The sequence below is a fragment of the Saccharopolyspora halophila genome, assembly GCF_039531955.1.
Lineage (GTDB): Bacteria > Actinomycetota > Actinomycetes > Mycobacteriales > Pseudonocardiaceae > Saccharopolyspora > Saccharopolyspora halophila.
In genome coordinates, this window is sequence record NZ_BAAARA010000001.1 from 225,726 (window position 1) to 340,186 (window position 114,461).

Below are 114,461 nucleotides of genomic sequence, written 5' to 3' on the forward strand. Positions count from 1 at the left end.
CGCCACTCGTTGTTTTGGTTGGTTTTTATCCGTGTTCCCAACACGTTTCGCGTCGGAACTGGGAATCGGATATGAGTGATCACCGCAGAAATCGCGCGCTGCGGTGGGACGGGCACCTCGGCGCCCGACTTCTGCGGTGATCCGTTCGACGTGGAGCCCGGTGGTCGAAGCGCCGGGCTCGAGGAAACTGCGGGCAGTGCCCCGGGAATCAGAACTCCGGGGTCGTGTACCAGGCCATCGGCTCGTCTTCGACGTCGTCGCGCTTGACCGTGCCCTCGATGAGGCCGTAGGGGCGGTCGGCGGCGAAGAAGACCTCGTTGTCGTTCTCCAGCCCGCAGAACGACAGGTCCACCTGGAAGTGGTGCTTGTTCGGCAGCGAGAGCCGGACCTCGGCGAGCTCGGGGTGCGCCTCCAGCGCCGCCTTGCCCATCTCGTAGAGGCTCTGCTGCAGCGCGAGGCTGTGCGTGGTGGCGAAGGCCTGCATCAGGCTGGCCCGGATGGCCTCGAAGCTCTTGGCCCAGTCGACGTCGGTGTGCCGGTAGCGCCAGCGCGCGGTCACCGCGGTGGCCAGGATCCGGTCGTTGGTCTCCGGCAGCGTCGTGTACTCGTCCTTCGGGTAGCCCCAGAACTCCGAACCGGTGGACTTGAGCACCACGAGGTCCTTGAGCCCGGAGACCACGTGGGTGCGGTCGCCGTCGATGGTCACCGCGGTGGTGCGCTTCTCGTCACCGGTGCGGCTGAAGGAGTGGTCGTGGCCCTCGCCGTCGACCGGGATGCGCTGCCAGCCGTACTCCTCGATCAGCACCCTGGCGCCGGTGATGCCCTCGGCGGTGGAGGTGAAGTGCTTGCCCAGGCGCTGCGCGAAGTCCTCGATCTCGCCGACCGGCTGCTGCTTGGCGAAGGCGAAGACGGTGTTCTTCTGCGTGTCGGTGGGCAGCACCTTGCTGTTGTCGCCGCGGTGGTGGACGGCGTCGAGCTCGCCCCGCAGCGCGGTGCTGACGCTGAGGTCCTTGACGGTGTGCCGCGGGCTGCTCCGGTCGACCGCAACCAGGCGGACCTCTGCCTTGCCGTACTGGTTGGGGCCCATCACGATGCCCATGTCAGCTCCCTCGGTAGGTGGAGTAGGCGAACGGGCTCAGCAGGAGTGGAACGTGGTGGTGCTGAGCGGGATCGGCGATGCGGAAGGTGATCGCGACCTCGGGGTAGAACGTGTCGACCCCGCGTGCGGCGAAGTAGTCGCCGGTGCCGAAGGTCAGCCGGTAATCGCCGGCGTCCAGCCGGTCCGGGCCCAGATCGCCGATCCGCCCGTCGGCGTTCGTGACGCCCTCGGCCAGCGGCGCACCGCCTGCCGTCTCGAGTCGGACCGCGATGCCTTCGGCCGGTTTGCCCCGGGCGGCATCGAGGACGTGCGTGGTCACGGCGCTCAAGAGTCGATCACCTTCTCCAAGCGGATCCGGGCGATCTTGCGCAGCTCTTCGGCCACGATGCCCAGCTCCGTGTCGGGGTCGTTGTTCAGCCTGGAACGCAGGATCGCCAGCAGCTCCTCGCCGGTCCGCCCGGAGGCGCAGACCAGGTAGACGTGGTCGAACCGGCGTTCGTACTCGGCGTTGGCGGCGCGCAGCTCCTCGGCGAGCTCGTCTCCGACTCCCGCCTGCTCGCTGCGCGAGAACCTGGCGTCCCGGTTCTCGCCCCTCGGCTGCTCGCCGATGCGCGGGTGCGCGCTGAGCGCTCGGTGGATCTCGTCGGTGGTGAGATCCGGGGCGGCCTCGTCGGCCGCGTTCAGCAGCTCGCCGGAGGTCGCGTAGGGGCGGGCCGCGGCGATGTCCTCGGCCCACCGCGGAACGTTCATGCAGGCCAGCAGCCTGTCGACGAGCTCGTCGTGGGCCAGTGCGTTGAGGTCGGGCATCGGATCTCCCCGAGGTGGCGTTCGGTGTGACTGAAGCTACGACCGCCCCCGAAGAGTGTCAACACTTTGTTGAAACCCGCAGGTCAGTTTGTTGAAACCCGCAGGTCAGGATTTCTCCCGGTTGAGGTAGTTGTACACCGTGAACCGCGAGACGCCGAGCGCTTTGGCGACCGTCTCCACGGACTTGCGCATCGTGAAGGCCCCGCGCTCCTCGAGCAACCGCACGGCCTTCTGCTTGTCGGCGCGCGGCAGTTCGGGCAGGCTGCCGCCCAGCTCGGTCTCCACGGTGCGGATCAATCGATCCAGCGCGCTGGTGAGTTCCTCGCCGGGCACCCGGACCGCCACCGCGGGCTCGCCGTCCCAGTCGAGCACGATGTCGCCGGGCCGGCGTTGTTCGGGACGCACGGCGGTGGCGCCGATGTGCTCCAGCAGCGGGGCGATCGCGTCAGCCAGCGGATGCATCTCAGGGTTGGTCGTCATCGGCGGTCACCTGCAGCGTGATGCGGGTGGCGCCCGCGTCCAGAGCTTTGTCCAGAACCTCGGCGAGGGCGGGCAGCAGTCGCTCGCGGTCGGCGGTGATGGCCGTGCCAAGCGGGCCGAAATCGGGTTCCAGGCCGGCTTCGGTCAGGCAGTTGTGGGCAGCTGCGGCGTGCTCCGGCGGTTCCCCTTCGCCCTCGAAGGGTTCTGTGGTGAACTCGGCGTGCAGGATCATCGGCGCCACCTCCTGGGGACAAACCGTATCCGTTGGGTCGTCGCTCGTCGTGGCGAACCCGTTGACCCGGGGTACGCCGGTGGACAAGAGTTTCGGCACCCGTCGTTGAACTCGTCGAGCAGAGGTGAGGCCGAAGTGCGAGTCACCACCGGCTCGACGTCCGGCGACGGGCAGCCAGCGCCCACCACCGCCGGACTCGCACCGCGGCGCGGGGCGGGTCCGCAGGGAAGTCTTGAAGCCACGTAGGAGAGAACGCGTTGCCTGGTCCCGTACTGATCGCACCGGACAAGTTCAAGGGTTCGCTCACCGCGCCCGAGGTCGCCGAGGCGGTGGCCGCCGGTATCCGCGCCGAGCGGCCCGACGTCGAGGTCCGGCGGGCCCCGATGGCCGACGGCGGTGACGGAACGGTGGAAGTGGCTTTGGCGGCCGGGTTCTCCCGGATCCCGGTGCGGGTCAGCGGACCCGTCGGGGGACCGGCCGACACCGCCGTCGCCGTGGACGGGGACACCGCGGTGGTCGAGCTCGCCTCGGCCTCCGGTCTGTCGGCGATGGACCCGGACGACGAGCTGGAGCCGCTGTCCGCCTCCAGCGACGGCACCGGCGAGGCGGTGCTGGCCGCGCTGGACGCCGGCGTGCGGCGGATCGTGCTGGGAGTCGGCGGCAGCGCCTGCACCGATGGTGGAGCGGGCATGCTCACCGTGCTCGGCGCCCGGGTGCTCGACGAGCGCGGCTACCCGATCGCGCCGGGCGGTGGACCGCTCGCCAGGGTCGCCGAGGTCGATCTCGCCGGGCTGGACCCCCGGCTGTCCGAGGTGGAGATCGTGCTCGCGTCCGACGTGGACAACCCGCTGACCGGGGAGCGCGGCGCAGCGCACGTCTACGGGCCGCAGAAGGGCGCGACGCCGGAGCAGGTGCGGGTTCTCGACGAGGCGCTGGAGAAGTTCTCCCGGGCCGTGCTGGCCGCGGGTGGCCGCGACGTCGCCGAGCTGCCCGGGGCCGGTGCCGCGGGCGGTGTCGGGTTCGGGGCGATGGCCGCGATGGGCGCGTCCATGCGCCCGGGCGTGGACGTCGTCCTGGAACTGGTCGGTTTCGACGATCGGATCGACGGCGCCGGGCTCGTCGTCACCGGCGAGGGCTCCATCGACGAGCAGACGCTGCACGGCAAGGGGCCGGCGGGAGTGGCCGCTCGTGCCGCCGCGGCGGGCGTCCCGGCGGTGGCCGTGGCTGGCCGTTGCGACCTCGCCGAGGAACGCTGGGCCGAAGCGGGTTTCAAGTCGGTGCACACCCTCGCGGCTCTCGAGAAGGACCCGCAGCGGTGCATGACCGAGGCGGCGTCGTTGCTCGAGACGCTCGGGCGCGATATCGCCAAGCTCCACCTGTGAGCCGTCGGCCGGACGGTGGTGCGGGTGGCCGAACTCGACACGCCGTCCGGCCGCGGGGTCGTTCCGGATCCGGGGACCAGCGGGTCGCCCGCGCCGGACGACGTGTCGGAACCGGCGGCGTTGCCGGTGGCCGCGCTCCGGCTGGCGGCCGCCTCCGCATGCCGAAAGGGCCGCTCAGTCGGTGGCCGGTCTGCGGACCAGCAGTGCGACGATCGTTGCCAGCAGGGCGACGATCACCACCCCGCCAGCGGTGTAGAACCACGGCATCGCCGACGAGCCCTTCGCACCGGCCGGAGCCGGCGCCACCTGGAGGTAGTAACCGCCGTTGGTGGTGTGGCCGTCGTCGAAGGTGATCGTGTACTTCACCGTGTGGAGCCCCTTCTGCAGCGGCTCCATCGACACGGAGAGGTGATTTCCGGAGATCTCCGGATCACCGGTGACCAGGTTGGTGCCCGCCTCGTTGCGGACCTCCACCGTCGCGTTGGACCCCAGGTCACCCGCGAAATCCATCTCAATGCGGTCGACCCCGGCCTGGGCGGTGCCGCCCGGGCCGGGGTCTGCGCTGCTCAGCCCGCTGTGCGCGTGGGCCAGGCCGGGCATCGCCAGCAACGCGGTCAGGACCGCGCCGAGGGTGCTGCTCAGAAATCGGCGCATGCCACGCGATTGTCGGAGAACTCGGCCGGGTGCACCACCAGCGACTTGGCCTCGGCGCGCCGGTCGTTGTTCGCCGTCATCAGCGCGTGACCGTCCGCGTCGGCGGTGAAGACCAGGTGGACCTCGTTCGGCGGCTTCTCCGAGCCGTTCGGGTCGAACTGGAAGTGACCGCCGCCGTTCTCCTCCGAGCACGGCTTGGCGTGCAGGTGCGACTTGTACTTGCCGCCGGGCTTGAGGCCGGTCATCTCCAGCGTCGCGGTGGTGCCGCCGTCGTGGAGCGCGAGCCAGGCGGTGCCGGTCGCCTGGTCCAGGCCGGGCGGCCGGGTGGGCAGCAGCTTCAGCTCGCCGCTGCGCAGGTCCGCCCCCTCGATGGAATCGGCGCGGGGCAGCGATGCGTCGCCCATGTGCGGCTTGTTCGCGCCCTGCGTCTCGTTCTCCGCCTGCGGAGCGGGCTGTTCCTGGGGCTGCTGGTTACCGGAATCGCCGCCGCATCCTGCCAGCGCCGCGGTGGCGGCGAGCGCCAGCACGACGGAGCTGCTGCGGCGGACGGTGCTTCGAAGTGTCATTCCCTCATCAAATCTGTGCATGTTGCGCTTTCTCCGGTGGCCGGTCCGGGTGAACCGGCCACCGACCCTGGGGCTCCGAAAGGCTCGGAACCCCAGGGGTTTCCGACTCCCTGATTACCAGAACCAGCCGGAGTTGGTGTTCTCGGCGGCTTGCTTGATGGCCTGGCGGATCCGCCCGTAGGTGCCGCACCGGCAGACGTTCTCGATCTTGTCGATGTCCTCGTCGGTGGGTTCGCTCTTCTCGTTGAGCAGCGCGACCGCGGTCATGATCTGTCCCGGCTGGCAGAAGCCGCACTGCGCGACGTCGTTGTCCAGCCAGGCCTGCTGCACCGGGTGCAGCCCGTCGTCGTCGGCCAGCCCTTCGATGGTCGTGACCTCGGAGCCGTCGGCGTCCTGGATCTTGACCATGCAGGTCTGGACTTCCTCGTCGTCCTGCAGGCAGGTGCAGGCGCGGCAGACGCCGACACCGCAGCCGTACTTCGGCCCGGTGATGCGCAGCTCGTCCCGCAGCACCCACAACAGGGGCATGTCCTCCGGGACGTCGACCTCGACGTCCTTGCCGTTGACGGTCAGTTCGTAGGAAGGCAAAGCAGGTACTCCTTGAGGCGAAGAAGGCGGAGAGGTCAGTGGTTGACCGGGAAGGTGCGCGGCTTGGTGCCGGTGGCCGCGGCGTAGGCGCTGGCGATCGCGCCTGCGGCGACCGGAACTCCGAGCTCGCCCGCGCCACCCGGGTCGCCGGTGGTCGCGGGCAGGACCTCGACGCCGAGGTCGCGCGGGGTGTGCCGCTGCCGGGCCCACTGGAAGTCGCCGTAGCTGCTCTCGCGGACCGCGCCGTCGTCGATGTGGTTGCTCGCTCGCAGCACGGTGGAGATCGCGTCGACCAGACCGCCCTGCATCTGCGCCTCGACGCCGCGCGGGTTGATCGGCTGGCCGACGTCGACGACGATCCGGGCCTTGGTCACCCGCGGGTTCTCCCGGTCGTTCGCGTCGATCTCGACCAGGCAGGCCGCCACCGACCGGTACTCCTCGTGCACGCAGATGCCCTGGGCCTTGCCCTGGCCCAGCGAGCGGCCCCAGTCGCCGTTCTCCATGGCCTTGCGCAGCACGGTCATCGCGCGCTCGTTCTTGAGGTTGTCCATCCGGAACTGCGCCCGGTCGGCGCCGGCCTGCTCGGCGAGCTGGTCGATGACCAGTTCCTCGGCCGTGCGGAAGGTCGCCGAGTGCACCGATCGCCAGCTGCCGGTGTGCACGCCGTCGAGCTGCAGATCGTTGAGCGAGATCGTGGTGGTGCCGAACTCGTAGGGAATCGACTGGGTGAGGTTGAAGTAGAGCTGGCTCGCGGGCAGCTTGCCCACCTCGGCCTGCACCACCGTGGAGGTCAGCAGATCACCGAGGCCGTGCGTGAAGTCCACCTGCACCGAGGACATCTTGTGCGCCCAGGAGCGCACCGATCCGTCGCGCATCGAGGCCTTGATGCGGTGGTGCGAGGCCGGCCGCATCCGGCCGTGCTTGGTGTCGTCGGGGCGGGTCCAGAACAGCTTGATCGGCTTGCCGACGGCCTTGGACACCTGCGCGGCCTCGATCGCCGCGTCGTGGAAGAGGTGCCTGCCGAACGAGCCGCCCGCCCGGGTGACGTTGACCGTCACCGAGGACAGCGGAATCCCGATCGCCGCGGCGATGTCCTTCTGCGCGGCGACGGGGGACTGCGCGGGCGTCCAGATCTCGGCGCGCTTGTTCTTGACGTCGGCGACCGCGTAGTTGTTCTCCATCGGCGCGTGGCTGACGAAGGCGAAGTCGAAGGTCTCATCGATCTCGCCGGCGTCCGCGCCGTCGCCCAGCGTGTCGCCGAGAGTGCCCGTCATGTCGGCCAATTGCGCCTGGATGTCCGAATCGGACTGTCCCGCGATCGGCCCCTGCGACCAGGTGACCTCGACCTTCTTGGCGGCCTCCATGGCCTGCCAGGTGTAGTTCGCGACGACCGCGACACCGGTCGGGATCTCGGTGACCTCCTTGACGCCCGGCATGCGGCGGGCGGCGGAGTCGTCGAAGGACTGGACCTCGCCGTCCAGCGTCGGCGGGCGGACCACCACGGCCACCAGCGAACCCGGGATCTTGATGTCCGAGACGTACTTGGCCCGGCCGGTCACGATGTCCCTGGCGTCGGCGCGCCCGTGGCCCTTGCCGACGACCGCGTACTCCGCGGCGTCCTTCGGCGCTGAGGACACGGACGGGGCGATCACCTTGGCCGCGTCCTTGGCGAGGTCGCCGAACTTCGCCTTGCGCCCTCCGGGGCCGACGATGCCGGTGCCCTGCGCCTTCAGCTGCTCGGCGGGCACGCCCCACTTCTGCGCCGCAGCGGTGATCAGTCGCGCGCGACCGGCGGCGGCCATGGTGCGCAGCGGGTGCCACAGCGTGCGGATCGAGGTGGAACCCGCGGTGAACTGGTTCCAGACCAGTTCGGGGCGGGCGTCGGAGAGCTTCACCGCGACGTCGTCGACCCGGGCGCCCAGCTCTTCGGCCAGGATCATCGCCACGGAGGTGTTCAGGCCCTGCCCCACCTCCAGCCGGGGCAGTTCGAAGAGCACCTTGTTGTCGCCGGTGAACTCGAGCTTCATCAGCGCGGTGGTGGGCGTGGAAGCCAGCACCATCACGTCGCCGAAATCGGCGACCTCGGACAGCGGCGGCAGCGGCAGCTGCGCGGACACCGGACCGGGTGCGGCCGCGGCCTCGCCTTGCGCGGCGAACTTGGCGGCCACGGTGAGCGTCGGGGCCGCCGCCAGGTAGGCGAGGAAGCGCCGACGCCGCAGTCCGGACGGCGGTGCGGCTTCCTCTTGATCGGTGGTGGCGGGGTGGACCATCCAGAACTCCTCTCGCGTCGGCACGTCAATCCCGACCGGGACCGATTCACCGAGCGGAAAGAGATGTGCCGACGTACCAAACAGGCCAAGGCAAAACATCCCCGGTGCAGGGACGCGAAAGGCCACGCGATGGGGGAGCACCGCGTAGTTAAAAATTTAAGAAGCCGCCGACAGCAAAACGCGGCGCAGCATTCAGCAGCGCCCCGGAGCGACGGCGACCAGAAGTGTTTGGAAGTTAACTATCGGGGTTGAGTCCGCTTCCTCCACGCCGGGAATTCGTACTTGAAAGCCAGTGCGGACCGGGATTTGCCGGTCATTGCCGCGTGAGCCTACCTGAGAGTAGTGATCTGTCTGAATCGCCCTAATGGCGGTGCTTTGACTGCTCCAAATGGGCTAGTGTCACGCGTATTCGGCCGGGATGAATACTTGTGGGTCCGCTTCGGAATCGGACAATGGCGACTCCGATTCCGGAGGGGTAATGCAATTCAAGCCTTCCGGATGGAGTCTGCTAGCGTTCCGGCGACACTGCTCGACCAGCATGTATAACAATCGAGTCGATTGATCCCCGTCGCGTTGACCGCTTATGCGTGCGGTCCTAGGCTGCGGCGTCATCTGACGCGCAGCCGTCTCTCGGATTTTTCGACGCATCCACCGATCCTGAACGTTTCAAGAACGCGGGGTCGTGTAAGGAATTCCTGACCGCGGGCCAACCAACGGAGAAGGTGTGAGACGAGGTCCATGGCAACGCTGAAACGCCTCTTCGCCTCCGGGAGCATCCAGGCGCGGCTCCTCATCATCGCGCTGGTCCCGAGCATCGCGGCCTTGCTCGTGGGCGTTGGCCTGTCCGGATATCTGGTCTACCAGGGGCTGAGCGTGCACAGCTTCGTCGGCAAGCTGGCCGACGCCAAGCAGCCGGCGGCGCGCTTCCTGTCCAACGTGCAGGACGAACGTCAGCTCACGCTCGTCTACCTCAGCGGTCGCGACGACCGCTCCGCGCTGGACGAGGTCCGTTCGGAGACCGATCGCTCGGTCTCCGAGATGAAGCAGGTCGCCGACGAGTTCGCCGAATCGGTCCCGGCCGAGGCGAAGCCGGAGATCGAGGACTTCCGGACCAAGCTGGATGCGCTGAGCCAGGTGCGCGAGCAGGTCGACGCGGGACCTGCGGAGCTGGACCCGGTCTACAACTTCTACAACGAGCTCGTCGACGCCTACAACATGAGCTTCCGGACCTACGTCCGGTACGCCCCGGACGCTCAGGTCTCCTACGAATCCGGTGTCGCCTCGGACCTCCTGGACGCGGCCGACGCGATGTCGCGTGGTCACGCCCTGGCGCTCGGCCGCACTTCGGTGGGCATGACGCCCACGCAGTACCACGAGTACGCGCACCAGATCGGCGCCTTCCACGACAACCTCAACTCGCTGACCCCGCGAATGACCCCGCAGGAGCAGGAGGAGTACAAGGCGCTGCAGAAGCGGTCCGCGTGGAAGCGGGTCGACGCGGTGCAGGACGCCATGGAGGTCGCGGGCGGCAAGGCGGCCGCGGGCGAGAAGATCACGGTCCCGGTCAGCACGGAGGACTGGATCAGCGCTTCGCACGACCTCGCCCAGGAGCTCAACGCCCTGTCCACCTCGCACTACGGCTACGCGGTCTCGCTCGGCGAGACGGTGGCCTCCGAGACGATGGGTGCCTCCGCGATCACCGGCACGATCATCGTGCTGGTGGCGGGCGTGGTCTTCCTGGTCGCGCTGCGCCTTTCCCAGCTGCTGGTCCGGCGGCTGACCAGGCTGCGGCGGGAGACCCTGGCGCTGGCCGAGCGCGAGATGCCGAGCGTCGTCGCCAGGCTGCGCGACGGGAAGCAAGTCGACATCGAACGCGAAGTGTCCTGGTTGGACTTCGGCACTGACGAGATCGGCCAGGTCGCAAGGGCTTTCAACAAGGCGCAGCTCGCGGCGATCAGCGCTACCGTGCAGGAGGCCGAGACCCGGCAGGGTGTCCGGTCGGTGTTCCTGAACATCGCCCACCGCAGCCAGATCATGGTGCACCGGCAGCTGCAGGTGCTGGACAAGGCGGAGCGCAAGCTCGAGGACCCGGACCAGCTGGAGCTGCTGTTCCAGCTGGATCACCTGGCGACCCAGTCCCGCCGCAACGCCGAGAACCTGATCATTCTCGGCGGGCAGCGCCCCGGCAGGCAGTGGCGGAACCCGGTGCCGCTGCACGACGTCGTGCAGGGCGCGGTCGCCGAGACCGAGCTCTACGCCCGGGTCGACATCGGCTCCGTCCCCGACGTCTCGGTGCAGGGCCGCGCGGTGGCCGACCTGGTGCACCTGCTGGCCGAGCTGGTGGACAACGCGACCGCGTTCTCGCCGCCGGAATCGCACGTGGAAGTGCGGGGCAACGTGGTCGGCAAGGGCGTCATCGTCGAGGTCGAGGACCAGGGCATCGGGCTGGAGCAGGAGAAGCTCGAGGAGCTCAACCAGATGCTCGCCGACCCGCCGGACTTCTCCGTGATGGCGCTTTCCGAGGAGGCCCGGATGGGCCTGTTCGTGGTGGCGCGGCTGGCGGCGCGCCACGAGCTCCGCGTCACGCTGCGCGAGTCCGCCTACGGCGGGGTGCGCGCGGTCGTCATGGTGCCGAACTACGTGGTCGCCGAGCGCGGTCCGCAGACCGATCGGGCCGAGAGCGGTGCCACGACCGCGCAGCAGCCCGCGATTCCGGACGAGGGCTCCGGGCAGCAGAAGATCCCGCGCAAGCGGCTGATGACCGGCAGGCTGGACCCGGACGTGGCGCCGGACCCGATCGGTCCGGACGCTCCGATCAACCCGCACAACCCGGTCGGGCAGATGCCCGACCTGCCGACGAAGTCGCCGGGGCGGCAGCCGACGCCGCCCTCGGTTCCGCAGCAGCCTTCGGTGCCGCAGCAACCGCCGGCCCCGCCGCAGGCGCCGCCGCAGGCCGCACCGAATCGGCCCGCACCGCAGCAGTATTCGCAGCAGCAACCGCAGCAGCGTCCCGCGCCGCAGCAGCCCGGACCGCCGCAACGACCGCAGGAGGGGCAGCGCTCGGGCCAGCAGGTGCCGGGTATGTCCACCCAGCTTCCCAACGTGCCGACGGAGAACCGTCCGAAGACGACCACTTCCGGCGCGCCACCGGAACCGGACCGCAACGGTGCGCCGAAGGGGAACGGCGTCACCAATGACGGCGCCGGATCCGCCGGCGCGGTGGACAAGCCACCGCTGCCGCAGCGCAAGCGCGGGCAGAAGGCGAACATCGCCGCCCCGCTGCGTGCACAGCTCGATCAGGGCGGAAAGCCGGAGGCCCCCGCGCAGCCGGCTGCCGAAAGCGGACCTCCGAGCACTCCGGACCGGTTCCGCACCAACATGACCGCCTTCCAGTCGGGCACCAAGCGAGCGCGCAGCAACGACACCGGCCAGGCTGCGCGGCCAGGAGGAAACGAGGCATGACGCTCAAGGCTTACAGCAAGGAAGTTGACTGGCTGCTCAACGATCTCGCGCATCGGCTCCCGGGGGTGGACAAGGCCGCGCTGCTGTCCTCCGACGGTCTGCTGCTCGGTCGCACCAGAGAGCTGCAGCAGGCCGACGCCGAGCACCTCGCGGCGGTGGCTTCTGGGTTCCAGAGCCTGTCCAAGGGAGCGTCCCTGCACTTCGAGGGCGGCGAGGTCTACCAGACCGTCGTCGAGATGGCGAACTGCTTCCTGATGGTCACCGCGGCCAGCGACGGCGCCTGCCTGGCCCTGCTGGCCACCGCCGATTCGGATCTCGGCATGATCGCTTTCGAGGCGAACCGGATGGTCACGCGGGTGGGCAACTACCTCAGCTCCGCGCCCCGAAGCGCAACCGACGTGTGAGCGCCATGTCCAGCGGCAGCGGATGGTTCGACGAGGACGCGGGTCCGGTGGTGCGCCCGTACGCCCTGACCCGGGGGCGTACGCGTGCCACGAGCTACGAGCTCAACCTGGTCACGCTCGTCGTGGCACGGCAACCCGTGCCGCCGAACGCGCGTGGGCTCTCACCCAACTATCAGCGGGTGCTGTCGGTCTGCTCCACGCCGGTCTCGATCGCCGAGGTCTCCGCGAAGGCCGATCTCCCGCTGGGCGTGGTGAAGATTCTGATCAGTGACCTGATCGATCGGGAGTACGTGGTCTTCGGGCCGGACTCGTCGCCGACGGACGGTCTGAAGCTCGACATGATGCAGAAGGTGCTGGATGGGATCCGCAAACTCTGAGCAAGTCTCCGTCAACGCGGTCGCCGCGAAGATTCTCGTCGCCGGTGGCTTCGGCGTCGGCAAGACCACCTTGGTCGGATCGGTCAGCGAGATCGTGCCGCTGCGGACCGAGGAGACCATGACCGAGGCCAGCGAGGGCGTCGACGATCTCAGCGGTGTGGAGGCGAAATCCACCACCACCGTCGCGTTCGACTTCGGCCGCATCACGCTGAGCTCGGACCTGGTCCTCTACCTGTTCGGCACGCCCGGCCAGGAGCGGTTCTGGTTCATGTGGAACGAGCTGGCCAACGGGGCGCTCGGCGCCATCGTGATCGCCGACACCCGCCGGTTGGACAGCTGCTTCGCGGCGATCGACTACTTCGAGCAGCGCGGTCTGCCGTTCATCGTCGGCGTGAACTGCTTCCACGGCACGCAGGTCTACAACACCGACGAGGTGCGGATGGCGCTGGACCTCGACGACCGGACTCCGGTGCTGCTCTGCGACGCCCGCAGCCGGGAGTCGAACAAGGAGCTGCTCACCACCCTGATGGAGCACGTGATGGCCATCACCAGGGCCAAGCAGCAGGCCGGGGTGTGATCGTCGCTCGACCGGTCCGCCGCCGTCGCGGGCGGTGAGCCCGCATAGCACGCGTGACCAGGACTGAAGTACTCTGAGTTGCCGTGCTCGTCATTGCGCTGGACACTTCGACCCCCGCGGTCACGGCAGGGCTGGTCGTCGCTGACGGCGGTCAGCCGCACGTGCTCGCCGAACGGGTCACCATCAACCCGCGTGCGCACGGCGAACTGCTGATGCCGCAGCTGCTCGACGTGCTGGCCGAGGCCGGACGCACCTTCGCCGACGTCGACGCGATCGTGGCCGGCATCGGGCCGGGCCCGTTCACCGGGCTGCGCGTCGGCCTGGCCACCGCCTCCGCTCTCGGGCAGGCCCGGGACATCCCGGTGCACCCGGTGACCAGCGTCGATGCCATCGCCGCTGCCGCCGCCTCGGACGGCCCGCTGCTGGTGGCCACCGACGCGCGCCGCAAGGAGACCTTCTGGGCCGCCTACGACGGATCCACCCGCGTCGGCGGCCCGCACGTGGCCAAGCCCGCCGAGGTGCCCACCGAGGGCTACGAGGTCGCCGCCGGCGAGCTCGCCGAGTCGCTGGGGCTGCGCGTGATCGAACCGCGCTACCCCACGGCCGTCGGGCTGGTCGCGGTCGCCGACCTCGCGGCCGATCCGGCGCCGCTGGTGCCGCTGTACCTGCGCAGGCCCGACGCCGCGGAGCCGGGCAAGCGCAAGTCGGTGCTGATCGGAGGGCAGCAGTGACCGCCGAGGCCACCGATGTGCAGGTGCTCAAGTTGCGCCGCGCCGACCTGCGCCGGTGCGCGGAGCTGGAGCAGGAGCTGTTCCCCGGTGACGATCCCTGGTCCCAGCGCGCCTTCATCTCCGAGCTCGACCAGGGTCACCACTACATCGGTGCCTACCTCGCCGAACGGCTGATCGGCTACGCGGGGCTGGCGATCAACGGCCGGCCGCCGCATGTCGAGGCCGAGGTGCACACCATCGCCGTCGAGCCCGCTCATCAGGGGCGTGGCGTGGGCGAGCTGCTGCTGCGCGGGTTGCTGACCCGCGCCGATGAGAAGGGCGCGGCGGTCTTCCTCGAGGTGCGCACCGACAACGAGCCCGCGACCGGGCTGTACCGCAAGTACGGCTTCGAGGTCGTCGGCCTGCGCAAGCGCTACTACCAGCCGTCCGGCGCCGACGCGCACACCATGCGGCGGCCCGCTCAGGAGCAGTCATGACCGATCGGATCGTTCTCGGAATCGAGAGTTCCTGCGACGAGACGGGCGTCGGCATCGTCCGGCTGGCCGACGACGGCCGGGTGGAGCTGCTCGCCGACGCCGTAGCGTCCAGTGTGGACGAGCACGCCCGCTTCGGCGGCGTGGTGCCGGAGATCGCCAGTCGCGCGCACCTGACCGCGATGGCGCCGACGATGCAGCGGGCGCTGGAGGAATCCGGACTCGCGCTGTCCGATGTGGACGCTGTCGCGGTGACGGCGGGACCGGGTCTGGCTGGTGCGCTGATGGTCGGGGTGGCCTCGGCCAAGGCCTACGCGAGCGCGCTGGACGTCCCGCTCTACGGGGTCAACCACCTCGGCGGGCACGTCGCGGTGGACGCGCTCGAGCACGGGCCGCTGCCGGAGCGCTGCCTGGCGCTGCTGGTCTCCGGCGGGCACAGCCAGCTGCTGCTGGTGGAGGGCGTCGGCGAGCGGATCACCGAGATCGGCTCCACGATCGACGACGCGGCCGGGGAGGCCTACGACAAGGTCGCCCGCATCCTCGACCTGCCCTACCCGGGCGGGCCGCCGATCGACGAGCAGGCCAAGCTCGGCAATCCGGAAGCGATCTCGTTCCCGCGCGGCCTCACCGGTCCCCGCGACGCCAAGTACGACTTCTCCTTCTCGGGGCTCAAGACCGCGGTCGCCCGCTACGTGGAGACCGAGCAGCGCGCGGGCCGGGAGATCTCGGTGCCGGACGTGTGCGCGTCGTTCCAGGAGGCGGTGGCCGACGTGCTCACGGCCAAGGCGGTCCGCGCGGCCGCGGACCTCGAGGTGGACACCCTGGTCATCTCGGGTGGGGTGGCGGCCAACTCGCGGCTGTCCGAGCTGGCGCGGCAGCGCTGCGCCGAAGCGGGCATCACCCTGCGGGTGCCCCGGCCCCGGCTGTGCACGGACAACGGCGCGATGATCGCCGCCCTCGGCGCGCACGTGCTGCGCACCGATGCCAAACCGTCGCCGCTGGACATGCCCGCCAATCCCGGTCTTCCGGTGGGCACCATCGTCGTCCAGTAGCCCGGGAGCTACCCGGCGCGGTGCGCCGCCGGTTGCCGTTGCGGCGTCAGCGGGGCAGCCAGAACGCCTTGATCGTGGCGAGGAGTTCGCGTCGCGTGCCGCGGGCGTTGACCCGGCGGAGCCCGTCGGCCGCGGCGTCGTGGCCCACGCCGCGGGCATCGATGCCGTGGCGGCGGCAGAGGGCGATCGCGCGGCGCAGGTGGAACCGGGTGGTCACCACGGTGAGCTCGTCGAGCCCGAAGTCGCGCGCCGCGCCGCGGCACGACGACCAGGTGTCCACACCGGACTCGTCGAGCGCGATCGCCGCGTCGGGTACTCCGTGCGCGAGCAGGTACCGCCGCATCACGGCGGGTTCGCTGTGCCCCCGCGACTCCGGGGAGCCGCTGACCACGATCCGCCGGGCCTTGCCCGACCGGTACAGCTGCAGCGCGACGTTCAGCCGTCCCTGCAGGATCCGGCTGGGGATCCCGTCGGACCGGACTCCCGCGCCGAACACGAGCGCGACCTCGGTGGGCGGCACGTCCGCGACCGTCCGAATCCGGCGAGCGCTGCGAAACCGGACCCACCCCAGGGGCAAGAGCACGGCCACGGCCAGCACCCCGATCCCCACCTGAACCAAGCGCACGAACCGGAGTCTGCCACCCCGGGGAAGATCAACACCCCCGCGGTGTCCGCAACCCCTCCGAGCTGAGTGGCCCCAACGCCCCCCAGCGGCTCAAGTCCCCGCGGCCACCCCAACGCCCCGGCGGCCCCAAGACCTCCGCAGTCACCTCGACGCCCCGGCGGCCATCCCGCCGAGGCCTCCGGGTGAACCCAGACGTCTCGGCGGCCATCCCGAGGCCTCCGGGGCCACCTCAACGCCTCGGCGACCATCCGATGACCCCCGCAGCCCCAACACGCCCGCGCAGCCGACCCCAACTCGCCCACGGGGTCGCACGAACGAGACCCCCACGACCGCGTGAACTCCCCGAAAACCCTCGAAAACGCGACCCCGAATTCCAGGGAATTCGGGGGACGGATTTCCAGGGAATTCGGGAACGAGGGGTGGGGGTGGTTCGTTGGAGTTGGGAGGGCGGTTACTTGGGGCGCCAGTTCGAGCGGGTTGGCGGACCGGAGGGGCCCGGTGGGCGCGCTGGGCGGGGACGGCGTTCCCACGGACGGCTCGCGGGCTTCGAGCGGGCTGGCATGGGCTGCAACCTATGGCACCGAATGGGGCCGGTGTGAAGCGCCTCGAAGCTTTGGTGACATTTGCCGCATGCCGATCTACCTGCGATGATCACGCTGCGCTGATCAATGCTCACGATGTCGCAGGTGAGCGTGGGTGGAGTGATCGACTGCGCGGTCCGGCACGGGAGGTGGCCGCGCCGCTCCGGGGCGTGACACGCCGAGGCGAAATTCGAGATCCGCGCGCCGGCTCCGGAAGTCGGCCCCGGCGATCGGCCGATCGCCGCGCCGTCATCTGCGACGATGTCCCCCCATCGGCCGTGCTCGCGGGGTTCGGCGGCGGTTGCCGCATCCGAGTGATGCGGGTGGTTGTTGAGCGTTGGCACTCGCCTGGGTAGAGTGCTAGCAGAACGGCGCCGGAGCGCCCCGGCACCCGCGACGGCGGGGAGCCACGGAGCCGTCCATTCCCAGCCAACGCTTCGAAGGCCCCAGAAGGTGGAGGTCATCACCGTGGCGAGCATCAAGCCGCTTGAGGACAAGATCGTCGTCCAGGCGAGCGAAGCCGAGACGACGACTGCGTCCGGCATCGTTATCCCGGACACCGCCAAGGAAAAGCCCCAGGAGGGCAAGGTCCTGGCCGTCGGCCCGGGTCGAATCGACGACAAGGGCAACCGCATCCCGGTGGATGTGAATGAAGGCGACGTCGTTATCTACTCGAAGTACGGCGGCACCGAGGTCAAGTACAACGGCGAGGAGTACCTGATCCTCTCCGCCCGCGACGTGCTGGCCGTCGTCAACTGACGATTTCCGCACCACGTGCGCAGTGCCGCCCCGGCGGTCCCGACCCCGGGACCTCCGGGGCGGTCGCATGTCGGCGTGAGAACCCGCGCAGATCAGGCACATATTTGAAGGGCTGTTGGAAACATGGCTAAGCAGATCACCTTCGACGAGCAGTCGCGCCGCGCGCTCGAGAGCGGCGTCAACCAGCTCGCCGACGCGGTGAAGGTCACGCTCGGCCCGCGCGGCCGGCACGTCGTGCTGGACAAGCAGTTCGGCGGACCGCAGATCACCAACGACGGCGTCACCATCGCTCGCGAGATCGAGCTCGAGGACCCGTTCGAAGACCTCGGGGCCCAGCTCGCCAAGAGCGTCGCCACCAAGACCAACGACGTTGCCGGTGACGGCACCACCACCGCCACCGTGCTGGCCCAGTCGCTGGTCCGGGAGGGCCTGCGCAACCTGGCCGCCGGTGCGAACCCGGCCGCGCTGAACAAGGGCGTCACCGACGCCGCCGAGGCCGTGGTGGAGGCCCTGAAGGCCAACGCCACCCCGGTCAAGGGCCGCGACAGCATCGCGCAGATCGCCACCGTGTCCTCGCGCGACGAGGCCATCGGCGGTCTGGTCGCCGAGGCGATGGAGAAGGTCGGCGACGACGGCGTCATCACCGTCGAGGAGGCCTCGACGCTTGCCACCGAGCTGGACGTCACCGAGGGCGTGCAGTTCGACAAGGGCTTCATCTCGCCGCACTTCGTCACCGACGCCGAGCGCCAGGAAGCCATCCTGGAGGACGCGCAGATCCTGCTGCACCGGGAGAAGATCTCCAACCTGCAGGAGATGCTCCCGCTGCTGGAGAAGGTCGCGCAGAACGGCAAGCCGCTGCTGATCGTGGCCGAGGACGTCGAGGGCGAGGCGCTTTCCACCCTGTCGGTCAACGCCGTGCGCAAGACCTTCAAGGTCGTCGCGGTCAAGGCCCCGTACTTCGGCGACCGCCGCAAGGCCTTCATGGACGACCTGGCCGTGGTCACCGGGGCGCAGGTCATCGCGCCGGAGCTGGGTCTGAAGCTGTCCGAGGTCGGTGAGGAGGTGCTGGGCTCGGCTCGCCGGGTCACCGTCACCAAGGACGCCACCACGCTGGTCGATGGCAAGGGCTCGGCCTCCGACGTCGCCGACCGCGCCGCGCAGCTGCGCAAGGAGATCGAGGCCTCGGACTCCGACTGGGACCGCGAGAAGCTGCAGGAGCGGCTGGCCAAGCTGGCCGGCGGCGTCGCGGTGCTCAAGGTCGGCGCCGCCACCGAGACCGAGCTCAAGGAGCGCAAGTCCCGGATCGAGGACGCCGTGGCGGCTGCCAAGGCCGCTGCGGAGGAGGGCAGCGTGCCCGGCGGTGGTTCCGCGCTGATCCACGCGTCCAAGAGCCTCGAGGGCGACCTCGGCCTGACCGGCGACGAGGCCACCGGCGCGCAGCTGGTGCGTCGCGCGCTGGAGGCCCCGCTGTTCTGGATCGCCAACAACGCGGGCCAGGAAGGCGCGGTCGTGGTCTCCCGGGTCCGCGACATGGACTGGGGCTCCGGCTACAACGCCGCCACCGATGAGTACGGCGACCTGGCCGCCGCCGGTGTGGTGGACCCGCTGAAGGTGACCCGTTCCGCGGTCTCCAACGCCGCATCCATCGCCCGGATGGTGCTCACCACCGAGGCCGCCGTGGTGGACAAGCCGGCCGAGGAGGCCGAGGCGTCCGGTCACGGGCACGGGCACGGTCACTGACCGGGCACAACCCAGATCGGGGCGGCACCCAGCGAGTGGGTGCCGCCCCGATTTTTGTCTTCCTGCCGGATGCGAACGACGCCCCTCGTTGCCGTTCGTCCCCGGCGACCGCCCGCACTCGGCGGTCATCGCAATTCCTCGGAGCCTGAGCTCAGAGCCTCAGCCGGCTGCGACCGCCAGCTGCTGGCGCTTCCGCGCCTTTATGATCACTTCGCGTTCCGATTCGGACAGCCCTCCCCAGATGCCGTAGGGCTCCTGGACCGCCAGTGCGTGCGTCCGGCATTGCGCGAGCACCGGGCAGTGCTGGCACACCTCCTTGGCCTTGGCCTCCCGCCTGGCACGTGCCGGCCCGCGTTCGCCGTCCGGGTGAAAGAAGTACGCACTGTCCATGCCCCGGCACGAACCCCGTATCTGCCAATCCCAGATATCGGCGTTCGGTCCTGGAAGACGTCGAGTGTCTGCCATTGCGACAACCACCTCCTACCGGTGGATCCCCTCCCTCGCTACGACGGGACTGCCGTAGCCTCGCATGATCCGACCGTAGAACCGAGTCAAAACTTGTTCAACCCTTTTCGCGTCACAAGCTGTTCATCATTGGGGTGATCTTTTGGTTTCGGGTGATCGAACCGCCAATGGCTTGCTCTCCGCGTGCGTGGACCGGAATATGTCCGGCGTGACCACGCGGCCGGAATCAACCCGAGAGGTGGACGCCCCGCTTCCGATCGACGCATCGGAGCCGGAGCGAGAGCAGGCTTCAGGTGACGCCGAGGGCTCCGACGAGGAGCCGAGACTCAGCGTCGCCGCGGTGGCGCGCCGACTCGGCGTGGCCCCGGCGACCCTGCGCACCTGGGACCGCCGCTACGGCTTGGGCCCCACCGACCACACCAGCGGCAGGCATCGCCGCTACGGGCCCGACGACATCGCCCGCCTGGAGCAGATGCAGCGCGCCCTGCTGCGCGGGGCTTCGCCGATGGAGGCGGCGCGCTACGCCCGCACCGTGGCCGCTCCGCAGTCGCAGAAGCCCGCCGAGCCCGAGCAGCAGCGGGCGCCCGGTGCTGACGAGCCGCTGATGCTGTCGGGTGTGCTGGACGGCACCGAGGGCGAGCTGAAGCTGGAGGGCGCCAGCACCGGCGGCCGCGGCCTCAAGCTCACCGGCGCGGGCCCGCGCACCCGCGGCCTGGGGCGCGCCGCGCTGGCGCTGGACTCCTACTCGGCGCAGCAGCTGCTGATCGAGGCGCTGGAGTCCGACGGCGTGGTGACCACCTGGCAGGAGATGCTGCAGCCGGTGCTGCGCGCGATCAGCGAGCGCAGGCAGCGTTCCGGTTCCGGTGTCGAGGTGCTGCAGCTGCTGACCGACTGCGCCTCCACCGCGTTGCGCTCGGTGATCGCCACCGCTCCCGCGCCGGTGAACCCGCGCCCGGTCGTGCTGGCTCCGGTGCCCGGCGAGGTCCAGGAGCTGGAGCTGGTGGCGCTGGCCGCCGCGCTGGCCGCCAACCGGGTCGGGCATCGCCTCTTCGGCGCCGCGTTGCCGCGTGAGGGCCTCGCCGCGGCCGTGCGCCGGTCCGCCCCCGCAGCCGTGGTCCTGTGGGCCGCACAGCCGCACTACGCGGCTCCGCAGGTCCTGGACGACATTCCGATCACCCGGCAGCGGTCCCGGGCGTTCGTGGCGGGCCCGGGCTGGTCGGCCGAGGCGCTGCCGGGGTACGCGGAGCGGCTCGGTTCGCTGGAGGCCGCTGTGGCCCGCGTCTCGGAGAGCGTGCTCGGCTAGATTGAGCGTGTGTGACTTAAATCACAACAGGGCGGTGAACCGGGACTGAAGTCGTCGTTCGAACGGGCTAAACCGCCGACCGCGGGTGTGCGAACGGGTGAACATCGCAGGTATGGAGCCTGGTGGATGATTCCCCGGCGTAGCCGCGACCGGTTGCTCCGACCTAGTGAAGATCTCTCACGTGTGGTCTTGAGTCACTTTCCGGACGGATTTGGCACCGGATCGTGTCAAGGTTCGCCCGCCCGCGTCCGATAGGGGAGATGGAACGTCACTCGCCTGCAGGAAGGAGTTCCCGTGACGACGGTCTTGATTTGCGATGACCGACGTAGCGTCCGGGAAGGGCTCACTCGTGTGATGTCAGCTGTCCCGGGAGTGAGCCGGATTGATTGCGTCGCACATGGTGACGAGTTGTTGGCCCGCTTCTCGCGGCAGTCCGTGGACGTCGTGCTGGTCGGAACCCAGCGTGCGGTGCCCAACGGGGTGGAAGCCACCCGAAGGCTCGTCTCCGCCCACCCGCAAGCGAACGTGATCGTGTTCGGCGCTCCGGACGATGCGGCCAGCATCGCTGCCGCCATCGCCGGTGGCGCTCGTGGTTACCTGCGCTGGGACGCGTCCCGGCCGGAGCTGGTGGCCGCGCTGGCGCACACCCTCGCCAGCACCTCGGTGCCCGCGCCGCGGCAGCCGTCCGATCCGGGCGTGCAGCTGACCGAACGCGAGCTCCAAGTGCTGCGTGGCATGAGCCAGGGCAAGAGCAACGGTCAAATCGGTCGCGAGCTCTACCTCTCCGAAGACACGGTCAAGACTCACGCGCGCCGGCTGTTCCGCAAGCTGGGCGTTCGGGACCGTGCACAGGCCGTGGCGCACGGGTTCCGCCGCGGTCTCGTCGCCTGAAGATGAACCCCGAGCCGGAGCGCGCCGTCGCTGGGGGTCGCCGGCGCTCGGCTCAACGTTGACTCCCCGCGAGCTGACGTCGTCCAGTGCGACTGTGGCTCGCGTCATGCGCCACCCCGGGCGCGTGACGCGAGCCACAGTTTCGCTGGTTCTCCGATCTTTCGCGCTCGAAGAGCGAACAAGCCGACAAATCGCCGAGATCGCCGGCGGCGGGCGGTTCTCGGTGCGCGATGTGAACACCGTCTCCTCGGCTTCTGCGAGATCGCGTTGCCCAGGACCGATACCCGGGCCTCCACCTTCTGGTAGATGTGGGTGGGTGACGACGACCGCCCGCGTATCCCACTCCCTGTTCTGCGAGCGCCCCCTGCCCGGTACGGTGGCCACGGCGCAGCGTGCGGTGCACGCGAGTTTCGCCGGGCAAATCCGAATCGCTTGAACGCGTAACACCAGGGCTGCTGTCTGCGATGACCAATGTGGGGGACGGGCTGGACGCTCTTGTAAGCGCCGCCGTCGACGGCGATCGTCAGTCGATTGAGCGCTTGCTGGCCGAAATCCGTCCTTTGGTGGTGCGGTACTGCCGCGCCAGGGTCGGACGAAACGAACGGTCGTTCGCAAGCGCGGACGACGTGGCCCAGGAAGTGTGCCTTGCGGTTCTGACCGCACTGCCCACTTACAAGGACCAGGGTCGTCCCTTCCTGGCGTTCGTGTACGGCATCGCCTCGCACAAAGTGGCTGATGCGCACCGTGCTTCGGCTCGCAACCGCTCCGACCCCGTCGCCGACGTTCCGGACACTCCGGAAGGCGAGGCGGGACCAGAGCAGCGGGCCATGCAGGGTGAGCTCTCGGGCAGGATGGCGCAGTTGCTTCGCATCCTCCCGGACAAGCAGCGCGAGATCCTGCTGCTCCGGGTGGTGGTCGGGCTGTCGGCGGAGGAAACCGCCGAAGCGGTCGGCTCGACGCCGGGCGCCGTGCGCGTGGCACAACACCGCGCGTTGGCCCGGCTGCGCAAGACGCTGTCCGCGGAGGAGGTGGTCTGAATGGCTGAGCGGAAAGGGCCCGGAGGGGAGCAGGAAGGGCGCGACCCGATCGAGTCCGGCCTGTCCCAGGACCGTTCGACCAGTGGTGACGAGCGGGATCTGTCTCCTGGATCGGCGCCCGCAGACGAGGGAACGGAACTGATCGACAAGCACCGGGAATCCGGCTCTGCCGAGTCCGAGACTCCTCAAGACGAGACCGACGCCGAGTCCGGTGCCGAGGTGCTCGCCTTCCGGCAGCGCACCGAGACCGCTGACGCGGCGGAAACCGGTACCGACGACGATTTCGACGACGAGCCGATCGACCTCGCGGCGTTGCAGGACGACGACGAGCTGCTGGACGCGCTCGGCGGGACCAACCCCGACGTCTCCGCGCTCGCAGGCGATTCCGGTCCGAGCGTCGAGGAGCTGCTGGTCGCCTGGCGTCAGGAGGTCGACGCCGCGCCGATCGGTGATCTGGTGAACGTTGACACCGCCGCTACGGCGATTGCCGAGGGCAAGCGGCCGCGACGCGCGCTGCGCCGCAGGCACCTCGTCCCGGTGGCCACCGCAGCAGCGGTTCTGATGATCACCTTCACCGGTGTCGGCGTGGCGGCTCGCGACGCCCAGCCCGGCGACATGCTGTGGGGCGTGGCGAAGGTGCTCTACACCGACCAGACGCAGGCGATCCAGGCCGCGACCGATGTGAAGGAAGACCTGAACACGGCCGAGGGCGCCGTCGAGGACGGCAGGCTCACCGCGGCCGAGGAGGCGCTGCGCTCGGCCAGGGAGCAGATGCACAAGGTCGACTCCGAGCACGGGCTCAGCGAGCTGCAGGCCGCGCACGCTTCGCTGACCAAGCGGATCGGCGAGAACGAGGAGGAGACCTCCTCGCAGAGCTCCACGCCGAGTACCTCGGAGCAGCCGACCGCACCGCCGTCGCCGTCGCAGCCGCTGCCGCCGGTGCCGCCGACCGGCAGCTCGACGCCGCCGTCGAGCACGACCGGTCCGACGGACCCGACGACGTCGCCCAGCGAGACCAGCAGCTCGGAGAGCTCCTCTTCGGGATGGAGCTTCTTCCCGCAGGACAGCAACAGCCACCAGCAGGAGACCACCTCCCAGCAGTGAGGTGGCGGACGCCAAGAAGGGGTTCCCGAAGCGAATTCGGGAACCCCTTCTTCATGCTCGGTGCCGGTGGGCCGGGTGACAGTTTTGCCTAAGGTTGCTCTGCTCGAGCGCCGCGGACGTCCGGTCAGTGCGCGCTCTCGTTCTCCGTGACCCCGTCCGCGTAGCCGCGGCAGTACTCCCAGGTCACGTAATGACCTGGGTCGGGGTTGAAAGCGGGCTCGTGCGGGCGCATCTTCCCGTCGTGCAGCAGCTGGGCGAGGCTGGAGCGAAGCAGTTCCCAGTCGTGGTAGTGGCACTCGCCGCAGTCGGTGCAGTCCACCACGATGCCGCGGACACCTCGCGGTTCCAGCAGCGCTTGGTAGACGGCGAGATCGGTGAGGTCGGCGAGCAGCTCGGCGCGCTCCTCGTCGCCGAGCGGCGGTCCGTCCTCGGCGTCGTGGTCCCCGAGTGCCATGCTCGGATCTTCCGGGTCGCCCGCGAACGGGTCTGGTGGCATCGGATCGTGCGGCACAGGCCGCACGGTACCGGCTGTGCCGGTCGTGTGGGGCTCTAGGGGGAGGTGTCTTTGAACTCCGGCACGCCGCCTCCCGAGCGCGTTCCGGGCGGACGAGCCGTTTTCACGCTCCGTGGCGTGGCGCACCTCTGCCGGGACGGGGCATATGGGGGGTGACCTGTGGTCTCTATCATTCGGGGAATCTCTGTACTCAACGCCGCGTTGCTATCGGCACAGCCCGCCCAGGACGCGCACGCCTTGGTTACCCGAGCGGCCCGCATCCTGACAGGTTTCTGAGCCACACCGTGAAGGAAGGGCACATCCCGCGCTATGACCAGCGAACTCTCCGCACCCGGCCTCCCCTCGAAGTTCGCGACTCTGGGTCTGACCTTCGATGACGTTCTCCTGCTGCCCGACGAATCGGATGTGATCCCCAGCTCGGCGGACACCTCGACGCAGCTCTCGCGCAACGTCCGGCTCCGCATCCCGCTGCTGTCGGCGGCGATGGACACCGTGACCGAGGCGCGGATGGCGATCGCGATGGCCCGCCAGGGCGGCGTCGGCATCCTGCAGCGCAACCTGTCCGTCGAGGAGCAGGCCGCGCAGGCCGAGGTGGTCAAGCGCTCCGAGGCCGGCATGGTCACCGACCCGGTGACCTGCTCCCCGGAGGACACCCTCGCCGAGGTCGACGCGCTGTGCGCCCGCTTCCGCATCTCCGGGGTCCCGGTGACCGACCCGGACGGCACGCTGGTGGGCATCATCACCAACCGCGACATGCGCTTCGAGGTGGACTACACCGCCAAGGTGCGCGAGGTGATGACCGCCGCGCCGCTGATCACCGCGCAGGTCGGGGTGACCGCGGACGCCGCGCTGGGGCTGCTGCGCCGGAACAAGATCGAGAAGCTGCCGATCGTGGACGGCGCGGGCAAGCTGCGCGGCCTGATCACGGTCAAGGACTTCGTCAAGACCGAGCAGTACCCGGACGCCACCAAGGACCCGGACGGGCGGCTGCTGTGCGGTGCCGCGGTCGGCGTCGGCACCGACTCGCACGAGCGCGCGATGGCCCTGGTCGACGCCGGTGTGGACGTGCTGATCGTGGACACCGCGCACGGGCACTCCCGCGCGGTGGTGGATACCGTGGCCACCCTGAAGAAGGAGCTGGGCAACTCCGTCGACGTCATCGGCGGCAACGTGGCCACCCGCGCGGGCGCGCAGGCGCTGGTCGACGCGGGCGCGGACGCGGTCAAGGTCGGTGTCGGGCCGGGTTCGATCTGCACCACCCGCGTGGTCGCGGGTGTCGGCGTGCCGCAGATCAGCGCGATCTACGAGGCCAGCACGGCCTGCAGGCCGGCGGGCGTGCCGATCATCGGCGACGGTGGCATCCAGCACTCCGGTGACATCGGCAAGGCCATCGCCGCCGGTGCGAGCAGCGTGATGCTGGGCAGCCTGCTGGCCGGCACCGCCGAGTCGCCGGGCGAGCTGGTGCTGGTCAACGGCAAGCAGTTCAAGGTCTACCGGGGCATGGGCTCGCTGGGCGCCATGCAGACCCGCGGGCAGGGCAAGTCCTACTCCAAGGACCGCTACTTCCAGGACGACGTGCTCTCCGAGGACAAGCTGGTGCCGGAGGGCATCGAGGGCCGGGTGCCGTTCCGCGGCCCGCTGTCCCAGGTGGTCGACCAGCTGGTCGGCGGCCTGCGCTCGGGCATGGGTTACACGGGTTCCACCACGGTTCCGCAGCTGCAGGACGCCAAGCTGGTCCGCATCACCGCGGCCGGGCTCAAGGAGTCCCACCCGCACGACATCCAGATGACGGTCGAGGCGCCGAACTACACCTCCCGCTGATCGCAGCGCATTCCGGGCGCCGGGTTTCGTCCCGGCGCCCGGTTTCGCGTCCGGGCCCGTTTCCCGGAGGAATCGGACGGGGCGAGGAGGCGATTCGGGCCGGAACGGCACGTTCGGGTTCATCGTCCGCACCCCGGTCGGCGCGGTCCGGGAACCTGCGGAGAGAATGTTGCGCTGGACATCAGCGCCGCGAGGGAGGACATACGGTGCGGGATCAGGTTGAGATCGGCATGGGCCGGACGGCCATGCGGGGCTACGATTTGGACGACGTCGAGATCGTCCCGTCGCGGCGTACCCGGTCGTCCCAGGACGTTTCGCTGGCCTGGCAGCTCGATGCCTACAAGTTCGACATCCCGCTGGTCACGCACCCGACCGACGCGACCGTCTCGCCGGCCACCGCGGTGCGCATCGGCCAGCTGGGCGGTCTGGGCGTGCTCAACGCCGAGGGGCTGTGGGCGCGGCACTCCAACGTCGAGGCGAAGCTGGCCGAGATCGTGCGGGCCGCCGAGGAGAGCACCGACCCCGAGGCGCCGATCAAGCTGTTGCAGGAGCTGCACGCGGCCCCGATCCAGCGCGACCTGCTGGTCGAGTCGCTCAAGCAGGTCAAGGACGCGGGGCTGACGGTCGCTGCGCGGGTGAGCCCGCAGCACGCCGAGGAGCTCACCCCGCTCCTGCTGGAGGCCGGTGTCGAGGTGCTGTTCGTGCAGGGCACGATCATCTCCGCCGAGCACGTGTCCCGGGACGGCGAGCCGCTGAACCTGAAGAACTTCATCAACGAGCTGGACGTCCCGGTGGTCGCGGGCGGCGTCGGCGACTACCGCACCGCGATGCACCTGATGCGCACCGGAGCCGCGGGCGTGATCGTCGGGTTCGGCCAGTCCCGGGCCTCCACCACCACGCAGGTGCTGGGCATCGGTGTGCCGATGGCCACCGCGATCGCCGACGCCGCGGCGGCGCGCCGCGACTACCTGGACGAGACCGGTGGTCGCTACGTGCACGTCATCGCCGACGGTTCGCTGTCCTACTCCGGCGACATCGCCAAGGCGATCGCCTGCGGTGCGGACGCGGTGATGCTGGGCGAGCCGATGACCGAGTCCTCCGAGGCCCCCGCGCAGGGCTACTACTGGACTCCGGCCGCGGCGCACCCGAACCTGCCGCGCAGCGAGATGGTCGGGTTCGCCGGTTCGGACGCCGACCTCGAGCGCCTGCTCTTCGGTCCGAGCAGCGACCCGTACGGCACGTTGAACCTGTTCGGCGGTCTGCGTCGCGCCATGGCCAAGACCGGCTACAGCGACCTCAAGGAGTTCCAGAAGGTCGGTCTCCAGCTCCGCGCCTGATCCGGCGCGGGCGCGAGCCGGGGGCGCTCGGCGCGGTGCGAGCCGGGGGTGCGCGACGTCTTCCTACTCGTGAGTAGTTTGGCTTACTCTGGTCCGCATGGCACAGCGTGGTGATACGGGTACCGACTTCGACGTGGTGGTCATCGGCTCGGGCTTCGGCGGCAGCGTTGCGGCGCTGCGGCTGACCGAGAAGGGCTACCGGGTCGCGGTGCTGGAAGCGGGCAGGCGGTTCTCGGACGAGGAGCTGCCCAAGACGTCCTGGGACCTTCGCAAGTTCCTCTGGGCGCCGAGCCTGGGCTGCTTCGGCATCCAGCGGATCCACCTGCTGCGCGACGTGCTGATCCTGGCAGGCGCGGGCGTCGGCGGCGGTTCCCTGAACTACGCCAACACGCTGTACCGGCCGCTCAAGCCGTTCTACAAGGACTCCCAGTGGGCGCACATCACCGACTGGGAGTCCGAGCTCGCGCCCTACTACGACCAGGCCACCCGGATGCTCGGCGTCGTCGACCAGCCCTCGGAAACCTCGCACGACGTGATCATGAAGCAGGTCGCCGCGGACATGGGCGTGGCGGACTCGTTCCACACCACCCCGGTGGGCGTGTACTTCAGCGAGCCCGGCCGCACCGACGATGACCCGTACTTCGGCGGCGCGGGCCCGGCCCGAACCGGCTGCACCGAGTGCGGCGCCTGCATGACCGGCTGCCCCGTCGGCGCTAAGAACACGCTGGTGAAGAACTACCTCTACCTGGCCGAGGCCAAGGGGGCCGAGATCTTCCCGCTGACCACGGTCAGCAGGCTCGGCAAGGGGACCGACGGCCGCTGGCGGCTGCTGACCAAGCGCACCGGCAAGAAGATCGACCGCAAGCCGAAGATCTTCAGCGCCGACCAGGTCGTGGTCGCCGCGGGGACCTGGGGCACCCAGAACCTGCTGCATCGCAGCAAGGAGCTCGGCGACCTGGAGCTCTCCGAGCGGCTGGGTCACCTGACCCGCACCAACTCCGAGGCGATCATCGGCTCGCAGATGCAGCAGGTCGACCCGGAGCGCGACTTCAGCCGCGGCGTTGCCATCACCTCGTCGTTCCACCCGGACGAGGACACCCACATCGAACCGGTGCGCTACACCAAGGGCGCCAACGCGATGGGCTTGCTGCAGGTCCCGGCGACCAAGGGCGAGGGCCAGGGCTCGCGGGTCAAGCAGCTGCTGCGGTTCATCAAGGAGAACCCGAAGCTGAGCCTGGGCATGCTCTCGGTGCGCAACTGGAGCGAGCGCACCGTGATCCTGCTGGTCATGCAGAGCCTGGACAACTCGCTGATCACCCGCGTCAAGCGGATCTTCGGCAAGGAGTTCCTGGTCTCCCGGCAGGGCCACGGATCGCCGAACCCCACGCACATCCCGGCGGGCGAGCAGGCCAACGACCTGGTCGCCGAGAAGATCGATGGCATCGCGGGCGGTACCTGGGGCGAGCTGTTCGACATCCCGATGACCGCGCACTTCCTGGGTGGTTGCGCGATCGGGGACAGCCCGGAGTCCGGCGTCATCGACGCCTACCACCGCGCCTGGGGATACCCGGACCTGTCGATCGTGGACGGCTCGGCGGTCAGCGCGAACCTGGGGGTGAACCCGTCGCTGACGATCACCGCGCAGGCCGAGCGCGCCTTCTCGATGTGGCCGAACAAGGGCGAATCCGACCCCAGACCGCAGCAGGACACCGGCTACCGGCGGATCAACCCGGTCGAACCCACGTCCCCGGCAGTCCCCCCAACAGCCCCAGCAGCCCTCCGCCTCCCCCTGGTCTGACCACCCCCCCCCGGAGTCCGGCCCGACCCGCCCACCCGCGAACCCGACCCCGAATTCCAGGGAATTCGGGGTCGGGGTTTTGGGGGTTTTTGGTGGGTTGGTCTGGTTGGGGTGGGGTTGGGTCGGCGTGTCGGCTGGTGGGAGCCCGGGGGCGAGTGTTGGGCCGATGCGGTTGTGGCCGTGGTTACCTGCGACAATGGCGGCTACCGCACCGGTGAAGCTAGGAGGTCGGCGACCACGTGTCCGGTTCCGCATCCAACAGTGCCCGAGGCCCTGTTCTCGTTGTCGACTACGGCGCGCAGTACGCCCAGTTGATCGCTCGGCGCGTCCGCGAGGCCCAGATCTACTCCGAGGTCGTGCCGCACGACACCCCGGTCGCCGAGATGATCGCGCGCGACCCCGCGGCGATCATCCTGTCCGGCGGCCCGTCCAGCGTCTACGCCGAGGGCGCGCCGCAGGTGGACCCGGAGCTGTTCGGCGCGGGCGTTCCGGTGTTCGGCATCTGCTACGGCTTCCAGGCCATGACCGCCGCGCTCGGCGGCACCGTCGAGCACACCGGAGTCCGCGAGTACGGCCGCACCGACATCGAGATCGCCGGCCCGGGCGGCAAGCTGCACACCGACCTGCCCGGCCACCACCCGGTGTGGATGAGCCACGGCGACTCGGTGAGCAAGGCTCCCGAGGGCTTCACCGTCACGGCGGGCACCAAGGACACCCCGGTCGCGGCCTACGAGGACGTGGACAAGCGGCTGGCCGGCGTGCAGTACCACCCGGAGGTGGCGCACTCGCCGCACGGCCAGGAGGTGCTGCGCCGGTTCCTGCACGACATCGCCGGGATCCGCCCGCAGTGGACCACCTCGTCCATCGTGGACGAGACGGTGGCCGCGATCCGCGAGCAGATCGGCGGCAAGCGCGCGATCTGCGCCCTGTCCGGCGGGGTCGACTCCGCGGTGGCGGGCGCGCTCGTGCAGCGCGCCATCGGCGAGCAGCTGACCTGCGTGTTCGTCGACCACGGCCTGCTGCGCGGCGGTGAGCGCGCGCAGGTGGAGCGGGATTTCGTGGCGGCGACCGGCGTCAAGCTGGTGACCATCGATGCGGTCGACCGGTTCCTGAGCGCGCTGGAGGGGGTCACCGACCCCGAGGAGAAGCGCAAGATCATCGGCCGGGAGTTCATCCGCGTCTTCGAGCAGGCCGCCCGCGACCTGCAGGCCGAGGCGGGTGCCGAAGGCGATCAGATCGACTTCCTGGTGCAGGGCACGCTCTACCCGGACGTGGTCGAGTCCGGCGGAGGCTCCGGCGCGGCCAACATCAAGAGCCACCACAACGTCGGCGGGCTGCCCGAGGACCTGCAGTTCGGCCTGGTCGAGCCGCTGCGCGCGCTGTTCAAGGACGAGGTGCGCCGGGTCGGCCTGGAGCTGGGCCTGCCGGAGACGATCGTGCACCGCCAGCCGTTTCCGGGCCCCGGCCTGGGCATCCGGGTCATCGGCGAGGTCACCGCGGACCGGCTGAGCACGCTGCGCGCCGCCGACGCGATCGCCCGCGAGGAGCTCACCGCGGCGGGGATGGACCGCGACATCTGGCAGTGCCCGGTGGTGCTGCTCGCCGACGTCCGCTCGGTCGGCGTCCAGGGCGACGGCCGCACCTACGGACACCCGGTGGTGCTGCGCCCGGTCTCCAGCGAGGACGCGATGACCGCGGACTGGACCCGCCTGCCGTACGAGGTGCTGGAGCGGATCTCCACCCGGATCACCAACGAGGTCTCCGACGTCAACCGGGTGACCCTCGACGTGACGTCCAAGCCCCCGGGCACCATCGAGTGGGAGTGACCCACCTCCGAACGACGCCGAAGGCCCGCTCCGACCAGGTCGAAGGGGGCCTTCGGCGTGCGGCGGGTCAGTTCTGCTCGACCCGGACCCAGTCGACGAGGAAGCGGGCGTTGCCCGCCTTGATCTTGTCCACGCTCTCCTGGGGCAGCCCGAAGTAGGGTTCGGTCACGCCGTTGACGCCGTTCGGGTAACCGCCGCCCAGCGCGAAGTTGAGGATCAGGAACTGCGGGTCGTCGAAGACCCAGGACCAGCCGTTCTGCTCGAACTCGGCCTTGGTGACCCGGTAGGTCTGCTGGCCGTCGACGAAGAAGGTGAAGCCCTCCGGCGTCCAGTCCACGCTGTAGGTGTGCCAGGCCGCCGGGTCCGAGCCCTCGAAGTTCTGCTGGCTCGTGATCGGGGTGTTGCCGTGGTACTCCGGTCCGTGCATCGCCGAGCTGGTCCACGGCTCGCCGACGTGCTCCATCACGTCGACCTCACCGCAGTTCGGCCACGAGGTGCCGTTCTCGATGCTCGAGCCCAGCGACCAGAACGCGGGCCACATCCCGCTGGCGGTGGCGTTCTCCGGCAGCTTGATGCGCGCCGAGTACTTGCCGTAGGTGAAGTCGACCTTGCCCGCGGTCTTCACGCGGCCGGAGACGAAGTCGTAGGTCTGCCCGTCCGGCGCCTGGAAGCCCTCCTTGGACCGCGCGTGCAGCGCGAGAGCGCCGTTCTGCGCGCCTTCGGCGGCTTGGTCGATGTAGATGGTCTCGGGCGAGTCGACGTAGGCCTGGTTCTCGTTGTTGACCGTCTGGAAGTTCTCGCCGGTCACCTCCGGTGTCCACTTCGAACGGTCGAGCTGGTCGCCGGAGAAGTCGTCGAAGAAGATCTCCGCCTTCGGCTGCGGTTCCTGCTGGGGCGCGCCCGGTGCCGCGGCTGCGTGCGCGAGCGGGAGCGAGGTGAACAGCGCGAGCGCGGCGCCGGTGGCTAGCACGCGATTCCTGGCCATGACAGCTCCTTCGTGATGGGGGAGCACGAAAAGGGATCGATCAAGCCGGAGTATCGCGAGGTCGCAGCGGAAACCGGGAGGAGTTGGCGAGTTTTGGAAGAGTCCAGTTCGCCGAACGAGTGATCACCCCGAGAATTTCCCGGAGTTCCTAGCGGAGAACGTCAGTTGCCAGATGGAGATGGGAAATCCGCCCACCTTTTCGGGCGAGCGGATTTCGCCTATTTGCTGGCCTTTTTCACAGCGGCGGCGATGAGCATTCCCACGCCCGCTGCTACCGCCGTTGCGGCCAGAATCCAATGTAGACTCGTGGCGAGCCCGAGGAGGAGGACGCCGCCGATCACGATGGCGATGGCCCCCGCGGCGAGCAGGATCGGGTCCGGGCCCGCAGTTCGGTGGTTGATCTCGTCAGTCACGGATGACCTCCACTCGTCCGGTGCCCGTCGTGAGCTGCAGTTCCAGCTTTCCACCGCCCGGGCCGTCGGGCCCGTCGTCCCGGATCGTCCGGGTCACGCCCTGCCCGTCGGCGGTGATGCCCAGGCAGTCCACCTCGCCCAGGTTGCTCCGGCAGACCGACTGGACGTCCACGTCGGGCGGAACGCGGACGGTGATCACCCCGGCTCCGACCCCGGCCGAGGACCGGACGGTCTCGCCATCGGAGATGGGCAGCTCGGTAAGGTCCATGTCGATCGTTCCGGCGGCGCGGTCGTAGGAAGGCTGGAGTTCGTTCACGGCGAGGGGTTTGACGTACAGGTCGCCCATCGAGAGCTCGACGTGGCGGTCCTGGTAGACGGGGTACATGATCCCGGTCAGCACGGCCAGCGCCGCCAGCGGTACGGCCAGCACGATCGGCCAGCGGCCGACTCGAAGGAAGGCGCCGCCGACCAGGAACAGCCCCGCGAGACCCAACATGCCCGCGAGCACCACCGGCGGGCTCCACACGCCGATCCCCACCAAGCCGACGAACAGGGTGGCCAGCACGGCGAGCGGGTTGTACCAGCGGAACCTGCGGCGCGGCGGCTCCGGTTCGCGCTCCGGCGGCGGTTCGGGCAGGTCCCATCCTTGCGGGACCGCGCCCAGCGGATCCCAGGCGGGCGGGGTCTGCTGCGCTTCCGAGGTGACCTGCGCGCCCGGGTAGACCCAGGTGTTCTCGGCGGTCGGCATCGCCCCGGTCGGCCCCTCGGGTGACACCGCCCGGGGCGAAGCGCTGGAAGTCATTTCCCGCTGCCGGTCGCCGCGCGTGACGTGCAGCCCGTACAGCGCGGCCAGCCCGGTGGCCACCGCGAGGATGGCCAGCGAGTCGGCCAGCCAGAACACGCCCGGGATCAGCAGCAGCACCAGGAGCACGGCCAGCCAGGCCGGAGCGGGCTCGGTGCGCGGCTCGGTTTCGCCCGGGCGCGGCTCGGTCTCCCGCGGGAACAACAGCCACGCCAGCAGGTACAGGGTGATCCCGGCTCCGCCGTAGAACGCGCCGACCACGAAGGCGACCCGGATCAGGATCGGGTCCACGCCGTAGCGGTTGCCGATGGCGGCGGACACCCCGGCGATCTTGCCCCCGTGACGCGGGCGCACCGGGCGGGTAGCCCAGAAGTCGCGCAGGGTGGCTTCGAAACCACCGGATTGCTGCGTGCTGTTCATGCCGTCCACTATCCGTTTTCTGCGCCGTCGCCGGTATCCGGGAGGCCCCTGAGACCGTCCCGGAACCGGGTCCGGCCAGGAAAGTCAGGGACCGTCCCTGATGCCCAACCGCGACCGACCGTGTGACCATCGATGATGTGATGCCCTGGGACGAGCGGAGGACCGAGCCCGCCGTGGCGGTTCAGGAAACGGTGCCGCAGCGGACGATCTCCGGTACCTCCTACCCGCCGCTGCGCCGCAGCCGGGACGGGCGACTGCTCGCGGGGGTGTGCGCGGGGGTGGCCGAGCACCTCGGCACGCGCGTGCTGTGGGTGCGGGTCGTTTTCGCCGCGCTGTGCGTGGGCGGCGGTTCGGGAGTGGTCGCCTACGCCCTGCTGTGGGTGTTCGTGCGGCAGTCGCCCGGTTCCGGACGCACGGCCACCCGCCTGGAGCGCCAGCAGGGCCTCGGCGTGCTGCTGCTCGGCGCGGGCGCGATGGTGGCGCTCGGCGCGATCCTGGCACTCCCCGCCTGGGTGACCGCTCCGCTGGTCGCGGCGCTGCTCGGTGTCGTGCTGGTGTGGCGGGAAGCCGACGAGTCCCAGCGGGTGCGCTGGCGGGAAGGTGCCCGGTCCGGAGTGGCGGGCACGCTGTTCGCCCAGGGCAACCGCGCGTGGGTGCGGGTCGCCGCGGGCTCGGCGCTGGTGGCGCTGGGCATCGTGCTGCTGGTGGGCAGCACGACTTCGATGGCGGGCGTCCCGGCAGGCCTGCTGGCCTCGGGCGCCACGCTGGTCGGTGTGGCGGTGCTGACCGTGCCCTGGTGGGTGCGGCTGGTGGGGGACCTCAACACCGAGCGCGCCAGCCGGATTCGCTCCCAGGAACGCGCCGAGATCGCCGCGCACCTGCACGACTCGGTGCTGCAGACGCTCGCGCTGATCCAGAAGCAGGCCGAATCCGAGAAGGAGGTCCGGCGGCTGGCCCGCGGCCAGGAGCGGGAGCTGCGCAACTGGCTGTACGGCCCGGGCGGTTACGGCGTCCAACGGGAGGGCGCCGAGGAGGAGGGAACCGCGCCGAGCACCTTCGCCGCGCAGCTGGCCGCGACCTGCGGCGAGGTCGAGGACCACTTCGCGATCAACGTGCAGCAGGTGGTGGTCGGCGATTGCGAGCTCGACGACGGGATCACCGCCCAGCTCGCGGCCGCGCGCGAGGCGCTGGTCAACGCCGCCAAGCACGCGGGCGTCAGCGAGGTCAGCCTCTACGCGGAGGTCGAACCGGATCGGGTGTCCGTCTTCGTCCGGGACCGCGGTGCGGGATTCGACCAGTCCGAGGTGCCGGCGGACCGGCACGGTCTGGCGGACTCGATCCACGGCCGGATGAGCCGCCACGGCGGCGAGGCCACCGTGCGCGCCTCGCCCGGTTCCGGGACCGAGGTGGCCATGGAAATGCCCAGGACCGCCGGATGAACCCGCGGAGCCCGCAGCACTGCGAACACCAGGAGAAACCATGTCGTTGGAGGATGTCGTGAGCGCAGAGAGCACCGAGGAAGCCGGCCCGGTCCGGGCTTTCCTGGTCGACGACCACGCGCTGTTCCGCTCCGGTGTGCGCGCCGAGCTCGCCGCTGCCGACGGCGTGGAGGTGGTGGGCGAGGCGGGCTCGGTCGCCGAGGCGGTCGCGGGCATCGGGCACTTCGCCCCCGAGGTCGTGCTGCTGGACGTGCACATGCCGGACGGCGGAGGCGCCGAGGTGCTGCGACAGGTCCGCGCCAAGTCGGGCGAGGACAAGTCCGGCGAGCCGGTGTTCCTCGCGCTGTCGGTCTCCGACGCGGCCGAGGACGTGATCGCGGTGATCCGGGGCGGTGCCCGCGGCTACGTCACCAAGACGATCTCCGGCCGCGAGCTCGTCGACGCCATAGTCCGAGTCCGCGCGGGCGATGCCGTGTTCTCCCCGCGACTGGCGGGATTCGTGCTGGACGCCTTCTCCGAGGGCCCGAACTCCGCCCCGGTCGGCGATCCGGAACTCGACCAGCTCACCCGCCGCGAACGCGAGGTGCTGCGACTGCTGGCCCGCGGCTACGCCTACAAGGAGATCGCCTCCGAGCTGTTCATCTCGGTCAAGACGGTGGAGACCCACGTATCCAGCGTCCTGCGCAAGACCCAGCTGTCCAACCGCTACGAGCTCTCCCGCTGGGCGACCGACCGCCGCCTGGTCTGAGCGCGGGCCGGTCATCTCATCGGGTGGTTGGTCACGGCGACGCGACCGCCGTTGTCGAGCAGCCTGGTGAGCGCGGTGCGCACGGCGCGGCGCAATGACCTGGTCCTGGTGTGCACGGCTGGCCTCCGGTCGTTCTGTTCGTCTGGGACCAGCCTGGCGAGCGCGTCGCGTAAGAACAAGCGAAATGTTTTCAATGGATCGTTAAGCTCACCTGTACCATCGGGGTGTGCTTGACGTTCGACGAATGCAGGTGCTGCGCGCGGTGGTCAGCAGCGGCTCGGTGAGCGCGGCGGCGACCAACCTCGGCTACACGCCCTCGGCGATCAGCCAGCAGCTGACCGCGCTCGAGAAGGAAGCGGGCACGCCGCTGCTGGAGAAGGTGGGCCGCGGGCTCCGGCCCACCCCGGCCGGTTCGCTGCTGGCCGAGCGGGCCGGGAAGATCGCGGAGGTGGTCAGCGCCACGGAGGCCGAACTCGCCGACATCCGCGCAGGACGCACCGGCCTGCTCCGCGTCCGGTTCTTCCACACCGCCGCCGTCGGGCTCATCCCTCCCGCAGTCGCCCGGTTCCGCGCCACGCATCCCGAGGTGCAGCTCGATCTGCGGATGCAGGAGGCCGAACTGTTCGACGACGTCGTGGCGGGCGAGACCGATCTGTCGGTGATCGTCGTCGGTGACGCGGTGCCGCAGCGGCGCGGTGTGCGGCTGGTGCACCTGGCCGATGATCCGTACCGGGTGGTCCTTCCCGAGTCGCACCCGGTGGCCGGGCAGGACCGCGTCGACCTCGCGCGGCTGTCCGGGGAGTCCTGGATCAACAGCGCGGTGACCAGCGGTGACATCTGCTCGGTGCTGCTCCGCGAGGCCTACGCCAGCGCCGGCTTCACACCGCACGTGGCGCTGGAGACCGACGGTTCCTACTCCGCGCAGGGCTTCGTGGCGGCCGGCATCGGCGTCGCCCTGCTTCCGAGCTTGGGTCTCGACGTGGTGCATCCGGGAGTCGAGATCCGCCCGGTGGTCAATCCCGAGCCCGTCCGGCGCCTCTACGCGGCGGTCCGGGAGCCCGTTGCGGATCGCCCGGCGACGACGGCCTTCCTCGCGTGCCTGCGGGAGTCTGCGAGCGCCGTCGTCCGTCCCGGCCGGAGCTGACGGGCGAGCATCCGATTCGCCCGCCGGTCCCGGCGGGGAATCGGCTCAGGTGTGGCGGTCGGTGTTGATGACCGGATCGCCGTCCTCGGTCTGGGCCATGCCCAGGACGTGCATCTCGGTGATCTTCTTGCCGTCCTTGGTGTACTGCAGGTTCACCAGGACGTTGCTGCCGGACAGCATGGGATCGCCGACGATCTTCACGTCGTCGATCTGCTTCCAGAACTTCTCGTACTTCTCCTTGCCCTGGGACTTCAGGCTGGGGCCGAGCAGCTTCCACGCCTTGTCCAGGTCGTCGGGCACCAGCTCGTAGTACTTCTCGACCGTGGAGAGCAGCTCCTTCTTGGTCGGCTTCTTCTGCTGCGAGCTGGTGGTGGGCGCGCTGCTCGAAGTGCTGGTGGGCGCGGCCGAGGTGGACGGCGGTGCGCTCGTGGTGGTGGGCGCGGCCGAGGTGGTCGACGCGGGGGCCGGTTCGGGCTGCGGTGCCGGGGACGACTGCGATGCGCCCTGGTCGCTGCTCGCGCCGGGCTGGCCGAAGGCGTTCACGGCCATGATCCCGATCAGCGCCGCGACGACGATCGCCACGAACCACAGCGCCACCGTCTTGCCCCGGCGCCGCTCCGGTTCCACCGCCGCTTGCGGAGCCGCGGCACCGACGCGCGTCGGCGGGGAGGCGTTCGGGTTCGTGCCGTTGCCCAACCCGGCCTGCGGGGCATGCAGGGTGCCGCCCGCCTGCGGCGGTTGCGGCGGTGCGGGCGCCGCCGCCGGTTGCGGAGCGGGGCGCGCCCAGCCCGCGCCCGGTGCGAAGTTCGGCACCGGACGGCCGTCCAGCACCGCCTGCAGCAGCTCGCGGGTCTGCGCCATGGTGGGTCGATCCACCGGGTCCGGACGCAGCATCTGCATCAGCGCGGGGGCCATCGGCCCGGCCTGGCGCGGGGGGTCGAACTGGCCGCGGGCCACCCGGTGCAGCAGGCTGATCGCGTTCTCGTCGGTGCCGAACGGCGGCCCGCCCTCGATCGAGGCGTACAGCGTCGAGCCGAGCGAGAACACGTCCGAGGCCGGTGCCGGGTCGCGGCCGAGCGCGACCTCCGGGGCCAGGTAGGCGGGGGTGCCCGCGAGGATGCCGCTCTTGGTGACGGCCACGTCACCGATCGCGCGGGAGATGCCGAAGTCGGTGATCTTGGCCAGGTCGTTCTCGCCGAGCAGGATGTTCCCCGGCTTGAGGTCGCGGTGCACGATGCCCGCCATGTGCGCGGCGGCCAGCGCACCGGCCACCTGCACGCCGATGTGGGCCACCCGCAGCGCGGGCTGCACGCCCTGCTCGTCGATGATCGCGGCGAGGCTGGTCGAGGGCAGGTACTCCATGATGAGCACCGGCTGGCCCTCGTCCTCGGCCACGTCGAACACCGCGATGGCGTGCTGGTGCTGGAGCCGGGCGGCGATGCGGCCCTCGCGCATCGAGCGCTCGCGGGCCTCCTCGGTCTCCTCCGGGGTGTAGCCGGGCTGCAGCAGCAGCTGCTTGACGGCGATCGTGCGGTGCAGGCGCTCATCGACCGCCTGCCACACCACGCCCATGGCGCCGCTGCCGATCTTTTGCTGCAAGCGGTACCGGCCCGCGATCAAACGACCTTCGGCGCTCACCGGTGTCTCCTGGTACTGGCTCGCCCCGCGAGGGCTCGCCGGTTTAAGGACTGCCTGTTTTCTTCACAACAACGACCCGACCGGATCCCCACAGCCGGTATCACCCAACGGGGTCACGTTACTGTGCGGGGCTTTCGAGGCCGCACCCCGGTCCCTGCAAACGCAGAAGGCCGGGGTGCTCCGCGCGTGCGGAACACCCCGGCCTTCGCACGGGAACTCGATCAACCGGTGTTGGAGTCCTCGGTGCCGGTAGTGCCCTCGGCACCCCCGGCGCTCGCGTCGCTCGACGAGCTCGTCGGGCTCGTCGGTTCGCCCGCGTTGCCCTCGCTGCTGGTCGTCGGCTGCGACTCCGCCGAGGAAGTGGGCGGGGCCTCCGAGGTCGGCTCCGGCGTCGAGGTCGGCGCCTGCGTGGTGCTCTCCTCGGTCGTCGTTTCCTCCTCGGTGGTGGTCTCCTCCTCGGTCGTCGTCGGGGCCTCCTCGCTGGAGGTCTCCGGCGGCGGCGGAACCGGCATCTGCGGGGACGGGGCGGGCCGGGCGGGCGGCTCCTCGTCCGAGCCCATCATCGCCGAGGTGACCAGCACCGCGATCACCGCGACCGCCACCAGCGCGATGGCGGTGATGATCAGCGGTCGCTTGCTGCGCCGCGGCTCCTCGTGCAGCGCGGAATCGGCGCGCGGGTCGCCGCCCATGTAGGAGGTGGCGTCCTCGTACGGCCGCTCGCTGTACGGATCGTCGTCGTAGTAGGCGACGGAGGTGCCCTGGGCGGCGCCGACGACGTTGGTCGCGTCGTCCGGGCCGGGTTCGGGAGCCAGCGCGGGTGCGATCGGGGCGGCCATGGTCGGAACGGAGTTCGCCACCCCGCCGTCGGCCACCGCCTGCAGCATCTCGCGAACCTGCGCCATGTCCGGGCGGTCCTCGACGCGGGCGGACATCATCGCCAGCAGCGGCTGGGCCATCGGCCCGGACTGCTGCGGCGGGTCGACCTTGCCCGCGGCGACCGAGTGCAGCAGGGCGAGGGTGTTCTCGTTGAGCCCGAACGGCGGACGGCCCTCGATGGCCGCGTAGAGCGTGGCTCCCAGTGAGAACACGTCCGAGGCCGGCGTCGGCTCTTGGCCCATCGCCACGTCCGGGGACAGGTAGGCGGGGGTGCCCGCCAGCATCCCGGTCTTGGTGACCTGAACATCGCCCTGCGCGCGGGAGATGCCGAAGTCGGTGATCTTCACGTCACCGTTGTCCCCGAGCAGGATGTTGCCGGGCTTGATGTCCCGGTGCACCACCCCGGCGGCGTGCGCGGCGCCCAGCGCCGCGGCCACCTGCGAGCCGATGCGCGCCACCTCGCGAGGCGGCAGCGGGCCGTGCTCGGACATCATCGAGCCCAGGCTCGTGGACGGCAGGTACTCCATGACCAGCACCGGCTGGCCCTCGTCCTCGGCCACGTCGTACACCGAGATCGCGTTGGAGTGCTGGAGCCGGGCTGCGATCCGGCCTTCCCGCATCGCCCGTTGCCGCGCTTCCTCGGCTTCTCCCGGATCCAGACCTGGCTGCAGGAGCAACTGCTTGACCGCGACCGTGCGGTGCAGGCGCTCGTCTACACACTCCCACACCACGCCCATCGCGCCACTGCCGATGCGTCGCTGCACCCGGTAGCGTCCGGCGACCAGGCGACCTTCGTCGCTCACCGACGTCTCCCCGTACTGCTATCGGTGCCCAGCGGAACCGCCCTTCGCGGCCCGCCGAACATCCGGCGGATTTGGCGGACCGGGCACCGGTCCCCCGAATATGTACACGTTCACGATGTGGCTCGGGTTGCGCCCGAACCGCGATAAGGCAGCCTAGCCCACGGCCTCGCGGCGTAGGTCCGAAGTCGAAAAGATCGGATTCGTCATTTCGACGGGTGCGGCCCGCTCACCGGGCCGTCCGGAACCAACCTCGTTTGTGCTGGTGGTGACCGCCTGCTCCGGTTGACGCGCTACACCTCGTAACCAGCCGGTCATCGCGTTGGCACCAACGGTACCGACCGGCCCGCAGCGCCGGTCGGCAGCCCAGCGGATATGCGTCGTTGTCGCATCGTTGTGCGAATTCGGAGACCGACCGGTCGCCCGCATCAGCCCGCGGGCACGTGGCGGGCGAAGCGCAGTTCGGCGCCGACGATGTGCGGCACCGTGCCGATGGCCACGCGCAGGTCCTGTCGCAGCAGCACCCGCTCGCCGCCGGGGTAGACGACCTCGACCTCGGTGTGCACCACGCCATCGGGCTCGGCCCTGGCCGCCGTGACGCGCACGGCGTCCGCCGCCGCCCACGCGGCGCTGAGCCGCTCGCGCTGACCGTTGAGCAGTTCGGGGCCGAGGAGTTCGGTCGCGGCGGCCGGGTCCTGCCGCACGCGGTGGTAGAACTCCTGGACCACGCTGAGCGCGGTCTCGGGGCTGCCCGCCGAGGGGTTGGCGATGTTCTCGTAGTCCAGCGGGGGGCCGGTGTCGTCGTCGCCGGGGGCTCCCGACTCGGCGAAACCGGCATTGGCGCGGAACGGCCAGCGGGCGCTGCGCACCAGATCGGGGCGCAGCGCGAGCGTCCCGATGATCGGTTCGGCCGTGGGCGCCGGTCGTGCCTGGTGATCGGTGCGGGCCAGCACCAGGGAGCCCGCCAGGGCGGCGCTGACGACCAGCACCAGCCCGAGCAGGCCGAGGACCCGTTGCCCGGCGGGCGGGCGCGACGCGGACGACAACGGTGCCAGGGACGGCCGGGTCGGGCCTTCCCCGCTCGTGCCGATGCCCGCAGCGTCGTTGCCGCGCGGCGGTGGACCGGTCGGTTGATGCTCCACGTGTGAACACCTTGTCCTCGTCCGGGGCCTCGTGCGGGCCGGTGGGCAGGTGCCTGCTCGTGGCGCGCCGGAGGGGAGCGGACCGCCCGGCGGGCGGAGCGTTCCGGCGCGTCCGGCGATCAGGACAGGCGCTCGTCGGCGACGATCTTCGGGCCTTCGCTCAACCGGTCGTAGCGCAGCTGGTGCCGCTCGGTGCGCTGCGAACCGTCGGGCAAGGTCAGGCGCAGCTCGTGCACCGTGCTCGCGGGCGAGACGTACACGTGCAGCACCTCGATCTTGGTGGCGAACGAGTACCGCGCGGCGAACGACCGGTAGCCCTCGTCGCGCAGCGCCCCGCCGGTCATCGCGTAGGCCCCGGGCAGGTCGCCCGCCGAGATCGCGGAGTAGTAGCGCTCGCTCGCGCGCTTCATGCCCTCGGTGTCGGTCAGCGGCAGCAGCGCGGGCGCCTCCTCGGTCGGCGGCGTGGTCGTGCCGCTCGGCGGTGCCGGCTCGCTCGGTGCGGTCGACCCCTCGTCGGGCGCGCCGCCGGGCACCGCGCCGGGAGCTGCGCCGGGCGCGCGGTCGGTGCCCTCCGGTGCGGCTGTCGTCGGCTGGGGCATCACCAGCTGCGGAGCAGATCCCGCCGAGCTCGGCGGGGTGGCCTGGTGCGAAGCCTGCGGGCGGGTCGGGTCGCCGGTGAGGAAGTACGGGTCGGGCAGCGGCGGGTAGTCCTCGCCGCGCGGTGCGTTCGGCAGCTCGAGGGCGTCGACGCGGGTGTTGGCGGTTCCGGCGAACATCGCGGTGGCGAACATCAGGCCGCCGAGCGCGGCCACCGAGGAACCGATGGCGAACCACGCGGCGCGCTTCCAGGTCTTGGGCGGGGTGATCGAGGCCGGGACCATGCCGAGGTCGAACTTGTGCAGGCCGCCGACCTCGGCGGTGTCGATCAGCGGATCGACGGGTGGTGGCTCCGGAGAGCCGGTGCGCTGCTGCGGAACCGGGGCCCATGCCGCTGCCGGTTCGGTTCGGTGGTGCCTGCCGCGGGCCGGCTCGGCGGCTGGTGCGGGGCTCGGCGTCGGCCAGTCGAGCCGGCCGCTCCAACCGAGTGTTCTGCCGCTGTGCATCGGAGGTCTCGACTTTCTGCGACTCGTGGCGAGTTCACTGCCTGTCGATCGCGCTCGCGCCGCACCGGCGGGCGGTTCCCCGATACCCCCGTGGTCGTCGCGCCCGGGAAGCGAGTCCGGTTCCCGGACGGCGCCGCGAACTTCGCGTGAGAGAGATCGGAGACGACGCGTGCACCCTTGATCCGCTTATCGGGTGATACGTGCCTTCGCCGGGCGACCACCGCGCCGCGCGGCGGCGACATCCGCGCGGCCGGGAGAGTGGTCATGGTCACAGCGTAGATCGCGCTGGGCCGAACGCCTCAGCGGGGTTGGATCAAACGTCCCAGGACGCGACCGCGTTGGCCTGAGACGTCCTTGCGGTATGCGGCGGCAGCCGCTGCTTCAAGTGTGGGACTCACCCGGCACCGCTGCGGGTTCCGACGCGGCGGGTGGCGAGGACAGCCGCGACGTCGCGTAGGCGGCTACTCGAGGAGCGGATCCCGCAGCCACACGACGCGTCAGGTTCCGCCACCCGCATCGCCACGCAAACCGACCGTGGAAATGCCCCTCAGTCAGTAATCGCCCTTTCGGAAGCGCTGCTGGCTCGACTGCAGTGCCTTGAGCGAGCCCAGGCCGCCGCCCGCGCCGAGCAGCATGGCGAACACGTCCGCACCCGTGCCGCCGGTGCTGATCAGCAGCGCCAGCAGCGTGACCGCGAGCCCGGCGCCCGCGATCGGGTACCGCTTCTTCGCGAACTCGGCCGCGGGACGCCCGCCCGGCCGCTTGTTCGCGGCGGAGCTCAGCATCGCGAGATACGCCGCGTGCCCGCCCGCGGCTGCCAGAGCCGCCAGCGTCACCAGAAGAGCCACCAAGCCGACGATGTCCATGCACCCAGTCTGCCCTTTACTTCCGATGTCCGGAATGGGGGTAAACCCTGAGTCCAGCCTGATTGCCCGGATCGGAGTGATCCCGGTACCAAAGGGTTGTTCCGCGGGGGTAGATCGAGACTCCCGTCACGCCTAGGTTCTCGGTCTATGAGCGCAACCGGACCGGATCTTGCGGGCAAGCGAGCCGTGGTCACCGGCGCGGCCAGCGGTATCGGCGCCGCCGTCGCCGAACGCCTGGTGGCCACCGGCGCGGAGGTCATCGCCGCCGACCGGGACGAGACGGTCACCGAGCTCGCCACCGGGCTCGGCGCGCGGCCGCGGGTCGTGGACCTGGCCGATCTGGACGCCGCGCACGATCTCGGCGAGGGCGCCGACATCGTGGTCAACAACGCCGGTTTCCAGCACGTCGCCCCGGTCCAGGAGTTCCCGCCGGAGACCTTCGGAGCCATCCTGCGCCTGATGGTCGAGGCGCCGTTCCGCATCGTGCGGGCCGCGCTGCCGGACATGTACCGGCGCGGCTGGGGCCGGGTCGTCAACATCTCCTCGGTGCACGGGTTGCGCGCCTCGCCGTACAAGAGCGCCTACGTCACCGCCAAGCACGCTCTCGAAGGCTTCTCCAAGACGGTCGCCCTGGAGGGCGCATCGCACGGCGTGACCTCCAACTGCCTCTCGCCGGGATTCGTGCGCACCCCGCTGGTGGAGCGGCAGGTCGCCGAGCAGGCCCGGCTGCACCGGGTGCCCGAGGAGCAGGTCGTGGAGGACGTGCTGCTGGCGCGCACCCCGGTCAAGCGCCTGGTCGAGCCCGCCGAGGTCGCCGATTTCGCGGCGTGGCTGTGCGGGCCTGGAACCGCTTCGATCACCGGCGCCTCGCTGTCGATGGACGGGGGCTGGACCGCAGGCTGACCCAAGTTCGTCCGGATCACGGTTCGTCAAGGAGGACGTAGCGCATGGCCACCGAGTCGATCCCGACCACAACGTCGAAATTCCGGGTGGTGATGGCGGGTCTCGTCGGCACCACGGTCGAGTGGTACGACTTCTTCCTCTACGGATCCGCCGCCGCGCTGGTGTTCAACCGGCTGTTCTTCCCGGCGCAGGACCCGCTGGTGGGGACCCTGCTGGCGTTCATCACCTACGCCGTCGGCTTCGTCGCGCGGCCGCTCGGCGGGCTCGTGTTCGGGCACTTCGGCGACCGGATCGGCCGGAAGAAGCTGCTGGTCCTGAGCCTGCTGCTGATGGGCGGCGCGACGTTCCTGATCGGTCTGCTGCCCACGTACCAGTCGGTGGGGATCGCGGCGCCGCTGATGCTGACGCTGCTGCGGGTGGTCCAGGGCTTCGCCATCGGTGGTGAGTGGGGCGGCGCGGTGCTCATCGTGTCCGAGCACACCGACGGCGAGCGTCGCGGCTTCTGGGCGTCCTGGCCGCAGGCCGGGGTGCCGCTGGGCAACGTCTTCGGCACCGCGGTGCTCGCGCTGCTGGCCGCGGTGCAGTCCGACGAGGCGTTCCTGGCCTGGGGCTGGCGGATCGCGTTCCTGCTGTCCGGTGTGCTGGTGCTGGTCGGGCTGTGGGTGCGGCTGGCCGTGTCCGAGTCCCCGGTGTTCGTGGAGGCCCAGCGCAAGGCGGCCGCGGAGGGAACCGAGCAGAAGCCGCCGGTGCTGGAGGTGCTGCGGCGGTACCGCAGCGAGGTGCTCACCGCGATGGGCGCCCGCTTCGCCGAGAACGTCGTCTACTACGTGCTGACCTCGTTCGTGCTCACCTACGTGACCACGTTCCTCGGTCTGCCGCGCGGGCTGGCGCTGAACGCGGCTCTGATCGCCTCGGTGCTGCACTTCGCGAGCATCCCGATGTGGGGTGCGCTGTCCGACCGCCTCGGCAGGCGGCCGGTCTACCTGATCGGCACGGTCGGTACGGGGCTGTGGGCATTCGCGTTCTTCGCGATGCTCGACACCGAGTCGTTCTGGGTGATGCTGCTGGCCATCACCATCGGTCTGATCCTGCACGGCGCCATGTACGGGCCGCAGGCCGCGTACTTCTCGGAGCTGTTCGGCACCAGGGTTCGCTACTCGGGCGCTTCCATCGGCTACCAGCTGGCCTCGATCGTGGCCGGTTCGCTGGCCCCGATCATCGCCACCGGCCTGCTGGCCGCCTTCGGCTCCTCGGTGCCCATCTCGATCTACGTGGCGCTGTGCTCGCTGGTCACCTTCATCGCGGTCTGGCGCTCCCCGGAGACCCGGACCAGAAGCCTCGACGAGGACCACGCGGTCTGAGGCCCGCGCCCCTCCCCGAGGAGCGCGCGGCGGTGGTGACAGTTTTGCCTAAAACTGCACGGACATCTCGGGCGCCGAGGCCTGACAGTTTTAGGCAAAACTGTCCACTGGTCAGTGACCGAGGCGTCCTCGGCCGAGGCGGAGGAGGATCATGGCCAGTTCCCGGCCCTCCGGGCCGAGTTCGCGGTAGCGGGCCAGGACGTCCATCTCGCGGTTGTAGACGATGCGCGGACCGCCTGCGGCCATGCGCGCCTGTCCTACCTGGCGGGAGACCTCGGCGCGACGCTTGATCAGCCGCAGGATCTCGGCGTCCAGGTAGTCGATCTCGTCGCGGAAGTCGCTGATGGCCTCCGCGGCCTGCTCGCTCGAGGGCTCGTCGGACCGCGGTTGGTCACCGTCCACAGTGGCGTTCATCGGAAGATTTCCTCCGGATTCGGCCCCGACCCGGGACCCGGAACGCGAAACGCCCCCGAGTCCGCGGACTCCGGGGCGTGGTGGTGGTTGAGAGCTCACGCAGCCACGGGCGCCGGAGTCCGGGGCCCGTAGTAAAAGTCGTACATCTGCGCTCGCACGACACCAGTCTGCCACAGCCCTGTCCGCGCGACCACCACCTGGGCTGCGCGTCTCATGACCCGGACGCCGCGTCGCGCGCGGGGTCGCGCGGACCGTAGCGATGCGGGGGCTGTCCGGGGTCGCCGGTAACGTGGATGGACGATGAGCGCCCCACTCGATCTCGAATTCAACGGCGACCGGCCGCAGGCCGCCGCACCTGCGCGATCCGGCCCGGACCCGGAGGACCTGCTGGCCGGGCTCAACCCGCAGCAGCGCGAGGCCGTGACGCACTCCGGCTCGCCGCTGCTGGTCGTCGCGGGCGCGGGCTCGGGCAAGACCCGGGTGCTGACCAGCCGCATCGCCTACCTGCTGGCGGGCGGGGTGCACCCCGGCCAGATCATGGCCATCACCTTCACCAACAAGGCCGCGGCCGAGATGAAGGAGCGCGTGGTCGACCTGGTCGGGCGCCGGGCCAACATGATGTGGGTCTCCACGTTCCACTCGATGTGCGTGCGGGTGCTGCGGCGCGAGGCCAAGACCCTCGGTCTGTCGTCGAACTTCTCGATCTACGACGCCGACGACTCCAAGCGGCTGATCGGCATGATCGCCCGGGAGCAGGAGCTGGACTCCAAGCGCTACCCGCCCAAGCAGCTGGGAATCCACATCTCCAACCTGAAGAACGAGCTGCTCACGCCGGAGGAGGCCGCCGAGCGGGCGGGCAACGACATGGAGCGCAAGGTCGCCCAGGTCTACGCCGCCTACCGGCGCAGGCTCGTCGACTCCAACGCGATGGACTTCGACGACCTGATCATGCGCACGGTCGAGCTCCTGCAGAACCACCCCGCGGTGGCCGAGTACTACCGGCGCCGCTTCCGGCACGTGCTGGTCGACGAGTACCAGGACACCAACCACGCGCAGTACGTGCTGGTCCGCGAGCTGGTCGGCACCGAGACCGCCGAGAGCGGCGTCGCCCCCGCCGAGCTGTGCGTGGTCGGCGACGCCGACCAGTCGATCTACGCCTTCCGCGGCGCGACGATCCGCAACATCGAGGAGTTCGAGCGCGACTACCCGCAGGCCCGCTCGATCCCGCTGGAGCAGAACTACCGCTCCACGCAGACCATCCTGTCGGCGGCCAACGCGGTGATCCGGCAGAACCCGAACCGGCGGGACAAGCGGCTGTGGAGCGAGTCCGGCGAGGGCGAGCGGATCGTCGGCTACGTCGCCGACAACGAGCACGACGAGGCCGCCTTCGTCGCGAACGAGATCGACTCGCTGGTGGATCGGGGCGAGGCCACCTTCAACGACATCGCGGTGTTCTACCGCACCAACAACCAGTCGCGCGTGTTCGAGGAGGTGTTCATCCGCCTCGGCCTGCCCTATCGGGTCGTCGGCGGGGTGCGCTTCTACGAGCGCCGCGAGGTGCGCGACGCGTTGGCCTACCTGCGGGTGCTGGACAACCCGGACGACACGGTCAGCCTCCGCCGGATCCTCAACGTGCCGAAGCGCGGCATCGGCGACCGGGCCGAGGCCGTGGTGGCGGTGCACGCCGAGCAGGAGCGGATCTCCTTCGGCGCCGCGCTTCGCGAGGCGGCCAAGGGCGAGGTGCCCGCGCTGGCCACCCGCGCGCGCAACGCGATCTCGGGCTTCGTGGAGCTGCTCGACGAGCTTCACGCGGTCGCCGCCGCCAACGACGTGGCCGAGACGCTGGACACGGTGCTGGAGCGCACCGGCTACCGGGGCGAGCTGGAGGCCAGCGACGACCCGCAGGACGCGACCCGGCTGGAGAACCTCACCGAGCTGATCACGGTCGCCCGCGAGTTCACCGAAGCCACCGCGGCTGCCCCCGAACCGGCCGACGAGGGATCGCCCTCCGACGCGGCACCGGACGCGGCGTCCGCCGATGCCGGGGACCCAGGGGTGGAGGACCGCGACGCGGACCTGCCCGCCGACGACTCGCTGTCCGCGTTCCTGGAACGGGTCTCGCTGGTCGCCGACGCCGATTCGCTGCCGGAGTCGGGTGACGGCGTGGTCACCCTGATGACGCTGCACAGCGCCAAGGGCCTGGAGTTCCCGGTGGTGTTCAGCGGAGGCTGGGAGGACGGCGTCTTCCCGCACAACCGCGCGCTGGGGGATACCACGGAGCTCGCCGAGGAGCGGCGCCTCGCGTACGTGTGCATCACCCGGGCCCGCCAGCGGCTGTACCTGTCCCGAGCGATGATGCGCTCGGCGTGGGGCCAGCCGATGACCAACCCGGCCTCGCGGTTCCTGACCGAACTTCCCGAGGAGCTGATGGACTGGCGCCGGGTGGAGCCCGCCGACCGCGCCGCGCCCCAGGTCCGCAGCACCTGGGGAAGCCGGGGCGGGGGCGCGGACCGCACCGGTGCGGACTCGGCGCAGGCGCGGGTGGCCGAACGTGGCATGCGGTCCACCTCGGCGAAGGGGTGGAAGGACACGATCGCCCTCAAGCTCGAGGCCGGCGACAAGGTCACCCACGACAAGTACGGCCTGGGCACCGTGGTCTCGACCGAGGGCGAGGGAGCTCGGGCCACCGCCACCATCGACTTCGGCGCCTCCGGGACGGTAAAGCTGATGCTCATCGGCAGCGTCCCGATGGCCAAGCTCTGAGCTGACCTCGGCGGCCACCGCGGGCGCCGCGCGTCGGATCAAGTCACGGTGCCCGGTTCCTGCGGTGCCGGGTCGTAATCTCCGTTCTCGGTGGTGCGCTGGAGGCGGGTGACGGCCGCGAGCACGTCGTGGTGCGAGGTGTGCAGGGCGTTGACGCCGAAGCGCAGCACGTCGGGCGCTCGCATGTCGGCGACGACGCCCTGCGCGGCGAGGGCCTGGATCAGGCCGTAGGCGTGCGGGTGCCGCAGCGACACCTGGCTGGCGCGGGTCTCGGGTTCGCCCGGGGAAGGATGATGCGTCGACGACGCGCAAGAGGTTCGGCGATCGGGGGACGATCGCCGAACCATTCGCGGAGCCCGGAGGATCAGGTCGGGGAGATGCCGTGCTCGCGCATCCACGGCAAGGGATTGATCTTCTTGCCGTTGGAGTTCCAGACCTCGAAGTGCAGGTGCGGTCCGGTGGAGAAACCGCGATTGCCCATGGTGGCGATCTCGTCGCCCGCCTGCACTCGCTCGCCTTCTTCGACCAGGACCGAATTCACGTGGCCGTAGACGGTGATGTAGCCGTTGTCGTGCTGCACCCGGACCCACATGCCGAAGCCGCTGGCCGGGCCGGCCTCGATCACCTCGCCGTCGGCGGCGGAGTAGATCGGGGTGCCCTTGGAGCTGGCGATGTCGATGCCGTAATGCGTGGTGCCCCAACGGCCGCCGAAGCCGGAGGTGAAGTTGCCGATCGCGGGCACGTGGAACTTGGGGCGCCTGGCCTCGGCCTCGGCGGCCTTGCGGGCCGCCTCGCGAGCAGCGGTGATCTGCTCGCTCTTGGTGATCTTCTCGATCTCGTCGCCGACGTCGGTGGACTTGGCGACCGGGAGCATCGCGGGTGCCGGAGCGCTGCCGCCGACGCCCTGATGCGCCGACTGCTTCTGCTGCGGCTGCTCGTCGGCGGCCATCGCGGTGTTGAGCGAACCGGCCGCGTCGCCCGCGTTGAAGTCCTCGTCGGGGGCGGCGCTTCCTTCGCCTGCCGCCAGCGATTGGCCTGCGGCCGCGAAAGCTCCTGCGGCGACCGCCGCGACGACGACTCGGCCGCGCCAGCGCGCTGCTGCGGATTGACCCCGGTTTCGCTCGGGGTTGCTGGAGGGGTCGTCGGGGGACGCCTCCATCTGCCCCGGTTTGGTGCGTTCGCCGCCGGGGGAGCGGTGGTGAGCCAATTCCTGCCCTTCCGTCTCGGGGAGTCGGACCACGTTTCCGGAACGGGGTTTTCCGGGCGCCGGTCGGGGAACCGGCGAGGTTGCCTTCGTGATCAGACCGTGACAACGGACCGGGGGACAGTAGCGAAGCTGATCCACCGAGGGCAAATCCCGATCAGTGACTTCACCAATACGGGGAGTGCGCGCGCTGCGCGCCATCGCACCTCCGGCGGGCGCCCAGCGGAGGTGCGCGGTGGTCGTCGCGCAACGGAGTCACCTGCGGATTCGCGCTGTGACCAGGCCATCCATTCGGCCTAGGGGGCAACCCCGGCGGAACCGATCAGGGGACCCCGGAGTGTTCAACAGTGTTTCAGGTCACACCGCAAGAGCGGCTTGATGGCGCGTCGAAAATGCTCCGTTCGGCCGGTCATCGGGCGTGTCGTCGGACATGCCGCAGCTCCCTGCGCGCGGGCGTTGTCCGGCGGCCCCCGCGCGGTTGCTAGCGTCGGCGCGGTGACTGCGCGGCCACACCTTCCCACCGGTTCGTCGGCTCCTGCCACGGGCCGGAAGCCCGCACCGATGCGACTGCGCGCCGCCCTCGTGCTCGCCTTCCTCGGTGCCCTTCTCGTCGGCCTCGGACCGTTGCCGGGGTTGATCGAGCCCAGCGCGCCCGCGGCCTATCCGGCCTGGCCGCTGCTGCTCCTGCTCGCTCTCGTGCCGCCCGTGCTCGCCACCGCGCTGATCCGGCGCGGCCTGCGATCGACGGCCTCCGCGGTGCTGGTGGGCGCGGCCGTGCTGGTGCCCGGGCGGATCGGCATGGACCTGCAGTTCGTGGTGGATCCGGCGGGAGCCGCGCGCCCCGAGCTGCTGGAGCTGGACAGCCTCGCCGCGTTCACCCCGGCGCCGGGCTTCTGGCTGCTGCTGGCCGGACATCTCGCCGTGCTGCTCGCGGGTGTCGTCGCGATGCGCGGCAGCGGCCGCGAGACGGGCGCCGGTACGCAGCGGCAGGGCGTGCTCGCCGCGGTGCTGTGCGCCGGGGTGCTCGCCGCGGTCGGCGTGCTGATGGCCCCGTTCCGCTCGGACAACCCGTTCCTGGTGGTCCAGCCCGCGCTGGACGGTCCGCTGCCGGTGCTGGTCGGCAGCGCGCTGGTGGCCGTCGCGGCTTCCGGCGGCGCCGGACTGCTGGCCGGTTCCACCGACCCGGAATTCGCCCGCGGCGGCCTGTTCGGGGTAGCCGCCGCGCTGGTCGCGGTCGCCGTGCCGCCGCTGGTCTCCGCGCTGGTGCTCGAGGACCTGCGGTTCGAGTGGGGCCCGGTGCTCGTGCTGGTCGCCGCGCTGTCCCTGGCCGCGCTGGGGATTCCGGCGGGGCGTGCCGAAGCGCCCGATTCGGAGGTCGACGACCTGCGGCTGCCCGCGCTGACCAGGCTGCTCACGCTGGCCGGGATGTTCGCGCTGCTGGCGGGTGCGCTCGCGGTGCTGGCCGCGATCGTGCCGCACGTGTCGATGCCGTTCGGCCTGCGCGACCCCTCGCAATACCCCGCCAGGATGCTCTGGCCCGCGGGCGCCGTGCTGCTGCTCGCCGGCGCCGGACTGCTGGTGCCCTCGGCCGCGCTGCGGCTGCGCCCGGTGCTGCCGGTGGTCTGGGTCGTCCTGCCGCTGGCCGCGGCGGGTTCGCTGGACGCGGTGTTCACCGCCGTGCAGGCGGCCGGTGCCGAGGTCCGGATCGGCGCCTGGGCGGCCGGGCTGGCGCTGCTGCCCGCCGCCGTCGCCGCGGTGCTGGCGACCATCGCGGGCGCGGTGGAGCGCGATGACGTCGATCTCACCGAGATGGCGATGCGGCGCTCGGTGCTCGTCCCGTCGCTGCTGGCCCTGCTGCTCGGCGCGGGCGCGTTCAGCTTCCCGGTGCTCACCGCGCCGTCCTACACGGCTCCCGGCGTGTTCACCGCATTCGGCACGACCTCGTGGGGCCTGGTGCTGGCGATGGCCGCCGTGGTCGGTGCGACGGTGCTCGCCCCGATGTGCCGTCCGCAGCGGGCCGCCGCGCTGCTGTGCGGCTCCGCGCTGGTCGTCCTGGTCCGCGTGGTGCAGTACCCGCTGACCTCGGGCCGGCTGCCGGAGTCCGCGCCCGGGATCGGGCTGTGGTTCGGCGTCGCCTGCCTGGTCGTGCTGGCCGTCACGGCGATCGCGGCCTCGCGCACGCCGGAAGCCACTTCCTGAGCCGGGGACGTTTCACACTTTTCGGTGAGTGCGGTGGTCGAATCCCTGATCGAGAATCTGGGGGCGCCGTTACGGCGCGGCTGTTCCGTTCGTCACGCGAACGCCGATATCGCTCCTGCCGAGCGGGGGAAACTCCCGCGTTGGACGGGTCGACCAGGTTTGACGCTTACCTCAGGTGAGGCAGTTCACCAGGTGCGCCGCCCCATGCGTCATCGCAGGTCGATATCGTCACCCGAGTCCGACACCGACGTCGCAGGAGAGTCGAGTGGACCTGTACGAGTACCAGGCGAAGGAGCTCTTCGCCTCCCACGGAGTGCCGACGCTGCCCGGCTCCGTGGCAACCGATCCGCAAGGGGCCAAGGCAGTCGCCGAAGAACTGGGCGGGCCCGTAGTCATCAAGGCCCAGGTCAAGACCGGGGGCCGTGGCAAGGCCGGCGGCGTGAAGCTGGCCGAGAACGCAGATGAGGCCCAGTCCAAGGCCGAGGCGATCCTCGGGCTGGACATCAAGGGACACATCACCAACAAGGTGCTGATCACCTCCGCTTCCGACATCGCCGAGGAGTACTACTTCTCCTTCCTGCTCGACCGCACGAATCGCAACTTCCTTGCGATGGCTTCGGTCGAGGGCGGCATGGAGATCGAGGAAGTCGCGGCGACCAAGCCGGAGGCGCTGGCCCGGATCCCGATCGACCCGATCGAGGGCGTGGACCTGGCCAAGGCGAAGGAGATCGTCGCAGCGGCCAAGTTCCCGGCCGAGGTCGCCGACCAGATCGCCGACGCGATCGTCAAGCTGTGGGAGACCTTCGTCCAGGAGGACGCCACGCTGGTCGAGATCAACCCGCTGGTCAAGGATCCGCAGGGCAAGATCATCGCGCTGGACGGCAAGGTCACCCTCGACGAGAACGCCGCGTTCCGCCACGCCGAGCAGGGCGAACTGGTGGACAAGGAAGCGGAGAACCCGCTCGAGGCGAAGGCCAAGGCCAAGGGCCTCAACTACGTCAAGCTGGACGGCGAGGTCGGCATCATCGGTAACGGTGCCGGTCTGGTCATGTCCACCTTGGACGTCGTCGCCTACTCCGGGGAGAACCACGGCGGCGTGAAGCCGGCGAACTTCCTGGACATCGGCGGCGGTGCGTCCGCCGAGGTCATGGCCGCCGGTCTGGACGTCATTCTGGGCGACACGGACGTGAAGTCGGTGTTCGTCAACGTCTTCGGCGGAATCACCGCCTGCGACGCCGTGGCCAACGGCATCGTGCAGGCGCTGGAGATCCTCGGCGACGAGGCCACCAAGCCGCTGATCGTCCGCCTCGACGGCAACAACGTCGAGGAGGGCCGCCGCATTCTGGCGGAGGCCAACCACCCGGTCGTCACCGTGGTGGACACGATGGACGGCGCGGCCGACAAGGCCGCCGAGCTGGCTGCGGGGGCGTGAGGCGATCATGGCTATCTTCCTCAACGAGAACAGCAAGGTGATCGTTCAGGGCATCACCGGCTCTGAAGGCACCAAGCACACCGCCCGCATGCTGCGCTCCGGCACCAACGTCGTCGGCGGTGTCAACGCCCGCAAGGCCGGGCAGACCGTCGAGATCGAGGGCAAGGAGCTGCCGGTCTTCGGCGGCGTCCAGGAGGCCATGAAGGAGACCGGCGCCGACGTGTCGGTCGTCTTCGTGCCGCCGAAGTTCGCCAAGGACGCCGTGATCGAGGCCATCGACGCCGAGATCGGCCTGGCCGTGGTCATCACCGAGGGCATCCCGGTGCACGACTCGGCCTACTTCTGGGCGCACGCCAATGCCACGGGCAACAAGACCCGGATCATCGGGCCGAACTGCCCGGGCATCATCTCGCCCGGCAAGTCCAACGCGGGCATCATCCCGGCCGACATCACCGGCTCGGGCAAGATCGGTCTGGTGTCCAAGTCGGGCACCCTGACCTACCAGATGATGTACGAGCTGCGGGACATCGGCTTCTCCAGCTGCGTGGGCATCGGCGGTGACCCGGTCATCGGCACCACCCACATCGACGCGCTGCAGGCCTTCGAGGAGGACCCGGAGACCGAGGCCATCGTGATGATCGGTGAGATCGGTGGCGATGCCGAGGAGCGGGCGGCCGACTACGTCAAGGCCAACATCTCCAAGCCGGTGGTCGGCTACGTCGCGGGCTTCACCGCGCCGGAGGGCAAGACCATGGGTCACGCGGGCGCCATCGTCTCCGGTTCGTCGGGCACCGCCTCGGCGAAGAAGGAGGCCCTGGAGGCCTCGGGCGTCAAGGTCGGCAAGACGCCGAGCGAGACGGCCAACCTCATGCGCGAGATCGTCAAGGGCTGACGTCCTTCCGACGCGCTTTTTCGGGGCCGGATTCCCTCGGGGTCCGGCCCCGAAGCCGTTCCGGGCGGGAGTCGCGCCCGATCTGATCGGGTTCGCCGATTCCGGCCCGCGCGGTTCGGTACGGTCGGACTTGCTCTCCCACCCCCTGATCGAGTGGCCTCGAGGAGTCCGATCCAACGATGTCCGCGCCCTATCCGCAGCAGCCGCCGAGTGGACCGGCTCGTCGTTCGCTCGAGCTCAAGGAGATCCTGGCCCTGGCGGCGGCCGGTGCCGGCGGAATCGGTTACCTGCTGGGCTTCTTCGACGAGGCCGCCGGGGTCGCTCTGGGCAGCAACGCGGGATTCGCGCTGATCGTCGCTGCGGTGCTGGCCGGGCTCCGATTCGTGCCGCGCACCCCGAACGGTCTGTTCGCCGCTGCGCCGCTGGCCGCGTACGCGGCGCTGGCGATGCTGCAGCAGCTGCTCCGGGGCACCGCCGGTGGGCTGGGCATCGTTCTGGTGCTGGCCGCGCTGGTCCAGTGCGTCGCCGTGTTCGGGGTGCTGCTCGCCGACGGCGGTGTCCTGAAGATCGGCGCCTCGGCGCAGCCGCGGCCGAACGGTCAGCCCCCGCACTCGTCCCAGCCCGGTGTCCTCCGAGCTCCGGGCGGTCCAGGTGGCCCCGGTGCGCGCTTCGGTCCCGGTGGGCCGGCCAACGGCGGCTGGGCCCCGCAGGGCAAACCGGCGCAGGGTCCGCCAGCGCACCCCGGTCAGCCCGGCCCGCCGAACCCGCCGTGGGGGCAGCCCCAGCAGCCCGGTTCGCGTCCTCCGTCCTCTGACGGGGCTCCGGTTCCGGGCGGCCCGCAGCCGGAATCCGGCGGCCAGCAGGTGCCCGGTGGTCCTGGTCAGCAAGGACCTGGTCAGCAGGCCCAGTACCCGCCGTCGGGCCCGCAGCCCGCGAGCAAGCCCGAACCGGACAACGGGCCGCAGGGCACGCGGCAGATGCCGCACCCGGGGGCGAATCCCTCGAACTACTGAGCCGGCCCCGCCGCGCGCGACGGATCTCCCGGGCTCCGTCGCAGGCCGTTCCGCAAGATCTGTCCCACGTTGGGGGGATGGGCTGGCGTGTGGTGAGCTGTTCGGCCCAGAACCGGTGCGACATTCGGATTCGTGTCGCTGTTCGAGCCGATTTCCCAAGCCATCGCTGGAAAACCGGATGACCGCCGCTCCGGCGTGCGCTGGCCGTCGCTGGTCGTAGCCGTCGTCGGGGTGCTGGTGATCGGCTACCTGCTCACCACCGCACTGCTGGCTCTGATGGTGGGCACCGCCAGCGACGCCGCGTCCGGTCCGCTGGCGATCCTGGCCGCCGCGCCGCCCGGCTGGCTCGCGATGCATCAGGTGCCGCTGCTGATCAGCGGGGCACCGCTCAGCGCGCTGCCGCTGCTGCCCACGATCGCCCAGGTGCTGCTCATCGCCGTGGTCTCGGGGCTGCTGGCGCGGCGCTGCCGGATGCGCCGCCCGGACCAGGCTTGGCCGGTGATCGCCGCGATGGGCCTGTCCCACGGTTTCGTCGGCGCGGGCTTCGCGCTCCTGCTGCCCGCCCCCTTCGGGGTGGTGCCGGTCGAGGCGTTCCTGGGCTGCGGGCTGACCGCCGCGCTCGCCGCGACCGCCGGAACGGCCAACCGGTGCGGCCTGTTCTACCTGGTGTGGGAGCGCACCGGTGGTGATGTGTGGACCGCTCTGCGGCTCGGGTTGCTGGCCACCGCGGCGCTGATCGCGGTCGGTTCCGGCGTGCTGCTGGCCGCCATCGTGCTCTCCGGGGGCGAGATGGCCGACTCGATGTCCCGGATGGGGCACGCGGGCGATGCCATCGGCGCCACGGTGCTGTCCCTGCTCTACCTGCCGCACGGAGTCCTGGCCGGTTGGTCGTTCGCCGCGGGCACCGGGTTCTCCGTGGGAGGCCTGGTGCTGCAACCGCTGCGGGATTCCGGCGGTTCGCTGCCGGACCTGCCGCTGCTGGCCGCGCTGCCCACCGACGGCCCGGCGGTCTGGTGGGGCGGTGTGCTGCTGCTCCCGTTGCTGGCGGGCGGGTGCCTCGGCGCGGCGGCCAAGCGAGTGCCGGGCACGATGTTCCGGAGGCTGCTGGTGGTCTCGGTGGCCGCCGGGGTGGCCGCGCTGGCCGTGCTGCTGCTCGCGCTGATCGCGGGCGGGCAGCTGGGCGAGCGCGCGGTGTCGTTCAATCCGTTCGGGCTCGCGGTGGCCACCCTGCTCTGGCTCGCGATCCCGGCGGCCGGGCTGACCTGGCTCGGCGGCGAGGACGAGGATCCCGGCTTCGACGAGGAAGTGCCGGAGCACGACGACGAGCGGGACGACGAGCACGACCACGAGCGCGATGATGAGCGGGTCGACGAGCCGGAGGGCGAGCTCGAGTACACCGACATCGCCGACCTGATCGCCGAAATCCCGGTCGCCCGAACCGGATCCGACGGCATCGAGGAGTCCGAGCTGACCGGGGAGTTCGACGCCGACGAGACGGAGCAGTCCGCCGACTCCGATCGCCGGTGAGTGCTGCGCCACTCGCCGGGCCCCTGACGGCGTTCCTCCTGCCACCGGGCCTTACGCTGCGGGGGAGATCGTGCCGAGGCCTGTCAGGAGCGAACGCTGAACCCGAGTACGCCCGAGCAGCCGAGCACCACCGCGCAACCGGTCCGGTTCGGCACTGCCGACCCCGCACGGGTGGTCGTGCTGGTATCCGGCTCTGGAACCCTGCTGCAGTCGCTGCTCGATGCCACCAGCGCCCCCGGCTATCCGGTTCGGGTGGTCGCGGTGGGCGCCGACCGCGACGGCATCGAAGGGCTGGCCCGCGCCGAGCGCGCCGGGATCCCGACCTTCACCCGCAAGGTGTCCGACCACGCCTCCCGCGAGGAGTGGGACAGGGCGCTGACCGAGGCCTGCGCCGAGCACGAGCCGGACCTGGTGGTCTCCGCCGGGTTCATGAAGCTCGTCGGCACCGACTTCTTGGCCCGCTTCGACGGGCGCTACCTCAACAGCCATCCGGCGCTGCTGCCCGCGTTCCCCGGGATGCACGGGGTGCGGGACGCGCTGGAGTATGGGGTCCGCGTCACCGGCTGCACCCTGTTCGTGGTGGATGCCGGCGTGGACACCGGGCCGATCCTGGCCCAGGAGGCCGTCGAGGTGGTCCCCACCGACGACGAGGCGAGCCTCCACGAGCGCATCAAGGACGTCGAGCGGCGACTGCTCGTCGGCACCTTGGAACAGCTGGCGTTGCACGGTTGGACCGTGCAGGGACGGAAGGTGAGTATCCCGTGACCGCGAACTCGCAGGAGCGGCGCCCGGTTCGCCGCGCGCTGATCGGCGTCTCGGACAAGTCGGGCCTGCTGGAGCTGGCCACCGGGCTGCACGCCGCGGGGGTGGAGATCGTCTCCACCGGCGGCACCGCCCGGGCGATCGCGGACGCCGGCGTCCCGGTCACGCCGGTCGACGAGGTCACCGGCTTCCCGGAGGCCCTGGACGGCCGGGTCAAGACCCTGCACCCGCGGGTGCACGCGGGCCTGCTGGCCGACCTGCGCCGCGAGGCGCACGCGGAGCAGCTGGAGGCGCTGGACATCGCGCCGTTCGACCTCCTGGTGGTCAACCTCTACCCGTTCGTGCAGACGGTGTCCTCCGGCGCGGGTCAGGACGAGGTGATCGAGCAGATCGACATCGGTGGTCCGGCGATGGTGCGCGCCTCGGCGAAGAACCACGCCAACGTGGCCGTCGTGGTCGACCCCAGCCGCTACGAGTGGGTGCTGGAGGAGGTCCGCGCAGGCGGCTTCACCACGCCCGACCGGGTCGAGCTGGCCGCCGCCGCGTTCCGGCACACCGCTTCCTACGACGTGGCGGTGGCGTCCTGGATGAGCAAGGTCCCGGTCGGCGACGAAGCCGCCTTCCCCGGCTGGATCGGCGAGACCTGGGAGCGCCGTTCGGCGCTGCGCTACGGCGAGAACCCGCACCAGCCCGCCGCGCTGTACGTCTCCGGCGGGGAGGCGACCGGTCTGGCCGCTGCCGCGCAGCTGCACGGCAAGGAGATGTCCTACAACAACTACGTCGACGCCGACGCCGCGTGGCGCTCCGCGCACGACCACGACGAGCCCTGCGTGGCGGTCATCAAGCACGCCAACCCGTGCGGGATCGCGGTCGCCGACAACCTCGCCGAGGCGCACCGGAAGGCGCACGAGTGCGACCCGGTCAGCGCCTTCGGCGGCGTCATCGCGACCAACCGCGAAGTGACCGTCGAGATGGCCGAGCAGGTCGCCGAGATCTTCACCGAGGTCGTGGTCGCCCCCGGCTACGCCGACGGCGCGGTCGACGTGCTGAACAAGAAGAAGAACATCCGGCTGCTCACCGCTCAGCCGCCCAAGTCGGGCCGGGTCGAGATGCGGGCCATCTCCGGCGGCGTGCTGGTGCAGGGTTCGGACGCCATCGACGCCGACGGCGATGACCCGGCCAACTGGACGCTGGCCACCGGCAACGCCGCCGACGAGCAGACCCTGGCGGACCTGAAGTTCGCCTGGCGGACCTGCCGCGCGGTGAAGTCCAACGCGATCCTGCTCGCCGATGACCAGGCCACGGTCGGCGTGGGCATGGGCCAGGTGAACCGGGTCGACGCGGCCCGTCTCGCCGTCTCCCGCGCGGGTGACCGCGCCGAGGGCTCGGTGGCGGCCTCGGACGCCTTCTTCCCGTTCCCGGACGGTCTGCAGGTCCTGCTGGACGGGGGCGTGCGCGCCGTCGTGCAGCCGGGCGGTTCGGTCCGCGACGACGAGGTGATCGCCGCGGCCGAGGCCGCGGGCATCCCGGTCTACCTGACGGGCACCCGCCACTTCGCGCACTGAGGCCTCTTCGCTGTTGCTGGGCTCGTTCTGCGTGACGGTGCGGGTCGGGGAACCTGACACGCCGTGTGGCTGCGGGATCCGCTCCTTGAGCAGCGGCCTACGCGGCGTCGCGGCCGTCCTCGCCGCACGACGTGTCAGAACCCCGGCGGTGCGGGTTGCTGAGGCGGGCTAACGGCTTCGCCGTTGCGGGCCGTTGCTCAGCTGCTCGCCCTGCTCGTCGGCCTCACCTTGCGTTGGTCGGGTGACAGTTTTGCCTAAAACTGTGAGGCCTTGGTGCCCGAAATGTCCGTACAGTTTTAGGCAAAACTGTCACGGACTGCGGGCGGGTGGGGCTGCGGGCTTTGGCTCGCAGCCCCTTTTTTGTGTCTTGTGCGCTGGGGTGGGCGGGGTTTTTCGAACTGGTGTTCACCTGATTTGGCGACGGTGGTTGACGTCGAGCCGGGGGCGCGGTTTACTGGTCTTGTTCGAACTGAGGTTCGAGTGATCGGAAACGGCCGGTGTCGGGGTCGGCCGCTCCGATGGGGACGGGCGCTGTGTTCCGGGTGCAGGCGCAGCGTTCGGCCCCACCGCTGCCTTCCCCGCGGCGGACTGTGTAGGTGGGTGCCCGCACCGGGGTCGGGCACCCACCGCGGTTTCGCGTACGTGGGGAGGGTGGCGATGTCCGCGATGGCGTCTTCGGCGCTGGACATGCCCATGGTTGACGGGGTGTCCATGGGCGTTCCGGAGGTCGAGGCGGGCGGCGTTCCGGGAGCGGGCCGGGTGCTGCCCACGCGGGCTGAACTGACCGCCGTGCTGCCATGGCCGGGGTTGCGCCGTGGCAGCACGGTGGCGGTCCACGGATCGGTCTCCCTGCTGTTCGCGCTGCTGTCCGAAGCGACGTCGAGAGGTTCCTGGGCTGCCGTGGTGGGCTTGCCCGGCATCAACCTGGTCGCGGCCGCCGAGTCCGGTGTCGAGCTGGAACGGCTCGGTGTGGTGCCGCGCACCGGTTCGGATCCGGCCGGCGTGATCGCCGCGCTGCTCGACGGCGTGGATCTCGTGGCCGTCGGTGGTACCGGGGCGGTTCTCGACGCCGACGCGCGCAGGTTGTCCGCGCGAGCGCGCAATCGCGGTTCGGTGCTGCTGCCCTTCGGCCGGTGGCCGGGTGCGGAAGTGCAACTGCGCTGCACCGGAGCCGTCTGGAGCGGGCTCGGGAGCGGGCACGGGCATCTGCGGGAGCGCTCCGTCACGGTGCACGCGCGCGGTCGCGGCGCGGCGGTGCGGCCGCGGACCTGCGGGTTGTTGCTCCCCTCGCGCGACGGATCGGTCGCCGCCTCCGAAGAGCGCCCGCCGGGACGTCCGCACTTGCGTCCGGTGGCCGGGTGATGGCGATGCCCGCACGACGTCTCGTCCTGTGGTGCCCGGACTGGCCGGTGGTCACCGCCGTCCGGGTGGCCGAACTGGAACCGCTTTCTCCCGCAGCGGTTTTCCTGGCCAATCGAGTGGTGGCCTGCTCGGCCACGGCCAGGGAGAGCGGAGTGCGCCGCGGCATGCGCCGCCGCGAGGCGCAGGGCCGTTGCCCGGAACTCGTCGTCTTCGACCACGACCCGGCCCGCGACGCCCGGCTCTTCGAATCGGTCGTGGTCGCGGTCGAAGACCTGGTTCCCGGTGTGGAGGTGGTGCGCCCGGGGCTGCTCGCCATGCCCGCGAGGGGGCCCGCGCGCTACTTCGGCGGGGAGGAGGTGGCGGCCGAGCGGCTGGTCGACCAGGTCGACGCGCAGGCCGGAGCCGAGTGCCGGATCGGAGCCGCCGACGGGCTCTTCGCTTCGATCCTGGCCGCTCGCCGCGCCCGGCACGTGCCACCCGGCACGAGCGCGGACTTCCTGTCGCCGCTGCCGATCGAGGAGGTCGAGCAGCTGGGCGACCTCCTCGGGTCGAAGCGCTCCGCGCAGGCGGAGCTGGTGGATCTGCTGCGGCGGCTGGGGATTCGCACCCTCGGCGAGTTCGCCGCGCTGGGCTCCTCCGAGGTCACCACGCGGTTCGGCAACACCGCGCTGCTGGCGCACCGCGCGGCGCGAGGGCTGGAGGAGCGGCCGGTCGAACGACGGCAGCCACCGCCGGAACTGGAGGTCGCCGAGAAGCTCGATCCGCCGGTGGACCGGGTGGATCGGGCCGCGTTCGTCGCCAAGGCCCTCGCCGACGAGCTGCACGCCAAGCTCGACGGCCTCGGCCTGGCCTGCACCCGGCTGGGCATCTCGGCGCGCACCGAGAACGGGGAGGAGCTGCACCGCGTCTGGCGCTGCGCCGAGCCGTTGACCCCGGCCGCGACCGCGGACCGGGTGCGCTGGCAGCTCGACGGCTGGCTGAGCGGCAAGGGGAATCGAGAGCGCCCCACCGCCGGGCTCGGCGAGCTGAACCTGCGCCCGGCGGAGGTCGTCGGCTCCGGCGGGCTGCAACTGGACCTGCTCAACGCCGCCACCGGTGAGGCCGCGGCGCGCGCCGCCCGGGCCTTCGCGCGAGTGCAGGGCATGCTCGGCCCGGAAGCGGTCGTGACCGGTGTCCTCGGCGGTGGCCGGGATCTGCGCGATCGGGTCCGCTTCGTGCCCTGGGGTGACGAGCGCGCCCCCGCGCTGGCCGCCGAACCGCCGTGGCCGGGGCGGATTCCGCCGCCCTCGCCCACGGTGGTTCCCGACGAGTCGTGGCAGGCCAGGGTGCTCGACGAGGCGGGCGATCCGGTGCGGTTGACCGACCGGAAGCTGCTCACCGGGGCGCCGAGCCGGGTCGAGGTCTCCGGCGGGCGCTCCCGCGCGGTGGTCGGCTGGGCGGGTCCCTGGCCGATCGCCGAGCGCTGGTGGGTCGACCTGCTGGCCTGCGGTTCCGGTCGGACCGCACCGGATTCGCAGGTGAGTCCGCGCGCGGCGGCCCGGATGCAGGTGGTCCTCGAAGCCGCGGCGGAGGGGGAGGAGTCCGAGGCGGGCGAGGTGGCGCTGCTGCTGGTGCACGAGCGCGGCGACTGGTGGGTCCAGGGCGTCTACCGCTGACGGCTGCGAGGTACCGCGCCCGAGGTCGCACCGCTCGACCTGCGGGCGAACACTCGTTCGAGTGGAGTGCCGGGCGAATGCTGGCGAAGGTCGTTCGAACAGGAGTTCACTGGTTCCATGAGTTGGTTCAACCCTCCTCAGAGTTGGTCCGAGCTGGAGAAGGCGCTCTCCGGCAAGCCCCTGCCGAGCGAGTCCGGACCGCGCGGCGAACGCTTCCCGGGCAGCGGTGACGACGGCCCGGCGTGGACGCGGCGCCGCGCCGCGTACCGGGCGCGGGACGGCGATCGCGCGGCACCGGGGGCGGTGCCGTACGCGGAACTGCACGCGCACTCGAACTTCAGCTTCCTCGACGGCGCCTGCCACCCGGAGGAGCTGGTCGCCGAGGCGGCCCGGCTGGGGCTGGAAGCCGTCGCGCTGACCGATCACGACGGGCTCTACGGCGTGGTGCGCTTCGCCGAGGCGGCCAAGGAGCACGACGTGCGCACCGTCTTCGGTGCCGAGCTGAGCCTGGGGCTGTCCGGGGCGCAGAACGGGATCGCCGATCCGGAAGGCGAGCACCTGCTGGTGCTCGCTCGCGATCCGGAGGGCTACGCCTCGCTGTGCCGGTCGATCAGCACCGCCCAGCTGCGCGGCGAGGAGAAGGGCAGGCCGATCTACCGGACGGAGGAGCTGGCCGAGGCCGCGAACGGGCACTGGCAGGTGCTCACCGGATGCCGCAAGGGCGCGGTGCGCGCCGCGCTGGAGTCCGGCGGAACGACCGCGGCGGCGGCCGAGATCGACCGGCTGGTGGGGCTCTTCGGCCGCGACCACGTCACGGTCGAGCTGACCGATCACGGGCTGCCGACCGATTCGGCGCGCAACGACGCGCTGGCAGAGCTCGCCGACCGCGCCGGGCTGAGCACGGTGGCTTCGACCGGTGCGCACCTGGCGCGGCCGGACCGGGCGAGGCTGGCGAGCGTGCAGGCCGCGATCCGCGCTCGGCGCAGCCTGGACGAGATGGACGGCTGGCTGCCCGCGTGGGCGGGCAACCACCTGCGCTCCGGCGCCGAGATGGACCGGCTCTTCGAGCGCTACCCGGGGGCCGTGCAGCGCGCTGCTGAGCTGGGCAAGTCCTTCGCGTTCGACTTGAGCCTGGTCGCTCCGCAGCTCCCGCCGTTCGACGTGCCCCCGGGCTACACCGAGGCCGCGCACCTGCGCGAGCTGACCTACCTGGGCGCGCTGGAGCGCTACGGGCCACCGCTGCAGAACCCCGAGGCCTACCGGCAGATCGAGCGCGAGCTGGCGATCATCGAGAAGCTGGACTTCCCCGGCTACTTCCTCGTGGTGCACGACATCGTGGACTTCTGCCGCCGGGAGCGGATCCTGTGCCAGGGCCGGGGATCGGCGGCCAACTCGGCGGTGTGCTTCGCGCTGCGGATCACCAACGCCGACCCGGTGCGCTACGGGTTGCTGTTCGAGCGGTTCCTGGCCCCCGAGCGGGACGGTCCGCCGGACATCGACATGGACATCGAGTCGGATCGTCGCGAGGAGGTCATCCAGCACGTCTACGCCAAGTACGGTCGCACGCACGCCGCCCAGGTGGCCAACGTGATCAGCTACCGTCCGCGGTCCGCGGTGCGCGACGTGGCACGCGCCCTGGGGTACTCGCCCGGGCAGCAGGACGCCTGGAGCAAGGAGATCGAGCACTGGGGCCCGCTTCCCGAGGACTCCGAGATCCCCGCCCCGGTGCGGGAGCTGGCCGACGAGCTGATGGGTTCCCCGCGCCACCTGGGGATTCACTCCGGCGGGATGGTCATCTGCCACCAGCCGGTCAGCGAGGTGTGCCCGGTGGAGTGGGCGCGGATGCCCGGCCGGACCGTGCTGCAGTGGGACAAGGACGACTGCGCGGTGGCAGGCCTGGTCAAGTTCGACCTGCTGGGCCTGGGCATGCTCTCCGCGTTGCACTACGCGATGGACATGGTCGCCGAACACCACGGCCGCGAGGTCGATCTCGGCGAGCTGGACCTCACCGATCCCGAGGTCTACGAGATGCTGCAGCACGCCGACGCGGTCGGGGTGTTCCAGGTGGAGAGCCGCGCGCAGCTGGCCACCCTGCCGAGGCTGCGGCCGCGCGAGTTCTACGACCTGGTGGTCGAGGTCGCGCTGATCCGCCCCGGGCCGATCCAGGGCGGCTCGGTGCACCCGTACATCCGCCGCCGCAACGGCGAGGAGGACTGGGACTACGAACATCCGCTGATGGCAGGGGCTTTGGCGAAAACCCTCGGTGTGCCGCTGTTCCAGGAACAGCTGATGCAACTCGCCGTGGACGTCGCCGGGTTCAGCCCTGCCGAGGCCGACGAGCTGCGCCGCGCGATGGGCGCCAAGCGCTCCGCGGAGCGGATGGAGCGACTGCGCGGGCGGCTGTTCGAGGGCATGGCGGCCAACGGCATCGGTGACGAGCTGGCCGAGCGGATCTACCACCGGATGCTGGCCTTCGCGAACTACGGATTCCCGGAGAGCCACGCGCTGAGCTTCGCGCTGCTGGTGTTCGCCAGTTCCTGGTTCAAGCGCTACTACCCGGCGGCCTTCTGCGCGGCCCTGCTCAAGGCGCAGCCGATGGGCTTCTACTCGCCCCAGTCGCTGGTCGCCGACGCCCGCAGGCACGGAGTGCGGGTGCGCGGCCCGGACGTCAACGCCTCCCGGGTGCACGCCGACCTGGAACCGGATGCGGAAAGCACCGGGGGCCGGGCGGTGCGCCTGGGGCTGTCCTCGGTGCGCAGCCTCGGCGAGGAGGCCGCCGAACGACTGCTGACCGAGCGCGCGGCGGGCGGTCCGTTCGCGGACCTGGCCGATGTGGCGCGGCGCGCGCAGCTGACCGCGACGCAGATGGAGGCTCTGGCCACCGGTGGCGCGTTCGACTGCTTCGGGTTGTCCAGACGTGCGGCGCTGTGGAACGCGGCAGCAGCGGCATCGGATCGTCCGGACCGGCTACCCGGCACCACCGCATCGGCACCGGCCCCGGAACTACCTGGCATGAACGGCGTGGAACTGGCCGCGGCCGATGTCTGGGCGACCGGGGTCTCCCCGGACAGCTTCCCGGTGCAGTTCGTCCGCAGCAGGCTCGACGAGCTCGGCGCGCTGCCCGCCACCCGGCTGTCCGAAGTGGAGCACGGAACCAGGGTGCTGATCGGCGGGGCAGTGACGCACCGGCAGCGGCCCGGCACCGCGGGCGGGATCACGTTCCTGAACATCGAGGACGAGACCGGGATGGTCAACGTCGTCTGTTCCCCGGGGCTGTGGGCCCGCTACCGCAAGACCGGCCGCACCAGCGCCGCGCTGCTGGTGCGCGGGGTGGTGGAACGGACCGAGGAGGTGATCAACTTGCGTGCCGACCGGCTGCAGAAGCTGGACATCCGCGTGCCCTCGGAGTCCCGCGACTTCCACTGAACCGGGCCACGACCGGCGTCGGACGACTCCAGCGTCAGGCGACCCCGCAGCGGCGGATCGCCAGGAGCGCGTAGGTGCGGGCGCACTGCTCCAGATCGTCGATGGCCACGTGCTCGTCGTGCGCGTGCGCGTACTGGACGTCCCCGGGGCCGTGCTGCAGCGTCGGGATTCCCGCGCCCGCGTACTGGCGCAGGTCGGTGCCGTAGGGCGCGCCAACGGCTTCCGGTTCGGGTCGGCCGGCGTCGACGATGGCGTCGCGGGTCTGCTCCAGGAGCGGATGCCCTTCCTGGAACCGGCCGGAGGCGAAAATGCCGCCCGGCCAGCTGACCCGCACCGGGTGCTCGGCCAGCCACGGGTCGGCCGCGCAGGCCTCGGCGACGGCTGCGGTGAACTCCGACTTGGCGTCCTCGACGGACTCGCCCAGCCGCACGCCGTAGCGGCCCTCGGCGACCGCGAGGTCCGGCACCGTGCTGGCCCAGTCGCCGACGCGGGCCATGCCCACCGACAGCGGGAACGGGATCTCCAGGTGCTTGACCAGCGGGTCCGGGTCGGTGTTGCGGCGGGTCTCCAGGTCGCGCAGCACCGGCAGCAGCTCGGCGAGCTTGTCCAGCGCGTTCACCCCGCGGTAGCGCGTGGAGCCGTGGGTGCCCTGGCCGGGAATCTCCAGCCGGAAGGTCAGCGAACCGCCGTTGGCCGCCACGATGGTGTTCAGGCTCGGTTCGCCGATCACGCAGGCCTCGCCGCGGTGCCCGCGCTGCAGAGTGGCGAACGCGCCGACGCCGCCGTCCTCCTCGCCGATCACCGAGTGCACGGCCACCGGGCGCGCCAGTTCGATCCCCGCGGTCCGCAGCGCCTCGAGAGCACCGAGGAAGGCGACCACGCCGCCCTTCATGTCGCAGGTGCCGCGCCCGGCTGCGATCCCGTCGGCCACCCGCAGCGCGTACGGATCGCGGTCTGGCCAGCGGTCCAGGTCGCCCGGCGGAACCACATCGGTGTGCCCGCAGAACACCAGCGCGGGCTCGCCATCGCCGCTGGTTCCGACCAGCCCGTAGCCGGACTCCCGGTCGGCCTCCTGGCCCGGGAACCCGTCGAGCCGGGACAGTTCGTCGACGTCGAACCGCCAGTGGTCGAGTCGATGTCCCAGCGCTGCCAGCCGGTCGGCGGTCCACTGCTGCGCTTCGCGCTCGGCGTCGGTGCCCCCGACGCTGGGAATCGCGACGAGTTCGCCGAGATCCGCGACGATCCGGTCGATGTCGATGGCGTCCAGCGCGCGGCGTTCCGCTTCGGAGCGAGGTTGAGCTGCGTTCACCCGCGAAACCTAACGCGCGGCGGGGGCGGTCGGGAATCGGCGGACGTACCAGCGCGCCGTGTCGCCGATCTCGTCCCAGTTCACCCGCCCGGGTTGGGCGCTCCCGCGCTCGAGGCATCGCGGGGATGCTTCGACTCAAGACTTCTGTCTCGACTGCGTCGCGCGCGTCCACGCCCCAGGACGTAGCCGACTACCATCGCCGCGTGGTCGACGACGACAGCAGCACCAAGCGTGGATTCGAGATCGGCAAGGACGGCCTGGGCGGCATCGTCGTCGGGATGGACGGCAGCCCGGCCAGTTTCAACGCCGCGGCGTGGGCGGCTGGCCTCGCCAGGCGCGAGCGCGCCCGACTCGTGCTGGTCTACGTCGAGGCGGTGGGCGGCGTCGCGTACTGGTCCCCGATGGGCGTGGCGGTGGCCAGCGAGGCCGCCGAGAGCCTGGTCGAGGAGCTCCGCGGGGAGGTCGTCTCGCACCTGGAATGGGTCGACATCGACTGGGACTTCGTGCACCACCGGGGCGACCCCGCGGTCGGTCTGGAGCAGGTCGCCGAGCAGTACCGGGCCGACCTCATCGTGGTGGGCCGATCCCGCCGCAGGGGAGGCCTGCTGGGCACCGTCCCGGCCACCCTCGTGGTCGAAGCGGTCCGCCCGGTCGTCGTCGTGCCCTAGAGATCACCGGTGCGACAGGATGTTGATCACGGTGCCGCTCGGGTCGAGGCAGAAGAAGCGGCGCACGCCCCACGGCTCGTCGGTCAGCGGGTGCACGATCACCCGCTCCTGCTCCCGTGCCGCGGCGTGCGCGGCATCGACGTCGTCGACCTCGATGGAGATGTCCGGCGGCACCGGGGCCGTGGCGTCCTCGGTCATGACGCTGATCTGACGCTTCGGGTCACCGGGGGCGACCAGCGTGACGATCCAGTCCATCTCCATGACGACCTCGAACCCGAGCAGGTTCACGTAGTGCTCGCGCGTCGCGGCGAGGTCCTCGGACTGGATGATCGGCATGATCCGGTGGATCTGCATGTCGCCTCCGGAGGTGTCGGCGGCCCGTGCCAGGGTGTCGAGCATGACGAGCGCGGTCGATGAGGACTTCCAGGATGCCGTATTGCCCGACCAGGAGTGGGTCGGCCGCACTTTCGAGCGATGCGATTTCTCCGACGCGGATCTCTCCGGGCTGAGCACCCGCAACTGCGCGTTCACCGACTGCGTGTTCACCGGAACCGATCTCAACGGCTCGCAGCACTTCGCGACGGCCTTCCGGTCCTGCACCTTCGAGCGGACCGTGTTCGGCAAGACCGGGTTCAACGGATGCACCCTGCTCGGATCGTCCTTCGTGGACGTCCGGATGCGTTCGGTGCGGATCACCGACACCGACCTCACCCTGGTCGGCATGGGCAAGGTCAACCTGCGCGACCTGAACCTGCGCGGTACCCGCTTCCGGGAAGCCAACCTCACCGAGTGCGACTTCCGCGGCTGCGATCTGCGCGAATGCGACTTCGCCGGGGCGCGACTGCGGCAGGCGCGATTCGCCGAGGCGGACCTCCGGGACGCCCGGCTCGACGCCGATGCGCTGGTGCAGGCGAACCTTCGCGGGGCGCGCGTGGACACGGCACAAGCCCTGTCCTTCGCAGCAGCTCACGGCCTGCACGTCGACTGAGCGGCCTCTACCTCGCGCGGCGGTGGTGGGTGGTGACAGTTTTGCCTAAAACTGCGAGCCCTCGAGGCCCGAAATGTCCGTGCAGTTTTAGGCAAAACTGTCACCGGGCATGAAAACGGCCCTTCCGTTTTGGTGGAAGGGCCGTTTTCGCTGGGGTTTCACTCCATGGGCGGGCGTTCGTTGGCCGGCATTTCGGCCAGGGTGCCGTCGGACAGGAGGTCCGAGACGGCGCCCGGGAGGACGAACGCCGTGCCGCCGCCGGGCTGCTCGAACCACGGGACCGCGGTGCCGCGCAGCGCCTGGATCGGGCGCTGGACCCGGTAGGCCGCGTACGTGCGGTTCGACCACTGCGGGGGCAGCGAGCGGTGCGTGTACGGCGTGCGGGCCGTGTAGAGCACGTTGCCGTTCGGCTCGCCGAAGCGGTCCAGCTCGGTGCCCGGCTGCAGCATCACGATCCGCCGGTCCCGGTACAGCGTCAGCGGCGGTTCACCGTTGAGCGGCTGGATCTGCTGACCCTGCTGCGGCTGCTGACCGGGCTGCTGCCCACCTTGTGGCTGCCCACCTTGCGGCTGCCCACCTTGCGGCTGCTGGCCGGGCTGCTGCCCGCCCTGCGGCTGGCCGCCCTGCGGAGGACGCGGCGGCGCGGGCGGCGGGCCCTGCCGGTTCGGTCCGGACATCCCCGGGCCGCCCGGTGCGGGCGGAGCACCCGCCGGGCCGCCCTGAGCCTGCGCCGGACCGCCCTGGGGCTGGCCACCCTGCGGCTGGCCACCTTGGGGCTGGCCACCCTGCGGCTGGCCACCTTGCGGCTGCCCGCTCTGGGCGGGAGCGCCCGGAGGCGGAACCGGGGCACCGCTGTCCCGGCGCGGCTGCCGCTTGGGCAGCGGAGCCGAACCCGGTGCGGCACCGTCGGACGGCTGCGCGGGCGTACCCGCGGGCGGGGACGGCGGGGCCTGCGGCGGAAGCGGCCGGTCCATCGCGGGAGCCTGCGGCGGCTCCTCGGCCGGAGCCGCGGACGGCGGCTCCGGAACCGGAGCGCCCGGCTCCTGGTTCGCGGTGAACAGCGGATTCCCGCCGGTCGACGGGCCGGAGCTGGACGGCTTCGGCGCGGGCTCCTGCGGTGTCCGCTTCGGCAGGTCGGAAACCGGTTCCTGCGGCGGCAGATCCGCGGCGGGAGTCTGCGGCGCACCCCGCTGCGGGAGCTCGGGCTCCGGCGTGCGCTGCGGCAAGTCGGTGTCCGGGGTCCGTCGCGGGAGGTCGTTGGCCTCCGCCGGAGCGACGGGCTCGTCCGGCTCGACGACGGGCTCCGGGGTCGCGGCGGTCGCGGACAGCTCGGGAGCCTCCGACGGCGCCGGCTCGGGGACGTCGGTCGCGGGAACCGCGGCCGGAGCGGCGATCCCGGCGCTGTCGGCGTCCGGTGCGGGCCGGTCCAGCAGCAGGCGGCCGAGCAAGAACGACGCGGCGTGGTCGACGCGCGCGAACCGCACGTCCTCGCCACCGCCGACGACCGCCCAGTCCTCGCCGTCCTGCACCAGGCAACGGGCCTCGTCGCTGGTGCTGCCGATCCGGTACTCGGCTTCGTCCACCCGGTACGCGGTGAGCCGGTCGTGCAGCTGCGCCAGCACCTCCTGGGTGTCCGGAAGGTCATCGCCCTCGTCGAGCACGTGTCGCGAACCGGTGGCCGCGGGGATCTCCTCGAGCTGCTCGTCGATCGCGGCATTCTCCTCGGCGGCCGCCTCGGCCTGCTCGGCCTGCTCGGGCTCCTCGAGCTGCCCGTCGACCGGCTGATCGGCGGGCTCGTCCGCGGGCTGCTCGGTGAGTTCGCGCACGACCGCCTCGCGGGTGGCCTCGTCGACCTCGCCGACCTGGAACCCGCGGCTGCGGACGTGATCGACCAGCGCGGTCTCCGGCGGCAGGCCGTACTGCGCCAGGTAGTAGGCCACGGCGCCTGCCCACACCCAGGTGCCGTCGGTGTGCCAGCTGCTCGGCACGGACCGGTCGCGGTCCGAGGCGAGCATGTCCTCCTCGTTCTCCCGCGCGGACAGCACGACCGGAGCGCTCTCCAGGTACTGGCGCAGCGCAGTGACCTCGTCGCCGGGCACCGGCTGACGCTCGGCGACCACTGGCCTGCCCTCGTCGTCGACGCCGTCGAAGACGTTGGCGAAGCGGAAACCACCGGTCTGCTCGGTCGCGTTCTGCGCGGCGGTGACCTCGGCGGGGGAGTCCGGGACCTGCGGAGCGGCGTTTCCGGGCTCGATGCCCTCGACGCGTTCCCGCATCCAGTCCGGGATGTTCTCCTCGGCGCGCGGGTAGCGGCGCAGCTCGTCGACGTAGGCCGCGCGGGGCAGCGGGCGCTGCCACTGCGGCTCGGTGTCGAAGTTGATATCGATTCGATAACTGGACGGGCGCTCGACCACGTAGAGGGCGCTCAGCCACGTGCCCACGTCGGGCCGGTACATGCCCTCCCGCAAGCGCTCGAAGATCTCGCGCAGTTCGGCCGGAGGATCGAGCTGACGCGAACTGCCGTCCTGGGCGGACATCTCACCCAGCAGGTCGGTGTACTCGCCGGTGGCGCGGTACTCCACCGTGATCTCCTGCCAGTCCTCGGGAGCACCCTGTAACAGCAGAACCCCGATCTTGCGGGCGATCTGTTCCTGCTCTTCCGGACTGATCGCTGTCGGACGCGACATGGGTGACATCCTCCCCCTCTCGACGAGGCAACCCGACTCCACCCCGCCGAAACGCTACTCGACGTGGGTCCGGCCATGTGCGCTGGTTAGGACTTCCGGCCTCGTTGACCAAGCTTTTCAAGATCGTCCGGACACGATCGGCGTTGTCGCCCCAGAGCTTGCCCGCTCCGCGGACGAATGAACATCACACCACCAGGTGTATTGGATCAGTCATTGACCCCGAAATCCGTTGGCTGTATGTGGGTGCCGAACGACACAGTGATCGGGTGCTCCGCCCCTACCGGCTGCTGGCCGCCACCCCTCACGTGCCGAGCGTGCTGACCGCGTGCCTCGTTGCGCGTTTGTACCAGCCCGCGCAGATCATCGTGCTGACCTTCCTGGTGGCCAGCTGGACCGGCTCCTACGCCGCCGGGGGCGTGGCCGCGGCGAGCAAGACGATCGGGCAGGCGATCGCGAGCCCGGTGCGCGGACGGCAGATCGACCGCCGCTCGGCGCCGAAGGTGTTGATGCTCACCGGCTCGGGCGCCGCGCTCGGGTTCACCGCCATGACCGCGGTCGCGCACTGGACCGACCCGGCGTGGTGGGGCCTGATCGTGCCGGTCGCGCTGGGCACCGGTCTGATGAGCCCGCCGCTGGGCCAGGTGGGACGGGCCATGTGGCCGCGGCTGACCGAGGGGGAGGCGCGCGAGTCGGCCTACACCGTGGACGCGACGCTGCAGGAGTTGCTGTTCGTCTCCGGGCCGGTGCTGGCCGCCTTCGTCGTGGCCGGCTGGGGTCCGGAGGTCGCCATGCTCGGCTGCGCGGCGTGGGCGCTGCTGGGCACGAACGTCTTCGCGGGCGCGCTGTGGCGCGCGGGCCTTCGCGAGGGGCTGGGCGGCGTCCCGGCGTTCAAGACCGGTCCCGGACTGCGGCGGATTCCCGGGTTCGGATCGCTGCTCGGCTTCTGCTGCCTGATCGCGGGTGCGCTGATCGCCGCCGACGTGCTGCTGGTCGGCTGGGCGCGGGAGCGGAGTCAGCCCGAGCTCGCGGGGATTCTGGCCGCGGTGTGGGCCGTCGGGTCGCTGGTGGGCGGCCTGGTGGCGGGCGGTATGACCGGAAAGCCGCGCCTGGGGCGGCGATCGGTGCTGGTGGCGCTGGGCATGTGCGCGCTGGTCCCGGCGCTGCCGCCGGTGTCCGATCCGGGGTCGCCGCTGCTGGTCGGGGCGATCCTGCTGGCCGGTGGTGCCGCGATCGCACCGACCTTCGCGGCGTCCAACAGCAGGCTGGCCGACCTGACCCCGGCGCACCGGCGGGGCGAGGCGTTCGGCTGGTCGGGCACCGCGATGACGCTGGGCGGCTCGATCTCGTCGCCGCTGGTGGGCGCGATGCTGGACCTGTCCGGGCCCGCCGCGGGTGCCGCCGTGATCGCCGGGCTGGCCACGGCCGCGGCCCTGCTGGTGGCCTGGCACCTGCGCCGGACGCGGCGCGCGGTGTCCTCGCCGGTCGTGGCGGGTGAATCCGTGGACCGCCCCGCCGATGCCCCGGGCGATCTGCCACGATGAACAGCTGTGAGCGCGAAGATTCTCGACGGCAGGGCGACCAAGGACGCGATCTTCGAGGAGCTGCGACCCCGCGTCGCCAAGCTCAGCGAACAGGGCAGGGCTCCGGGGCTGGCCACGGTGCTGGTCGGTGACGACCCCGGATCGCATTCCTACGTGCGCGCCAAGCACAACGACTGCGCCAAGGTCGGCATCACCTCGATCCGCAAGGACCTCCCGGCCGACATCGGTCAGGCGGACCTGGAGGCGGTGCTCGACGAACTCAACGCCGACCCGGCCTGCACGGGCTACATCGTGCAGCTGCCGCTACCGGACCACCTCGACTCGGGCGCGCTGCTGGAGCGCATCGACCCGGCCAAGGACGCCGACGGCCTGCACCCGACGAGCCTCGGCAAGCTGGTGCTCGGCGAGGCCGGTCCGCTGCCGTGCACGCCGAACGGCATCATCGCGCTGCTGCGCCGCCACGACGTGGAGCTCAACGGCGCGCACGTCGCGGTCGTCGGCCGCGGCATCACGGTGGGCCGCCCGATGGGCCTGCTGCTGACCCGCCGCAGCGAGAACTCGACGGTGACCCTGTGCCACACCGGCACCAAGGACCTGGCCGCCGAGGTCTCCCGCGCGGACGTCGTGATCGCCGCCGCGGGCAAGCCGGGCCTGATCACCGCGGACATGATCAAGCCTGGCGCCGCGGTGCTGGACGTCGGCGTGACTCGCACCGACGACGGCCTGTCCGGCGACGTGCACCCGGACGTCGCCGAGGTCGCGGGCTTCATCTCGCCGAACCCCGGTGGTGTCGGCCCGATGACGCGCGCGATGTTGCTGAGCAACGTCGTCGAGGCGGCCGAGCGCGAATCGGCCTGAACCGGATCGCGGCTGACGGGAGGAACGCGGTGAGCGAGCGGTTTCCGGACAGGTACCGCCTGTCCGTCCACGTGCCGTTCGCCCTGGTCGGGGCGATCGGCCTGATCGGTTTCCTGCTGGTGGCCATGCAGCACTGGCGCCGGGGAACGGTCGTCCTCGGGCTCGCGCTGCTGCTCGCCGCCGTGTTCCGCGCCCTCGTTCCCGAGGAGCGCACCGGTCTGCTCAACATCCGCAGCCGAGCGGTGGACATCCTGCTCTACGGCGGTTTCGGCGTGGTCATCATCTCCATCGCCATGACCATCCGAGGCCTGTTCGGCTAGCTTCCACCGCTTCGAGGGGCTGCTTCGCCCGGAGCGGGTGCTGAGCGGATCCGCAGCATCCCGGAAGCGGCCCTGCCCGCGGGATTTTCACGCGCGGTCGGCGAGCGGACCGGGTGCTCAGTCCCACCAGAACGACCAGGTGCGGCGCCCCCGGATCTCCTGCGCGTAGGCCGAGATCGAGCCGGTCTCCTGCAGGATCCGGTCCGGGCAGAAGGTCCAGTGCTCGGCGGCGACGGCCTTGGCGTGGTCGAGGTTCTGCGGGGGCGCCGCGACGCTGAGGTCCAGGCGGTCCGGGCCGAGCCGCAGGATGCGGGCGCCGAAGCGCTCCTCCCAGCTGCGGATCATGGCGGAAAGCCCTGCGGTGCGCGAGACGTGGTTGGCCGCGCCGGACCAGCCGAGCACCGTGAGCACGTCCGCGCCGCGCTGGACCGGGACCAGGGACAGCCGGGTGTCCTCGTCGACGAACTTCGGGAGCTGCTGGTTGGCCAGCACGTCCGGGTCCGCCAGCAGCGCGCCGGCGTGGGTCGGTCCGGGGCAGGTGTAGTCGAACGGCGCGAGCACCTCGAGGTCGTAGGCCGGTCCGAGGTCGTCGTCGGCCTGCACCAGGCCGTCCCAGATCCGCTGCATCACGTCGAACACCCGCCAGCGGTCGATGTGGTCCAGCGGTTCGGGAGGCACCACGCCGACGGTGCACCGCTCGCCGTAGGTCTCGTCGCTGTCGCACAGCAGCAGCGGCCACAGACCGCTGCGCCGGTGGCCGCCGCGCAGCGCGGCGACCAGCCGCGGCTCCGGAGCTTCGTGACTGATCCAGCACAGCGGTGCCGGGTCGCCGGTGAGCGCCGTCTGCTCGGTGAGGACCTCGCCGGGCGGCAACTCCACGGGCAGCCCGGAACCAACGCCGAACACGGCGGAAAGATCGGCCGGTGCCCCCGCGTCCCGGTCGTCTTGCAACACTTCACCGCCTCCTAGCCGCGATACCCCATCGCGACACACCTTAAGGACGTGACGCGCCCACCGGGAGCCCGGGCTGGTGCAAACCGGCTAACACTTCGGCCCTCCCGCGGGGTGAGATCCGGGCAGCAGCACGATACGGCCGGTCTTCTCCCCGGAGAGGTGCAGGTCCAGTGCCCGTTCGGCCTCCTCCAGGCCGAGCCGTTCGGCGATCAGCGGGCGCAGCTGCCCAGCGGTGACCATCCGGAAGAGCTCGGCCAGATCCGCGCGGAAACGCGCGTCGCCGCGCACGTAGTAGGTCCGCGCGCGCCGCCCGCCGGTGCGGCCGAGCAGTCTCGCCAGCTCCCACCGCGCCAGCAGGCCGACGATGCCCACGTACGGCCGCCACCACGGTCCGGATTCGTGCAGGGTCGCGGAACTGCCGTAGCTGAGCAGCGCGCCACCCGGTGCGAGCAGCCGCCACGAGGTGCGCATGCTCGCGGCTCCGAGCGGGTCGAACACGGCGTCCACCCCACCCGGGGCGAGCTCGGCCACGCGCGCCGCGACGTCCTCGGTGCGGTGGTCGATCAGCTCGGCGCCGAGGTGGGCGAGATCCGCGTGCCTGCGCGCGGAGGCCGTTCCGATCACCCGGACTCCCTCGGCGGCGGCGAGCTGCATCAGCAGCGTTCCGATCCCGCCGCCCGCGCCGAGGACCAGCGCCGTCCGCCCGCTCCGGATCCCCGAGGCGCGCAGCAGCTGGCGCGCGGTGACCCCGTTGACCACCAGCGAGACCGCCACCGCCGGGTCGATCTCCGCGGGCACCTCGACAAGGTCGCGGTCGCGGACCTCGACGTGCTCGGCCCACGCGCCGGTGCGCGACATAGCCGCGACTCGCTGCCCGACCCGCCAGGAGGACTCGGAGCCCACCGCGACGATCTCGCCCACCAGGTCGTATCCCGGGACGAACGGGAAGGCGGGCTGGGCGGGGTAGCGCCCGCGCCGCATCTGCACCTCGGCGAAGGCCACGCCGGTCGCCTCGGTGCGGACCAGCACGCCGTGCGGTCCCGGTGCGGGTGGTGCGGCCTGCCGGATCTCGATCTCGTCGAGCCCGGTGAGCACGACCTCGGTGCCGGTGATCGTCATGACAACCCCTCGTGAGAAGTGAGAACGAAAGTAATAAGCTCTAACCACAATATGAGCCTGTTACCGTGATGCGTCAAGGAGGGCAGATGTCAGATGCGCCGCGCAGCCCGCGCGAACGGTTCCGGGAGCAGACCCGCAACGAGGCCAAGCAGGTCGCGATGGAGCAGCTGGCCGAGTCCGGGGCCGCCGGCATCTCGGTCAACGCGATCGCCAAGAGGATGGGTGTTACCGGACCCGCGCTCTACCGCTACTTCGCCAATCGCGACGCGCTGCTGACCGAGCTGGTCACCGACGGCTATCGCGATCTGGCCGAGACGCTGGAAGGGCTGGCCCACGAGCATCGCGGGGAGCCGCCGGAGGTCAGGTTCCGCGAGGTGGCGGCGGGCTTCCGGGCCTGGGCGCTGCGGGCGCCGCAGTGGTTCCTGCTGCTGTTCGGCACGCCGGTTCCGGGCTTTCGCGCTCCGGAGGGGACCGTCGAGTTCGCCGACCGCGCGTTCCGGCCGGTCCTGGAAGTCCTGGCCGAGACCGAGCCGCCCCCGGCCTCGGCCGCCGACGCGCTCGACGGGCAGCTGCTGGCCTGGCGCGACCGCAGGGGCGGGCTCGCGCAGCCCGCGCCAGCGCTGCAGAAGGCGATCCGCGCTTGGGCGCGAATGCACGGCATGATCAGCCTGGAGATCACCGGTCAGTTCGCCGGGATGGAGGTGGACCCGGAGCCGCTCTACCGGGCGGAGGTGGAATCGATCCTCACCGGGTCCTGGTGAGCCGCTCGGCGGCGGGCCGCCGAGCGGCCGCCGGGATCAGTCCCCCTGGCGCGGCGCCGGTGGCTCGATCACGCAGTCGCTGCCGGGGAACACCAGTCCTTCGTGGCCGTCGTTGTAGCGGACCTTGTACGGCGGTTCGCCATCGGCCCCGAGGACCTCCACGATCTCGCCGAACTTCTCCGCCTCGTCGATGTGCCTGCTGTGCACGTGCAGGCGATCTCCCACGGTTGCTCGCATCGCGCATCACCTCCGCGCCCAGGTTAGGTGACGCGCGACACAGCGCGCAGGCTCAGCCCGCTTGCTCCGAGCAGGTCGTGGTGACCGCCTGGTACTTCTCCAGCTGCCCGGAGACCCAGTCGTCGCTGGCCTCGATGTCGATCTTGCCATCGGCGACCTGCTGCACCGAGCGCTGCACCTCGACCAGGTCCTGCTTGAGCGTCTCGTCCTTCGTGCGCTCGGCGAGCTGCTGCAGTTCCCGGACCTTCGCCTGGGCGTCCCGTTGCGCCTTCTGCGGGTCCGCGAAGTTCGGCACGAAGTTGGCCGTGTTGATCGCTTCCAGGCAGGCCTGGGCGTGCGCCAGGTTCCGCTGCCCGTCCTGGATCTGGTGGTTGGCGCCCTCGAGCCCTTGCTTGGCCTCCTGGAGTTCGCCGCACGCGGAGAGCCCGGCCAGCATGGGCGCTGCCAGGGCCGCAGCCACGATCCGCTTTCGAGCTCGCATCTTCCCTCCGAGGGCCTCGTACGACGCCGCGTTGGTGTCGCAACTGCACCTTATCGGGTGGACCGGAGGCTTATACCGTTTGTCTCCTTTTAGCTACCAACGGTCTAAACCCTAGGCCAGTCGGACGTATCGTCACGGGCCGTTCTCGATCCATGACATCACAGCCGGTGGGAGGTCCATTCCGGCGAGCCAAGGTGCGGCTCCGATCCGGTACAGCACCACCGCGCTCAGGCACACCGCCGCCAGCGTCAGCCCCGGTCCGATGATCGCCATCTCGACGGTTCCGCCGGTGGTCATGCGCAGCGCCTTCGGCGGGGCGACCGGGTACCAGGTCTTGCCGCCCAGCGGCACCGGCCACAACATCGGGCAGCCCTGCTCGGTGATCGCGTCGCCGAGGAAGTGCGCGACGCAGCCGATCATTACGGCCATGCCGAACGCGGCGGCTTGGGTGGGCTGGTTCCCGGTCCAGGCCCAGCAGGCCACGGTGAGCAGCAGCGAGGCCCCCGCGATCAGCAGCGCGTCGGACTTGGCGCTCCAGGTGTGCACCAGACCGCGCACGGCCAGGCCCGCGAAGAAGAACATCAGCACGCCGAGCGCGCCGCCCTGGCTGCTCTGCACGATCGCGGTGGTGACGATCCCGGCGAGCACGGCGAAGACCACGGTGTGCGTGAAGCCGCGGTGGGTGCCCTCCCGGTCGCTGTCGCGCTTGGTTCGGGTCAGCCGGTAGACGAAGCCGCTGAACCCGGACATGGCGGCGGAGAAACCCCTGGAGATGGCGCCGAAGGTGGCCGCGACGGTCGACTTCGGGTGATCGATGTCCGGGAGCAGCGCGGCTCCGGATGCGAGCGTGGCCCCAACGAGCCAGGTTTTCGGGGATAATTGCCCTATCGCGTGCGTGTCGGCCAGGGCGGTAACTGCGGCCCAAGCGGCCAGCCCGCTCATCGCGTGCGTCGGTCCGGTTGCCATCTCACTCCTGGGTCGCCCGCCGCAGCATGTGCTCGACGAGATCATCGTTCTGCTGTTCGAGCGTAGAAGAAGATCACGAGAGGTGTCGCATTCGCCGAAAGTGGCGTATCGCGCGCCGGCGGCTCTGGTGGTGGGCGACGGGGGCAAGGCACAATCGAATCAGATAGCAGTACGCTTGTACCGCTTGCATTCTCGTGAGAGGAGCACCCCGCCACATGAGCAAGATCAAGGTCCAGGGCACGGTCGCCGAACTCGACGGCGACGAGATGACCCGGATCATCTGGTCCTTCATCAAGGACAAGCTGATCCACCCCTACCTGGACATCAACCTCGACTACTACGACCTGGGCGTCGAGCACCGGGACGCCACCGACGACCAGGTAACCGTCGACGCGGCCAACGCGATCGCCAAGCACGGGGTGGGCGTCAAGTGCGCCACCATCACCCCGGACGAGGCCCGCGTGGACGAGTTCGGCCTGAAGAAGATGTGGCGGAGCCCGAACGGCACCATCCGCAACATCCTCGGCGGCGTCATCTTCCGCGAGCCGATCGTGATCTCGAACATCCCGCGGTACGTGCCGACCTGGAACCAGCCGATCATCATCGGCAGGCACGCCCACGGCGACCAGTACAAGGCCAGCGACTTCAAGGTGCCGGGACCGGGCACGGTCACCATCACCTACACCCCGGAAGACGGCTCCCAGCCGATCGAGATGGAGGTGGCGAAGTTCGGCGAGGACGGCGGCGTGGCCATGGCCATGTACAACTTCCGCAAGTCCATCGAGGAGTTCGCGCACGCCTCGTTCCGGTACGGCCTGGACCGCGGCTTCCCGGTCTACATGTCGACCAAGAACACGATCCTGAAGTCCTACGACGGCATGTTCAAGGACGTGTTCGAGGAGATCTACGAGAACGAGTACAAGGAGCAGTTCGAGGCCAAGGGCCTGACCTACGAGCACCGGCTGATCGACGACATGGTCGCCACCGCTCTGAAGTGGGAGGGCGGCTACGTCTGGGCCTGCAAGAACTACGACGGCGACGTGCAGTCCGACACGGTCGCGCAGGGCTTCGGCTCGCTGGGTCTGATGACCTCGGTGCTGATGACCGCCAACGGCACGGTCGAGGCCGAGGCCGCGCACGGCACGGTCACCCGGCACTACCGCCAGCACCAGCAGGGCAAGCCCACCTCGACCAACCCGATCGCGTCGATCTTCGCCTGGACGCGCGGCCTGGCGGCCCGCGGCCGGATGGACTCGACCCCGGAGGTCAGCGGTTTCGCCGAGACCCTGGAGAAGGTCGTCATCGAGACCGTCGAGAGCGGCAAGATGACCAAGGACCTGGCGCTGCTGGTCGGTGGCGACCAGGGCTTCCAGACCACCGAGGAATTCCTCGCCAGCCTGGACGAGAACCTGCAGAAGAAGATGGCCGAGCGCTGACCTTCTGCTGAGCACCGCAAAGCGCCGCCCCCGCGAGCACGGGGAGCGGCGCTTTTGCGTTCGCGGGAGGACCCGCGGATCTGCCTGGCCGGGTCGTTCCCGGCCGTGCGGCGCCCCCGCGCTGAGCGCGCAGGGGCGCCGCGGGGTCAGTGGACCTCGGAGAGGGTTCCGCTCAGCCGGTTGTGCAGGATCGCGCTGTCCTGGTTGAGGCCGATGACCTCCACCTCGGTGCCCTGGGCGGCGTACTTGCTCTTGATCGCGTCCAGCGTGGCCACCGTGTGCGCGTCCCAGATGTGCGCGTCGGTGAGGTCGATGTAGACGTAGCGCGGATCGCCCGCGTAGTCGAAGCGGTCGACCAGCTCGTTGCTGGAGGCGAAGAACAGCGAGCCGGTGACCGCGTAGACCACGTGCTCGCCGTCCGGGTCGGTCACCGAGGTGACCACCACCGACTTCGCCACCCGCCGGGCGAAGATGAGGCTCGCCGCGATGATGCCGACCGGCACGCCGATGGCCAGGTTGTCGGTGGCGACCACCACGGCCACGGTCAGCGCCATCACGATGATCTCGCCGGCGGGCAGCCGCTTGAGGGTCGTCGGCTTGACGCTGTTCCAGTCGAAGGTCCAGAAGGCGACCAGGACCATCACCGCGACCAGCGCGGCCATCGGGATCTGCGAGAACCAGGGCCCCAGCGCGATGCACATCAGCATGAGGAACACGCCGGACAGGAAGGTCGACAACCGCGAGCGGGCGCCGGAGACCTTCACGTTGATCATGGTCTGGCCGATCATCGCGCAGCCGCCCATGCCGCCGAAGAGGCCGGTGACCACGTTGGCGATGCCCTGGCCGACGGACTCGCGGCTCTTGTTCGACCGGGTGTCGGTGATGTCGTCGACGAGCTTGGCGGTCAGCAGCGACTCCATCAGCCCGACGATCGCGAACGCGAGCGCGTAGGGCGTGATCAGCGCCAGCGACTCGGGGCTCAGCGGCACGTCCGGCAGGCCCGGGGACGGCAGCGAGGCCGGCAGCTCGCCCCGGTCGCCCACGGTGGGCACCGCGATGCCCGCGGCGATGGTCACCGCGGTCAGCGCGACGATCGCCACCAGCGGGGCCGGGATGATCCTGCTGACCTTCGGGAACAGCACCATGATCAGCAGGCCCACCGCGAACAGCGGGTAGACCTGCCACGGCACGTCGACGAGATCGGGCACCTGGCTGAGGAAGATGATGATCGCGAGTCCGTTGACGAACCCGACCATCACGCTGCGCGGGATGAACCGCATCAGCCGCGCCACTCCCAGCGAGCCCAGCACGACCTGGAAGAGCCCGCCCAGGATGACCGCGGCGATCAGGTAACCGAGACCGTGCTCCCTGGCCAGCGGGGCCAGGACCAGCGCGACGGCACCGGTCGCCCCGGAGATCATCGCGGGCCTGCCGCCGACCACCGAGATCACCACCGCCATGGTGAACGAGGCGAACAGACCCACCGCGGGGTCTAGCCCCGCGATGATGGAGAACGAGATGGCCGAGGGGACCAGTGCGAACGCGACGACGAGCCCGGCGAGGATCTCGGTGCGCGCGACCTTCGGCGACAGCCACGCCGGACGCGTGAAAGCTGGGGACTTCGGCACTTGCACCACCTGGACATGCTCGGGCGCCGCCGGGCAGCACGGGATGACGCCGCGCGGCGCGATTTTCTGCGTAAGGGGGGACGGCGGCGAGTGCCGCCTGGAAGACGGATCGACGACGGTAACGGGTGCCCGGCCGGGCTGGCGGCCCGGGGGCTGTCGAACAGTGCCCCGGGAGATTAGATGACGCTCCCGGGCCCACGCTCTCCCCCAACGGTGCGATTTAAGCCACCGCCGGGCGGTCCCGCTCCGCGCGGTTCCGCCGGTGCCCAACGCCCCGCGCGGCCGTCGAAATTTCCGCGCGCGAGAAGAAATGCGCGCCGTGTCGTGGTGATTACCGCGCGCACAGGAGTCGGCCGGGCGACCCTCGGGGAACTGAAGTCCGCTCCCGAGCGTGTGGTGCGCCTTTCTCGTCCGGAGCGCGGCGGTTATAGCTGGGGACGACGTTCCTGACCAGGAGGTTCGCCGTTGCTTCCCGTTCCGCTTCCCCGTCCCGTGCTGCTCGCGGGCGCCGGCCTCATCGGCGCCGTCTACCTGATCGGCGGCGATCAGGAGGGCAGCGGCTCCGCGGAGCCGAAGTGCTCGTTCGAAGTCACCGCCGACGTCCTCAACGTCCGCTCCGGCCCCGGCGAGGGCGCCGCCAGGGTCGGCAGCCTGCAGCACCGGGACGAGATCGAGGCCACGCCCAACGTCGTCGACGGATTCCGCGAGCTGGAGGAGGGGCGCTGGGCCGCCACCGAGTTCCTCGCCCAGGCCCCGGGTGGCAGCTGCGCGCCCTAGGGAACGGCTTGTGCGGCGAAGCGAGTCCGGCTCGCAGCTGACCCGGCGTCCCCTCCAGCGCGCCCCAGGGCCCTTGCGAAGGGACGGAAACCCGTTCGCTAGACTGATCGCAGCAACGCGGGAAACCGCGAAGCGCGATTAGCTCAGTGGGAGAGCGCTACCTTGACACGGTAGAGGTCGCTGGTTCAATCCCAGCATCGCGCACCCATCCCCTCGCAGGTCGATCACCCTGCCGATGTTCATCGTCGGCAGGGTTTTTCGCGCGGTGGGAGGGTCTGCGGCGAGTCGATCGCAACTCCTGCCCAGGCGGTGCTCGTTCCGCTGAATGCCGGTCGTCGTGGCGATGGCCCGGTCGTGCGCGCTTCTGCGATCGCGGTACGACTATCTCCGCCGGATCGCTGCCGCAGCGCGCTCGTCCCGGCGGTTGCCTCGGAGCTGGCCGGTCGGTCGAGGTGAGCAGCGCAGGAGACTGGCTGCCAGTGCGTGACGAGCTCCGGGATCGGATGGCGACCTCGGACATCGAACTCGCTTTCCGGGATACCCAGCCGATCACCGCGTGAATTCTATTCGCAATTTCTCGGCCCGCCAGGAACTGCGAGCGCCGCCGATGCGATGATCTGCACGACGTGACGTCGATTGCCTGGCACGATTTCCGCGACCGATCCGGACGATGCCGAAGGTCAGTTCAATCTAGCGAGTGAACAGAATCCTCGCGAAGAGGATAGACGTGATTCTCATTCAAATCGAACTCTCACTCGAATGGATCATGTACCAGCGCCTTCCCAGGCTCGATGCTCTCCACGGGTCTAGCCTGATCGACAGTCCTTTTCTCGAGAGGGCCGCGGAACTGGCCATCAAGGACTGCGGTCCCGTCCGCGGGTAAGGGCTGGTGATTCGGCGCGTGCGAAGCGCCAAAGCAACTCGAGGATGAACAGAAGAATCCGCTTTCCTTCGCCGGAGGAGTTAGGTCCGCGATGACACCGACCGTCTCTGGTGCGCCGCGCTGGCGCACAATTTCCGTCTCAATGGTCCTCGCGGTGTTGCTCGTCGCCGCCGCAGTGGTGCTGACGTCGACACGAGCAAATGCCATTGCAACAGCCGTTCCTCTCGGCACGGCAGACAGCTTCGCGGTTCTGGGCGGCCAGTCCGTGACCAATACCGGTCCCTCGGTGGTTACCGGAGATCTAGGCGTGAGCCCTGGGACATCCGTCACCGGGTTTCCGCCCGGCACCGTGAACGGGGCCATCCACTCCGCAGATGCCGTCGCTCTCCAGGCCCAGACCGACCTGACAACGGCGTACAACGATGCCGCTGGCCAAGCCCCGGATGAAAGCCTTCCCCCAGATGCCGGTGGTCTGACGTTGGCCCCGGGCGTTTACAACGCGTCCTCCAGCCTGGGGCTCACGGGCACTCTCACCTTGGACGCTGGTGGCGACCCCAACGCCGTTTGGGTGATCCAGGTCGGATCAGGTTTGACGACGGCATCCGCGAGCAGCGTGTCGCTCATCAACGGCGCGCAGCCGTGCAACGTCTTCTGGCAGGTCGGAAGTTCCGCAACGCTGGGCACGGACACCGACTTCGTGGGCAACATCCTGGCCTTGACATCGATTTCCGCGGACACGGGGGCGAACATCGATGGCCGAGCCCTCGCGCGGAACGGCTCCGTGACGATGGACACCAACACGATCACCCGGTCCTCGTGTGCCGATGACACCAACGGAGGGACGACGACCGGGGACACGACTGGAGATACGACCGGGGACACGACCGGAGATACGACCGGGGACACGACCGGAGATACGACCGGGGACACGACCGGGGACACGACCGGGGACACGACCGGGGACACGACCGGGGACACGACCGGGGACACGACCGGGGACACGACCGGGGACACGACCGGGGACACGACCGGGGACACGACCGGGGACACGACCGGGGACACGACCGGGGACACGACCGGGGACACGACCGGGGACACGACCGGGGACACGACCGGGGACACGACCGGGGACACGACCGGGGACACGACCGGGGACACGACCGGGGACACGACCGGGGACACGACCGGGGACACGACCGGGGACACGACCGGGGACACGACCGGGGACACGACCGGGGACACGACCGGGGACACGACCGGGGACACGACCGGGGACACGACCGGGGACACGACCGGGGACACGACCGGAGACACGACCGGGGACACGACTGGAGATACGACCGGGGACACGACCGGCGGCGACACAGGCGGTGGTGCTCCGCGGCCTCCGCACGAACCCGTGCCCGCACCGCCGGGCGCGAAGCCGGAAGAGGCTCCCAAGCCGACGCCCGTTCCGGGGCACCTCCCGGTGACTCACTGACCCACGAAGAAGACGGGTCGTTGCTTGATGGCACCCGCTAAGTCGTTCCGGCCCCGGGGTAGTTGCCGGGACGAGCGCCTCCGCGGCGCGCGGCGGATCATCACCGCCGCGCGCCGCGGAGGCCGAACGCCGAGGAAGGCGCCACTCGCAACCGGGGTCCACCCATGCCTCCACAGCGGCACAGCACTCCCCGGCGTGGGCGCCGCGGCGCTCGGAAGCGGATACGAAGCTCGGGAGAAGCAGATGAGGGAAAGGCCGGTCGGCCGCGTGCTCGGTGGTAGCGAGTCAGTGGATGTGAAGGAACCTGGTGAGGGACCGGTTGATGGAGTGCGCACAACCGGCGCCGTGCAGGATCTGGATGAGACCGCACCTTCGGCGCCTCGAGGGCTTCCACGCCTGTTGGGGGCGGCAACGGGCGTCGCAGTTGCCCTGTGCCTGGCGATTGCAGTTGTCCACGTACTTCTCGTATTCCTGCACGTGGCTCCCTCGAACACGATTTCGCAGCGCTATCGCGCGGAGGTCGATGCCTGGATCTACCCGTACTTCGAACAGAACTGGCGGCTCTTCGCTCCGGATCCGCAATCAGCCGCTCGGCAGATCTCAGCGCGGACCATGCATTCCCCTCCCGGCGGTGCCCCTCAGGTCAGCGACTGGTTCGACCTGACCGCCGTCGACACCGCCGCAGTGCAGCACAACCCTTTTCCGAGCCACACGAACCAGAACATGCTGCGCCGGGCCTGGGACTCCTATCTCGAACAGCACGGCAGCAGCGATCAGTCGCGCTCGGAGCGGGCTCTGATGATGCAGAAGTACCTGCGCAACATAGCGGTGGACCGGATCGCCGCACATCGGCCCGGCACCTTCGAGGCCATCCAGTTGCGGGTCATCACGCGACCGATCGCGCGGCCCGGCGCAGCGGACCGTTCGCAGCCGGCTCCGGCCGACACCAGGTATCTGCCCTGGTGGAAGGTGGGGCCCAATGGCGACTGAGACGACACCAGTCGCGGGATCATCACCGCGTCCTGCGGCCGTGGGAGCTGAAAACCCATTTCCGCGCCGAGTTTTCGAGCGCTTGGATGCCTTCTGCGCTCGTCTGGTGGAGCAAGCGGTATCCCCCCACGCGGCGGCAGTGCTGCGCATCGGGTACGGACTGCTCTACCTCGTGTTCCTGCTGAGGGAGTTGCCCCACCGAAACGAAATCTGGGGCCCTGGTTCACCCTGGACGCCTGCTCTGGCAACGCAGCTGTCCGAACAGACCGGCTGGCTCAGCATCCTCACGCTGTCCGATGGCCGGGCGTACTTCGAGAGCTGCTACGCGCTGGCCCTCCTCGCGTCCGCGCTCTTCACGCTCGGCTGGCGGACCAGGGCGGTGTCCGTCCTGTTCGCGGTGGTGGTGATCTCGTTCCACGGGAGGGCCATCTTCATGACGGACGGAGCGGACAACCTGATCCGCCTCATGGCGATATACCTCTGCTTCACCGCGTGCGGTCGATGCTGGTCCCTCGATGCGCGCAGGACTCGACTCCGGGCTTCCAGGTACGAGGCCGCGCGTCTCCCGGGTAGACCGGAGGGCCACCTCTGGCGCCACCTCGTGTCGGCCCGCCGGCAACTGAGCACGGTGGTGCACAATTGCGCGATGTTCGTCATCGTGGCCCAGATCTGCATCGTCTACGGAGCTGCGGGGCTGTACAAGATCCAGGGCAGCTCGTGGCAGGACGGGACCGCACTCCACTACGTGTTGAACCTCAGCCCGTTCCAGCCCTGGCCCGCGCTGTCACAACTGATGGACAGCCAACCGATGATGCTCGCCATCGCGAGCTACCTGAGCGCGTTGCTGCAGGTGGCCTTCCCGTTCGTCCTGTTCAGCAGGATCAAGTACATCGTCTTGACCATGCTGCTCGGCATGCACCTCGGCATCGCGATTCTCCTGGGGCTCCCGCTCTTCTCCGGCGCCATGATCGTCGCGGATGCCATGTTCATCCCGCGCCGCTTCTACCGGTACCTGGGGCAGGCATGGCGGCGCGCCTTCCGGCGGACGGTGAGCGCCCCCGTGGCGGAGGCCTCTTCCCCGGCTGAAGCTGCGGTCGTCCCGCCACGGGCCAGATCGGCTGTTGACCCCGGTCGGTAGTCGCCGCGGGGCATCAGCCGGGGAGCGCGCGGCCGAACTGGGCGAACGGAGCTGGGCGGGCCGTTGTGGAGCTACCCGGGCACGGTAGAGAGCACTGGTTCGATCCCAGCATCGCGCACCGGAATCGCAGTTCAAACCCCCTTCGGCCGACCGGCCGGAGGGGGTTTTCTGCGTTCGCCCAGTTGCTGCCGGACAGTCCGGGGTGTCGTCCCCGATGGACGGGAGGGCTTGCTCGCGTAGAGTTAAGTCAACTGACTTATCTACTTGGGAGGGCGTTGTGACCGAGTGGCAGGAGCGGATCGTGGACGGGCGATTCGACGGCCGGACCGTGGTGGTGACCGGGGCCGCCTCGGGCATCGGGCGGGCGACCGCCTCGCGGATCGCGCGCGAAGGCGGGCGGGTGATCGCCGCCGACGTCGTCGAGCGACCGCTGCAGGAGCTGGCGGACGAGGTGCCGGGCGTGCAGACCGTGGTCGGCGACATCTCCGACGAGGACGACGTGGCGCGGATCGTGGAGCTCGCGGGCGAGCGCATCGACGGGCTGGCCAACGTCGCCGGGGTGATGGACGACTTCAGCCCGGTGCACGAGATCTCCGACGAGCTGTGGGACCGGCTGTTCCGGATCAACGTCGACGGGACGATGCGGCTGACCCGGGCGGTGGTTCCGGCCATGCTGGCCGCCGGCAGCGGCGCGATCGTCAACGTCGCCTCCGAGTCGGCGTTGCGCGGGAACGCCGCCGGCGTTGCCTACACCGCCTCCAAGCACGCGGTGGTGGGCATCACCCGCAACACTGCGTTCATGTACGGCGACAAGGGGATTCGGGTCAACGCCGTGGCGCCGGGCGGGGTGGCGACCGGGATCCAGATGCCCGAGAGCACCTCCGAGTTCGGGCTCGGGCGGCTCGGCGCCTTCCTGAGCGCGATCCCGCCGGTGTCCACCGCGCAGATGCAGGCGGCCACGATCGCCTTCCTGCTCAGCGATGACGGCGTGAACATCAACGGCGTCATCGCGCCCACCGACGGCGGCTGGTCGGTGCAGTGACCGCCCGCGGTGTTGCCGAGTTGTTCCTCGCGGAGCGTTCCACCGCTCAAGATCAACGGTAAGATGGAGGAGAAACCGGCGCGGTGCAGGAGGAGTGGATCCAGATGCCCGACTTCGACATCAGCACGCCGCAGTCGGCGCGGATCTGGAACTACTGGCTGGGCGGCCGGGACAACTACGCCGTCGACCGGGAGGCCGGTGACGCCGCGGCGTCCCAGATCCCGGAGATCCCGGAGGGCGCCCGCGCCGAGCGGGCGTTCCTGGTGCGCGCGGTCGGTCATCTGATCGGCCGCGGCGTGCGGCAGTTCCTGGACGTCGGCACCGGCCTGCCGACCGCGAACAACACCCACGAGGTCGCCCAGCGGCTCGCTCCGGAGAGCCGCGTCGTCTACGTCGACAACGACCCGATCGTGCTCGCGCACGCACGCGCGCTGCTGACCAGCGCGCCGGAGGGCAAGACCGACTACATCGACGCCGACCTGCGGCAGCCGGAGCAGATCCTGCGCGAGGCCGAGCGCACGCTGGACTTCGACGAGCCCGTCGGGCTGATGCTGCTCGGCGTGATCAACCACATCATGGACGACGCCGAGGCGCACGCGGCCGTCTCCGAGCTCCTGGCGGCGCTGCCCGCGGGGAGCTACCTGGTGCTGACCCACTCCACCGCGGAGATCCACGGCGAGCCGATGCGGGAGGCGATGCGCGACATCACCGAGCGGGGCGGCACTCCGATCCGCCCGCGCACGCCCGCGGAGATCGAGGAGTTCTTCAAGGGCATGACGCTGCTGGAGCCGGGTGTGGTGACCTGCTCGCTGTGGCGCCCGGAGGACAGCATCCACACGCCGCGCCCGGTGTACCTGTTCGGCGGTGTGGGGCGCTTGGACTGATCCCGGCCGATCGAGCCGCATCCCGCGGGGTGCGGCTCTTTTTGCGCCACCGAGCAAAAAATATTTTGTTGCTGTGTTGATGATGCGACGAAGCATATTGCTCATGTTCGTGGATCTGCTGTAATTCTTGTTGTGCGTGACGTTCGCGCAGACCGCAGCCGGGAGGGCGAGACATGACCGCTCAGCACGAGACCGTCCAGCAGCCGACCTCCGTTCCCGACCAGCGCGCCGCCGACCCCGTCGAGGCGCTGAAATCGCAGGTCACCGGTGACTTGATGAACATCGTGGCCGATCTCGACGCCGGCGACGGGTGCCGGTTGCGCGACGTCCGGGACGGCACCGGTTACCTGGACCTGACGATGTTCTTCAGCTCGGCACCGCTCGGGCACGGACACCCCGGCCTGCGCACGCCCGAGTTCGAGGCCGCGCTGGTGCGCGCCAGCAGGGTCAAGCCGTCCAATCCCGACTTCGCCACCACCGAGCAGGCGCGCTTCGCCGCGACCTTCCGCCGGGTGGTCGGCATCGACGCGCTGCCGCTGCTGTTCTTCATCGACGGCGGCACGCTCGCGGTGGAGAACGCGCTCAAGGTCGCCTTCGACTGGAAGACCAAGCTCAACGCCCGGCGCGGGGTCGGCGTGCGCGGCAGCCGGGTGCTGCACCTGGAGCGGGCCTTCCACGGGCGCAGCGGCTACACGATGTCGCTGACCAACACGGATCCGAACAAGGTCCGCGACTACCCGATGTTCGACTGGCCGCGGATTCCGAGCCCGGCGGTCGAACCGGGCGAGCGCTGGGATGCCGCCGAGCTGCTGCCCGAGGAGGAGGTCGCGCTGGACGCGGCGCGGGCCGCGCTGCGGCGCTACGGCGCCGAGGTCGCCTGCTTCGTCTACGAGCCGATCCAGGGCGAGGGCGGCGATCGCCACCTGCGGCCCCGGTTCCTGCAGGCGGTGGAGGCGTTGTGCCGGGAGCACGACGTGCTCACCGTCGCCGACGAGGTGCAGACCGGCGCGCTGACCGGACGCGCCTGGGCGCACCAGGCCCTGGGCCTGGAGCCGGATCTGGTGGCGTTCGGCAAGCGGATGCAGGTCTGCGGCGTGATGGGTGGTCGCCGGGTGCTGGAGATCGCCGACAACGCCTTCCGCGAGCCCAGCCGGATCAGCTCCACCTGGGGTGGATCGTTGACGGACATGGTCCGCGCGACCCGGATCCTCGAGGTCATCGAGGCCGAAGGGCTCTTCGACCACAGTCGTTCGATGGGGGAGCTGCTGCTGGGTGAGCTCCGCGACCTCGCGGCCGAGTTCCCGGCGCTGGTGCACTCAGCCCGGGGGCGGGGGCTGATGTGCGCGATCAGCTTCCACGACCCGGCCGATCGCGATCGCGCCCTCGCGATCGCCCGCGACACCCACCACACCCTCTTCCTGCCGTCCGGCCCGGACTCCCTGCGCGCCCGCCCGCCGCTCTCGGCCCGCCCGGACGAACTCGTCGACGCGGTGGCAGCCCTCCGCAAAACCCTCGCCGACCTCACCTGACACCGGGCGCTCACAGTTTTGCCTAAAACTGTGAGCGCCCGGCACCCGAAATAGTTTCAGGGGGTCAGATCCAGCCCTCCTGCCAGGCCTTGTTGGCGGCTTCGTGGCGGGTGGTGACGTTGAGCTTGGCCATCGCCGCGGAGAGGTAGTTGCGGACCGTGCCCTGGGCCAGGTGGACCTCGGCGGCGATCGTGGCGACGGTGCCGCCCTTGAGGGTGTGCCGGAGGAGTTCCAGCTCGCGGTCGGTGAGCGGGCAGGCGTTGCCGGTCAGGGCGCTGGTCGCGATCTCCGGGTCGATGTACCGGCCGCCGGCGTGGACGTCGCGGAGGATCGCCGCGAGCTTGGTCGCCGGTGTCGTCTTCGGCACGAATCCCCGGATTCCAGCGGCCAGGGCGCGTTTCAGCACGCCGGGGCGGGCGTGCCGGGTCACCAGGACGATCGCTGTTCCGTCGAGCTGTTCCGCGGCCTGGACCCCGTCGGGCTCCGGCATCTCCAGGTCGAGCACGGCGATGTCCGGTGCGTGCTCGCGGACGGCGCGCAGCGCGTCCGGACCGTTGCTCGCCTCGGCGACCACGTCGATGTCCGGTTCGAGGGCCAGCAGGGCTGCGAGCGCGCCCCGGATCAGGTCCTCGTCGTCGGCCAGCACGAGCCGGATCACCGCGCTCCCTCCGGTCATGACCGGCTCCCGGGCTCTTCCGCGGAACCGATGAGCTCGAACCGCTCGCCGTCCTGGCGGGTTTCGACGCGCCCGCTCAGCGTCGCGAACCGCTCCCGCAGGCCCGCCAGCCCCGAACCGTCCTCGTCCGAGCCCGGATTCGCCGCGTCGTTGCGCAGCACCACTCGGGTGCGCGGGCCGTCGGTGGTGAACTCCATCGTGCAGTGCCGGGCGCGGGAGTGGCGCAGGACGTTCGTCGTGCCCTCCCGAACCAGCGCGCCGAACAGCGGTTGTAGGGGAGGCGGCACCATCGCGGCGTCGCCGCGCACCTCGGTGCGCACGCCCGCCGCCTCCAGGATCTCCTTGGCGTTGGACAGCTCACCGGGAAGGTCGCTGTGCCGGTAGCCCCGCACGACGTCGCGGGTCTCGCGCAGCGCGGTGCGGGCGAGCTCGGCGACCTCGGCGGCCTGCGCGCGGGCGGCCGCGTCGTCGTTGCCGACGAGCCGCTCGGCCAGCTCCGCCTTCAACGCGATGGCCTGCAGGTTGTGCCCCTGGATGTCGTGCAGGTCGGCGGCGAAGCGCAGCCGCTCGCGGGCGATCGCGAGCTCACCGCTGACCGACCGGGCGCGATCGAGCTCCAGCACGATGTCCCAGAACCACACCACGCCCGTGATCAGCGCGATCCCCATCGCGACGAGCACCGCCGCGTAGAACGCGTAGAACATCCCGATCATCGGGTGCGGGCCGTGCAGCGCACTGCCCACCCAGCCCACGACGGCGGCCAGCACCGTGGCGCCGATCGCGAGCCGCCAGCGCAGCCGCGCGGGAGCCAGCGACACGTGGATCCCGGCCAGCGCGCCGACGCTGATCGCCCACAGCAGCCCGCTGAGGTCCCGCGACAGCGCGTAGCCCATCGCGAGCAGCCCGAGCGCGAACACCGCCGAGCGCAGGACCGGGCGCCGGGCGCCGTTGCCGAAGCCGCGCATGAGCAGCACCGAAAGCCGCGTCCCGTCGACCACGATCAGCAGCACGGCCAGCGCGAGCACGATGATCTCGGGAGCGGAGTAGTCCGCTCGAGCCAGGTTGATCGCCGGGAACAGCGCGTAGGACGACATCGTCGGCACCAGCGACCACCACGTGTAGCGGCGCAGCCGCACCAGCCGTCGCGGGTCGAAATCGGTCGGATCATCGGTCACCCCGACAGCATCGCGGATGAAGCGCCGCTCGTCGCGTGGCTCGGCCGGGCCGATGACATCTGTCATGAGATGCGTTGACACCGCTCCCGCGCACACCTGACGGAACGCTCTACCCGCGGTCACCCGCCGCGGCCAGGCTGGAGACATGGAATCAGTGATCGAGGTGAGCGGCCTGCGTTGCCGCTACGGGAATTTCGAGGCGGTGCGCGGCGTCGACTTCGAGGTGCACCGGGGCGAGCTGTTCGCGCTGCTGGGCACCAACGGGGCGGGAAAGACCACCGTGCTGGAGACCATCGAGGGACACCGCGCGCCCGCCGAGGGACGCGTCCGGGTCTTCGGGGTCAATCCGGCGCGCGACCGCCGCATCCGCAGCCGCACCGGAATCATGCTGCAGGACAGCGGTTTCGCCGGTGATCTCACCGTCGCCGAAACCGCTCGGCTGGCGGCGCGGATGCTCACCCGGAAGTCCGATGTGGACGGCGCGCTGGACGCGCTCGGGCTCGATCCGCGCCGCGACGTGCGCGTCAAGCAGCTCTCCGGGGGCGAGCGGCGCAGGCTGGACCTGGCGCTGGCGCTGCTCGGCGAACCGGACCTGCTCTTCCTCGACGAGCCCACCGTCGGCATGGACCCGGAATCCCGCCGCGCGACCTGGGAACTCGTCCGCGGGTTGCTCCGCACGGGCACGACCGTGCTGCTGACCACGCACTACCTGGAGGAGGCGGAACGGCTCGCGCACCGGCTGGCGATCATGCACGAGGGTTGCGTCGCCGTGTCCGGAAGCCTCGTCGACGTGCTCGCCGAGCACGACGCGCGCATCGTCTTCACCGCTCCGGAGATCGAGTTGCCCGCGCTGATCGGCAGCGCGATGCGCCACGAGAGCCGGGTGGAGATCCGCACGCCCGACCTGCAGCGAGACCTGCAAACCCTGCTGAACTGGGCCGACGGCCGCCTGGACCTGTCCGGACTGCGCGCTCAGCCCGCATCGCTCGAAGAGATCTTCCAGTCCGTTCGCGAGGAGGTTCCCGCCCGATGATGGTCTTGGCGCTCGCTCAAGCCGAGCTGAAACTGCTGCTGCGCAACACGGCCGTGGCGATCAGCGCGCTGCTGCTGCCGATCGGGGTCGGCGTGTTCGCCACCTTCAACCTGCCGGACGACGCCGGGCCGTCGGCCTGGTCGATGGTCATCTCGATCCAGCTGCTGATGGTGCTGGGCTTCACCGTCTACTTCACCACCACGGCCGCGCTCGCCGCCCGGCGCGAGGACCACTACCTCAAGCGGCTCCGCAGCGGCGAGGCCTCCGATGCGGCGATCCTCGCGGGCCTGCTCGCCCCCGCCGTCGTGCTCGGCCTGGCGCAGCTGGTGCTGCTGGCGGTCATCTCGGCCTACCTGGGCGCGCCGATGCCCGCGAACGTGCTGCCGATCGCGCTCGCCCTGCTGCTGGGGATCGCGCTGTGCCTGGTCGGCGGGATCGCCACCAGCGGCCGCACCGCGAGCTCCGAGCAGGCGCAGGTCACCACCATGCCGCTGTTCTTCGGGATGATCGGTGGCGTCGTGATCGGCGTGTTCAGCCCGGCCGGCGTGCTACTGCCCGGGGGCGGACTCGCCGGGCTCGTCCAGCACGCCATGACCGGCAGCGGACCCCTGCTGCCCGCGCTGGGCTCGATGATCGGCTGGATCGTGCTGCTGAGCTTGCTGGCCAAGGCCTGGTTCCGCTGGGAGGCGCGCTGAGCTGAGGGGTCCGTGGCGAGTGGGCGGAGCCGCGTGCGGTGTGGGACTCGACCCGCACCGCCGGGGGTGCTGACGCGTCGTGTGGCGAGGACGGCCGCGATGCCGGGCAGGCCGCTGCTCGCGGAGCGGATTCCGCGGCCACGCGACGCGTCTGGGTTCCGCCACCCGCACCACCACGCACACGGCGAGCTGAAACATCTCCTAGCGCCAGGAGGGCAACCAGAGCTCGGCCTGCCAGTGCGCGTAGGTGATCGGCTCGCCGTTGAGGATGGGCCAGAGCCAGGCGAAGTTGGCGACCACCAGACCGAGGTAGAGCGACACGGCCAGCAGCCCGGTCCGCCGACGCTCGTGGTGGTCGCCGGCCTTGCCGAGCACCTCGCCGAGGACCAGCGTGATGCCCAGCACCAGGAACGGCACGAGCGGCGTCATGTAGAAGAAGTACATCTGCCGCTCCAGCTCGACGAACCACGGCAGGAAGCCCGCGCAGTAGCCGACCAGCACGGCGGCGTAGCGCCAGTCCACACGGCCGACCGCGCGCCAGATCGACCACCCGGCGACCGGCAGCGACAACCACCACATGGCCGGGGTGCCCAGCAGCATCGTGGCCTGCACGCAGTTGTCCCGGCCGCAGCCGCTCGCGCCCGATTCGTAGTAGTAGAGCATCGGGCGCATGCCCATCGGCCAGGACCAGGGCTTGGACTCCCACGGGTGCGGGGTGTCCGGGGTCGTCAGTCCGGTGTGGAACTGCAGCACGTTGAACTGGTAGTACAGCAGCGATCGCCACATGTCCGGCAGTGCCGCGAAGCCGACGTCATCGCCGGCGATCTGAACCGCGTGCCGGTCCGTGGCGGTCTCGCTGGCGAACCAGCCAGTCCAGGTGGCGAAGTACACCAGCAGCGGGAGCACCAGCAGCGAGCCCAGCGCCGGAGCGGTGTCGCGGACCAGCGCGGCCCGCCACGGCCGCCGGACTCCCGCCGAGCGCCTGGCCAGCGCGTCCCAGAACACGGTGAGCAGGCCGAAGGCCATGATGAAGTAGACGCCGTTCCACTTCGTCGCGCAGGCCAGGCCGATCAGCAGGCCCGCGCCGAAGCGCCACCAGCGGAAACCCATTCGCGGACCCCACCCCGCCGGGTCGAGCCTGCCCTCGGCGACCACGTGCCACATCCGCTCGCGGACCTGGTCGCGGTCGACCAGCAGGCAGGAGAACGCCGCGAGCAGGAAGAACGCCTGGAAGATGTCCAGCATCCCGACCCGGGACTGCACGTGGCTGAGGCCGTCGCAGATCAGCAGGATCCCGGCGACCGCGCCGAGCATCGTGGAACGGGTCATCCGGCGGGCGATGCGCACGACCAGCAGCACCATCAGGGTTCCGCAGAGCGCGGCCACGATCCGCCAGCCCCACGGGTTGTAGCCCAGCAGCCACTCGCCGATGGCGATCATCTGCTTGCCGACCGGCGGGTGCGCCACCAGCTCGTAGCCGGGGTTGTCCTCGTAGCCGCCGTTGCGCAGCATCTGCCACGCCTGCGGGACGTAGTGCTTCTCGTCGAAGACCGGCGTGCCCTCGTCGGTGGCCCGTCCCAGATCCCAGAACCGCACGAGCGCGGCGATCAGCGTGATCACGCCGGTGACCAGCCAGCCGCGCATCCGGTCGGCGGGCATCGAGACGTCCAGCAGGGCAAGCCGGTCGGTCGCGCCCGGTTGCCGGGCCGCCGGGCGGCTTCCGACCTGGACGAGGTCGTCGGAACCGCCGTTGTTGCGGACTGGGGCGCTCACGCAACCGATCGTAAGGCGGGCGACCACGCCCGCCGGGCACGCCCCGCGCCCCCGGCCGGAGCCGGTGCGGAGCACGGCGGCATACGCTCTGGTCCATGGACTCCGGCACCCTGCTGCTCGCCGCCACCCCGCTCGGCGACGCCCGCGACGCCTCGCAACGGCTCGTCGACGCCCTCGGGACGGCCGAGGTGATCGCCGCCGAGGACACCCGCCGGGTGAAGTGGCTGGCGAGCGCGCTGGACGTGACGCTGACCGGGAAGGTGGTCAGCTACTACGAGGCCGTCGAGTCCGCCCGCGCCCCGATGCTGCTGGAGGCCCTGCGCGAGGGCCGGACCGTGCTGCTGGTCACCGACGCGGGAATGCCCAGCGTCTCCGATCCCGGTTACCGGCTGGTGTCGGTGTGCGTTGACGAAGGGCTGCCGGTGACCTGCCTGCCCGGGCCCTCGGCGGTGACCACCGCGCTGGCGCTGTCCGGCCTGCCCTCCGACCGGTTCTGCTTCGAGGGCTTCCCGCCCCGCAAGAGCGGTGAGCGCAAGCGCTTCTTCGGGCGGCTGGTCGCCGAGGAGCGCACCAGCGTGCTCTTCGAGGCACCGCACCGCATCGCCGACACCCTCGCCGACGCCGCCGAAGTCCTCGGCGCGCAGCGGCGGGCCGCCGTCTGCCGCGAGCTGACCAAGACCTACGAGGAGGTCAAGCGCGGATCTCTCGGCGAGCTGGCCGAGTGGGCCGCCGAGGGCGTGCGCGGCGAGATCACCGTCGTGCTGGCGGGAGCCGAGCCGCAGGCCCCCTCCGACCCGGCCGACCTCGTCGAGCAGGTCGAACGACGAGCCGCCGACGGGGTCCGCCTCAAGGACGCGGTCGCCGAGGTCGCCGAGCTGGCAGGGGTGCGCAAGAAGGAGCTGTACGACGCGGTCCTGGACGCTCGCGGGTAGGAGTGCTTGTCGAGGCGCTGCGCTGCGTGGCGGTGTGGGTGGCGGAGCCTCGGCGGCCCGCTGGCTGCGGGATCCGCTCCTTGAGTAGCGGCCTACGCGGTGTCGCGGCTGTCCTCGCCAGCGGGTTTTTGCTTTCGGGTTGGTTGTATTGCGTGGCGGTGTGGGTGGCGGAGCCTCGGCTTCGCCGCTTGCGGTTGATCCGAGGCTCGGGTGGGGTTTCGGCTCGCGGGTTTGCCGCTTGGGCTTTGTCCGGGGGTTGCTCTCTCCCCCGCTGGGTGGGCCGCTGAGAGTCCGCTGCGGTGCGGGTTGAGTTCCGCGCTTGGAGCGGTGGCTCCGCCGCGACGCGTGAACGACCAGCTGCCCCGTTTGGCCCGGTTCTGGGGTTGTTGTGCGTAGGGGCCTGGGTGAGGTGCGTGGCGGGGAGACCGTAGGCTTGAGGGCATGAGCGCCTCTGTCTTGACCGCTGTGGCCTGGCCGTATGCCAACGGTCCTCGGCACATCGGCCATGTCTCCGGATTCGGTGTGCCCTCGGACGTCTTCTCGCGCTACCAGCGAATGGCGGGCAACCGGGTGCTCATGGTGTCCGGTACTGACGAGCACGGCACTCCGATCTCGGTGCAGGCCGAGAACGAGGGGCTGACCACCCGCCAGCTCGCCGACAAGTACAACCGGGTGATCACCGAGGACCTGCAGGGCCTCGGCCTGTCCTACGACCTGTTCACCCGCACCACCACGGGCAACCACTACCAGGTGGTCCAGGACCTGTTCCTGGCCATGCACCGCAACGGCTACGTGCTGCCGAAGACCACGACCGGCGCGATCAGCCCGTCCACCGGCCGCACGCTGCCCGACCGCTACATCGAGGGCACCTGCCCGATCTGCGACTACGACGGCGCGCGCGGCGACCAGTGCGACAACTGCGGCAACCAGCTGGACCCGGCGGAGCTGAAGAACCCGGTCTCCCGCGTCAACGGGGAGACCCCGAAGTTCGTCGAGACCGAGCACCTGTTCCTCGACCTGCCCGCCTTCACCGAGTCGCTGGGCAAGTGGCTGTCCACCCGCACCGGCTGGCGCCCGAACGTGCTCAAGTTCGCGCAGAACCTGGTCGAGGACATGCGCCCGCGCGCGATCAGCCGCGACCTCGACTGGGGCGTGCCGATCCCGCTGGACGGCTGGCGCGACCAGCCGATGAAGCGGTTCTACGTCTGGTTCGACGCGGTCATCGGCTACTTCTCGGCGAGCGTCGAGTGGGCGCGCCGCATCGGGCAGCCGGACGCCTGGAAGGAGTTCTGGACCGACCCGTCGGCGCAGGGCTACTACTTCATGGGCAAGGACAACATCACGTTCCACGCCCAGATCTGGCCGACCCTGCTGATGGGCCACAACGGGCACGGCGACAAGGGCGGCGAGGTCGGCCCCTACGGCGAGCTGAACCTGCCGGAGCAGATCGTCTCCAGCGAGTTCCTCACCATGAGCGGCTCCAAGTTCTCCACCTCCCGGGGGACCGTGATCTACGTGCGGGACTTCCTCGAGGAGTTCGGCCCGGACACCCTCCGGTACTTCATCTCGGTCGCCGGGCCGGAGAACCAGGACTCCGCGTTCACCTGGGACGAGTTCGTCCGCCGCACCAACTTCGAGCTGGCCAACGAGTGGGGCAACCTGGTCAACCGCTCCATCTCGATGGCTGCGAAGAACAACGGCGCGGTGCCGGCCCCGACCTCGCCGGCCCCTGCCGACGAGGAGCTCAAGGCGATGGCTCGCGGCGCGTTCGACACCGTCGGCGGACACCTGCGGAGCTCCCGCTTCAAGCAGGCCACCCAGGAGGCCATGCGCGTGGTCTCGGCGGCGAACAAGTACCTGTCCGATCAGGAGCCGTGGAAGCTCAAGGAGGACCCGGACCGCCGGGACGCCGTGCTGCACACCGCGCTGCAGGTGGTCTCCGACGCGAACACGCTGCTGACGCCCTTCCTGCCGCACTCCGCGCAGAAGGTGCACGAGCTGCTCGGCGGAACGGGCGTCTGGTCGGCGCAGCCGGAGATCCACGAGGTCGACGACCTCGACGTGCCCGAGCGGTCCTACCCGGTGCTGATGGGCGAGTACGCCGATGAGCAGGCCAAGTGGGAATCCACCGAGATCGAGGTGGGGCGGCCGCTGAACAAGCCCAAGCCGCTGTTCGGCAAGCTGGACCCCTCGCTCGGCGAGACCGGACCCGAGTGGGCGCCGATCCAGTAGTCCCGACCGCCCAGGTCACCGAGCCGGTCGGGGTGCACCCGACCGGCTCGATCACGTTCAGGGAGCAGTGCGATGAGCAAGGGCGACAAGAAGCGCGAACTGCCGCCGGTGCCGGAGCCGACGTCGGCTCCGTTCGTGGACGCGCACACCCACCTGGACGCCTGCGGTGCCGAGTCGGCCGAGGACGTGCGCGCCATGGTCGACCGCGCCGAGTCCGCGGGAGTGGGACGCGTGGTGACCGTCGCCGACGACATCGCTGCGGCGCGCTGGGCGGTCGAGGCCGCGACCTGGGACGATCGCGTGTTCGCCGCGGTGGCGCTGCACCCCACCCGGGCGAAGGACTTCTCCGAGGCCGATCGCGCGACGCTCACCGAACTGGCCGCGCACCCGCGCGTGGTCTCCATCGGCGAGACCGGCCTGGACTACTACTGGGACTACTCGCCGCCGGAGCCGCAGCAGGAGGCGTTCCGCTGGCACATCGAGCTGGCCAAGCGCACCGGCAAGCCGCTGATGATCCACGACCGCGAGGCGCACGCGGACATCCTGCGCATCCTCGACGAGGAGGGCGCGCCGGAGAAGGTGGTCTTCCACTGCTTCTCCGGGGACGCCGAGTTCGCGAAATCCTGCCTGGCGAAGGGATATGTGCTCTCCTTCGCCGGCACCGTGACGTTCCGGAACGCCGAAAATCTTCGTGAGGCAGCCAAAATGGCGCCCGAGGGGCAGTTCCTGGTGGAGACCGACGCGCCCTTCCTGACCCCGCACCCCTATCGGGGACGGCCGAACGAGCCGTATTGCGCCAATTACACCCTTCGTGGGCTTGCCGAACTCCGCGGTATGACGGTCGAGGAACTTGCCGTGTCCGTCACCACCACGGCCGAGCGAGTCTTTGCACTCGAACAGGTGTAGACGCACCCCGCCTATTATTACTCCCTGATCACTGATATTGGCGGTTGATCAGTGCCCGCTTGCGTGCTCCGTCAACGCTCCTAGCGTCCATTGTGGAAGCCGGAGCGGGGACACCCCGAACTCCACCGGATTCCCGGCGGAGGTCCTCGACTTCGGACCTACGGAGTGAGGCGAGGCATTGGAGATCCATAGGAGTTCCAAGTGGATGGTGGCGGCGGCAGTCGCGCTCAGTGCTGCTGCCACGGTCGCGGTGGCCCCGAACGCCGCGGCAACCGATCGATCGGCCGTGTGGGAGCGACTCGCCGCGTGCGAGTCGAGCGGTAACTGGGACGCCAACACCGGCAACGGGTACTACGGCGGGCTGCAGTTCAACCGCAGCACCTGGTCCGCCTACGGCGGCGGCGAGTTCAGCTACTACCCGCATCACGCGTCGCGGGGTGAGCAGATCGCCATCGCCGAGCGGCTGCGCGCTGCCCGCGGTGATTACGGCGCCTGGCCGGCTTGCGCGCGCAAGCTCGGGTTGCCGCGATGAGGTGATCGATCGTTGCGAGGGAGCCGAGGTTCCCTCGAGCGAGGGGGAGGGGATCTGGCCCGAGCGCGCTGCGTGCTCGGGCCAGATCGCTGAGTAACCGTTCTGGTCTGCGGAGATGCCTGCTTGGTGCCTGTTGCGCTGGGTGAGGCCCGTGCGATATGTCACTGAAGTGCTGCGGAGTGCTCGCTAACGAAGTCCGCAACTGCCCTCCAAATGGACTAGCAATTCTCCAGAGTGATCACAGATCGTGCTGAGTTGTGTGGCAGCGTGATGTAACCCAGGTCACACGATAATAATCGGTGCTTGGCCGCCCACATTGATCACGGTAGAGTCTCGGCCCCGTAACCGATGACAACCAGTCATGGGGAACGCCCGGAAGTCTCGCCGGTGTACGTCGGGGAAGCCGGAAGCGAGCGGAAATAGGCTCGTGGACGGTTAGGACGGCGCTTGGCTTACGGGAGTCGGATACAGACACGAAGCACGAAGGTTGTGCGCGCGCGAGCGGCAGGGGAGGGGTTGAGCGAGCAGTGATCTCGCCCAATGCGTCCTCCGTCGAGCCACGCGAGCGCGACTTCCGCCTTCGGGAGGTAACGACCCTGTGAACGGACGAGGCGCGCCCAGCCATTCGGGTTTTGCTCCGCAGCAAGACAACGCCTACTGGGCCGATTCTTTCGACGCGTCGACAGACTGGTTCACCCCGGTGGAGCCGACGAAGCAGCACACCGTCGTCGGCGTGCTCGACACCCCGGAGGCCGAGCAGCAGACCTGGTTCTCCGACGAGCACCCCAGCCTGCCGCCGGGGAGCCTGGACATCACCGCGGCCGACGTCTACGAGGCTCTCGGCCCGGACGCCGAGGACATGCTCGCGACGGCCGAGATCGACGTCGACGAGGTCATCGCCCTCCTCAACGCCGAGACGGTGATCCTGCCGCCGCTGGACTTCACCGAGCTCGAGCCCGAGGGGCAGCCGGGTCTCCAGCCGCAGGCCGCCCAGGCCGAGGCGATCACCGCCTGGAAGCGCCGCTTCCTCAAGGGCGCGGTGGCCGGTGTCCTGCTGAGCCTCACCGGTACCGGTAGCGCTGCCGCGGCGATGGACAAGTCGGTCACGGTCGAGGTCGACGGCAAGGAACAGACCGTCAGCACCTACGACGACACCGTCGGCGAGGTGCTCGAGGACCAGGGCATCAATGTCGGTCCGCACGACGCGCTGAGCCCGTCCCCGCAGGCCGAGCTCGATCACGGCGACAAGATCACGCTCGACCGGGGCCGGCTGCTCAAGCTCAACATCGACGGCGAGGTCCGCGAGGAATGGGTCCGCTCCGGATCCGTGGGTCAGGCGCTGAGCGCGCTGAACGTCGACACCGAGGGCGCGTGGCTCTCGGCGGACCGGTCCATGGCCGTGCCGGAAGACGGCATGGAGCTCAAGGTCCGGACCCAGAAGGACATCACCGTCGTCGACGGCGCGGGTGAGCCCAAGCAGCTGACCACGCACGCCGCGAACATCGACGAGCTCGTCAAGGAGCTCAACCTCAACCTCGGTCCGCACGACAAGGTCACCCCGGGCGGCGACGCCAAGGTCGTCAACGGCGTCCAGGTGGACATCGACCGGATCTCGAGCAAGGTCGTCAGCCTGACCTCGCAGATCGAGCCGCCGGTCAAGGAGATCGTCGACCCGAACATGTTCAAGGGCGAGGAGAAGGTCGTCGAACCGGGCAAGCCCGGCGAGAAGATCCAGTTCACCCGGATCACCACGGTCAACGGTGACGAGGACGGCCGCGAGGTGGTCGACGAGAAGGTCACCAAGCAGGCCGAGCCCAAGGTCGTCCGCGTCGGCGGCAAGGAACCGCCGAACAGCGGCGTGTGGGACAAGCTCGTGCAGTGCGAGGCCACCGGCAACTGGTCCGCCAACAGCGGCAACGGCTACTACGGCGGGTTGCAGTTCGACAAGCAGACCTGGGACGCCTACGGCGGCGACCAGTACGCCGAGTACCCCCACCAGGCCAGCCGCGAGCAGCAGATCGCGGTCGCGGAGAAGGTCCGCGACGCCCGCGGTGGCTACGGCGCCTGGCCCTCCTGCTCGTCCAAGCTGGGCCTGAGCTGACGCTTCGCGCGAGGGCCGCCCACCGCTTCGCCGGTGGGCGCCCCTTCGTAGTTCGCCCTGGTGAGAAAGCTTCCCCGGGACACGGCTAGGGTTTGAGCCGTGGAAGACCAGCTGCTAGGACCGGGCGATGTGCGCCGGTTGGCCGCCGAGCTCGACATCCGGCCGACGAAGAAGCTCGGCCAGAACTTCGTGCACGACCCCAACACGGTGCGCCGCATCGTCTCCGCCGCGGAGGTCACCGCGGACGATTCGGTGCTCGAGGTCGGTCCCGGGCTCGGTTCGCTGACGCTGGCCCTGCTGCCCGCGGTCGGTTCGGTGACGGCCGTGGAGATCGACCCGGTGCTGGCGGCCAAGCTCTCCGCCACGGCCGCCGCGTTCGCGCCCAACTCCGCCGAGAACCTGACGGTGCTGCAGGCCGACGCGCTCAAGGTGCGCGCGGAGGACTTCGCGGAGCCGCCCACGGCCCTGGTCGCCAACCTGCCCTACAACGTCGCCGTGCCGGTCGTGCTGCACCTGCTGGCCGAGCTGCCGAGCCTGCGGCGCGGCCTGGTGATGGTGCAGTCCGAGGTCGCCGACCGGATGGCGGCCGAGCCGGGCAGCCGGGTCTACGGCGTGCCCAGCGCCAAGGCCGGCTGGTTCGCCGAAGTGCGCCGCGCGGGACCGGTTTCGCGCAACGTCTTCTGGCCGGTGCCCAACGTGGACTCCGGTCTCGTCGCCTTCCGGCGCGTCGATCCGCCGTCGAGCGCGCCGCGCGAGGAGGTGTTCCGGGTCGTCGACGCGGCTTTCGCGCAGCGGCGCAAGGTGCTGCGCGGTGCGCTGGCGGGCTGGGCCGGTTCGGCGACGCGCGCCGAGGAGTACCTGCGGGCGGCGGGCATCGAGCCCACCGATCGCGGTGAGCGGCTCACCATCGCCGACTTCGCCCGGATCGCCGAGGCGAAGCAGTCCTGACCACCCGGCCGGGCGATTGCGGGTTCGAGCGATGTCGTTACTGAGGGTTGGCTGGAACACCACGCGGTGTCCGGAAATTCCCGCTTCGCCGGGTGTGTGACAAGTCAAACAAACTCCGGAAAGTGACCGCTATCAACTTGCGCTACGGCGTGCCAGTGGGGTCTACTATTCGGGAAATCCATCCCGAGCGGCCGAGAGACCTGGCTTGTTGACGCCGCAGCAACCACCCGATGCGGGCAGGTGCTAACGCCAGGGCCGATGGAGCGATCTTGGATTCCAACGCGCTGTTAGCGACCACGCCCGCCGGCGAACCCCGGTTCGAGGCGTTCTTCCCGCTGCCCGCGCAGCACCTCCAGGCCACGCCGCCGCGCGCTCGAGCACGAGTAGCGCGCTCGGAGCCTGCCCTTCTCCGGGAGCTGTTCACCCAGCGCCGCGTCATCGATCACGGGCTGCGCACCACCACGGCCTGTCGTCGCGCGATGTGACCCGGTCCTTCCCCCGTTTCTTCAACTTCTTCAAGTTCACCCTGACCTGCTGCCCGCGACGCGGGCGCGGTCGTCGCGAGCTGATGTGGAGCAGATCGTGATCTCTGTCGAGAACCTGACCAAGTCCTTCCAGCACAACGGTGCTGCCGTCCGCGCTCTCGACGGTGTGTCGATGGAGGTCAACCCCGGTTCCGTGTGCGGTGTGGTGGGGCCGAGCGGGGCCGGGAAGTCGACCCTGGCTCGCTGCATCGCGTTGCTGGAGAAGCCGGACAGCGGTGCCATCCGGGTCGACGGCACCGACCTGGTCGCCCTGGAGGGCCGTGCGCTGCGCGCCGCGCGCCAGCAGATCGGCGTTGTGCCGCAGGGTGATTCGCTACTTCGGCAGCGCACCGCCGCGGGCAACGTGGCGCTGCCGTTGGAAGCCGCCGGGATCAGCGGGCCGCAGCGGCGCACTCGCGTCGCCGAGCTGCTGGACCTGGTGGGCCTGACCGACAAGGCGTCGGTCTACCCCGACCAGCTCTCCGGCGGGCAGCGCCAGCGCATCGCGGTCGCCCGCGCACTGGCCGCCAAGCCGTCGGTGCTGCTGGCCGACGAGCCGACCTCGGCGCTGGACCCGAGCACCACCGACTCGGTGCTGACCGTCCTGGACCGCGCGCGCTCCGAACTGGGCGTGACCGTGCTGGTGGTCACGCACGACATGGCGGTGGTCCGCAAGGTCGCCGACGACGTCGCGGTGCTCGACGGCGGCCGGGTGGCCGAGCACGGCAAGGTGCTGGACCTGGTGGCCGATCCGGGCAGCCAGGTCTCGACCAGCCTGCTGCCCGCCACCGACCAGGCCGAGCCGCTGCGGCCCTCCGCGAGCGGTGGGCACGACGTGGTCGCCGAGATCGTGCTGGTCGGTTTCGCCGCCGTCGGGGCGCTGCTGCCGGAGGCGGGCAACCGCTTCGGCGTGGACCTCGCGATCCTGGGCGGCGGTTTGACCCGCCTCGGCGACACCCCTGTCGCCAAGTTCCGCATCGGCCTGACCGGGGAGCGTTCCGAGGCGGCGCTGAATTGGATGATCGAGCGGGACGCGCATGTCCGGCGCGCCCCGGTGTGCGTTGACGGAGTTGCTGCTGCGTGACTGATGTGACCCCCTGGACGGAGGTCGGAGAACTACTGGGCGAGGCAACGCTCGAAACGCTCTACATGGTGCTGGTGTCGACCCTGCTGGCGGTCGCCGGCGGGTTGCCGCTCGGCGTGCTGCTGCACCTGACCTCGCCGGCCGGGCTGAACCCCAGGCCGACGTTGTACCGGGTGCTCGGCGTGATCGTGGACGTGGTGCGTTCAGTGCCGTTCGTGGTGCTGCTGGTCGTGCTGGCCTCGTTCACCCGGTTGCTGGTCGGGACCTCGATCGGCAGCACCGCGGTGATCGTGCCGCTGACCATCGGTGCCGTGCCGTTCTTCGCCAGGCTGACCCAGAACGCGTTGCGCGAGGTCGGCTTCACCCTGGTGGAGGCGGCGATCACGACCGGTTCGAGCAGGCTGCGGATCGTTTGGACGGTGCTGCTCGGCGAGGCCCGGGCGGCGCTGGTCGGCGCGGTCGGCGTCACCGCCGTGGCGCTGATCGGCTACGCCGCGATGGCCGGTGCCATCGGTGGAGGTGGCCTGGGGGCGACCGCCATCCAGGACGGCTACCAGGGCTACGACGACCGGATCCTGTGGGGATCGGTCGTGGTGCTCGGGGCGCTGGCCTTCGCGATGCAGCTGATCACCGACCTGGTCGCCAAGATCGTGGATCGCCGGCGCACCGCCACCGGCTGAGTTCTCCCTCCTCCTGACCCGAGAACACGTGTGCCGCACGACGGCGCGCGTGCTGCTGAACGTGCCCGCGAACCGGGCACGCGGAAAGGAAAGTCGAAAATGCGCTTGCGCTTCGCCGCCCTCGCGGTCGCGGCCGGTGTGCTGCTGTCCGCCTGCGGTTCCGGCCCGTCCGCGGCCGAGGATCCGGACGCGCCGCTGCGGATCGGGGTCAGCCCGACCCCGCACGGCGAGATCCTGGAGTACGTCGACGACAACCTGGCCGAGCAGGCCGGGGTCGACATCGAGATCGAGAAGTTCAACGACTACATCCGCCCGAACCAGGCGCTCCAGCACGGCGAGCTGGACGCGAACTACTTCCAGCACCAGGCCTACCTGGACGAGTACGAGAAGGAGCACGGCGGGGAGTTCGCCTGGGTGCAGTCGGTGCACCTGGAACCGCTGGCGCTGTACTCGAAGAAGTTCAACTCGGCGCAGGAGATCCCCGACGGGGCCACCGTGACGATCTCCAACGACCCGTCCAACCGGTTCCGCGCCCTCAAGCTGCTGGAGCAGGGCGGGCTGATCAAGCTGAAGCCGGAGGCCGGCGTCGGGGCCCGCCCAGCCGAAGCGATCGCGGAGAACGCGAAGAACCTGCAGATCACCGATCTCTCGGCCGATCAGCTGCCGCGCTCGATCGAGGACGCCGCGGCCGCGGTGGTCAACGGCAACTACGCGGTCAAGGCCAACCTGTCCGATCCGCTGGTGGTGGAGAAGACCGAGGGCAACCCGTACGCCAACGGTCTGGTCACCACACCGCAGCTGGCCGAGGACCCGCGCGTGCGCGAGCTCGCCGAGCTGCTGCGGTCCCCGCGGGTCCAGGACTACATCGAGCAGAAGTGGGGTGGCGAGGCCGTCCTCCCGGCTGCCTGAGCGCCGGTGGGAGGGCGGTCCCGAGGAATTCGGGGCCGCCCTCTTCGCGTTCTCACTTCCGGGGTGAGTGCTCAGGTAAGTGGACGGCGTGCCTTGCCGGGCACGTAGGCTGGAACCGTGCTCTCCGTGGTTCCTACTCCGATCACCGTTCGCGTACCGGCGAAGGTGAACCTTCACCTCGCGGTCGGCGATGCCCGCCCGGACGGCTACCACGATCTGGTCACCGTCTTCCAGGCGTTGTCGTTGACCGACGACGTCACGGTGGTGGCCGCCGAGGAGTCCGGGATCGAGGTGCGCGGTGAAGGCGCCGACCTGGTGCCCACCGGCCCCGAGAACCTGGCCTGGAAGGCCGTGCGGCTGCTCGCCGAGCGCGCGGGCAAGGACCCGGACGAGCCGGGCGTGTGGATCTCGATCAACAAGGGCATCCCGGTGGCGGGCGGCATGGCAGGTGGCAGCGCCGACGCGGCCGCCGCGCTGCTGGCGCTCAACCAGCTGTGGAAGCTCGAGATCGGGCGCGACGAGCTCGGCGAGCTGGCCGGCGAGATCGGCAGCGACGTCCCGTTCTCCCTGCAGGGCGGTACCGCGCTGGGCACCGGTCGCGGCGAGCGGCTCGTCCCGGTGCTGGCCCGGCACACCTTCCACTGGGTGATCGGGCTGGCCAAGGACGGGCTGAGCACTCCCGAGGTCTTCGGCGAGCTCGATCGCCTCCGCACCGACAACGGGACCAACCGGGTCGGCGAGGTCGAGCCGCTGCTGGAAGCGCTGGCATCCGGCGACCCGAGGCAGCTCGCCCTGCTGCTGGGCAACGATCTCCAGTCCGCCGCGGTCTCGCTGCGGCCGGTGCTGCGGCGCACGCTGCGCGCGGGTGTGCAAGCGGGAGCGCTCGCGGGCATCGTTTCCGGGTCCGGCCCCACGTGCGCGTTCCTGTGCACCGATGCGGACTCCGCGGTCCGGGTGGCCGCCGAGCTCTCCGGCGCGGGCGTGTGCCGCACGGTCCGGGTCGCGCACGGACCGGTGCCCGGCGCCAAGATCGTCTCCGAGGAGTCCGCGCACCGGCCCACCCCGCCCCAGGTCCACGCCTGAGCTGCGAAGAGCGCGGTCGGTTGGTCGCCGGCTGACTCCCGCACCGCACGCGGCTGCCGCCGCGTGCTGAAACGACCTGCTAGAACCGGCGCGAGCGGCCCAAGCCGCGACAGATCTCGATGGAGAAGACGAACACTCGATGGTGAACCTGGTCAACCTGGAAACGGTGCACAAGAGCTACGGCGTGCGTCCGCTGCTGAACGGCGTGTCGCTCGGCATCGCCGCCGGTGAGCGGATCGGGGTCGTCGGGCTCAACGGTGGTGGCAAGACCACCCTCCTGGAGATCCTCTCCGGATTCGAGGAGCCCGACACCGGGCGCGTGAGCCACTCGCGAGACCTGCGGATGGCTGTGGTCACCCAGCGGACCGAGCTCCCCGAGGGCGCAACCGTGCGCAGCGCGGTCCTCGACCCGCACGGATTCACCGCCGAGCACGAGTGGGCCGCCGATGCCCGGGTGCGCTCGGTGCTCACCGGCCTGGGCATGACCCGGCTCGGCCTGGACACCCCGGTCGAGAACTTCTCCGGTGGTGAGCGCCGCCGAGTCGCGCTGGCCGCTGCGCTGGTGCGCGACCTGGACCTGCTGGTGCTCGACGAGCCCACCAACCACCTCGACATCGAGGGCGTCCGGTGGCTCGCCGACCACCTCCTCGAGCGCAAGTGCGCCCTGGTGATCGTCACCCACGACCGCTGGTTCCTGGACACCGTCTGCAACCGCACCTGGGAGGTCACCGACGGCCGCGTCGAGCAGTACGAGGGCGGCTACGCGGACTGGATCTACGCCCGCGCGGAACGCGCGCGCATCGAGAAGGCCACCGAGGAGAAGCGGCAGAACCTCGCCCGCAAGGAGCTCGCCTGGCTGCAGCGCGGAGCCAAGGCCCGGACCTCCAAGCCCCGCTATCGCGTCGAGGCGGCCGAGGCGCTGATCGCCGACGTCCCGGAGCCCCGCGACAGCGTGGAGCTGCTCGCCTTCGCCAAGCGCAGGCTGGGCCGCACCGTGATCGAGCTCGAGGACGTCGACCTGCGGGTCGCCGACCGCGCGCTGCTGACCGGGACCACCTGGCGGATCGGCCCCGGCGACCGGATCGGCCTGGTCGGCGTCAACGGATCCGGCAAGACCACGTTGCTCAAGCTCCTGGCGGGCGAGCGCGAACCGGACGCGGGCAAGCGCGTCGAGGGCAAGACCGTGCGGCTGGCGCACCTCAGCCAGGAACTGCACGACCTGCCCGGCAACTGGCGCGTGCTGGAAGCCATCGAGGACGTCGCCAAGACCGTCCAGCTCGGCAAGTACGAGCTCACCGCCTCGCAGCTGGGCGAGCGGTTCGGCTTCGGCAAGGGACGGCAGTGGACCCCGGTCGGTGACCTCTCCGGCGGTGAGCGCCGCCGCCTGCAGCTGGCTCGGCTGCTGATGGACGAACCGAACATGCTGATCCTCGACGAGCCGACCAACGACCTGGACATCGACACCCTCCAGCAGCTCGAGGACCTGCTCGACACCTGGCCGGGCACCCTCGTCGTCGTCTCGCACGACCGCTACCTGACCGAGCGCGCCTGCGATCAGATCTACGCGCTGTTCGGCGACGGCGGCCTCACCCACCTGCCTGGCGGCATCGACGAGTACCTCCAGCGCCGCCGATCCCTGCTGGCCGCCGAGTCCAGCGCCGGAGCGCAGGCCGACGACGCCAAGAACTCGGACTCCGGTCCGCGCAAGCTCTCCGGCGCCGAGGCGCACGCGGCCCGCAAGGACCTCGCCCGCTACGAGCGCCGCCTCGACAAGCTCGCCGACAAGGAGGCGAAGCTGCACGAGCAGCTCGCCGAGGCGGCGACCGAGCCGGAACGGCTCGCCGAGCTCAACACCGAGCTGCAGACCTTGCGGGAGGAGAAGGAAGACCTCGAAGCCCGCTGGATGGAACTCGCCGACGAGCTCGACTGAGCCCTTCCAACCCAGCTCACGAACTCACCCCTGCAGGGGCCCGTCTCGCCTGGCGGTGCCGGTGGGCGCGGCGACAGTTTTGCCTAAAACTGTCCGGACATTTCGGGCGCCGGAGGCTTGCAGTTTTAGGCAGAACTGTCACGGCCCCTGCCGCGCGGGGCGGTGAGCCGGCTACTTCCGGGTGTCGTTCGCGCGGGTTGGGTTTCGGCTGGGGTGCCTGGCGGGCTTCTTGGGCCTACGCTGCGCCTTATGAGTCGGTTCGTCGAGACTTTGGTGGATTCGGCGGTGCGGAACTCCGGGGCGGACGCCAGGGGGTTGACCACCGGGGAGCCGAAGGAGCCGCGGTTCCGGAGCTGGGGGCGGGTGCACTCCGATGCGCTCCGGATGGCCGGCGGGCTCGGGGATGAGCTCGCACCCGGCAGCGCGGTGGCGATCCTGGCCGCCGATCCCGGGTTGATCGCGCCGGCCGTGCAGGCCGTGTGGCTCGGCGGCGGCAGCGTGACGATGCTGCACCAGCCGACGCCGCGGACCGACCTCGGGCACTGGGCCACCGACACCCTGCGGGTGCTCGAGATGGTCGGGGCGCGGCTCGTGCTGCTCGGCCCGCCCTTCGAGCAGCTGGCCGGGGTGCTGGAGGAGAACGGCATCGCCTACCGCAACCTCGTCGGGCTCGCCGACTACGACGGCCCGTCCGCCGAGCCGGTCGACGTGGCCGAGGACGCCACCGCGCTGCTGCAGCTGACCAGCGGGTCCACCGCCGATCCGAAGGCCGTCCGGATCACCCACCGCAACCTGCACGCCAACTTGCGCGCCATGGTCACCGCCGCCGAACTGGACCCGGAGCGGGATGTCGCGGTGTCCTGGCTGCCGCTGTTCCACGACATGGGGATGGTCGGCTGCCTGACCGTGCCGATGGCCATCGGGATGTCCACGGTCAAGGTGACCCCGGGCGACTTCCTGGCCCGCCCGCTGCTGTGGCCCGAGCTCGTCAGCAAGTACCGGGCCACGGTCACCGCGGCGCCGAACTTCGCCTACGCGATCGTCGGTCGCCGGATGGCCAATGCCGCGGACGGGGCCTTCGACCTGTCCAGCCTGCGCTTCACGCTCAACGGGGCAGAACCCATCGATCCGGAAGCCGTCGCGACCTTCACCGGCGAGGGCGCGCGCTTCGGCCTGGACCCGGCGTGCGTCGTGTGCGCCTTCGGCATGGCCGAAGCGACGCTGGCGGTTTCCTTCGCGCCGCTCGGCCACGGCCTGGAAACCGACACGGTCGACGCCGAAGCCCTCGAACGGCACCGCGAAGCCCGGCCGTCCGAGGCCGCGGACGCGCGCCGCTTCGCCCGGCTCGGCGAGGCCCTGCCGGGACTCGAGGTCGGCGTCGTCGATGACAGCGGAAACGAGCTGGGCGAACGCGAGGTCGGCCGGTTGCGCATCCGGGGCGAGGCGGTGACGCCCGGCTACCTCACCGTCGACGGTCCGCTGTCCACTCAGGACGCCGACGGCTGGCTGGACACCGGCGACGAGGGCTACCTCGCGGACGGTCAGGTGGTGATCTGCGGGCGGCGCAAGGACGTGATCATCATGGGCGGCCGCAACATCTACCCCGTCGACATCGAGAAGGCCGCCTGCGCGGTGGAAGGCGTCCGCGCGGGGAACGCCGCCGCGGTGCGGCTGGAGGCGGGCGGCAAGCGGGAACGCTTCGCCGTGGTCCTGGAATCGCGGCTCGCGGGTGATCCGGCGGCGGTGAAGAAGCTGCGCAAGGACGTCGCCGCGCGGATCGTCGACGCGGTCGGAGCGCGTCCCGCTGAAGTGGTGGTGCTGGAACCGGGCTCGCTGCCGAAGACCCCGTCCGGGAAGCTGCGGCGCGCCGCGACGGCCGAACTCGTCCCGAGCTAGCGCATCGGCGACCACGCACCGGGGAGCGCGGCGAACGCCGGGCGGCTCAGTGGAAGTCGTTCTGGGCCTGTTCGAGGCCCTTGGCGGCGAGCGCCTCCGCCGCGTCGGCGCACTGGTCGATGAAGAAGGCCAGTTCCTTGCGCTCGACTCCGGAGAAGTCCTTGAGCACGTAGTCGGCCGGGTCCATCCGGCCCGGTGGCCGACCGACGCCGAAACGGACCCGCAGGTAGTCCCGCGTGCCGAGCGATTTGGTGATCGACCGCAGCCCGTTGTGGCCGTTCTCGCCGCCACCGCGCTTGAGCCGGACCGTGCCGAAGGGCAGGTCCAGCTCGTCGTGGATCACGATCAGCGACTCCGGCGCGGTCTTGTAGAACTTGACCGCGCCCGCGACCGGCCCGCCCGAGAGGTTCATGTACGACCGGGGCTTGACCAGCACGGATCGCGCCCCGGAGAGGCGGCCCTCGACGACTTCGGCGCCGGACTTGTGCGACTTGAACTTGCCGCCGACGCGGTCGGCCAGCTCATCGGCGACCAGAAAACCGATGTTGTGCCGGTTTCCCGCGTAGCGCGGACCGGGATTTCCCAGTCCGACGATCACCGAAACCGCGTCCTCGGTGCTCACGAAGTCTCCTCGGAAGATCGAGGGCACGCTGCGCGCTGCCTCGCCCCGCGGGACGAGGCAGCGCGCGAAGCGCCCGACGTGGGGGAGATCAGCCCTCTTCGGAGGACTCGCCCTCGGACTCCTCGCCCTCGGCCTCCTCCTCCATCGATGCGGAGGCCTCGGAGACGGTGACGACCATGGTGTCCGGGTCGCCCTGCAGGGTGGTGCCCTTGGGCAGCTGGATGTCCGAGCTGTGGTACTGGGTACCGATCTCGGCGCCGTCGATGGACAGCTCCAGCTGCTCGGGGATGTGCAGGGCCTCGGCCTCGACCTCGAGCTCGGTCAGCTCCTGGCTGACCAGGCCGCCCGGGCCCGGCTCGCCGGTGACGTGGATCGGCACCGAGACGGTGACCTTCTCGCCGCGGCGCACCAGCAGCAGGTCGACGTGCTCGATGTAGTTCTTGATCGGGTGGCTCGTGATGGTCTTGGTCAGCGCGAGCTCGCTCTTGCCGCCTTCGACGTCGAGGGTCAGCACCGCGTTGTGCCCGTTCTCACGGACGGCGCGGGCGAACTCGATGTTCGGCAGCGACAGGTGCTTCGGCTCGGCGCCGTGGCCGTAGAGGACGGCGGGGATCTTGCCTGCGCGGCGGGTGCGGCGGGCCGCTCCCTTGCCGAACTCGTTGCGCTGTTCGACGGTGATACGTACCTCGGACACGGTGGTGCACTCCTTGAACGTCGGGCGGAACGTGGTGGTCGCCTGTGGCGGTGGGGGCGCGCTACTGGCGTGGACGACGCGGTGCCGGAAGAAAACGGCACCTCAGAGCATGCGCGACATCAGTGCGCCGAACCATGAGCGGTCGGCCGTCACCGTGCCACCGCGTCGATCACGCCGGGCGTACGTCCCGACCTCGCCGAGGCAACCCGAACAGTCTAAACGGTGCTCGCGTAGCCGATTCCGCACGGGTGGGCGCGGGGGTGCGGGTGATGCCGATAACACCGCCGATCGGAATCCTTGAAAGCTAAACCTGGTTGCGGTGGGGTGTCGGCGACCGCAGTTCGACCCACGCTCTTCCGATCGCAGGAGATTGATCATGACGGTTACCCAGTCCGAGCTCGTGCTCGACGCCGAGGCCCAGGCGCTGCTGTTCCGGGAGGCCCGCACCGCCAACACCTTCAGCGACGAGCCGGTCACCGACGAGCAGATGCGGGCCGTCTACGAGCTGATCAAGTGGGGTCCGACGTCGATGAACCAGCAGCCGCTGCGCATCGTGCTGCTGCGTTCCGACGAGGCCAAGGCGCGGCTGCTACCGCACCTGATGGAGGGCAATCGGGGCAAGACCGAGCAGGCGCCGCTGGTGGCGCTGCTGGCCGCGGACACGGATTTCCACGAGAACCTGCCCAAGACCTTCCCGATCAAGCCCGATGCCAAGGACATCTTCGCCGAACCGGGCTTCCGCGAGTCGAACGCGCGGCTGAACGCGACCCTGCAGATCGGCTACTTCTTCCTCGGCATCCGCTCGGCGGGTCTGGCCGTCGGCCCGATGACCGGCTTCGACGCCGCGGGCGTCAACGCCGAGTTCTTCCCGGAGGGCAAGAACAGGGCCCTGGTCGTGGCCAACATCGGCAGGCCGGGCGAGGACGCCTGGTCCGACCGCCTTCCCCGCCTCGACTACGACGAGGTCGTCACCACCCTCTGACCCGAATTCCCTGGAAATCGGGGTGCGGAATTCCCTGGAAATCCGGGTCCCCGTTTTCGGTGCTTTCGACTTGTCGTGTGATGTGCGAATGCCCCCGGTTCCGCGTGGAACCGGGGGCATTCTCGATGCTCGCGGTCAGGCGCGGCCGTCGAAGAGGCTGGTGACCGAGCCGTCCTCGAAGACCTGGTGGATCGCCTCGGCGACCAACGGAGCGATGGACAGCTCCGTCAGGTTCGAGAAGCGACGCTCCTCCGGGATCGGCAGCGTGTTGGTCAGCACGACCTCCTTGGCGCCGCAGTTGGACAGCCGCTCAACGGCCGGACCCGACAGCACGGCGTGGGTGGAGGCGATGATGACGTCCTTGGCGCCCGCCTCGAGCAGCTGCTCGGTGGCCTTGGTGATCGTGCCGCCGGTGTCGATCATGTCGTCGACCAGCACGCACAGCCGGCCCTCGACGTCGCCGACGACGCGGTTGGCGACCACCTGGTTGGGCTTCGTGGGGTCACGCGTCTTGTGGATGAACGCCAGCGGGGTCCCGCCGAGGTCGTCCGCCCACTTCTCGGCGACGC

At 70.4% G+C, this 114,461-nt stretch carries 101 protein-coding genes, 1 tRNA gene, 1 pseudogene and 1 riboswitch (1 of these 104 only partly in view); of the genes and pseudogenes, 65 read left to right on the forward strand and 38 right to left on the reverse strand.

Features of this window, described 5'->3' with window-relative positions:
• Window positions 1-208: 208 nt before the first annotated feature.
• The 5 genes from pucL to ABD289_RS01170 all read right to left on the reverse strand — a co-directional run bounded on the left by pucL (window position 209) and on the right by ABD289_RS01170 (window position 2,618).
• Entirely contained in the window at window positions 209-1,099 is an 891-nt protein-coding gene (pucL, locus tag ABD289_RS01150) for a factor-independent urate hydroxylase (RefSeq protein WP_344125470.1), read from the reverse strand.
• A gap of 1 nt (window position 1,100) precedes the next feature.
• Window positions 1,101-1,427: a hydroxyisourate hydrolase gene (gene uraH, locus ABD289_RS01155; protein WP_344125472.1), complete on the reverse strand. Its 327-nt coding sequence runs from the start codon at window positions 1,425-1,427 to the stop codon at window positions 1,101-1,103.
• On the reverse strand, window positions 1,424-1,906 hold the full coding sequence (uraD, locus tag ABD289_RS01160; protein WP_344125474.1) for a 2-oxo-4-hydroxy-4-carboxy-5-ureidoimidazoline decarboxylase: 483 nt from the start codon (window positions 1,904-1,906) through the stop codon (window positions 1,424-1,426). The genes uraH and uraD overlap by 4 nt, the downstream gene beginning before the upstream one ends.
• Before the next feature lie 105 nt (window positions 1,907-2,011).
• On the reverse strand, window positions 2,012-2,368 hold the full coding sequence (locus tag ABD289_RS01165) for a helix-turn-helix domain-containing protein (RefSeq protein ID WP_425564529.1): 357 nt from the start codon (window positions 2,366-2,368) through the stop codon (window positions 2,012-2,014).
• Between the two features lies 1 nt (window position 2,369).
• Entirely contained in the window at window positions 2,370-2,618 is a 249-nt protein-coding gene (locus ABD289_RS01170; RefSeq protein WP_344125478.1) for a thiamine-binding protein, read from the reverse strand.
• A 257-nt stretch (window positions 2,619-2,875) separates the two neighbouring features.
• On the opposite strand from ABD289_RS01170, the gene ABD289_RS01175 reads away from it, so the two are divergent.
• Window positions 2,876-4,000 (forward strand): glycerate kinase, encoded by a 1,125-nt coding sequence (locus tag ABD289_RS01175; protein WP_344125480.1) that lies wholly within the window; start codon window positions 2,876-2,878, stop codon window positions 3,998-4,000.
• Between the two features lie 174 nt (window positions 4,001-4,174).
• On the opposite strand, the gene ABD289_RS01180 is transcribed toward ABD289_RS01175, so the two are convergent.
• From ABD289_RS01180 to ABD289_RS01195, 4 genes are all read right to left on the reverse strand, one after another.
• A complete protein-coding gene (locus ABD289_RS01180; RefSeq protein ID WP_344125482.1) occupies window positions 4,175-4,654 on the reverse strand; it encodes a copper resistance CopC family protein in 480 nt (159 codons plus the stop codon).
• Window positions 4,639-5,220, reverse strand: coding sequence for a hypothetical protein (locus tag ABD289_RS01185; protein ID WP_344125484.1), 582 nt, complete (start codon window positions 5,218-5,220; stop codon window positions 4,639-4,641). The genes ABD289_RS01180 and ABD289_RS01185 overlap by 16 nt, the downstream gene beginning before the upstream one ends.
• A gap of 114 nt (window positions 5,221-5,334) precedes the next feature.
• Entirely contained in the window at window positions 5,335-5,808 is a 474-nt protein-coding gene (locus ABD289_RS01190; protein ID WP_344125486.1) for a (2Fe-2S)-binding protein, read from the reverse strand.
• Window positions 5,809-5,843: 35 nt separating this feature from the next.
• On the reverse strand, window positions 5,844-8,078 hold the full coding sequence (locus tag ABD289_RS01195; RefSeq protein ID WP_344125488.1) for a xanthine dehydrogenase family protein molybdopterin-binding subunit: 2,235 nt from the start codon (window positions 8,076-8,078) through the stop codon (window positions 5,844-5,846).
• Window positions 8,079-8,816: 738 nt separating this feature from the next.
• Here ABD289_RS01195 and ABD289_RS01200 point away from each other — a divergent pair.
• From ABD289_RS01200 to tsaD, 7 genes are all read left to right on the forward strand, one after another.
• The gene (locus tag ABD289_RS01200) at window positions 8,817-11,540 is read left to right on the forward strand and encodes a nitrate- and nitrite sensing domain-containing protein (protein ID WP_344125490.1); all 2,724 of its coding nucleotides are present in this window, start codon (window positions 8,817-8,819) and stop codon (window positions 11,538-11,540) included.
• Window positions 11,537-11,944: a roadblock/LC7 domain-containing protein gene (locus ABD289_RS01205; RefSeq protein WP_344125492.1), complete on the forward strand. Its 408-nt coding sequence runs from the start codon at window positions 11,537-11,539 to the stop codon at window positions 11,942-11,944. Before ABD289_RS01200 ends, ABD289_RS01205 begins: the two co-directional genes overlap by 4 nt.
• A gap of 5 nt (window positions 11,945-11,949) precedes the next feature.
• Window positions 11,950-12,321: a DUF742 domain-containing protein gene (locus ABD289_RS01210; protein ID WP_344125494.1), complete on the forward strand. Its 372-nt coding sequence runs from the start codon at window positions 11,950-11,952 to the stop codon at window positions 12,319-12,321.
• Window positions 12,302-12,898 carry a GTP-binding protein gene (locus ABD289_RS01215; protein ID WP_344125496.1) on the forward strand — a complete coding sequence of 199 codons (597 nt, stop codon included), beginning with the start codon at window positions 12,302-12,304 and terminating at the stop codon, window positions 12,896-12,898. Before ABD289_RS01210 ends, ABD289_RS01215 begins: the two co-directional genes overlap by 20 nt.
• A gap of 83 nt (window positions 12,899-12,981) precedes the next feature.
• A complete protein-coding gene (gene tsaB / locus ABD289_RS01220) occupies window positions 12,982-13,629 on the forward strand; it encodes a tRNA (adenosine(37)-N6)-threonylcarbamoyltransferase complex dimerization subunit type 1 TsaB (RefSeq protein WP_344125498.1) in 648 nt (215 codons plus the stop codon).
• Window positions 13,626-14,105 carry a ribosomal protein S18-alanine N-acetyltransferase gene (gene rimI, locus ABD289_RS01225; protein ID WP_425564512.1) on the forward strand — a complete coding sequence of 160 codons (480 nt, stop codon included), beginning with the start codon at window positions 13,626-13,628 and terminating at the stop codon, window positions 14,103-14,105. Before tsaB ends, rimI begins: the two co-directional genes overlap by 4 nt.
• A complete protein-coding gene (gene tsaD, locus ABD289_RS01230; RefSeq protein ID WP_344125501.1) occupies window positions 14,102-15,154 on the forward strand; it encodes a tRNA (adenosine(37)-N6)-threonylcarbamoyltransferase complex transferase subunit TsaD in 1,053 nt (350 codons plus the stop codon). Before rimI ends, tsaD begins: the two co-directional genes overlap by 4 nt.
• Window positions 15,155-15,200: 46 nt before the next feature.
• Here tsaD and ABD289_RS01235 read toward each other — a convergent pair whose 3' ends face one another.
• Window positions 15,201-15,779: a SanA/YdcF family protein gene (locus tag ABD289_RS01235; protein WP_344125503.1), complete on the reverse strand. Its 579-nt coding sequence runs from the start codon at window positions 15,777-15,779 to the stop codon at window positions 15,201-15,203.
• 1,049 nt (window positions 15,780-16,828) lie between these two features.
• Here ABD289_RS01235 and groES point away from each other — a divergent pair.
• Both groES and groL read left to right on the forward strand, forming a co-directional pair.
• Window positions 16,829-17,119, forward strand: a complete 291-nt coding sequence (groES, locus tag ABD289_RS01240; RefSeq protein WP_145744409.1) for a co-chaperone GroES — start codon at window positions 16,829-16,831, stop codon at window positions 17,117-17,119.
• 123 nt (window positions 17,120-17,242) lie between these two features.
• Window positions 17,243-18,859, forward strand: a complete 1,617-nt coding sequence (gene groL / locus ABD289_RS01245; RefSeq protein WP_344125507.1) for a chaperonin GroEL — start codon at window positions 17,243-17,245, stop codon at window positions 18,857-18,859.
• Between the two features lie 159 nt (window positions 18,860-19,018).
• Here groL and ABD289_RS01250 read toward each other — a convergent pair whose 3' ends face one another.
• A complete protein-coding gene (locus ABD289_RS01250; protein WP_344125509.1) occupies window positions 19,019-19,324 on the reverse strand; it encodes a WhiB family transcriptional regulator in 306 nt (101 codons plus the stop codon).
• A gap of 208 nt (window positions 19,325-19,532) precedes the next feature.
• Between ABD289_RS01250 and ABD289_RS01255 the strand changes: the two genes are divergently transcribed.
• From ABD289_RS01255 to ABD289_RS01270, 4 genes are all read left to right on the forward strand, one after another.
• Window positions 19,533-20,627, forward strand: a complete 1,095-nt coding sequence (locus ABD289_RS01255) for a MerR family transcriptional regulator (protein WP_344125511.1) — start codon at window positions 19,533-19,535, stop codon at window positions 20,625-20,627.
• Window positions 20,628-20,921: 294 nt separating this feature from the next.
• Window positions 20,922-21,518, forward strand: coding sequence for a response regulator transcription factor (locus ABD289_RS01260; RefSeq protein ID WP_344125513.1), 597 nt, complete (start codon window positions 20,922-20,924; stop codon window positions 21,516-21,518).
• 464 nt (window positions 21,519-21,982) lie between these two features.
• Complete coding sequence (locus tag ABD289_RS01265; protein WP_344125515.1) at window positions 21,983-22,555, forward strand: sigma-70 family RNA polymerase sigma factor; 573 nt, start codon at window positions 21,983-21,985, stop codon at window positions 22,553-22,555.
• Complete coding sequence (locus tag ABD289_RS01270; RefSeq protein ID WP_344125518.1) at window positions 22,556-23,659, forward strand: anti-sigma-D factor RsdA; 1,104 nt, start codon at window positions 22,556-22,558, stop codon at window positions 23,657-23,659. It begins immediately after the preceding gene.
• 124 nt (window positions 23,660-23,783) lie between these two features.
• On the opposite strand, the gene ABD289_RS01275 is transcribed toward ABD289_RS01270, so the two are convergent.
• Complete coding sequence (locus ABD289_RS01275; protein ID WP_344126161.1) at window positions 23,784-24,155, reverse strand: DUF5319 domain-containing protein; 372 nt, start codon at window positions 24,153-24,155, stop codon at window positions 23,784-23,786.
• Window positions 24,156-24,482: 327 nt separating this feature from the next.
• On the opposite strand from ABD289_RS01275, the gene guaB reads away from it, so the two are divergent.
• From guaB to guaA, 4 genes are all read left to right on the forward strand, one after another.
• Window positions 24,483-25,994 (forward strand): IMP dehydrogenase, encoded by a 1,512-nt coding sequence (gene guaB / locus ABD289_RS01280; RefSeq protein WP_344125520.1) that lies wholly within the window; start codon window positions 24,483-24,485, stop codon window positions 25,992-25,994.
• A gap of 206 nt (window positions 25,995-26,200) precedes the next feature.
• Window positions 26,201-27,331, forward strand: coding sequence for a GuaB3 family IMP dehydrogenase-related protein (locus ABD289_RS01285; protein WP_344125522.1), 1,131 nt, complete (start codon window positions 26,201-26,203; stop codon window positions 27,329-27,331).
• A 97-nt stretch (window positions 27,332-27,428) separates the two neighbouring features.
• Entirely contained in the window at window positions 27,429-29,129 is a 1,701-nt protein-coding gene (locus tag ABD289_RS01290; protein WP_344125524.1) for a GMC family oxidoreductase N-terminal domain-containing protein, read from the forward strand.
• A gap of 239 nt (window positions 29,130-29,368) precedes the next feature.
• Window positions 29,369-30,955, forward strand: a complete 1,587-nt coding sequence (gene guaA, locus ABD289_RS01295) for a glutamine-hydrolyzing GMP synthase (protein ID WP_344125526.1) — start codon at window positions 29,369-29,371, stop codon at window positions 30,953-30,955.
• 67 nt (window positions 30,956-31,022) lie between these two features.
• Here guaA and ABD289_RS01300 read toward each other — a convergent pair whose 3' ends face one another.
• From ABD289_RS01300 to ABD289_RS01310, 3 genes are all read right to left on the reverse strand, one after another.
• Window positions 31,023-31,940: a glycoside hydrolase family 16 protein gene (locus ABD289_RS01300; protein ID WP_344125528.1), complete on the reverse strand. Its 918-nt coding sequence runs from the start codon at window positions 31,938-31,940 to the stop codon at window positions 31,023-31,025.
• A gap of 218 nt (window positions 31,941-32,158) precedes the next feature.
• Window positions 32,159-32,353, reverse strand: coding sequence for a hypothetical protein (locus ABD289_RS01305; protein ID WP_344125530.1), 195 nt, complete (start codon window positions 32,351-32,353; stop codon window positions 32,159-32,161).
• Entirely contained in the window at window positions 32,346-33,575 is a 1,230-nt protein-coding gene (locus ABD289_RS01310) for a PspC domain-containing protein (RefSeq protein WP_344125532.1), read from the reverse strand. The genes ABD289_RS01305 and ABD289_RS01310 overlap by 8 nt, the downstream gene beginning before the upstream one ends.
• Window positions 33,576-33,715: 140 nt before the next feature.
• Between ABD289_RS01310 and ABD289_RS01315 the strand changes: the two genes are divergently transcribed.
• From ABD289_RS01315 to ABD289_RS01325, 3 genes are all read left to right on the forward strand, one after another.
• A complete protein-coding gene (locus ABD289_RS01315; protein WP_425564530.1) occupies window positions 33,716-35,014 on the forward strand; it encodes an ATP-binding protein in 1,299 nt (432 codons plus the stop codon).
• A gap of 58 nt (window positions 35,015-35,072) precedes the next feature.
• Window positions 35,073-35,762 (forward strand): LuxR C-terminal-related transcriptional regulator, encoded by a 690-nt coding sequence (locus ABD289_RS01320; RefSeq protein WP_486374879.1) that lies wholly within the window; start codon window positions 35,073-35,075, stop codon window positions 35,760-35,762.
• Between the two features lie 226 nt (window positions 35,763-35,988).
• Entirely contained in the window at window positions 35,989-36,906 is a 918-nt protein-coding gene (locus ABD289_RS01325; protein WP_344125538.1) for a LysR family transcriptional regulator, read from the forward strand.
• A 45-nt stretch (window positions 36,907-36,951) separates the two neighbouring features.
• Here ABD289_RS01325 and ABD289_RS01330 read toward each other — a convergent pair whose 3' ends face one another.
• The 5 genes from ABD289_RS01330 to ABD289_RS01350 all read right to left on the reverse strand — a co-directional run bounded on the left by ABD289_RS01330 (window position 36,952) and on the right by ABD289_RS01350 (window position 43,313).
• A complete protein-coding gene (locus tag ABD289_RS01330) occupies window positions 36,952-38,544 on the reverse strand; it encodes a serine/threonine-protein kinase (RefSeq protein ID WP_344125540.1) in 1,593 nt (530 codons plus the stop codon).
• Window positions 38,545-38,765: 221 nt separating this feature from the next.
• Window positions 38,766-40,223: a serine/threonine-protein kinase gene (locus ABD289_RS01335; RefSeq protein WP_344125542.1), complete on the reverse strand. Its 1,458-nt coding sequence runs from the start codon at window positions 40,221-40,223 to the stop codon at window positions 38,766-38,768.
• A gap of 425 nt (window positions 40,224-40,648) precedes the next feature.
• Window positions 40,649-41,362 (reverse strand): hypothetical protein, encoded by a 714-nt coding sequence (locus tag ABD289_RS01340; RefSeq protein ID WP_344125544.1) that lies wholly within the window; start codon window positions 41,360-41,362, stop codon window positions 40,649-40,651.
• Between the two features lie 119 nt (window positions 41,363-41,481).
• On the reverse strand, window positions 41,482-42,465 hold the full coding sequence (locus ABD289_RS01345) for a hypothetical protein (protein ID WP_344125546.1): 984 nt from the start codon (window positions 42,463-42,465) through the stop codon (window positions 41,482-41,484).
• A gap of 551 nt (window positions 42,466-43,016) precedes the next feature.
• A complete protein-coding gene (locus ABD289_RS01350) occupies window positions 43,017-43,313 on the reverse strand; it encodes a hypothetical protein (protein ID WP_425564514.1) in 297 nt (98 codons plus the stop codon).
• 165 nt (window positions 43,314-43,478) lie between these two features.
• Here ABD289_RS01350 and ABD289_RS01355 point away from each other — a divergent pair, with 165 nt between their 5' ends.
• Window positions 43,479-44,234, forward strand: a complete 756-nt coding sequence (locus ABD289_RS01355) for a 3-hydroxybutyrate dehydrogenase (RefSeq protein WP_344125550.1) — start codon at window positions 43,479-43,481, stop codon at window positions 44,232-44,234.
• 44 nt (window positions 44,235-44,278) lie between these two features.
• On the forward strand, window positions 44,279-45,595 hold the full coding sequence (locus ABD289_RS01360) for an MFS transporter (RefSeq protein WP_344125552.1): 1,317 nt from the start codon (window positions 44,279-44,281) through the stop codon (window positions 45,593-45,595).
• 111 nt (window positions 45,596-45,706) lie between these two features.
• Here ABD289_RS01360 and ABD289_RS01365 read toward each other — a convergent pair whose 3' ends face one another.
• Entirely contained in the window at window positions 45,707-46,009 is a 303-nt protein-coding gene (locus ABD289_RS01365; RefSeq protein WP_344125554.1) for a chorismate mutase, read from the reverse strand.
• Between the two features lie 300 nt (window positions 46,010-46,309).
• Between ABD289_RS01365 and ABD289_RS01370 the strand changes: the two genes are divergently transcribed.
• Window positions 46,310-48,772, forward strand: coding sequence for a UvrD-helicase domain-containing protein (locus ABD289_RS01370; protein WP_344125556.1), 2,463 nt, complete (start codon window positions 46,310-46,312; stop codon window positions 48,770-48,772).
• A gap of 38 nt (window positions 48,773-48,810) precedes the next feature.
• Here ABD289_RS01370 and ABD289_RS01375 read toward each other — a convergent pair whose 3' ends face one another.
• Window positions 48,811-49,119 (reverse strand): kynureninase/PvdN C-terminal domain-containing protein, encoded by a 309-nt coding sequence (locus ABD289_RS01375; protein WP_425564515.1) that lies wholly within the window; start codon window positions 49,117-49,119, stop codon window positions 48,811-48,813.
• 17 nt (window positions 49,120-49,136) lie between these two features.
• Window positions 49,137-49,931: a M23 family metallopeptidase gene (locus ABD289_RS01380; protein WP_344125560.1), complete on the reverse strand. Its 795-nt coding sequence runs from the start codon at window positions 49,929-49,931 to the stop codon at window positions 49,137-49,139.
• Window positions 49,932-50,471: 540 nt separating this feature from the next.
• Here ABD289_RS01380 and ABD289_RS01385 point away from each other — a divergent pair.
• The 10 genes from ABD289_RS01385 (at window position 50,472) to ABD289_RS01430 (ending at window position 65,809) form a co-directional block, all read left to right on the forward strand.
• Window positions 50,472-52,175 (forward strand): hypothetical protein, encoded by a 1,704-nt coding sequence (locus tag ABD289_RS01385; RefSeq protein ID WP_344125563.1) that lies wholly within the window; start codon window positions 50,472-50,474, stop codon window positions 52,173-52,175.
• 265 nt (window positions 52,176-52,440) lie between these two features.
• Window positions 52,441-53,607 (forward strand): ADP-forming succinate--CoA ligase subunit beta, encoded by a 1,167-nt coding sequence (gene sucC, locus ABD289_RS01390; protein ID WP_344125565.1) that lies wholly within the window; start codon window positions 52,441-52,443, stop codon window positions 53,605-53,607.
• A gap of 7 nt (window positions 53,608-53,614) precedes the next feature.
• A complete protein-coding gene (gene sucD, locus ABD289_RS01395; protein ID WP_344125567.1) occupies window positions 53,615-54,499 on the forward strand; it encodes a succinate--CoA ligase subunit alpha in 885 nt (294 codons plus the stop codon).
• Between the two features lie 179 nt (window positions 54,500-54,678).
• The gene (locus ABD289_RS01400) at window positions 54,679-55,512 is read left to right on the forward strand and encodes a DUF5336 domain-containing protein (protein ID WP_344125569.1); all 834 of its coding nucleotides are present in this window, start codon (window positions 54,679-54,681) and stop codon (window positions 55,510-55,512) included.
• Between the two features lie 132 nt (window positions 55,513-55,644).
• Window positions 55,645-57,039: a cell division protein PerM gene (locus ABD289_RS01405; RefSeq protein WP_344125571.1), complete on the forward strand. Its 1,395-nt coding sequence runs from the start codon at window positions 55,645-55,647 to the stop codon at window positions 57,037-57,039.
• A gap of 171 nt (window positions 57,040-57,210) precedes the next feature.
• Entirely contained in the window at window positions 57,211-57,804 is a 594-nt protein-coding gene (gene purN / locus ABD289_RS01410; protein WP_344125573.1) for a phosphoribosylglycinamide formyltransferase, read from the forward strand.
• Window positions 57,801-59,366, forward strand: coding sequence for a bifunctional phosphoribosylaminoimidazolecarboxamide formyltransferase/IMP cyclohydrolase (gene purH / locus ABD289_RS01415; protein ID WP_344125575.1), 1,566 nt, complete (start codon window positions 57,801-57,803; stop codon window positions 59,364-59,366). The genes purN and purH overlap by 4 nt, the downstream gene beginning before the upstream one ends.
• A gap of 657 nt (window positions 59,367-60,023) precedes the next feature.
• Complete coding sequence (locus ABD289_RS01420; protein WP_344125577.1) at window positions 60,024-60,728, forward strand: hypothetical protein; 705 nt, start codon at window positions 60,024-60,026, stop codon at window positions 60,726-60,728.
• Window positions 60,728-62,383 carry a DNA polymerase Y family protein gene (locus ABD289_RS01425; protein ID WP_425564516.1) on the forward strand — a complete coding sequence of 552 codons (1,656 nt, stop codon included), beginning with the start codon at window positions 60,728-60,730 and terminating at the stop codon, window positions 62,381-62,383. Before ABD289_RS01420 ends, ABD289_RS01425 begins: the two co-directional genes overlap by 1 nt.
• A 117-nt stretch (window positions 62,384-62,500) precedes the next feature.
• Complete coding sequence (locus ABD289_RS01430; RefSeq protein WP_344125581.1) at window positions 62,501-65,809, forward strand: error-prone DNA polymerase; 3,309 nt, start codon at window positions 62,501-62,503, stop codon at window positions 65,807-65,809.
• A gap of 34 nt (window positions 65,810-65,843) precedes the next feature.
• Here ABD289_RS01430 and ABD289_RS01435 read toward each other — a convergent pair whose 3' ends face one another.
• Entirely contained in the window at window positions 65,844-67,118 is a 1,275-nt protein-coding gene (locus ABD289_RS01435) for an ArgE/DapE family deacylase (protein ID WP_344125583.1), read from the reverse strand.
• A 203-nt stretch (window positions 67,119-67,321) separates the two neighbouring features.
• On the opposite strand from ABD289_RS01435, the gene ABD289_RS01440 reads away from it, so the two are divergent.
• Window positions 67,322-67,786 (forward strand): universal stress protein, encoded by a 465-nt coding sequence (locus ABD289_RS01440; protein ID WP_344125585.1) that lies wholly within the window; start codon window positions 67,322-67,324, stop codon window positions 67,784-67,786.
• A 3-nt stretch (window positions 67,787-67,789) separates the two neighbouring features.
• Here ABD289_RS01440 and ABD289_RS01445 read toward each other — a convergent pair whose 3' ends face one another.
• Entirely contained in the window at window positions 67,790-68,185 is a 396-nt protein-coding gene (locus ABD289_RS01445; protein ID WP_344125587.1) for a VOC family protein, read from the reverse strand.
• On the opposite strand from ABD289_RS01445, the gene ABD289_RS01450 reads away from it, so the two are divergent.
• A complete protein-coding gene (locus ABD289_RS01450; RefSeq protein ID WP_344125589.1) occupies window positions 68,184-68,774 on the forward strand; it encodes a pentapeptide repeat-containing protein in 591 nt (196 codons plus the stop codon). The two genes, ABD289_RS01445 and ABD289_RS01450, sit on opposite strands and share 2 nt — an antisense overlap.
• Before the next feature lie 158 nt (window positions 68,775-68,932).
• On the opposite strand, the gene ABD289_RS01455 is transcribed toward ABD289_RS01450, so the two are convergent.
• Window positions 68,933-71,461 (reverse strand): glycohydrolase toxin TNT-related protein, encoded by a 2,529-nt coding sequence (locus ABD289_RS01455; RefSeq protein WP_344125591.1) that lies wholly within the window; start codon window positions 71,459-71,461, stop codon window positions 68,933-68,935.
• Between the two features lie 266 nt (window positions 71,462-71,727).
• Here ABD289_RS01455 and ABD289_RS01460 point away from each other — a divergent pair, with 266 nt between their 5' ends.
• The 3 genes from ABD289_RS01460 to ABD289_RS01470 are packed head-to-tail and all read left to right on the forward strand — an operon-like array spanning window position 71,728 to window position 74,180.
• Window positions 71,728-73,002, forward strand: a complete 1,275-nt coding sequence (locus ABD289_RS01460) for an MFS transporter (RefSeq protein ID WP_344125593.1) — start codon at window positions 71,728-71,730, stop codon at window positions 73,000-73,002.
• Window positions 73,003-73,008: 6 nt separating this feature from the next.
• On the forward strand, window positions 73,009-73,860 hold the full coding sequence (locus tag ABD289_RS01465) for a bifunctional methylenetetrahydrofolate dehydrogenase/methenyltetrahydrofolate cyclohydrolase (RefSeq protein WP_344125596.1): 852 nt from the start codon (window positions 73,009-73,011) through the stop codon (window positions 73,858-73,860).
• Between the two features lie 29 nt (window positions 73,861-73,889).
• The gene (locus ABD289_RS01470) at window positions 73,890-74,180 is read left to right on the forward strand and encodes a DUF3017 domain-containing protein (RefSeq protein ID WP_344125598.1); all 291 of its coding nucleotides are present in this window, start codon (window positions 73,890-73,892) and stop codon (window positions 74,178-74,180) included.
• Window positions 74,181-74,297: 117 nt separating this feature from the next.
• Here the strand turns inward: ABD289_RS01470 and ABD289_RS01475 are convergent, their stop codons facing one another.
• Together ABD289_RS01475 and ABD289_RS01480 are read right to left on the reverse strand one after the other, a co-directional pair.
• On the reverse strand, window positions 74,298-75,134 hold the full coding sequence (locus ABD289_RS01475; RefSeq protein ID WP_344125600.1) for a DUF4253 domain-containing protein: 837 nt from the start codon (window positions 75,132-75,134) through the stop codon (window positions 74,298-74,300).
• 87 nt (window positions 75,135-75,221) lie between these two features.
• Entirely contained in the window at window positions 75,222-76,253 is a 1,032-nt protein-coding gene (locus tag ABD289_RS01480; protein WP_344125602.1) for a medium chain dehydrogenase/reductase family protein, read from the reverse strand.
• Window positions 76,254-76,339: 86 nt separating this feature from the next.
• Here ABD289_RS01480 and ABD289_RS01485 point away from each other — a divergent pair, with 86 nt between their 5' ends.
• On the forward strand, window positions 76,340-77,014 hold the full coding sequence (locus tag ABD289_RS01485; RefSeq protein WP_344125604.1) for a TetR/AcrR family transcriptional regulator: 675 nt from the start codon (window positions 76,340-76,342) through the stop codon (window positions 77,012-77,014).
• Between the two features lie 36 nt (window positions 77,015-77,050).
• Here ABD289_RS01485 and ABD289_RS01490 read toward each other — a convergent pair whose 3' ends face one another.
• The 3 genes from ABD289_RS01490 to ABD289_RS01500 form a co-directional block, all read right to left on the reverse strand.
• Window positions 77,051-77,251, reverse strand: coding sequence for a DUF1918 domain-containing protein (locus ABD289_RS01490; RefSeq protein WP_344125606.1), 201 nt, complete (start codon window positions 77,249-77,251; stop codon window positions 77,051-77,053).
• A gap of 52 nt (window positions 77,252-77,303) precedes the next feature.
• Complete coding sequence (locus ABD289_RS01495) at window positions 77,304-77,732, reverse strand: hypothetical protein (protein WP_344125609.1); 429 nt, start codon at window positions 77,730-77,732, stop codon at window positions 77,304-77,306.
• Window positions 77,733-77,864: 132 nt separating this feature from the next.
• Complete coding sequence (locus ABD289_RS01500) at window positions 77,865-78,698, reverse strand: metal-dependent hydrolase (protein WP_344125611.1); 834 nt, start codon at window positions 78,696-78,698, stop codon at window positions 77,865-77,867.
• A 215-nt stretch (window positions 78,699-78,913) separates the two neighbouring features.
• On the opposite strand from ABD289_RS01500, the gene ABD289_RS01505 reads away from it, so the two are divergent.
• On the forward strand, window positions 78,914-80,134 hold the full coding sequence (locus ABD289_RS01505) for an NADP-dependent isocitrate dehydrogenase (RefSeq protein WP_344125613.1): 1,221 nt from the start codon (window positions 78,914-78,916) through the stop codon (window positions 80,132-80,134).
• A 146-nt stretch (window positions 80,135-80,280) separates the two neighbouring features.
• Here ABD289_RS01505 and ABD289_RS01510 read toward each other — a convergent pair whose 3' ends face one another.
• A complete protein-coding gene (locus ABD289_RS01510) occupies window positions 80,281-81,762 on the reverse strand; it encodes a SulP family inorganic anion transporter (RefSeq protein ID WP_344125616.1) in 1,482 nt (493 codons plus the stop codon).
• 465 nt (window positions 81,763-82,227) lie between these two features.
• Here ABD289_RS01510 and ABD289_RS01515 point away from each other — a divergent pair, with 465 nt between their 5' ends.
• The 8 genes from ABD289_RS01515 (at window position 82,228) to lat (ending at window position 90,485) form a co-directional block, all read left to right on the forward strand.
• Window positions 82,228-82,539, forward strand: a complete 312-nt coding sequence (locus ABD289_RS01515; protein ID WP_344125618.1) for an SH3 domain-containing protein — start codon at window positions 82,228-82,230, stop codon at window positions 82,537-82,539.
• Window positions 82,540-82,671: 132 nt separating this feature from the next.
• Window positions 82,672-82,743 (forward strand) — tRNA-Val (locus ABD289_RS01520).
• Between the two features lie 770 nt (window positions 82,744-83,513).
• On the forward strand, window positions 83,514-84,902 hold the full coding sequence (locus ABD289_RS01525) for an ice-binding family protein (protein ID WP_344125620.1): 1,389 nt from the start codon (window positions 83,514-83,516) through the stop codon (window positions 84,900-84,902).
• A gap of 345 nt (window positions 84,903-85,247) precedes the next feature.
• Window positions 85,248-85,892 (forward strand): DUF5819 family protein, encoded by a 645-nt coding sequence (locus ABD289_RS01530; protein ID WP_344125622.1) that lies wholly within the window; start codon window positions 85,248-85,250, stop codon window positions 85,890-85,892.
• Window positions 85,882-87,030, forward strand: a complete 1,149-nt coding sequence (locus ABD289_RS01535; protein ID WP_344125624.1) for an HTTM domain-containing protein — start codon at window positions 85,882-85,884, stop codon at window positions 87,028-87,030. Before ABD289_RS01530 ends, ABD289_RS01535 begins: the two co-directional genes overlap by 11 nt.
• 277 nt (window positions 87,031-87,307) lie before the next feature.
• The gene (locus tag ABD289_RS01540; RefSeq protein ID WP_344125626.1) at window positions 87,308-88,072 is read left to right on the forward strand and encodes an SDR family NAD(P)-dependent oxidoreductase; all 765 of its coding nucleotides are present in this window, start codon (window positions 87,308-87,310) and stop codon (window positions 88,070-88,072) included.
• Between the two features lie 83 nt (window positions 88,073-88,155).
• Window positions 88,156-88,956 (forward strand): SAM-dependent methyltransferase, encoded by an 801-nt coding sequence (locus ABD289_RS01545; protein ID WP_344125628.1) that lies wholly within the window; start codon window positions 88,156-88,158, stop codon window positions 88,954-88,956.
• Window positions 88,957-89,129: 173 nt separating this feature from the next.
• Window positions 89,130-90,485 carry an L-lysine 6-transaminase gene (lat, locus tag ABD289_RS01550; protein WP_344125630.1) on the forward strand — a complete coding sequence of 452 codons (1,356 nt, stop codon included), beginning with the start codon at window positions 89,130-89,132 and terminating at the stop codon, window positions 90,483-90,485.
• Window positions 90,486-90,549: 64 nt separating this feature from the next.
• Here lat and ABD289_RS01555 read toward each other — a convergent pair whose 3' ends face one another.
• Both ABD289_RS01555 and ABD289_RS01560 read right to left on the reverse strand, forming a co-directional pair.
• Window positions 90,550-91,143, reverse strand: coding sequence for a response regulator transcription factor (locus ABD289_RS01555; protein WP_344126163.1), 594 nt, complete (start codon window positions 91,141-91,143; stop codon window positions 90,550-90,552).
• A 14-nt stretch (window positions 91,144-91,157) separates the two neighbouring features.
• Window positions 91,158-92,336, reverse strand: coding sequence for an ATP-binding protein (locus tag ABD289_RS01560; protein ID WP_344125632.1), 1,179 nt, complete (start codon window positions 92,334-92,336; stop codon window positions 91,158-91,160).
• Between the two features lie 145 nt (window positions 92,337-92,481).
• Here ABD289_RS01560 and ABD289_RS01565 point away from each other — a divergent pair, with 145 nt between their 5' ends.
• Both ABD289_RS01565 and ABD289_RS01570 read left to right on the forward strand, forming a co-directional pair.
• On the forward strand, window positions 92,482-93,369 hold the full coding sequence (locus tag ABD289_RS01565) for an ABC transporter ATP-binding protein (protein ID WP_344125634.1): 888 nt from the start codon (window positions 92,482-92,484) through the stop codon (window positions 93,367-93,369).
• The gene (locus tag ABD289_RS01570) at window positions 93,366-94,064 is read left to right on the forward strand and encodes an ABC transporter permease (protein WP_344125636.1); all 699 of its coding nucleotides are present in this window, start codon (window positions 93,366-93,368) and stop codon (window positions 94,062-94,064) included. Before ABD289_RS01565 ends, ABD289_RS01570 begins: the two co-directional genes overlap by 4 nt.
• A 201-nt stretch (window positions 94,065-94,265) precedes the next feature.
• On the opposite strand, the gene ABD289_RS01575 is transcribed toward ABD289_RS01570, so the two are convergent.
• Window positions 94,266-95,723: a dolichyl-phosphate-mannose--protein mannosyltransferase gene (locus ABD289_RS01575; protein ID WP_344126165.1), complete on the reverse strand. Its 1,458-nt coding sequence runs from the start codon at window positions 95,721-95,723 to the stop codon at window positions 94,266-94,268.
• A 209-nt stretch (window positions 95,724-95,932) separates the two neighbouring features.
• Between ABD289_RS01575 and rsmI the strand changes: the two genes are divergently transcribed.
• From rsmI to ABD289_RS01640, 13 genes and pseudogenes are all read left to right on the forward strand, one after another.
• Entirely contained in the window at window positions 95,933-96,769 is an 837-nt protein-coding gene (gene rsmI, locus ABD289_RS01580; protein ID WP_344125638.1) for a 16S rRNA (cytidine(1402)-2'-O)-methyltransferase, read from the forward strand.
• A gap of 441 nt (window positions 96,770-97,210) precedes the next feature.
• The gene (gene metG, locus ABD289_RS01585; protein WP_344125640.1) at window positions 97,211-99,001 is read left to right on the forward strand and encodes a methionine--tRNA ligase; all 1,791 of its coding nucleotides are present in this window, start codon (window positions 97,211-97,213) and stop codon (window positions 98,999-99,001) included.
• A 72-nt stretch (window positions 99,002-99,073) separates the two neighbouring features.
• The gene (locus ABD289_RS01590) at window positions 99,074-99,907 is read left to right on the forward strand and encodes a TatD family hydrolase (RefSeq protein WP_344125642.1); all 834 of its coding nucleotides are present in this window, start codon (window positions 99,074-99,076) and stop codon (window positions 99,905-99,907) included.
• 283 nt (window positions 99,908-100,190) lie between these two features.
• Window positions 100,191-100,439 (forward strand): annotated as a pseudogene (locus ABD289_RS01595) (transglycosylase family protein); the annotation flags it as partial.
• Window positions 100,440-101,139: 700 nt separating this feature from the next.
• The gene (locus tag ABD289_RS01600; protein WP_344125645.1) at window positions 101,140-102,540 is read left to right on the forward strand and encodes a resuscitation-promoting factor; all 1,401 of its coding nucleotides are present in this window, start codon (window positions 101,140-101,142) and stop codon (window positions 102,538-102,540) included.
• Window positions 102,541-102,639: 99 nt separating this feature from the next.
• Window positions 102,640-103,488, forward strand: a complete 849-nt coding sequence (gene rsmA, locus ABD289_RS01605) for a 16S rRNA (adenine(1518)-N(6)/adenine(1519)-N(6))-dimethyltransferase RsmA (RefSeq protein WP_344125647.1) — start codon at window positions 102,640-102,642, stop codon at window positions 103,486-103,488.
• A 175-nt stretch (window positions 103,489-103,663) separates the two neighbouring features.
• Window positions 103,664-103,753: riboswitch (SAM riboswitch) on the forward strand.
• A gap of 4 nt (window positions 103,754-103,757) precedes the next feature.
• On the forward strand, window positions 103,758-103,973 hold the full coding sequence (locus ABD289_RS01610; RefSeq protein WP_344125650.1) for a hypothetical protein: 216 nt from the start codon (window positions 103,758-103,760) through the stop codon (window positions 103,971-103,973).
• Window positions 103,974-104,070: 97 nt separating this feature from the next.
• Complete coding sequence (locus ABD289_RS01615) at window positions 104,071-105,096, forward strand: methionine ABC transporter ATP-binding protein (protein WP_344125653.1); 1,026 nt, start codon at window positions 104,071-104,073, stop codon at window positions 105,094-105,096.
• Window positions 105,093-105,776 (forward strand): methionine ABC transporter permease, encoded by a 684-nt coding sequence (locus ABD289_RS01620; protein ID WP_344125655.1) that lies wholly within the window; start codon window positions 105,093-105,095, stop codon window positions 105,774-105,776. Before ABD289_RS01615 ends, ABD289_RS01620 begins: the two co-directional genes overlap by 4 nt.
• 99 nt (window positions 105,777-105,875) lie before the next feature.
• A complete protein-coding gene (locus tag ABD289_RS01625; protein WP_344125658.1) occupies window positions 105,876-106,685 on the forward strand; it encodes a MetQ/NlpA family ABC transporter substrate-binding protein in 810 nt (269 codons plus the stop codon).
• Window positions 106,686-106,811: 126 nt separating this feature from the next.
• Window positions 106,812-107,768: a 4-(cytidine 5'-diphospho)-2-C-methyl-D-erythritol kinase gene (locus tag ABD289_RS01630; RefSeq protein ID WP_344126167.1), complete on the forward strand. Its 957-nt coding sequence runs from the start codon at window positions 106,812-106,814 to the stop codon at window positions 107,766-107,768.
• Between the two features lie 139 nt (window positions 107,769-107,907).
• Complete coding sequence (locus ABD289_RS01635; RefSeq protein ID WP_344125660.1) at window positions 107,908-109,698, forward strand: ABC-F family ATP-binding cassette domain-containing protein; 1,791 nt, start codon at window positions 107,908-107,910, stop codon at window positions 109,696-109,698.
• A 249-nt stretch (window positions 109,699-109,947) separates the two neighbouring features.
• Window positions 109,948-111,594, forward strand: a complete 1,647-nt coding sequence (locus tag ABD289_RS01640) for a fatty acyl-AMP ligase (RefSeq protein ID WP_344125662.1) — start codon at window positions 109,948-109,950, stop codon at window positions 111,592-111,594.
• A 46-nt stretch (window positions 111,595-111,640) separates the two neighbouring features.
• Here ABD289_RS01640 and pth read toward each other — a convergent pair whose 3' ends face one another.
• Window positions 111,641-112,216 (reverse strand): aminoacyl-tRNA hydrolase, encoded by a 576-nt coding sequence (pth, locus tag ABD289_RS01645; protein ID WP_344125664.1) that lies wholly within the window; start codon window positions 112,214-112,216, stop codon window positions 111,641-111,643.
• An 88-nt stretch (window positions 112,217-112,304) separates the two neighbouring features.
• Window positions 112,305-112,910, reverse strand: coding sequence for a 50S ribosomal protein L25/general stress protein Ctc (locus tag ABD289_RS01650; RefSeq protein ID WP_344125666.1), 606 nt, complete (start codon window positions 112,908-112,910; stop codon window positions 112,305-112,307).
• Window positions 112,911-113,286: 376 nt separating this feature from the next.
• Here ABD289_RS01650 and ABD289_RS01655 point away from each other — a divergent pair, with 376 nt between their 5' ends.
• Entirely contained in the window at window positions 113,287-113,892 is a 606-nt protein-coding gene (locus tag ABD289_RS01655; RefSeq protein ID WP_344125668.1) for a malonic semialdehyde reductase, read from the forward strand.
• Between the two features lie 135 nt (window positions 113,893-114,027).
• Here ABD289_RS01655 and ABD289_RS01660 read toward each other — a convergent pair whose 3' ends face one another.
• On the reverse strand, window positions 114,028-114,461 hold the final stretch of the coding sequence (locus ABD289_RS01660; protein WP_344126169.1) for a ribose-phosphate diphosphokinase. The gene runs 538 nt beyond the window's last position; 434 of the gene's 972 nt are visible here — the last part of the coding sequence; its start codon lies beyond the right edge, outside the window — the gene reads right to left on this strand; its stop codon occupies window positions 114,028-114,030.

Coding starts and splice junctions, on each gene's coding strand:
- pucL (WP_344125470.1), bottom strand. CDS start 1,099: ATGGGCATCGTGATGGGCCCCAACCAGTACGGCAAGGCAGAGGTCCGC.
- uraD (WP_344125474.1), bottom strand. CDS start 1,906: ATGCCCGACCTCAACGCACTGGCCCACGACGAGCTCGTCGACAGGCTG.
- ABD289_RS01165 (WP_425564529.1), bottom strand. CDS start 2,368: ATGCATCCGCTGGCTGACGCGATCGCCCCGCTGCTGGAGCACATCGGC.
- ABD289_RS01170 (WP_344125478.1), bottom strand. CDS start 2,618: ATGATCCTGCACGCCGAGTTCACCACAGAACCCTTCGAGGGCGAAGGG.
- ABD289_RS01180 (WP_344125482.1), bottom strand. CDS start 4,654: ATGCGCCGATTTCTGAGCAGCACCCTCGGCGCGGTCCTGACCGCGTTG.
- ABD289_RS01185 (WP_344125484.1), bottom strand. CDS start 5,220: ATGACACTTCGAAGCACCGTCCGCCGCAGCAGCTCCGTCGTGCTGGCG.
- ABD289_RS01195 (WP_344125488.1), bottom strand. CDS start 8,078: ATGGTCCACCCCGCCACCACCGATCAAGAGGAAGCCGCACCGCCGTCC.
- ABD289_RS01200 (WP_344125490.1), top strand. CDS start 8,817: ATGGCAACGCTGAAACGCCTCTTCGCCTCCGGGAGCATCCAGGCGCGG.
- ABD289_RS01205 (WP_344125492.1), top strand. CDS start 11,537: ATGACGCTCAAGGCTTACAGCAAGGAAGTTGACTGGCTGCTCAACGAT.
- ABD289_RS01210 (WP_344125494.1), top strand. CDS start 11,950: ATGTCCAGCGGCAGCGGATGGTTCGACGAGGACGCGGGTCCGGTGGTG.
- ABD289_RS01215 (WP_344125496.1), top strand. CDS start 12,302: ATGGGATCCGCAAACTCTGAGCAAGTCTCCGTCAACGCGGTCGCCGCG.
- tsaD (WP_344125501.1), top strand. CDS start 14,102: ATGACCGATCGGATCGTTCTCGGAATCGAGAGTTCCTGCGACGAGACG.
- groL (WP_344125507.1), top strand. CDS start 17,243: ATGGCTAAGCAGATCACCTTCGACGAGCAGTCGCGCCGCGCGCTCGAG.
- ABD289_RS01250 (WP_344125509.1), bottom strand. CDS start 19,324: ATGGCAGACACTCGACGTCTTCCAGGACCGAACGCCGATATCTGGGAT.
- ABD289_RS01265 (WP_344125515.1), top strand. CDS start 21,983: ATGACCAATGTGGGGGACGGGCTGGACGCTCTTGTAAGCGCCGCCGTC.
- ABD289_RS01270 (WP_344125518.1), top strand. CDS start 22,556: ATGGCTGAGCGGAAAGGGCCCGGAGGGGAGCAGGAAGGGCGCGACCCG.
- ABD289_RS01275 (WP_344126161.1), bottom strand. CDS start 24,155: ATGCCACCAGACCCGTTCGCGGGCGACCCGGAAGATCCGAGCATGGCA.
- guaB (WP_344125520.1), top strand. CDS start 24,483: ATGACCAGCGAACTCTCCGCACCCGGCCTCCCCTCGAAGTTCGCGACT.
- ABD289_RS01290 (WP_344125524.1), top strand. CDS start 27,429: ATGGCACAGCGTGGTGATACGGGTACCGACTTCGACGTGGTGGTCATC.
- ABD289_RS01300 (WP_344125528.1), bottom strand. CDS start 31,940: ATGGCCAGGAATCGCGTGCTAGCCACCGGCGCCGCGCTCGCGCTGTTC.
- ABD289_RS01310 (WP_344125532.1), bottom strand. CDS start 33,575: ATGAACAGCACGCAGCAATCCGGTGGTTTCGAAGCCACCCTGCGCGAC.
- ABD289_RS01315 (WP_425564530.1), top strand. CDS start 33,716: ATGCCCTGGGACGAGCGGAGGACCGAGCCCGCCGTGGCGGTTCAGGAA.
- ABD289_RS01345 (WP_344125546.1), bottom strand. CDS start 42,465: ATGCACAGCGGCAGAACACTCGGTTGGAGCGGCCGGCTCGACTGGCCG.
- ABD289_RS01355 (WP_344125550.1), top strand. CDS start 43,479: ATGAGCGCAACCGGACCGGATCTTGCGGGCAAGCGAGCCGTGGTCACC.
- ABD289_RS01360 (WP_344125552.1), top strand. CDS start 44,279: ATGGCCACCGAGTCGATCCCGACCACAACGTCGAAATTCCGGGTGGTG.
- ABD289_RS01365 (WP_344125554.1), bottom strand. CDS start 46,009: ATGAACGCCACTGTGGACGGTGACCAACCGCGGTCCGACGAGCCCTCG.
- ABD289_RS01370 (WP_344125556.1), top strand. CDS start 46,310: ATGAGCGCCCCACTCGATCTCGAATTCAACGGCGACCGGCCGCAGGCC.
- ABD289_RS01375 (WP_425564515.1), bottom strand. CDS start 49,119: ATGGTTCGGCGATCGTCCCCCGATCGCCGAACCTCTTGCGCGTCGTCG.
- ABD289_RS01380 (WP_344125560.1), bottom strand. CDS start 49,931: ATGGAGGCGTCCCCCGACGACCCCTCCAGCAACCCCGAGCGAAACCGG.
- sucD (WP_344125567.1), top strand. CDS start 53,615: ATGGCTATCTTCCTCAACGAGAACAGCAAGGTGATCGTTCAGGGCATC.
- ABD289_RS01400 (WP_344125569.1), top strand. CDS start 54,679: ATGTCCGCGCCCTATCCGCAGCAGCCGCCGAGTGGACCGGCTCGTCGT.
- ABD289_RS01420 (WP_344125577.1), top strand. CDS start 60,024: ATGTCCGCGATGGCGTCTTCGGCGCTGGACATGCCCATGGTTGACGGG.
- ABD289_RS01425 (WP_425564516.1), top strand. CDS start 60,728: ATGGCGATGCCCGCACGACGTCTCGTCCTGTGGTGCCCGGACTGGCCG.
- ABD289_RS01430 (WP_344125581.1), top strand. CDS start 62,501: ATGAGTTGGTTCAACCCTCCTCAGAGTTGGTCCGAGCTGGAGAAGGCG.
- ABD289_RS01450 (WP_344125589.1), top strand. CDS start 68,184: ATGACGAGCGCGGTCGATGAGGACTTCCAGGATGCCGTATTGCCCGAC.
- ABD289_RS01445 (WP_344125587.1), bottom strand. CDS start 68,185: ATGCTCGACACCCTGGCACGGGCCGCCGACACCTCCGGAGGCGACATG.
- ABD289_RS01455 (WP_344125591.1), bottom strand. CDS start 71,461: ATGTCGCGTCCGACAGCGATCAGTCCGGAAGAGCAGGAACAGATCGCC.
- ABD289_RS01480 (WP_344125602.1), bottom strand. CDS start 76,253: ATGACGATCACCGGCACCGAGGTCGTGCTCACCGGGCTCGACGAGATC.
- ABD289_RS01485 (WP_344125604.1), top strand. CDS start 76,340: ATGTCAGATGCGCCGCGCAGCCCGCGCGAACGGTTCCGGGAGCAGACC.
- ABD289_RS01490 (WP_344125606.1), bottom strand. CDS start 77,251: ATGCGAGCAACCGTGGGAGATCGCCTGCACGTGCACAGCAGGCACATC.
- ABD289_RS01495 (WP_344125609.1), bottom strand. CDS start 77,732: ATGCGAGCTCGAAAGCGGATCGTGGCTGCGGCCCTGGCAGCGCCCATG.
- ABD289_RS01500 (WP_344125611.1), bottom strand. CDS start 78,698: ATGGCAACCGGACCGACGCACGCGATGAGCGGGCTGGCCGCTTGGGCC.
- ABD289_RS01505 (WP_344125613.1), top strand. CDS start 78,914: ATGAGCAAGATCAAGGTCCAGGGCACGGTCGCCGAACTCGACGGCGAC.
- ABD289_RS01525 (WP_344125620.1), top strand. CDS start 83,514: ATGACACCGACCGTCTCTGGTGCGCCGCGCTGGCGCACAATTTCCGTC.
- ABD289_RS01535 (WP_344125624.1), top strand. CDS start 85,882: ATGGCGACTGAGACGACACCAGTCGCGGGATCATCACCGCGTCCTGCG.
- lat (WP_344125630.1), top strand. CDS start 89,130: ATGACCGCTCAGCACGAGACCGTCCAGCAGCCGACCTCCGTTCCCGAC.
- ABD289_RS01565 (WP_344125634.1), top strand. CDS start 92,482: ATGGAATCAGTGATCGAGGTGAGCGGCCTGCGTTGCCGCTACGGGAAT.
- ABD289_RS01570 (WP_344125636.1), top strand. CDS start 93,366: ATGATGGTCTTGGCGCTCGCTCAAGCCGAGCTGAAACTGCTGCTGCGC.
- ABD289_RS01575 (WP_344126165.1), bottom strand. CDS start 95,723: ATGCCCGCCGACCGGATGCGCGGCTGGCTGGTCACCGGCGTGATCACG.
- rsmI (WP_344125638.1), top strand. CDS start 95,933: ATGGACTCCGGCACCCTGCTGCTCGCCGCCACCCCGCTCGGCGACGCC.
- metG (WP_344125640.1), top strand. CDS start 97,211: ATGAGCGCCTCTGTCTTGACCGCTGTGGCCTGGCCGTATGCCAACGGT.
- ABD289_RS01590 (WP_344125642.1), top strand. CDS start 99,074: ATGAGCAAGGGCGACAAGAAGCGCGAACTGCCGCCGGTGCCGGAGCCG.
- ABD289_RS01625 (WP_344125658.1), top strand. CDS start 105,876: ATGCGCTTGCGCTTCGCCGCCCTCGCGGTCGCGGCCGGTGTGCTGCTG.
- ABD289_RS01635 (WP_344125660.1), top strand. CDS start 107,908: ATGGTGAACCTGGTCAACCTGGAAACGGTGCACAAGAGCTACGGCGTG.
- ABD289_RS01640 (WP_344125662.1), top strand. CDS start 109,948: ATGAGTCGGTTCGTCGAGACTTTGGTGGATTCGGCGGTGCGGAACTCC.
- ABD289_RS01655 (WP_344125668.1), top strand. CDS start 113,287: ATGACGGTTACCCAGTCCGAGCTCGTGCTCGACGCCGAGGCCCAGGCG.